The organism is Methylobacterium carpenticola (assembly GCF_042748905.1).
GTDB classification, from domain to species: Bacteria; Pseudomonadota; Alphaproteobacteria; order Rhizobiales; family Beijerinckiaceae; genus Methylobacterium; species Methylobacterium carpenticola.
Window position 1 is genome coordinate 285,657 of sequence record NZ_JBHZEO010000001.1, and the last position, 115,343, is coordinate 400,999.

General features: G+C 70.6%; 84 protein-coding genes, 1 tRNA gene and 4 pseudogenes (1 of these 89 only partly in view). 48 read left to right on the forward strand and 41 right to left on the reverse strand.

What is annotated here, in order from left to right:
- The 3 genes in view from ACE101_RS01525 to ACE101_RS01535 are tightly spaced (each overlapping or abutting the next) and all read right to left on the reverse strand, a layout consistent with a single transcriptional unit that may run on beyond the window.
- Positions 1-3,362 carry the 5' portion of a helicase-related protein gene (locus ACE101_RS01525; RefSeq protein ID WP_379125762.1) on the reverse strand. It extends 970 nt beyond the left edge of the window, so only the first 3,362 of its 4,332 coding nucleotides appear in the window; the start codon lies at positions 3,360-3,362; its stop codon lies beyond the left edge, outside the window.
- Positions 3,359-6,106 (reverse strand): hypothetical protein, encoded by a 2,748-nt coding sequence (locus ACE101_RS01530; RefSeq protein WP_379125763.1) that lies wholly within the window; start codon positions 6,104-6,106, stop codon positions 3,359-3,361. Before ACE101_RS01530 ends, ACE101_RS01525 begins: the two co-directional genes overlap by 4 nt.
- The gene (locus ACE101_RS01535; RefSeq protein WP_379125764.1) at positions 6,106-7,737 is read right to left on the reverse strand and encodes an N-6 DNA methylase; all 1,632 of its coding nucleotides are present in this window, start codon (positions 7,735-7,737) and stop codon (positions 6,106-6,108) included. Before ACE101_RS01535 ends, ACE101_RS01530 begins: the two co-directional genes overlap by 1 nt.
- A 1,467-nt stretch (positions 7,738-9,204) precedes the next feature.
- Here ACE101_RS01535 and ACE101_RS01540 point away from each other — a divergent pair.
- The 3 pseudogenes from ACE101_RS01540 to ACE101_RS01550 all read left to right on the forward strand — a co-directional run.
- Positions 9,205-9,781, forward strand: a pseudogene (locus ACE101_RS01540) (transposase); the annotation flags it as partial.
- 310 nt (positions 9,782-10,091) lie between these two features.
- Positions 10,092-11,240, forward strand: a pseudogene (locus ACE101_RS01545) (recombinase family protein); the annotation flags it as partial.
- A 508-nt stretch (positions 11,241-11,748) separates the two neighbouring features.
- Positions 11,749-11,882 (forward strand): annotated as a pseudogene (locus ACE101_RS01550) (IS5/IS1182 family transposase); the annotation flags it as partial.
- A 24-nt stretch (positions 11,883-11,906) separates the two neighbouring features.
- On the opposite strand, the gene ACE101_RS01555 reads toward ACE101_RS01550, so the two are convergent.
- Both ACE101_RS01555 and ACE101_RS01560 read right to left on the reverse strand, forming a co-directional pair.
- Positions 11,907-13,649, reverse strand: coding sequence for a hypothetical protein (locus tag ACE101_RS01555; RefSeq protein WP_379125765.1), 1,743 nt, complete (start codon positions 13,647-13,649; stop codon positions 11,907-11,909).
- Between the two features lie 88 nt (positions 13,650-13,737).
- Positions 13,738-13,829 (reverse strand) — tRNA-Ser (locus tag ACE101_RS01560).
- A 129-nt stretch (positions 13,830-13,958) separates the two neighbouring features.
- Between ACE101_RS01560 and ACE101_RS01565 the strand changes: the two genes are divergently transcribed.
- The 4 genes from ACE101_RS01565 to ACE101_RS01580 are packed head-to-tail and all read left to right on the forward strand — an operon-like array spanning position 13,959 to position 16,498.
- Positions 13,959-14,858: a polysaccharide deacetylase family protein gene (locus ACE101_RS01565; protein WP_379125766.1), complete on the forward strand. Its 900-nt coding sequence runs from the start codon at positions 13,959-13,961 to the stop codon at positions 14,856-14,858.
- A 55-nt stretch (positions 14,859-14,913) separates the two neighbouring features.
- The gene (locus ACE101_RS01570; protein ID WP_379125767.1) at positions 14,914-15,156 is read left to right on the forward strand and encodes a hypothetical protein; all 243 of its coding nucleotides are present in this window, start codon (positions 14,914-14,916) and stop codon (positions 15,154-15,156) included.
- Entirely contained in the window at positions 15,153-16,145 is a 993-nt protein-coding gene (locus ACE101_RS01575) for a CobW family GTP-binding protein (RefSeq protein WP_379125768.1), read from the forward strand. The genes ACE101_RS01570 and ACE101_RS01575 overlap by 4 nt, the downstream gene beginning before the upstream one ends.
- Before the next feature lie 44 nt (positions 16,146-16,189).
- Positions 16,190-16,498, forward strand: coding sequence for a hypothetical protein (locus ACE101_RS01580; protein WP_379125769.1), 309 nt, complete (start codon positions 16,190-16,192; stop codon positions 16,496-16,498).
- 74 nt (positions 16,499-16,572) lie between these two features.
- Here ACE101_RS01580 and secB read toward each other — a convergent pair whose 3' ends face one another.
- Positions 16,573-17,076 (reverse strand): protein-export chaperone SecB, encoded by a 504-nt coding sequence (gene secB / locus ACE101_RS01585; protein ID WP_379125770.1) that lies wholly within the window; start codon positions 17,074-17,076, stop codon positions 16,573-16,575.
- A 353-nt stretch (positions 17,077-17,429) separates the two neighbouring features.
- On the opposite strand from secB, the gene ACE101_RS01590 reads away from it, so the two are divergent.
- From ACE101_RS01590 to rho, 4 genes are all read left to right on the forward strand, one after another.
- Entirely contained in the window at positions 17,430-18,152 is a 723-nt protein-coding gene (locus tag ACE101_RS01590; protein WP_379125771.1) for a Tim44/TimA family putative adaptor protein, read from the forward strand.
- Between the two features lie 22 nt (positions 18,153-18,174).
- Entirely contained in the window at positions 18,175-19,377 is a 1,203-nt protein-coding gene (gene mltA / locus ACE101_RS01595; RefSeq protein WP_379125772.1) for a murein transglycosylase A, read from the forward strand.
- Positions 19,374-19,946 (forward strand): Smr/MutS family protein, encoded by a 573-nt coding sequence (locus ACE101_RS01600; RefSeq protein ID WP_379125773.1) that lies wholly within the window; start codon positions 19,374-19,376, stop codon positions 19,944-19,946. The genes mltA and ACE101_RS01600 overlap by 4 nt, the downstream gene beginning before the upstream one ends.
- 329 nt (positions 19,947-20,275) lie before the next feature.
- Entirely contained in the window at positions 20,276-21,586 is a 1,311-nt protein-coding gene (gene rho, locus ACE101_RS01605; RefSeq protein WP_379125774.1) for a transcription termination factor Rho, read from the forward strand.
- Positions 21,587-21,745: 159 nt separating this feature from the next.
- On the opposite strand, the gene ACE101_RS01610 is transcribed toward rho, so the two are convergent.
- Positions 21,746-23,206 carry a methyl-accepting chemotaxis protein gene (locus tag ACE101_RS01610; RefSeq protein WP_379125775.1) on the reverse strand — a complete coding sequence of 487 codons (1,461 nt, stop codon included), beginning with the start codon at positions 23,204-23,206 and terminating at the stop codon, positions 21,746-21,748.
- 571 nt (positions 23,207-23,777) lie between these two features.
- On the opposite strand from ACE101_RS01610, the gene ACE101_RS01615 reads away from it, so the two are divergent.
- The 11 genes from ACE101_RS01615 (at position 23,778) to panC (ending at position 33,529) form a co-directional block, all read left to right on the forward strand.
- Positions 23,778-24,785 carry an AAA family ATPase gene (locus ACE101_RS01615; RefSeq protein WP_379125776.1) on the forward strand — a complete coding sequence of 336 codons (1,008 nt, stop codon included), beginning with the start codon at positions 23,778-23,780 and terminating at the stop codon, positions 24,783-24,785.
- 280 nt (positions 24,786-25,065) lie between these two features.
- Entirely contained in the window at positions 25,066-25,917 is an 852-nt protein-coding gene (locus tag ACE101_RS01620) for a DUF58 domain-containing protein (RefSeq protein ID WP_379138423.1), read from the forward strand.
- Positions 25,904-26,365 carry a DUF4381 family protein gene (locus tag ACE101_RS01625; protein WP_379125778.1) on the forward strand — a complete coding sequence of 154 codons (462 nt, stop codon included), beginning with the start codon at positions 25,904-25,906 and terminating at the stop codon, positions 26,363-26,365. Before ACE101_RS01620 ends, ACE101_RS01625 begins: the two co-directional genes overlap by 14 nt.
- Positions 26,366-26,367: 2 nt before the next feature.
- Positions 26,368-27,345, forward strand: a complete 978-nt coding sequence (locus ACE101_RS01630; RefSeq protein ID WP_379125779.1) for a VWA domain-containing protein — start codon at positions 26,368-26,370, stop codon at positions 27,343-27,345.
- The gene (locus ACE101_RS01635) at positions 27,342-28,262 is read left to right on the forward strand and encodes a vWA domain-containing protein (RefSeq protein ID WP_379125780.1); all 921 of its coding nucleotides are present in this window, start codon (positions 27,342-27,344) and stop codon (positions 28,260-28,262) included. The genes ACE101_RS01630 and ACE101_RS01635 overlap by 4 nt, the downstream gene beginning before the upstream one ends.
- A complete protein-coding gene (locus ACE101_RS01640) occupies positions 28,262-29,164 on the forward strand; it encodes a tetratricopeptide repeat protein (RefSeq protein ID WP_379125781.1) in 903 nt (300 codons plus the stop codon). The genes ACE101_RS01635 and ACE101_RS01640 overlap by 1 nt, the downstream gene beginning before the upstream one ends.
- A 419-nt stretch (positions 29,165-29,583) precedes the next feature.
- Complete coding sequence (locus ACE101_RS01645) at positions 29,584-30,678, forward strand: hypothetical protein (RefSeq protein ID WP_379125782.1); 1,095 nt, start codon at positions 29,584-29,586, stop codon at positions 30,676-30,678.
- Between the two features lie 127 nt (positions 30,679-30,805).
- Positions 30,806-31,678 (forward strand): class A beta-lactamase, encoded by an 873-nt coding sequence (bla, locus tag ACE101_RS01650; protein ID WP_379125783.1) that lies wholly within the window; start codon positions 30,806-30,808, stop codon positions 31,676-31,678.
- A gap of 8 nt (positions 31,679-31,686) precedes the next feature.
- A complete protein-coding gene (gene ybaK, locus ACE101_RS01655; RefSeq protein ID WP_379125784.1) occupies positions 31,687-32,160 on the forward strand; it encodes a Cys-tRNA(Pro) deacylase in 474 nt (157 codons plus the stop codon).
- Positions 32,161-32,249: 89 nt separating this feature from the next.
- On the forward strand, positions 32,250-32,570 hold the full coding sequence (locus ACE101_RS01660; RefSeq protein WP_379125785.1) for a hypothetical protein: 321 nt from the start codon (positions 32,250-32,252) through the stop codon (positions 32,568-32,570).
- Between the two features lie 89 nt (positions 32,571-32,659).
- Positions 32,660-33,529, forward strand: coding sequence for a pantoate--beta-alanine ligase (panC, locus tag ACE101_RS01665; RefSeq protein WP_379125786.1), 870 nt, complete (start codon positions 32,660-32,662; stop codon positions 33,527-33,529).
- Positions 33,530-33,688: 159 nt separating this feature from the next.
- Here panC and dapD read toward each other — a convergent pair whose 3' ends face one another.
- The 4 genes from dapD to ACE101_RS01685 form a co-directional block, all read right to left on the reverse strand.
- Entirely contained in the window at positions 33,689-34,534 is an 846-nt protein-coding gene (dapD, locus tag ACE101_RS01670) for a 2,3,4,5-tetrahydropyridine-2,6-dicarboxylate N-succinyltransferase (RefSeq protein ID WP_379125787.1), read from the reverse strand.
- A gap of 124 nt (positions 34,535-34,658) precedes the next feature.
- On the reverse strand, positions 34,659-35,108 hold the full coding sequence (locus ACE101_RS01675; protein WP_379125788.1) for a cyclic nucleotide-binding domain-containing protein: 450 nt from the start codon (positions 35,106-35,108) through the stop codon (positions 34,659-34,661).
- Between the two features lie 126 nt (positions 35,109-35,234).
- Positions 35,235-35,921, reverse strand: a complete 687-nt coding sequence (locus ACE101_RS01680) for a response regulator transcription factor (protein WP_379125789.1) — start codon at positions 35,919-35,921, stop codon at positions 35,235-35,237.
- Positions 35,922-36,235: 314 nt separating this feature from the next.
- Positions 36,236-36,898, reverse strand: coding sequence for a 3'-5' exonuclease (locus ACE101_RS01685; protein ID WP_379125791.1), 663 nt, complete (start codon positions 36,896-36,898; stop codon positions 36,236-36,238).
- A 57-nt stretch (positions 36,899-36,955) separates the two neighbouring features.
- On the opposite strand from ACE101_RS01685, the gene ACE101_RS01690 reads away from it, so the two are divergent.
- Both ACE101_RS01690 and ACE101_RS01695 read left to right on the forward strand, forming a co-directional pair.
- Entirely contained in the window at positions 36,956-37,489 is a 534-nt protein-coding gene (locus tag ACE101_RS01690; RefSeq protein WP_379125792.1) for a L,D-transpeptidase family protein, read from the forward strand.
- A gap of 183 nt (positions 37,490-37,672) precedes the next feature.
- Positions 37,673-37,873, forward strand: coding sequence for a hypothetical protein (locus tag ACE101_RS01695; protein WP_379125793.1), 201 nt, complete (start codon positions 37,673-37,675; stop codon positions 37,871-37,873).
- A 281-nt stretch (positions 37,874-38,154) separates the two neighbouring features.
- Here ACE101_RS01695 and ACE101_RS01700 read toward each other — a convergent pair whose 3' ends face one another.
- Entirely contained in the window at positions 38,155-38,838 is a 684-nt protein-coding gene (locus tag ACE101_RS01700) for a YggS family pyridoxal phosphate-dependent enzyme (protein WP_379125794.1), read from the reverse strand.
- Positions 38,839-39,022: 184 nt separating this feature from the next.
- Here ACE101_RS01700 and leuS point away from each other — a divergent pair, with 184 nt between their 5' ends.
- The 3 genes from leuS (at position 39,023) to holA (ending at position 43,391) form a co-directional block, all read left to right on the forward strand.
- Positions 39,023-41,614, forward strand: coding sequence for a leucine--tRNA ligase (gene leuS, locus ACE101_RS01705; RefSeq protein WP_379125795.1), 2,592 nt, complete (start codon positions 39,023-39,025; stop codon positions 41,612-41,614).
- Positions 41,615-41,829: 215 nt separating this feature from the next.
- Positions 41,830-42,366 (forward strand): LPS assembly lipoprotein LptE, encoded by a 537-nt coding sequence (locus ACE101_RS01710; protein ID WP_379125796.1) that lies wholly within the window; start codon positions 41,830-41,832, stop codon positions 42,364-42,366.
- Positions 42,363-43,391 (forward strand): DNA polymerase III subunit delta, encoded by a 1,029-nt coding sequence (gene holA, locus ACE101_RS01715; RefSeq protein WP_379125797.1) that lies wholly within the window; start codon positions 42,363-42,365, stop codon positions 43,389-43,391. Before ACE101_RS01710 ends, holA begins: the two co-directional genes overlap by 4 nt.
- A gap of 152 nt (positions 43,392-43,543) precedes the next feature.
- Here the strand turns inward: holA and ACE101_RS01720 are convergent, their stop codons facing one another.
- The 5 genes from ACE101_RS01720 to mnmE all read right to left on the reverse strand — a co-directional run bounded on the left by ACE101_RS01720 (position 43,544) and on the right by mnmE (position 49,279).
- Positions 43,544-44,437, reverse strand: a complete 894-nt coding sequence (locus tag ACE101_RS01720; RefSeq protein WP_379125798.1) for a ParB/RepB/Spo0J family partition protein — start codon at positions 44,435-44,437, stop codon at positions 43,544-43,546.
- A gap of 32 nt (positions 44,438-44,469) precedes the next feature.
- Positions 44,470-45,318 (reverse strand): ParA family protein, encoded by an 849-nt coding sequence (locus tag ACE101_RS01725; protein WP_379125800.1) that lies wholly within the window; start codon positions 45,316-45,318, stop codon positions 44,470-44,472.
- Entirely contained in the window at positions 45,315-45,947 is a 633-nt protein-coding gene (gene rsmG, locus ACE101_RS01730) for a 16S rRNA (guanine(527)-N(7))-methyltransferase RsmG (RefSeq protein WP_379125802.1), read from the reverse strand. The genes ACE101_RS01725 and rsmG overlap by 4 nt, the downstream gene beginning before the upstream one ends.
- Before the next feature lie 5 nt (positions 45,948-45,952).
- Complete coding sequence (gene mnmG, locus ACE101_RS01735) at positions 45,953-47,836, reverse strand: tRNA uridine-5-carboxymethylaminomethyl(34) synthesis enzyme MnmG (RefSeq protein WP_379125803.1); 1,884 nt, start codon at positions 47,834-47,836, stop codon at positions 45,953-45,955.
- Positions 47,837-47,968: 132 nt separating this feature from the next.
- Entirely contained in the window at positions 47,969-49,279 is a 1,311-nt protein-coding gene (mnmE, locus tag ACE101_RS01740; RefSeq protein WP_379125804.1) for a tRNA uridine-5-carboxymethylaminomethyl(34) synthesis GTPase MnmE, read from the reverse strand.
- Between the two features lie 201 nt (positions 49,280-49,480).
- Here mnmE and mdoH point away from each other — a divergent pair, with 201 nt between their 5' ends.
- Positions 49,481-51,313 (forward strand): glucans biosynthesis glucosyltransferase MdoH, encoded by a 1,833-nt coding sequence (mdoH, locus tag ACE101_RS01745; protein ID WP_379125806.1) that lies wholly within the window; start codon positions 49,481-49,483, stop codon positions 51,311-51,313.
- A gap of 19 nt (positions 51,314-51,332) precedes the next feature.
- Here the strand turns inward: mdoH and ACE101_RS01750 are convergent, their stop codons facing one another.
- Both ACE101_RS01750 and ACE101_RS01755 read right to left on the reverse strand, forming a co-directional pair.
- Positions 51,333-51,803 (reverse strand): hypothetical protein, encoded by a 471-nt coding sequence (locus ACE101_RS01750; RefSeq protein WP_379125807.1) that lies wholly within the window; start codon positions 51,801-51,803, stop codon positions 51,333-51,335.
- A 137-nt stretch (positions 51,804-51,940) separates the two neighbouring features.
- A complete protein-coding gene (locus ACE101_RS01755) occupies positions 51,941-53,101 on the reverse strand; it encodes a trans-sulfuration enzyme family protein (RefSeq protein ID WP_379125809.1) in 1,161 nt (386 codons plus the stop codon).
- A gap of 83 nt (positions 53,102-53,184) precedes the next feature.
- On the opposite strand from ACE101_RS01755, the gene ACE101_RS01760 reads away from it, so the two are divergent.
- From ACE101_RS01760 to ACE101_RS01770, 3 genes are all read left to right on the forward strand, one after another.
- Complete coding sequence (locus tag ACE101_RS01760; protein ID WP_379125811.1) at positions 53,185-53,694, forward strand: TspO/MBR family protein; 510 nt, start codon at positions 53,185-53,187, stop codon at positions 53,692-53,694.
- A gap of 630 nt (positions 53,695-54,324) precedes the next feature.
- Complete coding sequence (locus ACE101_RS01765) at positions 54,325-61,065, forward strand: hypothetical protein (RefSeq protein WP_379125813.1); 6,741 nt, start codon at positions 54,325-54,327, stop codon at positions 61,063-61,065.
- Between the two features lie 249 nt (positions 61,066-61,314).
- Positions 61,315-63,348, forward strand: a complete 2,034-nt coding sequence (locus tag ACE101_RS01770) for an O-linked N-acetylglucosamine transferase, SPINDLY family protein (protein WP_379125814.1) — start codon at positions 61,315-61,317, stop codon at positions 63,346-63,348.
- A 111-nt stretch (positions 63,349-63,459) separates the two neighbouring features.
- Here the strand turns inward: ACE101_RS01770 and hutU are convergent, their stop codons facing one another.
- The 4 genes from hutU to hutI are packed head-to-tail and all read right to left on the reverse strand — an operon-like array spanning position 63,460 to position 68,810.
- A complete protein-coding gene (gene hutU / locus ACE101_RS01775; RefSeq protein WP_379125815.1) occupies positions 63,460-65,124 on the reverse strand; it encodes a urocanate hydratase in 1,665 nt (554 codons plus the stop codon).
- A complete protein-coding gene (hutG, locus tag ACE101_RS01780; RefSeq protein WP_379125817.1) occupies positions 65,121-65,936 on the reverse strand; it encodes an N-formylglutamate deformylase in 816 nt (271 codons plus the stop codon). The genes hutU and hutG overlap by 4 nt, the downstream gene beginning before the upstream one ends.
- A 37-nt stretch (positions 65,937-65,973) precedes the next feature.
- Positions 65,974-67,611 carry a histidine ammonia-lyase gene (hutH, locus tag ACE101_RS01785; protein WP_379125818.1) on the reverse strand — a complete coding sequence of 546 codons (1,638 nt, stop codon included), beginning with the start codon at positions 67,609-67,611 and terminating at the stop codon, positions 65,974-65,976.
- Positions 67,608-68,810, reverse strand: coding sequence for an imidazolonepropionase (hutI, locus tag ACE101_RS01790; protein ID WP_379125820.1), 1,203 nt, complete (start codon positions 68,808-68,810; stop codon positions 67,608-67,610). Before hutI ends, hutH begins: the two co-directional genes overlap by 4 nt.
- 132 nt (positions 68,811-68,942) lie before the next feature.
- Here hutI and ACE101_RS01795 point away from each other — a divergent pair, with 132 nt between their 5' ends.
- From ACE101_RS01795 to ACE101_RS01815, 5 genes are all read left to right on the forward strand, one after another.
- Positions 68,943-70,316 (forward strand): formimidoylglutamate deiminase, encoded by a 1,374-nt coding sequence (locus tag ACE101_RS01795; protein ID WP_379125822.1) that lies wholly within the window; start codon positions 68,943-68,945, stop codon positions 70,314-70,316.
- The gene (gene hutC / locus ACE101_RS01800) at positions 70,313-71,020 is read left to right on the forward strand and encodes a histidine utilization transcriptional repressor HutC (protein WP_379125823.1); all 708 of its coding nucleotides are present in this window, start codon (positions 70,313-70,315) and stop codon (positions 71,018-71,020) included. The genes ACE101_RS01795 and hutC overlap by 4 nt, the downstream gene beginning before the upstream one ends.
- 33 nt (positions 71,021-71,053) lie before the next feature.
- A complete protein-coding gene (locus tag ACE101_RS01805; RefSeq protein WP_379125824.1) occupies positions 71,054-71,716 on the forward strand; it encodes a uracil-DNA glycosylase in 663 nt (220 codons plus the stop codon).
- A 115-nt stretch (positions 71,717-71,831) separates the two neighbouring features.
- Positions 71,832-72,929 (forward strand): lysylphosphatidylglycerol synthase domain-containing protein, encoded by a 1,098-nt coding sequence (locus ACE101_RS01810; protein ID WP_379125825.1) that lies wholly within the window; start codon positions 71,832-71,834, stop codon positions 72,927-72,929.
- Positions 72,930-73,024: 95 nt separating this feature from the next.
- A complete protein-coding gene (locus ACE101_RS01815; RefSeq protein ID WP_379125826.1) occupies positions 73,025-74,344 on the forward strand; it encodes an ATP-binding protein in 1,320 nt (439 codons plus the stop codon).
- A gap of 165 nt (positions 74,345-74,509) precedes the next feature.
- On the opposite strand, the gene ACE101_RS01820 is transcribed toward ACE101_RS01815, so the two are convergent.
- On the reverse strand, positions 74,510-75,157 hold the full coding sequence (locus ACE101_RS01820; protein WP_379125827.1) for a DUF1007 family protein: 648 nt from the start codon (positions 75,155-75,157) through the stop codon (positions 74,510-74,512).
- A gap of 141 nt (positions 75,158-75,298) precedes the next feature.
- Here ACE101_RS01820 and ACE101_RS01825 point away from each other — a divergent pair, with 141 nt between their 5' ends.
- Positions 75,299-77,737: a heavy metal translocating P-type ATPase gene (locus ACE101_RS01825; RefSeq protein WP_379125828.1), complete on the forward strand. Its 2,439-nt coding sequence runs from the start codon at positions 75,299-75,301 to the stop codon at positions 77,735-77,737.
- Positions 77,738-77,741: 4 nt separating this feature from the next.
- Here ACE101_RS01825 and ACE101_RS01830 read toward each other — a convergent pair whose 3' ends face one another.
- From ACE101_RS01830 to ACE101_RS01860, 7 genes are all read right to left on the reverse strand, one after another.
- Entirely contained in the window at positions 77,742-78,545 is an 804-nt protein-coding gene (locus ACE101_RS01830) for an enoyl-CoA hydratase/isomerase family protein (RefSeq protein WP_379125829.1), read from the reverse strand.
- A 301-nt stretch (positions 78,546-78,846) separates the two neighbouring features.
- The gene (locus tag ACE101_RS01835; protein WP_379125830.1) at positions 78,847-81,003 is read right to left on the reverse strand and encodes a TonB-dependent receptor; all 2,157 of its coding nucleotides are present in this window, start codon (positions 81,001-81,003) and stop codon (positions 78,847-78,849) included.
- A gap of 314 nt (positions 81,004-81,317) precedes the next feature.
- The gene (locus ACE101_RS01840; RefSeq protein ID WP_379125831.1) at positions 81,318-82,538 is read right to left on the reverse strand and encodes a CaiB/BaiF CoA transferase family protein; all 1,221 of its coding nucleotides are present in this window, start codon (positions 82,536-82,538) and stop codon (positions 81,318-81,320) included.
- Between the two features lie 46 nt (positions 82,539-82,584).
- Entirely contained in the window at positions 82,585-83,307 is a 723-nt protein-coding gene (locus ACE101_RS01845) for an ABC transporter ATP-binding protein (RefSeq protein ID WP_379125832.1), read from the reverse strand.
- Between the two features lie 4 nt (positions 83,308-83,311).
- Positions 83,312-85,354 carry a branched-chain amino acid ABC transporter ATP-binding protein/permease gene (locus ACE101_RS01850; protein WP_379125833.1) on the reverse strand — a complete coding sequence of 681 codons (2,043 nt, stop codon included), beginning with the start codon at positions 85,352-85,354 and terminating at the stop codon, positions 83,312-83,314.
- A gap of 48 nt (positions 85,355-85,402) precedes the next feature.
- On the reverse strand, positions 85,403-86,275 hold the full coding sequence (locus ACE101_RS01855) for a branched-chain amino acid ABC transporter permease (protein ID WP_379125834.1): 873 nt from the start codon (positions 86,273-86,275) through the stop codon (positions 85,403-85,405).
- Between the two features lie 83 nt (positions 86,276-86,358).
- Positions 86,359-87,573: an ABC transporter substrate-binding protein gene (locus tag ACE101_RS01860; RefSeq protein WP_379125835.1), complete on the reverse strand. Its 1,215-nt coding sequence runs from the start codon at positions 87,571-87,573 to the stop codon at positions 86,359-86,361.
- Positions 87,574-88,075: 502 nt separating this feature from the next.
- Between ACE101_RS01860 and ACE101_RS01865 the strand changes: the two genes are divergently transcribed.
- Positions 88,076-88,528 (forward strand): OsmC family protein, encoded by a 453-nt coding sequence (locus ACE101_RS01865; RefSeq protein ID WP_379125836.1) that lies wholly within the window; start codon positions 88,076-88,078, stop codon positions 88,526-88,528.
- Positions 88,529-88,545: 17 nt separating this feature from the next.
- On the opposite strand, the gene ACE101_RS01870 is transcribed toward ACE101_RS01865, so the two are convergent.
- Together ACE101_RS01870 and ACE101_RS01875 are read right to left on the reverse strand one after the other, a co-directional pair.
- Complete coding sequence (locus ACE101_RS01870; RefSeq protein ID WP_379125837.1) at positions 88,546-89,796, reverse strand: NAD(P)/FAD-dependent oxidoreductase; 1,251 nt, start codon at positions 89,794-89,796, stop codon at positions 88,546-88,548.
- A gap of 105 nt (positions 89,797-89,901) precedes the next feature.
- A complete protein-coding gene (locus ACE101_RS01875; protein ID WP_379125839.1) occupies positions 89,902-90,843 on the reverse strand; it encodes a hypothetical protein in 942 nt (313 codons plus the stop codon).
- A gap of 186 nt (positions 90,844-91,029) precedes the next feature.
- Between ACE101_RS01875 and ACE101_RS01880 the strand changes: the two genes are divergently transcribed.
- The gene (locus tag ACE101_RS01880; protein WP_379125841.1) at positions 91,030-91,644 is read left to right on the forward strand and encodes a carboxymuconolactone decarboxylase family protein; all 615 of its coding nucleotides are present in this window, start codon (positions 91,030-91,032) and stop codon (positions 91,642-91,644) included.
- Between the two features lie 228 nt (positions 91,645-91,872).
- Here the strand turns inward: ACE101_RS01880 and ACE101_RS01885 are convergent, their stop codons facing one another.
- Positions 91,873-92,934: a threonine aldolase family protein gene (locus ACE101_RS01885; protein WP_379125842.1), complete on the reverse strand. Its 1,062-nt coding sequence runs from the start codon at positions 92,932-92,934 to the stop codon at positions 91,873-91,875.
- Between the two features lie 685 nt (positions 92,935-93,619).
- On the opposite strand from ACE101_RS01885, the gene gltB reads away from it, so the two are divergent.
- The 3 genes from gltB to ACE101_RS01900 all read left to right on the forward strand — a co-directional run bounded on the left by gltB (position 93,620) and on the right by ACE101_RS01900 (position 100,505).
- Complete coding sequence (gene gltB, locus ACE101_RS01890) at positions 93,620-98,311, forward strand: glutamate synthase large subunit (RefSeq protein WP_379125843.1); 4,692 nt, start codon at positions 93,620-93,622, stop codon at positions 98,309-98,311.
- 108 nt (positions 98,312-98,419) lie between these two features.
- Entirely contained in the window at positions 98,420-99,028 is a 609-nt protein-coding gene (locus ACE101_RS01895) for a glutathione S-transferase family protein (RefSeq protein ID WP_379125844.1), read from the forward strand.
- Between the two features lie 46 nt (positions 99,029-99,074).
- Positions 99,075-100,505: a glutamate synthase subunit beta gene (locus tag ACE101_RS01900; protein WP_379125845.1), complete on the forward strand. Its 1,431-nt coding sequence runs from the start codon at positions 99,075-99,077 to the stop codon at positions 100,503-100,505.
- Between the two features lie 157 nt (positions 100,506-100,662).
- On the opposite strand, the gene ACE101_RS01905 is transcribed toward ACE101_RS01900, so the two are convergent.
- From ACE101_RS01905 to galE, 3 genes are all read right to left on the reverse strand, one after another.
- Entirely contained in the window at positions 100,663-102,087 is a 1,425-nt protein-coding gene (locus ACE101_RS01905) for an SGNH/GDSL hydrolase family protein (protein WP_379125846.1), read from the reverse strand.
- A gap of 163 nt (positions 102,088-102,250) precedes the next feature.
- Positions 102,251-103,429 carry a lytic murein transglycosylase gene (locus ACE101_RS01910; RefSeq protein ID WP_379125847.1) on the reverse strand — a complete coding sequence of 393 codons (1,179 nt, stop codon included), beginning with the start codon at positions 103,427-103,429 and terminating at the stop codon, positions 102,251-102,253.
- Positions 103,430-103,433: 4 nt separating this feature from the next.
- Positions 103,434-104,426, reverse strand: coding sequence for a UDP-glucose 4-epimerase GalE (galE, locus tag ACE101_RS01915; RefSeq protein WP_379125848.1), 993 nt, complete (start codon positions 104,424-104,426; stop codon positions 103,434-103,436).
- Positions 104,427-104,568: 142 nt separating this feature from the next.
- Between galE and galU the strand changes: the two genes are divergently transcribed.
- The 4 genes and pseudogenes from galU (at position 104,569) to ACE101_RS01935 (ending at position 109,260) form a co-directional block, all read left to right on the forward strand.
- Entirely contained in the window at positions 104,569-105,435 is an 867-nt protein-coding gene (gene galU / locus ACE101_RS01920; RefSeq protein WP_379125849.1) for a UTP--glucose-1-phosphate uridylyltransferase GalU, read from the forward strand.
- A 318-nt stretch (positions 105,436-105,753) separates the two neighbouring features.
- A pseudogene (locus ACE101_RS01925) lies at positions 105,754-106,050 on the forward strand (cupin domain-containing protein); the annotation flags it as partial.
- Between the two features lie 163 nt (positions 106,051-106,213).
- Positions 106,214-106,993, forward strand: coding sequence for an SDR family NAD(P)-dependent oxidoreductase (locus tag ACE101_RS01930; RefSeq protein WP_379125850.1), 780 nt, complete (start codon positions 106,214-106,216; stop codon positions 106,991-106,993).
- A gap of 140 nt (positions 106,994-107,133) precedes the next feature.
- Positions 107,134-109,260 (forward strand): TonB-dependent receptor, encoded by a 2,127-nt coding sequence (locus tag ACE101_RS01935; RefSeq protein ID WP_379138426.1) that lies wholly within the window; start codon positions 107,134-107,136, stop codon positions 109,258-109,260.
- Between the two features lie 11 nt (positions 109,261-109,271).
- On the opposite strand, the gene ACE101_RS01940 is transcribed toward ACE101_RS01935, so the two are convergent.
- A complete protein-coding gene (locus ACE101_RS01940) occupies positions 109,272-109,886 on the reverse strand; it encodes a TetR family transcriptional regulator (RefSeq protein ID WP_379125851.1) in 615 nt (204 codons plus the stop codon).
- Here ACE101_RS01940 and ACE101_RS01945 point away from each other — a divergent pair.
- The gene (locus tag ACE101_RS01945) at positions 109,872-110,738 is read left to right on the forward strand and encodes a type II toxin-antitoxin system VapC family toxin (RefSeq protein WP_379125852.1); all 867 of its coding nucleotides are present in this window, start codon (positions 109,872-109,874) and stop codon (positions 110,736-110,738) included. The genes ACE101_RS01940 and ACE101_RS01945 overlap by 15 nt on opposite strands.
- A gap of 733 nt (positions 110,739-111,471) precedes the next feature.
- Positions 111,472-112,242, forward strand: coding sequence for a glucose 1-dehydrogenase (locus ACE101_RS01950; protein ID WP_379125853.1), 771 nt, complete (start codon positions 111,472-111,474; stop codon positions 112,240-112,242).
- Between the two features lie 641 nt (positions 112,243-112,883).
- Here the strand turns inward: ACE101_RS01950 and ACE101_RS01955 are convergent.
- The 3 genes from ACE101_RS01955 to acmB form a co-directional block, all read right to left on the reverse strand.
- Complete coding sequence (locus tag ACE101_RS01955) at positions 112,884-113,285, reverse strand: transporter (RefSeq protein WP_379125854.1); 402 nt, start codon at positions 113,283-113,285, stop codon at positions 112,884-112,886.
- 34 nt (positions 113,286-113,319) lie between these two features.
- On the reverse strand, positions 113,320-113,811 hold the full coding sequence (locus ACE101_RS01960; RefSeq protein ID WP_379125855.1) for a hypothetical protein: 492 nt from the start codon (positions 113,809-113,811) through the stop codon (positions 113,320-113,322).
- A 251-nt stretch (positions 113,812-114,062) separates the two neighbouring features.
- Positions 114,063-115,256: a methyl acetate hydrolase AcmB gene (gene acmB / locus ACE101_RS01965; RefSeq protein WP_379138429.1), complete on the reverse strand. Its 1,194-nt coding sequence runs from the start codon at positions 115,254-115,256 to the stop codon at positions 114,063-114,065.
- Positions 115,257-115,343 lie beyond the last annotated feature (87 nt).

A 115,343-nucleotide genomic window follows, 5' to 3' on the forward strand; every position in this document is an offset into this window, starting at 1 on the left:
CTGAGCGCGTCGATTATTTGGTCGCCGCCTTTCTTGTTGGTGACGTAGGCCAAGGCGATGCGGTGAAGGTCGATGAGCGCCATTATCTCGGTCTCGCGCCCACCCGCGACTACGCGGTCGATCGCCGCCCGCCGCCAGTCGCCCGCCCGGCCCTTCGAGACGGCGGCGCGAATCGTCGCGATGGCAGCGGCGCGTCGCGCGTCGTCGAGCATGCCGTCCCACAGCAAGGCGATGATCCCGTGGAAGGCGGCAAGGACACCGACAGTGGTGACTGTGTGGGTCGCGTCGTTAGTTATCAGCGACACGTAGAGGCGCATCCAGGGAGCGGTCAGCTCGGGCGCTCGGGAGGAGGGGAGCTCGGCCGCCAGCGCGTCGCGTGCAGGGTTGGTCACGGGCGGTGGCGCCGGCTCCGCGAAGAACGAGTGGTAGAGGTCCGGTCCGGGGTAAGGGAATCGCAGCGGCTTCCGCTGATAGAGCGTCTCGAGTTGCCGCTCAGGGGCCGAAATCGTCGCGGTCGCGGCGATTACCTTGGGCATGCGTGGTCCGCCCCAGCCGTCGCCGGTCCACCGGCGAGCGACCTGCAGGTCGTCACCGGCCATGTCGGCCACGTCCTCGAGCGCAGTGTCGAGAAGGGTGTCGAACAGCCCGCTGAACGTTCCGAGGCTCTCTTCGAGGAGATGTGCCTCGTCCTGGATGATCAGCGAAGGGAACGGATCGTGGAAGATCCGCCTGCCGTCGGAATATGCGGGGAACAGATTCTCGCAGCCGTCAGAGGCCGGGTCCCGGCGCAACTTCTCCTCGGTGCGAGGGGTGTCGAGGTTGCCGCGTCGGTCCATCCGCCGCGCGAGCCCGAACATGCCGAGCACCTTGCTGATCGTGCCGGTGTTCTGTCCGAGCATGGCGAGCTTGTCGACGGTCCCGAGCACGATCGTCGGCGCCCGCGCGTAGATCGCGTCGTCGGTGAGGAGGAAGGGCAGCGGGTGCCGGCCGCCGTGAGCGCGGTTCCAGTCGCACCGGTCGTCGAAGCAGACAATTGCTGCGCGGTGCCCGAGCGGCCCGTCGCCCTCGTCGCGCCTGAGACCGGTCGGTTTCCCGCAGACCGGGCAGTCCGGAATCTTATCGTACGCCTCGCGCGCCTCGGCATACCGGCGCCCACGGTCGCGCTGGTCGTCGTCGCCGGTCTCTCCGTCGAGCCCGCTGTCGTCCACGAAATCCGTGTCGCTGGAGAGCGGTATATCGGCGCGGAACTCGCGGTAGTGGTTCGGCGTGTTCTGGCTGCCGACCCAGAACCCCATCTCGAATGGCCATCGTCCCACGCCGCGGCTCTTGCGCACCATCTCGGCGCGGACGACGAGCTTGAGGAGGCGCTGTGCCTGCTGCAGCGTAAGGAGGCGCAGCGGGTAGCGAATCAGCGCGGTTATCCCGCGATCTTTGCCGCGCAGCCGGTCAAGGAACATCGCATAGAGAAGCGTGCCGTAGAACGCCTCGGATTTGCCGCCGCCTGTCGGGAAGTAGAGGAGGCTGACGCCTTCCTCGTCCAGCAGCGGGTCATGGCGGTCCCGCCATTCCGGCATCCGCGACGCGAAGACCGGCACGTGCGCGAGCACGAATGCCATCTGGAACAGGCGCCACCCGCGTCTTGGATCGTGCGCGTCGCGCAGCGCGAACGCTTCGTTGGCCATCGTCCACGCCCGCCAAGGCGCCGCTCGCCGCTCAAGGTCGCGATCCCCTCCTGTGCCGGCCAGCACGTCGTGCGCCTTCTTGGAATCGATGAGGAGTTGGACGCCGCGCTCGATATATCGCGCCTCAGCCCGCTGCGCGTCGATGTCTTGACGGAGGCGGGCCGTCTCGACGGCCGCGTCTGCCGGTTCGAGGCCCGCCGTGACCGCGTCCTTCAATCGGGCTTCCTGGCCGTTGATCCACTCGACATACGCGCGCGGCAGCGCGAGCAGCCGGCTGGCGTCGAAGTCGGGATCCTTGAGGATCGCAAACTGGAACGGGAGGTCGATTTTGCGGGCGACGATGCGCGGCTGCACAAACCGCGGCGCCACGGTCGTGGTGAGTGTGATATCGTTACCGGCCTCTTCGGCGGCTACGCCGCAGTTCAGGCCGATCGCCGGATAATCGAGGTGTTCCCGGAAGCGGTAGGAGGGTTCGACGCGGTCCAGCCTCAGCGGCCGATGCGCGAACTTCGGCAGCGTCAGCGAGAAGCCCGCACCGAACACCGTGTTGCACTTGCCCTTTGCCTCCTGCGGCGTCAGGTCCGCCGACTGGTTGTCGAGCATGACGCGCATGGACAGCCGCGAGGGGTCGAGAAAGTCGACCTGCCGCTCGACCTTTACGACGACTTGGGAGAGGTCGGGCAGGATCTGAGCGCGGTTGACGGGACGCACGGAGAGCGCGGCCATCGCCGCCGTCCAGCTCGCCTCGTTCAGCGTGTCGCCCGGCTGCACATTTGCGTCGCGCCAGGCTGCCCGGTCGCCATCACCCGTCACCCACGCCTCAAGCTGAGCGGCGGCCGCCGCTGCCAGGGCGGCGTTGTAGGTGTCGATGGCGGTGGACAGCGTCGCATCGTCCGCACCTGTGTCGAAGTCCAGCGTCGGCAGCTCGAGGTCCAGCCGCCGCCACTTCCCTGGCACTGGCGCGGGGTCGACGAGGTTGAGCGGAATCTCGCGGCCCTCGCGGATCAGGCGCGAGATGGGAAGCAGCGGCGGAGCGGTATCGTCGGCCGTGTTGGGATCGATCGGGACGCAGTCGTCCACCGTAGCGCTTGGGCGTGTCGCTGAGGGATCGTCCGTCAGCAGCCTGATACCGTGGGCGGCGTAAGCCTTCCGTCGCACTTCGCTAAGAATCTGCGCCCTTGCCGCCCGGACCTTGAAGCGCCGGGCTTCGTCCATTCCCTTCCAGTCCGGTCGTTCAACGCCGGCAGCCTTGAGCGCCGGCCCACGCTCGGTCCTTATGGCGTCGTCGATCTGCTGCTGGATGGCAGGACGCAGTCTAAAGTCGAACTCCAGCTCGCCGCCTCCGCTGACCAGCTCGCGCCACTCGGGAATGACGCGCACGTACACGGAGTAGCGCGGGGTAACGCGCAGCGTGGTGCTACCGGCAGCGCCCAGAACCACGTCCATACCGATCGCGGCTACTCTGATGTCGGTCGTCTCATCCGCCGTGCCGGTGCTGTCGAACCGCGGCAGCAGCTGTCCGGCGAAGATGCCGCGGCGCGGCGATCCCCCGAGCATCGTGCGTCCGCGGTCATCCCCGCCGCTCACCCTGTTCACGAGCGCGTTGACGAGCGCGTCGCATAGCGCCTCCTTAAGTTCGACGTCGATGGATCCGAGCTGGCCGTTCGAAAGACCTTTCATGACGCCTGTATGCTCCGCACCTCATCAACGACCGACACATGTTCCTCTGCCATGGCGCGAAGCGTCCTGATTTCTGCTCTGCGGTCCTGGCTGCTCGCCAGCGCCGCATGCGTGTCGGTGAGGATGCCGCGGAAGGCGTCATGGAATATGTTTCCGTAGCGCAGCCGGTGCGTGCGCTGCGCAACTACCGCCCATCGCCAGTAGGTTAGCGCCAGCCTCTCGCCGATTCCGAGCGCCCTGGTGAACCGCAGGAACGTCGCCTCATCCTGCGGCGCATGTGGCACGACATCGCATAGAGGCTTGTCCAGCTGGTCTCTCAGATCGATCCAGTAGTGCGCGGTCTCCGTCGAGACGTTAGGCTCACCCATCCGCGCGACGAGCGCGCGCAGTCTTGCCTGGACAGAGCTTCCGTCTATCTCGCCAAACCGCCGCGTCACTTGCTCGTGATAATTGCGAATCTCCTCCGCTGCCGTCGCGCGGATGTTGATGAGCGTCCGCGCCCGCTCGACGAAGCCCGGACCGATCACGCACACCTCGTCACCTGCGCGGATCTGGCACGCGGGCCGCTCGATGAAGGCGGTCGTCGCGGAGCCGTCATCGCGGAGCACGATTCCAGTGTTGCGGCGCGCGAGGATCCGCTGCCCGTTCTTCAGCACGATTTCCAGCAGGTTGCGTGCCCCGCGTACGCCGCCGGTCAAGTCGACGACTGCGCCGGTCGGGAACTCGACGTCGTCGGTCGGCATCTCGAACTGAATGGCATGTCGCCCGATCTCGGCGACACGGCCGGCGGCGCGCGTCGCGAATGCGCGGAGCCTGGCCGCGAGTGGCGCGATGTCAATCTCGTCGGCGAGCTGCTCGGCGTCGCGGGCGGCGTAGGCCAGCGTGTCGGCGTCTGCGAGGACTAAAACCTTATCCGGCAGCCATGGCTGCGCGAGTGTGGCCAGAATCGCCGATCGCGTGGGTGCGACGAGAATCGCGCGCTTGAACTGGTTGCGCGACGAGTTCGGCATCCCGGTGACCGTAGCAAGCACGCGTTCACCGCCGAACAGAATGACGTTGTCGTTGAGGCGCGCGCGCAGTTTCGGGTGGTCGTGCGAAAGGCGGTCGGCGGCGAACTCCGCAACCATGTCGGAGCGGAACACGAACACCGATCGCGAGCTGGACCGGAGGGCTGGTTGTATTGCTGCCTCGAGCAGGCTCGTCATCGGCGTCGCGAACTCGAGCTTCCGCATGAGTTCGCGTGCCCCAGTGACCGTGCCGTGCTCGGCGTCGGCCTGGCTCGCGAGGCTGCGGGGATCGGTCAGGGTGGCGACATCACTCGCGACGCGGTAGATCGCCAGCCGGTCGTCGGCGATAGCGGTCGAGGTCTCTCGCTCGAGGAATCGGCTGAGCTCGGCGAGCGATCCGGGCAGGCAGGCCGACCGCCGCACGGTCGCGATGAGGTTGCGCACCGTCGCAGCGCCCTCCTGGTCGCCCAGCGTTAAGAGCCGGTTCACCAGTGCCCGCAGTCGCTCGATGTTGCGGTCGACCTCGCCGAAGAACCCGTCGGCGTCAGGCTGTGCGCCGCCCTCGATAGCGATCGCCCTGGTGCCGATGTCGGTCACGATGCCGGACGTCGGGGAATAGACGATATGGCCCGTTGCCGGCATCATCTTTCCCTTCCGGCCCGGCAGTTTGACACCCAGCAGGTCGAAGCGCGCGGCGCGGTATGTCCACGGATCGTCCGCGACCACGAGGATGCCGGTGGTTGGGTGCACCGTGCGGATGCAGTTAACCATCTCCTTCGCCCGCTCCAGCCAGTCCCATCCGAGGCGGTCGCGCCCGTTCCGCGATAGGTCAAGGATGAGGAGGTCCGGCGACTTTGCGATCGCGCGCAGTTCCACGCCGATGCGATCACCAGCGCGAAGCGTGTAGAGGTAGAACGCTGCCTTGGCGGGGTCGTCGGCTTCGCCCGACCGCGATTGGCGCGTGATATCCGTCTTGTTGCGCGTCCGCCACAGCAGCGAGCTATTGGAGGGCCGGTCGCCCCTAGGGGGGCCGTGCGGCACGATCTCGTCGAGGATCGGGTGCTCGAACTCCGCGTAGCTCCGGCCGTCCGACGCGGTGCCGTTGAGCTGCCGGACCCGTGCGAGGACTTGGTGATAGTCTTTCGCGGCGCCGCCGCCGCCCGACATGTAGCGCTTGACGTGCTCGAAGTTGGTGGTGCCTAGCACGTGCCGGTCGAGCTGGACCTGCCGCGCCTGGGCATGGGTGCTACGCGCGTAGGGATAGACAATGGCGCGGACTTCGTCCGCTGGAGCTCGGCTCGTCTCCGTCGATCGCTGAACTGTTACTATTGTGCGCTCAGCACTGCCGACTGCTGCGACGGCGAGCAGCGACACGATTGCCGACGGCGACAGGCGGCCTGGCGGCCAGGGCATGACGACCTGCGCCGACCCATCGACCGCGACTTCGGCCGCCGACCGGACGATACGCACGTAGGCCGGCGTGAGCTGCACAACTTCAGACTCGCCGAGCCGGTGGAGAGGTTGCGCCGCGAGCGCCGCCATGTAGGCGTCGACGTTTCGATGTAGCCGTGCCGGTGCGGATGCCATTGCGGCCGGTGTGCTCGACCTTCGGTCCGCGGCGTTCTTCGCCAGCTTCGCCATTAACGCCTGACGCTTAGCGAGCTGCGCCTGACGCTGTTCGCTGCGGTCCCTGAGCGTCACGCCTGGTGGGCAATGGAAGGGTTGGCCGCGCGCCATCAGGCGTCGACCGATTCTGGCTGGACCCGGTATGCGGCGGTCGCAGCGGCCTCGGCATCGCCCCCGGCGACGGCGAGCTCGGCCGCGAAGGTGTCGGGCGCGGGAAGGTCGAGCTGTCGGAGCAACGTCACCGACACCGCGGCGGTGCCCGACACGCGACGATACCGCTGGTCCACCGCCGCCGTGTTGAGCAGCTTCACCGCGAGTTCGAGCCGGTCGGGATCCTCGGCGGTCAGCACTATGGTATGGTTCTCGCTGACGAAGCCGCCCCACCGATAGATTACTTCGGGATCTACAGCCGCGACCACCAAGCGGCGCGGCTGCTTATCGTTGGTCGTGCGCTGCATGACGGCCGCCGAGGCGGTCTTGATTACGGCGATGCTATCCTCGGCGAACGTCACGAAGTCGGTTTCGGCACTCCTCTTCCCAGCCGGCCTGCAGAGCTCGCCGGGCCGCACGTTCTTCGCCCAGATCAGCGGGTAACCCGGACGACTGCGCGTGAGCTTGGCCGCCATCCTGTCCTTCTCGCGATTCCAAACGAAATAGCCTGCACGCGCGGTCACGCCGTAATCGGAGAGCGTCGCTCCACCGACCTTGGCGGGATCAAGCGCGGGCAGCGGCCAGGCGTCACCGGCGGCGGCTGGAAGGGCTTGTTCGACCGGGGGGCCAGCCGTTGGCACCATCTCGATTATCGGAAACCGTACCCGCGAGGCTGGATCGTGCTTTTGTCCCTTCCGCGCGATCAGCACGCTGATGTCTTGCGCGACGTCGATGAATATGCCGTCTCGTCCGGCGATCGAACCCACCGAGAGCACTTCCGCCTGCGACCGGATGTAGGCGCGCATCTTGTCGTAGAGGGGTCCGGCCCGGAAGCTCGACGGGATCACGAGCGCGACGATGCCGCCGGGCTTCGCGTGGCGGAAGCACAGCTCCGCGAAGAGGGCATACTTGTTGATGTGGCCGCCGTGGGCGACTTTCTGCCATGCATTTCCGCACACTTCGTCGAGGCCGATACGTCCGTAGGGGGGATTGGCGATTACAAGTCCGTACGAGGCCGGGATCGCGACGCGCAGAGCGTCGCCGGTGTGGATGATCTCGCGGGATAGTGGCGCTCCCAGCCGTTCGGCGATCAGGCGGCTGGAGAGCGTGGCCAGCCCGGCGTCAATCTCGATTCCATTCAAGCGATAGGAGACCTCTTCCGCCTTCAGGCCGGCGGCCGCCATCCGGCCGGCCAGGGTCGACAGGAATGCCGCGCCGCCGGCAGCGGGATCGAGCACGTCGTCGGTTGCGAGATCGAAGCCTGCGTCGATCGCGAGGTCCACCACAGCGTCGGCGACCGCCGGCGGGGTGAAATACGTCGCCTGCGCCCGCCGTACCCTTGTCGGCAGCATGAGCGTGTAAAAGGTGCCGACCCAGTAGTGGCGCTCGTCAGTCGGCAGGGCGTGTAGCGCTCTGCGGAATTCGGCGAAACGGTCGTCTGGGCCTATGCCAGACAAGAGATCGAGGCATGCCTCGGCGCGGGCTTGCGACGTGGTCGCGCGGGCAGCCGCGATCTTCGCGGTCGTGCGGGCACGAGCCAGCAGCGTCGCCTTGCCTCCGCTTCGGTCCACTCGCAGCCCCTTGTGCGCCATCTGATCGTGGCGAGACTAAGCTAAAGAACTGGGGCTAGCAGCGTCCAATTGTCTTGTTTCCAGCCATTTCGAGCCATTTCAGGACGGCTGTGGCAGACGTGCACTGCCGTCGTCCAGTCAGCCGATCAGTCACGACTTCGCTCGATAGACGGCCTTCGGCGTGGCTCTGGTTTAATTGGCGGTATGTCGACGTAAGGGCACGCCTATCAACGAGGCATACACTGGGCGATATACGAGGTAATACCCCGGCGATAAATGAAATTGTGAGGCGAGTAGTGACATTTGCGCCACATATAGAGACGATTTACTTCGCAAATAGACTGGCCTGTGCCACGCTATATCTCGTTGACGGCGTTAGAGTGAAGGACAACGAACGACCGACACAGGCGCAGAACCTAAGATTTACTTCCAGCGACGAGCCAACGTCCACTCCCAGCGCTACTAATCCGCTCGAGGCGGTGACGGCAGGCCGCGGCGGCGGTCATCCCGACCGACTGCCTGCTCTCTCCATGAACCGACACAACCGCGTCGGTCGCAGCCTTTCACCTCCGGCAGTTTTCGTGTGACGAAACGTGGTGGTCCTGACACGCGGCCTATCAACAAGGCCGCCGCCGTGATGCGCTCATCGTCCGCTGAGCCTCAGCCCTATCCCGAACTGCCGACGCAGCAGCCTCATCGGCTTCTGCCTGGGTTTTTACTAGATCGGCCCGAAGCTGCTCGACTTCGAGATCTCCGCGCGCGTCACCATACATCAGCTGCATTAACTCGGGGCTTCTTTGCGGCCCCTGTCGTGCGATGGCATCCTCAAGCTCTCTGCGAAACTTCGGTGTCATCTTCTCAGGATCAATGTAGTCGTCGATTATTTCCTCTGCTCTCATTTTTACCCCGGGCCTCTCATCAGGCTCACATTCAATGTCTTCACAATAATCATGAAGCTATTTATCCCGCTGAGTTTCCCGCCGTTGCCTAAATAGAACCATGTATGGACATCAACTACTATCGACTTTCGAGCGAGTGCGCACTCTCGGCATCATCGATTCTCAAAAGGCGTTCTCCATTCGCTGGTGCGGAAAGAGCGGGGACCTACTTCGTGACTATGGCCGGCGGGGCGGGGCGACTGCCAGGGTCAACCCAAGCGTGGTCGTTAGAGTGCGTGAGCGTCTGGCGGAGGCTGCCAAACTACTTCCCGATGATCTTGCCGCTGAGGTCCGCGCGATTGACGCCGGAATTGAGCGAGACCTCCGGGTCGCCGATCTCCTGGGCCGGAGGGCAATCGGATGAGCTTCAGGGTCACGAAGCTCCTTTCGGGTGGTGATCTCGCGGCCTTTGTGGAGATGCTGCACGTCCAGACCAGCGACGGATTTGTAGAGCGCGAGATGTGTGCACGTGCGTCCGCGCGTGGTGCGGGACTGGGCGATGAAGCGCCGCCGCGAGGTCTCGGACGCGCTGGATGCTTTACCGGGCTCACCAAGCATGCCGCGATGGCGGCCTCCCTCGGCCGATCGGACGGCGCGGCTCCTCCACGCTGTTCTGCGCGGCGGCATCTCGTCGCGTCTGATTCCCAAGGACCTGCCGCCGCGCTCAACCACCTACGGCTACTTCAGCTGCTGGCGCGATCAGAGGCTGTTCGCCGGGATCAGCCATCATCTCGTGCTGTCTGATCGGGAGTGCATCGGGCGGGACGCCTCCCCGACAACCGCCGTGCTTGACAGGAAGACACATCAAGACGACCGAGAGCGGCAGCCCAAGCGGCTATGATGCAGGCAAGAAGGTGAAGTGCCGTAAGCGTCAGGCTCTGGTGGACACGGACGGACGCGCCCTCATCCTCGAACCGCAGCCCGCCGACGTGCAGGACCGGGACGGCGCCGTGCCGGTATTGCGCCTGTCGCGCCGGACCTTCCCGTTCATCGCCAAGGCATTCGCTGATGCGGGCTATGCCGGTGACAGGCCAGCGACAGCCACGATTATCGCCGTCGAGATCGTGCGCAAGCCGCCCGATCAGGTCGGCTTTGCCGTGCATCCACGCCGGTGGGTGGTGGTCCGCCGTACAATCTTGCCAATCCGAGTTTCGAGTGGTCGGCTCGCATTCCACGCGAGCGGCTGGTTGACGGTTCTCGAACCGATAGCGCCTCGGTTCGGCTGAAGCCTCCGTCCGGACGCGCCGCCCCCCGCACCGATGGAGGTGCACATGGGTCGATCGACGCCGCAGGCGGTCGTCGTGGCGCGTATCTCGTTCGAGCCCACCAGGCTCAGTCCGCAGTGCCTGGTCGAGGCCTACGCCCGCATCCTGCCGGTAACCCGCAAGCCCCTCGCGGCCGCAGGGCCCGTGCCGGCTCAAACGAGGAGGACTGAGCATGGCTGAGGGTGGGGTGGCCTTCTACGCGCGCGTCTCCAGCGAGGCCCAGGCGCGCGAGCATACGATCGACAGCCAAGTTGCCGCTCTGCGCGAGCGCATCGCCGCCGATGGAGGCAGGATCGCGCCCGGCAACGGCTTTGTGGACGAGGGACAGAGCGGCGCCTCGCTGGTGCGCCCCGCCTTGGAGCGCCTGCGCGACGCGGCGGCTGTCGGGGCGGTCGAACGCCTTTACGTGCTGGCTCCGGATCGTCTGGCCCGACGGCACGCGCATCAAGCCCTGCTCATGGAGGAGTTCCGACGCGCGGGCGTCTCCGTGATCTTCCTCAATCGTCCGATTGGAGCCAGCCCTGAGGACGATCTGCTGCCGCAGATCCAGGGCGTCATCGCCGAGTACGAGCGCGCCCAGATCCTGGAACGTGGGCGGCGGGGGCGGCGCCATGCGGCGCGGTCGGGCTCGGTCAGCGCGCTGGCTGGCGCGCCCTACGGCTACCGGTACGTCACCCGCGAGCGAGGCGGTGGGGTTGCCCGGTTCGAGGTCGTGCCCGAGGAGGCCCGCGTCGTGCGCCTGATCTTCGCCTGGATCGGGCTTGAGCGTCTGAGCCTGCGGGAGGTCTGCCGAAGACTGCAGGATGCAGGCCTGCGCGCCCGTTCAGGCCAACCCCGATGGTGGGCCTCGACCCTTCACGGCATGATCGAGAACCCGGCCTACACAGGAACGGCCATGTACGGCCGCTTCCACGCCATCGAGCCCCAGCCCCGCTTGCGCCCGATCCGCCATCATCCGCTTCGCTCCGCGCGTCCGACGACGCGCGTTCCCGTCTCCCGCTCGGAGTGGGTGCCCGTCGCCGTGCCGGCGCTGGTGGACCCGGCGGTGGCCGAGGCCGCACGGATGCAGTTGGAGGAGAACCGGCGCCGCAAGCGCGAGCAGTGCCGGGGACCAGGGTGGCTGCTCCAGGGCTTGGTCGTGTGTCGGCGTTGCGGCTACGCCTATTACGGCAAGTCTACGCCCGGCCTCGCCGAGCGCCATCGACCCAGCCCCTTCGGTTATGGTGCCTATCGCTGCATCGGCAGTGACGGCCATCGGTTCGATGGGAAGCCGGTCTGCACCAACCGGCCCGTACGCAGCGATCGCCTTGAGCGCGCTGTCTGGACCGAGGTCGAGGCCGTCTTGAACGATCCCGCGCGGGTGGCCCACGAGTACCAGCAACGCTTGACCGCGGTGAGCGCGAGGGTGGGCAGTGCCGCGGACTTGGGCGAGGCGGAGCGCCGTATCGCCACACTACGGCGTGGGATCGGCCGGCTCATCGACGGTTATGCTGAGGGCGTAATCGAACAGGGCGAGTTCGAGCCGCGCATCGCCGATCTGAGGAGCCGGGTGGCGCAATTGGAGGAGCAGCGCAGCGAGATGCGGGCTGCGAGCGAAGCAGAGCGCGAACTGACCTTAATTGTTGGCCAGTTGGAGCTCTTCTCCGCTCGTGTGCGCGAGAGCCTCAACGTCCTGGACTGGACGGCCAAGCGCGATGTCCTTCGTCTCATGGTTCGGCGCATCGAGATCGATGATGGACACATCGAAATCGTTTTCCGCGTCCCACCACCGCCCCCGAGCGGGCCGGATCAGGCTAAAGCTCGCAGAGGGCAACGTTGTACAGCGGACCGTGGAACGCTTCTTCGCCTGGATCGGCGGCAACCGCCGCCTCTGGAAGGATCCGGAGGCCAACCTCGCTTCAGCGCCGGCCTCCCTCACGCGGCAGCCGTTATGATCCTCGTCCGACGTCCCGCCCGCTCAGCCCAAGCTATCGGACGGACTCTCAGGCTATTCGACAAGCAGATCCAGTCGTTTCTGGTCGTTGAAGAATGTGATGCGAGCAACCGCGCCGGATAAGACGGCGAGAGGAATGCCGTTTCCGTATGATCTACCGACGCTGGCGCGGTAACGATGTCCTGTCAGAGCATCATGGGTCTCCTCGTCTAGCATCGCTCGTCGGCACGCATCCTTGAACGTGTGCCGGAACGAATGAAACACCTTGCCGCGTCCCTTCACGCCAATCTTCCCAAGGTAACGACCGAACCACTGCGAGAAGGCTTTTGTAGGCTCGTAACGCCCTGAGTGTGGCAATCGCGGGAACAGGTACGAAGAGGTCTTTGACTTTACGTAATCTTCAAAACCAAGCGATATTAGTATCGGGTGAATCGGTATTGTACGTCGTGACGAGAGGTTTTTCAGGCGCTTCGAGACGGCAGGGTCATCGGCTAAGTCGGTGATCATGAGCGCCGGCACTGGGCTGAAAACGACATCTTTGACGAGAAGCTGGCCAATTTCATTAAGTCTTGCGCCGGTAAACAATCCAAGTAGCGGTATCCAGAACCGCTCCTCTTCGTGACATTTCGGGTAGTAATCAGGACAGAATATTTTCTTTAAATCATCATCGCTGAATGGAGACCGTGGGGATATCTCCAGTGGGCGTACTTTCGGCTTGACGCCGGCAGTTGGATTTTGTTCAATCAAGTCACATGAGGCCGCCCATGCGAAGCAGGCACCAAGGAGGTTGAACCACGATCGCACGGCTTGCGGTGTGAGCGTTGGTCTACCCGCTGATTGATCCGCAGGTAGGCTGGCCAATTGAACAAATGTGAGCTTTCTCTCTGCCATCTTCAAACGCGCGGGCACTTTGTATGCTTCCACTTGCAAGCGTCTCAACAAGTCTTTTGTTACGTCCGCAGCAAGAACATCGCTCCCATTGAGATCATTTATGTAGCGAGCGACCATCCGCAACTTCGAAGAAGTCTTAATCGGCTTCCTTGTGGCGGCAACATATTCTTCAACCAGCTGGTGCAGTAGTATGGTGCTTGTTCGATTGACTTTGTTTGGATGCGAGCTCGCCGCCGCTGGACCCTGGCGCGGAAGATCGGTGAAGTCGAAGTTGCGCCACTTGGCCTCCGCTTCGAGGACCGCTCGAAGCTCGGCTTCGACCATCCGCTGTATGGTAAAGAGCGCGCTATGCATGGCCGGAACCCGGATGCCGTGCTCGTGCAGAATCGACTCAGTGAGCGCGAGCAGCGGTGGGCAGTGGAAGAGCCACGTGCGCGCATGACCGCAGGCGCCGACCAACTGACACTCTGCTACGAAATCGGTCTCGTCCCTGCTCCGCTCAGGCTCGTTGAGCAGCCGCTGCGCTCGCTGGTAGCGTTCTCTTTCACCCCAGAGCTTTACAGCCTCCGAGACCGATCCGAGGCCCAGCTCGAGCGGAGCCACAGTGGCAGCCACATTGCCACGCCATGGCTTTGAAGCGGGCTTGACCGTAAACCAGGGCTGCACCGCCCCGGGACTCGCAGGGCTGAGCGTTGCGCCATCGCAACACTCGGCGCGGGCCAGGAGTGATTCGAATTCGCTGTTCGCTTTCGCCCAAGCCGCGGGAATTTGCGCGCGATCGGCAGTTCCGAGCGACCGTTCAAAGAAGACCCGTCCGAGCTGAGGTTGCAGCGCCAGAGGGAAGCGCCTGAAGTACACCCAATTACCGGAGCGATGATTCCGCTTCAGGTGAGGGAACTGGCGCATCGATGTAGGGCTCGGTGTAGGGGATGGTGTGTCGCCTAAGCCCAACAAGCAGTAACGCTTTTCAGGTTGTCAACGCCTTAAGGCGGGGTGGCGGAGACGGAGGGATTCGAACCCTCGAAGCCCCTTTCAGGGCTTGCTCATTTAGCAAACGAGTGCCTTCAGCCGCTCGGCCACGTCTCCGGGTCCGCTCGCTCTAAGGGAAGTGCCGGGGTCCGGTCAACCCGGATTCTCACGCTTCGTGACCGCGCGGGCGGTTGACCGCGGGAGCGCGGCGCGCCCCAATGGCGGCCCCCCATCGGGAGGTGCCGCATGCCCAAGGAGATCTTCGTGTCCTACGGCGTCGACGTCGACGCGGTCGCAGGCTGGCTCGGCTCCTACGGGGGCGAGGACAGCCCCTGCGACATCTCCCGCGGCGTCTTCGCCGGCCGGGTCGGCAGTCGGCGCCTCCTGCGCCTGTTCGAGCGCTGGGGCATCGAGACCACGTGGTTCATCCCCGGTCACTCCATCGAGAGCTTTCCGGAGGAGATGAAGGCCGTGGCCGCGGCCGGCCACGAGATCGGCATGCACGGCTACAGCCACGAGAACCCGATCGCGATGACGCCCGAGCAGGAGGAGGCGATCTTCGACAAGTGCGTCGCGCTCATCGCCGACCTCGCCGGCAAGCCGCCCCGGGGCTACGTCGCGCCCTGGTGGGAGTTCGGGCCGAAGACCAACGCGCTGCTCCAGGCCAAGGGCATCCGCTACGACCATTCGTTGATGCACAACGATCACCAGCCCTACTACGTGCGCGTCGGCGAGGCCTGGACCAGGATCGATTACGGCCAGCACCCGTCCACCTGGATGAAGCCCTTCGAGCACGGCACCGAGACGCGCCTCATCGAGATCCCGGCCTCGTGGTATCTCGACGATCTGCCGCCGATGATGTTCATCAAGGCCGCCCCCAACAGCCACGGCTTCGTCAACCCGCGCGACATCGAGGAGATGTGGCGCGACCAGTTCGACTGGGTCTACGAGAACTACGATTACGCCGTGTTCCCGATCACCATCCATCCGGACGTCTCGGGCAAGCCGCACGTGCTGCAGATGCACGAGCGGCTGTTTCGCCATTTCCAGGCCCATGACGGGGTGACGTTCGTCACCATGGAGACGATCGCGGAGGATTTCGCCCGGCGCTTCCCGTTCGAGGGCACGGCGCGGCCGGTCTCCTGATCCGATGTGCGGCCTCTGCGGCGCGCTCGGCGCCGGGTCCCACTGGAGCCGCGGGATGGGGAGCCCGGGCGAGGCCGAGCGGCGGGCGCGGGCCGCCGCGGCCAACCGGGTGCTCGGGCTCTACGGCCTGCGCCTGACGGCCTGGGCCGATCGCTTCACCCTCGCGAGCCGCACCGGACGCACCGCGATGGTGGCGCATTTCGGCGACCTCTGGCCCGCGGCCGAGCGCCTCGCCGGGCGTCCCTGCGACCCCCTCGATCCGGCGGTGATCGCGAGGCTCGAAGGACCGGAGGGGTGAGCGGGCCTCTGCCGGTCACCCTGCTCACGGGCTTCCTCGGCGCCGGCAAGACGGCGCTCCTCGCGCGCCTCATCGCCCAGCCGGGCCTGCGCGACACCGCCGTCCTCGTCAACGAGTTCGGCGAGGTCGGGCTCGACCATCTCCTCGTCGCGCCGCTGGAGGGCGAGGTGGTGCTGATGCCGGGCGGTTGCGTCTGCTGCAGCATCCGGGACGATCTCAAGGCCGCGCTGACCGGCCTCATCGAGCGCCGCCGCCGCGGCCTCGTGCCGCCCTTCGGCCGGGTGGTGATCGAGACGACCGGGCTCGCCGATCCGGGCCCGGCGCTCGCGACGCTCCTGGCCGATCCGATGCTCCGCCACGCCGTGATCCCGGCCGGGACCGTCACGGTGGTCGACGCGGTGACGGGTGCTGCGACCCTCGCGCAGCACGAGGCCGCCCTGCGGCAGGTCACCGCGGCGGACCGGATCGTGCTCTCGAAGGTCGATCTCGTCCCGCCGGAGACGGTGGCGGCGATGACGGAGCTGCTGGCGCGCCTCAATCCCACGGCGCCCTGCCGGCCGCTCGGCCTCGATGCGGAGCCCGAAGCCGCCCTGATCCTCGACGCACCGGCGCAGAATCCGCCCCGCTTCCGGGCCGAGGCGGTCGCGGCCCCGCCGGACGGTCCGCATGCGGGCATCCGCTCCGTGCTGCTGGAGGCCGGCCCCCTCGACTGGATCCGCTTCGGGCTGTGGCTGTCGATGCTGCTCCACCGTCACGGGGAGCGGGTGCTCCGGCTGAAGGGGCTCGTCGCCGTGGCGGGCAGCCCGACCCCGGTGGTGATCCAGGGCGTGCAGCACCTGATCCACCCGCCGCTCCACCTGCCCGCATGGCCGGAGGCGCCGCGCACGCGCCTCGTCGCCATCGTCCGGGATCTCGATCCCGAGCGGCTGCGGCGCTCCTTCGCGGCCTTCACGCGCGCCGCCTTCACCGGGGCGTCAGGTGATCCTTAACGAAACCTGTCTAGAGCGGTGGGCGGCCGCAACGGGTCGGAGGGATGCCGGTGAACGCATGGGTGCCGAAGGAACTCGCCGCGAGACTGAGCGAATTGCCGCGCCGCCCCTGCCCGCTCAGCGAGGCCGGGCACGAGCCGCATCGGCCGGTCTTCGCCGAGATCCTCGATCGGACCGGGCACGGCACCGGGCACTTCGTGCGCCTGCCGCAGAGCATGGTCGAGATGATCACCCGCGAGGCCAAGGAGGCCAGATCGGCTGCGGATACCGCCGTGGAACCCGTGGCGGCGCCCCCGCCGGAGCCGGATGCGACGGTCAAGCCGAAGAGGCGCCGGCCCCGCAAGGCGGCATGACGGGCGCTGCCCCGGGTCGGCGGCCCCGCGCAGCAGGCGCGGGCCGCGCCTGCGCGTGGAGCCGGGATCCGGCCTCAGGCGTTCGGCTGGCCGCCCTGCATCTGCGCCTCGGCCGCCTTCTGGCGGTAGAGGCCCACGAAATCGATCGGGTCGATGTAGAGGGGCGGGAAGCCGCCGTTGCGCACCGCGTCCGCGACGATCTGCCGGGCGAAGGGGAACAGCAGGCGCGGGCACTCGATCATCACCGCCGGGTGGATCTGGTCCTGCGGGATGTTCTGCAGGCGGAAGATGCCCGAATAGGTGAGTTCGAAGGCGAACAGCACCTCGGCGCCGATCTTGGCATCGCCCTCGAGGCGCAGATCCACCTCGAAGTCCGAATCCGCCATCTGGCGGGCGTTGACGTTCACCTGGATGTTGATCTGCGGGCCCTGGCCCTGCTGGGGCTGCAGCGAGCGCGGCGCGTTCGGGTTCTCGAAGGAGAGATCCTTGGCGTATTGCGCCAGCGCGTTGAGGGTGGGGGTGAGATCGGGCTGCGCAGAGGCGCCACCGTTGCCGTTCGGGAACGGGGAATCGGCCATGGTGGGGGTTCCTTCGAGAGACGTTCGTCGACCGTGGTGCCACCGCGCCGGCGCAAAAAACGAGCGCGCGCGGCGGCCGCGAAGCCGCTATCATGCCGATCCTCCGCGAACAAGCTCGGGGCACGCCTCATCCTGCGGCCGGACTTTCCCCTGCGGCATCGGCCCGCCCGGCCCGCTTCCGGCGCCTGGAAGCGGCGGCCGGGCGCCCCCATATGGAAGCGGGTGCCGGGGCGGCTTGCTGCCGGGCCCGGCCCCGGCGCGCGGCTTGCCTTCCGCCGGGGCCGATGCCAAAGCCGCCCGGCAGGCGTTCAGGCCCGGGCGGAACGAGAGCGGCCGCCACGATCGGATCGGTGATGCAGGATTCCCTCGACCTAACGACCCTCATCTTTCTCGGGCTTGCGGTCTTCGTGATCTGGAAGCTGCGCTCTGTCCTCGGGCAGAAGACCGGCAACGAGCGCCCCCCCTTCAATCCCCTGGCCCGCCGCCGCGAGGAGCCGCCGGCCGCCCGCGACGACGGCGACAACGTGGTGCGGCTGCCGGGCGCCGGGGCGGATCGCGGCGCGGCGGCCCCCGTCGCCGCCACGGTGCCGCGCAACTGGAAGGGCGTGGTCGAGCCGAACTCGCCGGCGGCCCGCGGCCTCGACCTCCTGCTGCAGCAGGAGCCCGCCTTCGATCCCCGCGCCTTCACGGACGGCGCCAAGGTCGCCTATGAGACGATCGTGATGGCCTTCGCCAAGGGCGACCGCAAGACGCTGAAGAGCCTGCTCTCCCGCGAGGTCGCGGACGGGTTCGAGCGGGCGATCCAGGCCCGCGAGCGCGCCGGTCAGACGGTCGAGACCACCTTCGTGTCGATCGACCGGGCCGAGATCGTCGGCGTCGACGTGCGCAACCGCGTCGCGCAGATCACCGTGCGCTACCTCTCGAAACTCATTACCGCCACCCGCAACGCGCAGGGTGCGGTGGTGGACGGCAGCCCGGACACGGTCGTGGACGTGACCGACGTGTGGACCTTCGCCCGCACCCTCGGCAGCCGCGATCCCAACTGGCAGCTCGTCGCCACCGAAGCCGGGCAGTGAGCGCGGGCCGGGGCGGGCGGAGATGCCGCTGGGAGGTTTGATCCGCGCCGGGCTCGCCCTCGCGCTCGCGGCGGGCGGCGCCCGGGCGGAGCCGGCCGGGCCGCGGGTGGGCGAGGCGGTGCTGGAACCGGTGGCGCTGGCACAGCTGCCCGGCTTCGCGGCGGACGACCTCGGGGCGGCGCTCGCCGCCTTCCGGTTCGCCTGCGCGCAATCCCCCCGCCCGGTCCCGGCGGAGACGCCCCCCGGGAGCCCGAGCCAGGATCTCGGCCCCGCCTGCGCGGCGGCACCCGCCGATCCGGCCGGGGCGCGGGCCTTCTTCGCGGCGTGGTTCGATGCCTACCGGGTCACCCGACCGGGCCGGGAGGCGCCGGCCGAGCGGCGGGCGGGCTTCCTCACCGGCTATTTCGAGCCGGAGCTCGACGGCGCCCTCAAGCCTTCGGCGGCCTTCCCCGTGCCGGCCCTGGCGCGCCCCGACGATCTCGTCTCCTTCGAGCCGGGCGAGACCCGGCCCGGTCTCGACGCCGCCTTGAGGGCGGCGCAGCGCCTCGGCGACGGCTTCGCGCCCTATCCGGACCGGGCCGCGATCGAGGACGGGGCGCTGGGCGAGCGGGCGCGGCCGCTCCTCTACCTGCGCGACGCGGTCGATCTCCTGGTGCTCCAGGTCCAGGGCTCCGGGCGGGTGCGGCTCCCCGATGGGCGCGTGGTGCGGCTCGCCTATGACGGCCGCAACGGCCGCCCCTACACCTCGGTGGCGCGGCTCATCGTCAGCGAGGGCCACCTGCCCCTGGAGGGCCTGACGCTCGCCCGCTGGACCGGGTGGCTGCGCGCCCATCCGGAGACGGCGCAGCGCCTGATCCGCCGCAACGCCTCCTACATCTTCTTCCGCCTGGAGGAGCCGCCGCCGGAGGCGCCCGGTCCGCTGGGCGGCGGCGGTGCGCCGCTCACCCCCGGCCGCAGCCTCGCGGTGGACGCGACCCTCTGGCGCTACGGCCTGCCCTTCTGGCTGGAGGGCAGCCTGCCGACGCCGGAGGGCGGGAGCAGCCCCCTCGCCCGGCTGGTGATCGCGCAGGATACCGGCTCGGCGATCGTCGGCCCGGCCCGCGGCGACCTCTATCTCGGAACCGGGCCGGCGGCGGGCATCGTGGCGGGGCTGCTGCGCGACCCGGCCCGCTTCACGGTGCTGCTGCCCCGGGCCGAGGCCCGCATGCCGGAGGCCCGGCCGTGAGCGGCCCGCGCCGGCCGCGAGAGCGGCGCCTCACCCCCGACGAGCGCCGGCTCTGGGCGGAGATCGCCCGCTTCGTGACGCCGCTCCAGGGGCGCGGCCTGCCGTCCGAGCCGCCCCCCGCCCCGGAACCGGCCCCGGAGCCCTCCCCTCCCCCGGCGCGGCGGGGCCCGGCACCGCAGGCGCCGCTCGCGGCCGCGCGCCCGGTGCCGGTCCTGCCGCCCCTCGCGCCGATCGAGCGGCGGGTCCGCACCGCCCTGCGGCGGGGAGCGCGCTCGGTCGACGCCGTCATCGACCTGCACGGCCTGCGGCAGGCGGAGGCGCATGCCGCCCTGCACGCCTTCCTGTACCGGTCGCGGGGCGCCGGCCACGTCCTGGTGCTGGTCGTCACCGGCAAGGGCGGGCCCGGGGACGATCCCTATTCCGAGCGCGGGGTCCTGCGCCGCAGCGTGCCGCACTGGCTGCGCCTGCCGGATCTGCGTCCGCTGGTGCTCGGCTTCGAGGAGGCCGCGCTCCATCACGGCGGCAGCGGCGCGCTCTACGTGCGCCTGCGGCGGCGGGGGGCGCCGTGAGCCCCCGTCCTTGCGGAACCCACGGATGTTAATGCGCGAGCGCCCGAAACCGCGTGAAATGGCGATGCTCGCCTGTGGGAACGCCCCTTATCCGCGCATGGGGCCTTGAGTCCGCCGCCAGAAACCGCTACAGAACAGCATCCCTCCTAAAACTCAGGTCACGTCGCTCGCGAGCCAAAGGCTCAATCCTCGCGACCTTCCGGGACACCAGGCGACGATCCGCAACCGGTCCACCGGTTCACAGGCACCCGCCCCGCTTCGGCCGTCTCCGGCCGAGCCGATCCCGAGATGACGCTTCCCTGCTCCGCTCTCACAGCCCGAACGCCCCGATGATCGAAGACACCATCGCACCCGTCGAGACCTTCACGCCGCCGATGCGGGAGGTGAAGCTCCAGGACCTCAAGTCCAAGACGCCGACAGAACTCATCACCTTCGCCGAGGAGGTCGAGGTCGAGAACGCCTCGACCATGCGCAAGCAGGAGCTGATGTTCGCCATCCTGAAGCAGCTCGCTGCCAAGGACGTGGAGATCATCGGGGCCGGCACGGTGGAGGTGCTGCAGGACGGGTTCGGCTTCCTGCGCTCCTCCGATTCCAACTACCTGCCGGGGCCGGACGACATCTACGTGTCGCCGACGCAGATCCGCCGCTTCGGCCTGCGCACCGGCGACACCGTCGAAGGCCCGATCCGGGGGCCGAAGGACGGCGAGCGCTACTTCGCGCTGCTCAAGGTCAACACCATCAACTTCGAGAACCCGGACAAGATCAAGCACAAGGTCCATTTCGACAATCTGACGCCGCTGTTCCCGACGCAGCGCTTCAAGCTCGAACTCAGCGAGCCCACCCGCAAGGACTTCTCGCCCCGGATCATCGACATCGTCTCGCCGATCGGCAAGGGCCAGCGCGCCCTGATCGTGGCGCCGCCGCGCACCGGCAAGACGGTGCTGATGCAGAACATCGCCCAGTCGATCACCCTCAACCATCCGGAATGCTACCTCATCGTGCTGCTCATCGACGAGCGGCCGGAGGAGGTCACGGACATGCAGCGCTCGGTGAAGGGCGAGGTGATCGCCTCCACCTTCGACGAGCCGGCGACCCGCCACGTGCAGGTGGCCGAGATGGTGATCGAGAAGGCCAAGCGCCTCGTCGAGCACGGCCGCGACGTGGTGATCCTGCTCGATTCGATCACGCGCCTCGGCCGCGCCTACAACACGGTGGTTCCGTCCTCCGGCAAGGTGCTCACGGGCGGCGTCGACGCCAACGCCCTGCAGCGGCCCAAGCGCTTCTTCGGCGCGGCCCGCAACATCGAGGAGGGCGGCTCGCTCACCATCATCGCGACCGCGCTGATCGACACCGGCTCGCGCATGGACGAGGTGATCTTCGAGGAGTTCAAGGGCACCGGCAACTCCGAGATCATCCTGGACCGCAAGGTCGCCGACAAGCGCACCTTCCCGGCCATCGACATCACCCGCTCCGGCACCCGCAAGGAGGAGCTGCTGGTGCCGCCGGACACGCTCAAGAAGACCTACGTGCTGCGCCGCATCCTCAACCCGATGGGCGTCACCGACGCGATCGAGTTCCTCCTCGACAAGCTGCGGCAGACGAAGAGCAACCAGGACTTCTTCGACTCCATGAACACCTGATGCGAGAACGGCGCCCCACGGGGCGCCGTTTCGTTTCAGGCATCCATGAACACCGGACGAACGGCGGTCCGGCGCGAGCGTCTCGTCGGGGATCTTCCCCGCGCCGGGGAGAAGGCCCTCGCCCCGCCGGGGAGGGAGGGCCCCGTTCGGCGCTGCGGATCAGCCGGCCTTGAGGAACCGGTCGACGCTGCCGCCGAGATGGCTCGAATGCCCGGCGAGATCGAGGGCGATGGTCCGGACGCTCTCGGCCAGCTCCCCCGTCGAGGCCGCGGCCGTCGAGACGCCGCTGATGTTCCCCGACATCTCCTGCGTCGCGGCCGATTGCTCCTCCACGGCGCTCGCCATGGCCAGAGTCAGGTTGGACAGCTCGGCCACCGCCGAGGCGATGGTCTCGATCGCCTCCACCGCCTGCCCGGTGGAGGACTGGATGTCGGCGATCTGGCGGGTGATGTCGTCCGTCGCCCGCGCGGTCTGCCCGGCGAGTTCCTTCACCTCGCTCGCCACCACCGCGAAACCGCGGCCCGCCGCCCCGGCGCGGGCCGCCTCGATGGTGGCGTTGAGGGCCAGAAGGTTGGTCTGGCTGGCGATCGACTTGATCATGCCGACCACCGCGTCGACCTTGCCGGCATTCTCGGCGAGCTGGCGCACGGTGGCGTCGGTGGCCTCGGCCTGCACGGCGATCTGCCGGGCGCGCTCGGACACCCGGCCGACCTGCCCCGAGATCTCGCGGATCGAGTTGCTCATCTGCTCGGAATTGGCCGCCACGGAGGAGGCCCGGTGGCGCGCATCCCCCGCCGACCGGCTCAGGCCCTCGGCCGAGTGCTGCATCCGCTCGACCGCCCCGCCCAGCGCGCTCACCACCTGCGAGACGTCGTCCGCCATGCGGGACTGCGCGGTGACGATCGACCACGTCAGCATCGGGCCCACATAGGCGCCGTCCGGCCCGTGGATCGCCGAGACGCGCAGCTCCAGCACCTCCGGGCCCAGCCGGATCTTGGTCCGATGCGGCAGGTGGCGCGCATCCTTCAGCATCTCGCGCTGATGGCCGGGGTTCTTGTGGAAGACGTCGATCGAAGACCCGAGCAGGTCCTTCACCTTCACCGGCAGGTACTGCTCGATCGTCTCGAGCGTCCGGCGCGAGGTGTCGTTGAGATAGTTGATCTTGAAATCGTTCTGCGGATCAGCGGTCATGACGGCGACCGGCATGTCGTCGATCATGGTCATCAGGCGGCTGACCTCATTCCTCTTGGCGGTGATGTCGCTGCCGATCTTCATGACCCGCTCGATGCGGCCGTCCGGCCCCTTCACCGGGTTGTAGCTCGCTTCGAGCCAGACCCGATGACCGGTCTTGGTGAGGCGCAGGAACTCACCCGCGACGAACTCCCCGTTCCGCAGCTTCGTCCAGAACGCCGCGTAGTCGGCACCGGCCGCATAGGCCGGGTCGCAGAAGATCCGGTGATGCCGGCCGACGATCTCGTCCCGGGAATAGCCGACCACCGCCAGGAAGTTGCCGTTCGCGTGCAGGATGACGCCGTCCGGCGAGAACTCGATGATGGCCAGCGAGCGATCGAGGGCGTCGAGCCGGGCCTGAGCCGGGTTGTAGGACTTCTGGCGGAACATGCGGGCTCCTCGAAGGCGCCATCGGGGCTTCGAACGGGAAGGGCGGAAGGGAAACGAGCCGTGGCACGGGCGCGGATCGGGCTCTTTCGCGCGGACGCCTCGCCTGCGGCGCGCCGGTCCGGGTGATCGGGCCGGAGACGGCTCGCGTTGTTTCCGCGCTGCGCGAGAGGTCTCCCTGTCCTTGTTGCGTTCAGGAAACTTGAAAATCCTTAACGTTCTCTAAAATAGTGCGCCGGAGCCCTGTATCCTCAGATCTCACGGCATTGCGCTCTGCGGCATGGGTCGGCCGAGCTGATCGAGGCACCGGCCTGTTCTGGCACCGACTGAACAGCATGCCCCCGGAACGGGACGGCCATTTGGGTTAGGCCGATCGACGGAGAGGTGCCTTGCGTCCCGCATCCGGCCGTCTCGCGAACATGTGCGCTCTTGGACTGCGGTCGGGATTGACGCCCGCATCAACCTGCGCCCTCATCGCCCGACGAGCGGGCCCGGCGACAAGGGGCCCGCCGCGAGGAGACGGCCGGATGGCGGAGAGTGCGGTTTCGACTGCCGAGCGCAGGTGCGCCGAGCGATGAGGCATGCGGAACCCGGCGCCGCGGTGGCTGCGCCGCGCGACGCCGCGCAAGTGCTGCGCGAGCAGGTGCTCACCCTCCGGAGCGGTCTCGAAGCGGGGCTGATCGGGTGCGGCGGACTGGTCGAGCGGCTGCTGATCGGGCTGCTGACGGGGGGCCACCTGCTGATCGAGGGGGCCCCCGGCCTCGCCAAGACTCGCGCGGTCAAGCGCCTCGCGGAGGGGCTGCATACCGGCTTCGCGCGGGTGCAGTGCACCCCGGACCTGATGCCGGCGGACCTCACCGGCACCACGGTCTGGCGCCCGGACGGGGGACGCTTCGAGTTCCTGGCCGGTCCGCTGTTCCACTCCCTGGTGCTCGTCGACGAGATCAACCGGGCCCCGCCCAAGGTGCAGTCGGCCCTGCTCGAAGCCATGGCCGAGCATCAGGTGACGGTGGCGGGCACCACCCATCCGCTGCCCGATCCGTTCATGGTGGTAGCAACCCAGAACCCCATCGAGCATGCGGGCACCTACCCGCTGCCGGAGGCGCAGCTCGACCGCTTCCTGCTCCACGTGGTGGTGGAGATGCCGGACGCGGCCTCGGAGCGCCGCATCCTCGACCTCGTCGAGGGCGAGATGACCTCGCAGGCCGCGCCGATGCCGGTGCGCCTCACCGCGGAGGATCTGCGCGCCGCCCGGGCCGCCGCCCTGCGGACCTACGTCTCCCCGGCCCTGAAGGATTATCTCGTGCGCCTCGTCGCGGCCACGCGCAGCGACGCGGTGGCGCCCGACCTGCGCGCGGCGATCGAGCATCCGGTCTCGCCCCGCGGCACCCTCGCCCTGATGATCGCCGGCAAGGCCCGGGCCTACCTGCACGGGCGCGACCACGTGGTGCCGGAGGACGTGACGGCGCTCGCCGCCGACGCCCTCTCCCACCGCCTCGCCCTGACCTGGCGCGCCGCCGCCGAGGGGCAGACCGCCCGCGGCCTCGTCGCCGGCCTCCTCGAACGGGTGGCCCCTCTCTAGAGCATTTTCCGACGAAGTGGATCCCGGTTCGCCGCAGAAAATGCGGTAAAATCAAAGATCTAGAGCGGCGCCTGATTGCAACGTGATCGGGCGCCGCTCTAAGCAGACCTGCATAGAGCGATTCCGCTTATGTGTTTTCTCGCATCGTTTTCGCCGCCGAGCCGGTGACCATTTCGGCGAATGACGTCTAGGAGCCGCCGTGGCCCGCCCCACCCCGCTCGCATCCCCCGACGGCGATCCCCTCGCCGGCCCCGGCATCGCCCTCGACGCCGCCGCGCTGATGGGCCTGCGCCATCTCGCCCGGCGCGGGGCCGGCCTCGCCTCGCGCAGCCTCGTCGGGCTGCCGGGGGGCATCGTCACCCGGCGGCGCGGGCGCGGCTCCGAGCCCGACGACGTGCGCCCCTATGCGGAGGGCGACGACGTGCGCCACATCGACCGCAACGCCACCGCCCGCACCGGCACCCTGCACACCCGCACCCATCACGAGGAGCGCGACCGGGCCGTGGTGCTGCTCGCCGATTTCCGGCCCTCGATGCTCGTCGGCACCCGCCGGGTGCTGCGCTCGGTGGCGGCCGCGGAGGCGCTCGCGCTGCTGGGCTGGCGCATCGTCGGGGATGGCGGACGCATCGGCCTCACCGTCGCCTCGGCCGAGGCGGAGCCGGTCGGCCTGCGCCCCGTCGGCGGCACCCGCGGCATGGGGGCGCTCGCGGGCGCCCTCGCCCGCGCCCATGCCCTCGCGCTGGCCGCTCCGCTGCGGCCGGATCCGCCGCTGATCCCGGCACTGGCCCGCGCCCAGACGCTGCTGCCGGCCGGCGGCCACCTGGTGATCGCGAGCGCCCTCGACGCGCCCGGCCCCGGCTTCGAGGCGGCGCTCACCGCGCTCGCCGAGCGGGTCTCGCTCAGCCTGATCTTGGTCAGCGATTGCTTCGAGCGTGCGCCGCCTCCCGGCCGCTATCCCTTCGCGACGCCGGAGGGCCAGCGGGGCACGGCGCAGGCTGGGCGATGGCTGCCCCCCGAGGACGACCGCCTCGCCCGCTGGGCGCAGGTCGGGCTGGAGGGCGTGCGGCTCGACACCGAGAGCGGGCCGGAATCCTTCGCCCCCCTGATGGAGCGGCTCGATGCCGTGCTGTGAGGGCGCTCCCGATCCGGCCGTCCGGGCGGCGCTCGCGGATCTGCGCGGCCTGCATCCGCCGCCGGAGACCGGTGCCGTGCGGCTCGACGTGCTGGCGGCCATCGGCATCGGCCTCGTCCTCGCCGCCCTCGTGCTGCTGGCGCACGCGAAATGGCGCCGGCAGAAAATCTCCGTGCGGCGGGCGGCGCTCAACGAACTCGCCGCCGCGCGCGGTCTCGATCCGGCGGCGCGGCTCCTCGCGCAGGCGCGGCTCCTCGCCCGCCTCGCCCGCACGCTCGGAATCGAGGGGGAGGACCGGGCAGCCGCCCTCGATCGGCTCTTCGCCACCGACTTCTTCACGGCCGGGCCGGGCCGGGCGCTCACCCGCGATCTCTACGCCCCCGCCTCCCCCGATCCCGACGCGATCGATGCGGGCCTCGCCCGCTGCTTCGCGCGCATCCGGGCCTGACCATGGCGCTGCCGCTGCTCACCGCCTTCGATTTCGCGACGCCGCTGGCGCTGCTGCTGCTGCCTTTGCCACTCCTGGCCGCCCGCCTGCTGCCCCCGGAGCCGTCGGGCGGCGCGGGCGCCCTCGTGGTGCCGGCCTCCCTCGTCGCGCGCATCGGGCGCGGCGCGGATCTGCGCATCCGGGCGCGGCGGCGGGCGCTCCTCGCGTGGCTGCTCTGGACCGCCCTCGTGGTCGCGCTCGCTGGGCCCCGCCTCATCCTGCCCGCCGCCGCCCTGCCGGCCTCGGGCCGCGAGATCATGCTCGCCCTCGACCTGTCGGGCAGCATGGAGCGGGTGGATTTCGCCATCGACGGGCGCAACGTCTCGCGCCTCGCGGCGGTGAAGCGGGTCGGGACCGAGTTCATCCGCCGCCGCGCCGGCGACCGGATCGGCCTCGTGATCTTCGCCGATCAGGCGGATGTCGCCGCCGCCCTGTCCTTCGACACCGCCTCGGTGGCGCACGCCCTCGACGAGGCGCAGATCGGCCTCGTCGGGCGCTCCACCGGCATCGGCGACGGGCTCGGCCTCGCGCTCAAACGCCTCGACGCGACGCCCGCCCGCGAGAAGGTGGTGGTGCTGCTCTCGGACGGCGCCAACAATGCCGGGCAGACGACGCCGCACGACGTGGCGGGCCTCGCCCGCGACCTCGGCATCCGCGTCCATACCATCGCGCTCGGGCCGCGCGACCTCACCGATGCGGAGGGCGACCCGGACGTGGTCGACACGGAAGCCCTGCGCGACGTCTCGGCGACGAGCGGCGGGCGGTTCTTCCGGGTGCGCACCACCGACGATCTCGTGGCGGTCGCCGACTCCATCGACGCGATCGAGGGCAGCCCGGCCAAGGCCCCGCCGGTGCCCCTGCGCCGGGACCTCTGGCCCTGGCCGGGCGGGCTCGCCCTTCTCACGGCCCTCGGGCTGCTGGTCGCGAGGCGCAGCGCATGAGCGAGGCCTTCACCCTGCTGCGGCCCGCCTGGCTCCTCGCCCTGCCCGTGCTGGCGCTCCTCGCGTGGCGGGCGGCGCACCGGGCGGCCCCTCTCGGGGACTGGATGCGGGCCATCGAGCCGCATCTCTTCGCGAGCCTGCGGGCCCGCGGTGCCGTGCTGCCGGGACGGCGGCAGGCACAGGGCGCCCTCGTCGCCGCCGCCGCGATCCTGGCCCTGGCCCTCACGGGCCCGGCCCTCCAGCGCGGCGACGGGGCGGGCTTCCGCAACCTCGACGCCACGATCTTGGTGATGGACCTGTCGCGCTCCGTCGCCGAGGGCGGGCGCCTCGACGCGGCCCGGAGCCTCGCCCAGAGCGTGGCGGAGGCGGCGGGCACCCGGCAGGTGGCCCTCGTCGTCTATGCGGGCGACGCCTACGTGGCGGCGACGCCGACCACCGACCGCGACGCCCTCGGCACCGTCCTGTTCGCCCTCGACGCCGCCACGGTGCCCGACCGGGGCAGCCATCCGGCCCGCGGCCTCGCCCTGGCGCGCCGCACCCTCTCGGAGATGGGAGCCGTGGCGGCGGACGTGGTGCTCGTCTCGGACGGCGGCGGCATCGACGATCCGGCGCGCCGGGAGGCCACCGGCCTCGCGCGGGACGGCCACCGGCTGCACACCCTGTTCGTGCCGACCCCCGCGCTGCCGCCGGAGGCCCCGCGCGCCGACCGTGGCGCCCTCGACCGGCTCGCTGGGATCGGCGGTGGAGCGGCGGGGGAAACCGACGCTCCCGCCGCCGTGCTCGCCGCGGTGAGCGAGACCACGGCCGGCCACCTCGCCGCCGGCGGCTTCGCGGTGCTGGCATGGCAGGATCTCGGGCGCTGGCTGCTCCTCGGGGCCCTGGTGCCGGCCCTGCTCCTCTTCCGCCGGAGCGCCTGATGGCCCCTCCCCTCGCCGCCTCGCCCCCGCGCCCGGTCCCCGCCCGTCCCGGCCTCGCCGGAGCGGGCCTGCCGCTCGTCGCGGCGGCGGCCCTGGTCGGGCTCTGCGCCCTCGCCGTGCCGCGCGAGACGCTGGGCCGCGCCTTCCTCGCCGCGGGCCTGCCCGGCCTGGCGGCACGCGTCGCCGACGATCCGGGCTGGCGCGGCACCGCGCTCTACGCCGCCGGCCGCTACCGGGAGGCGGCGGTCGCCTTCTCGGAGGCCAAGGGCCGGGCGGCCGCCTACAACCGTGGCAACGCGCTCGCGATGATGGGCGATCTGCCCGGCGCCCTCCGGGCCTACGAGGATCTCCTCCTCCGCGATCCCGGCAACGACGATGCCCGGGCCAATCGCGACCTCGTCGCGCGCCTCCTCGACGAGCGCCTGACCCTCGGCAGCGCCGCCGGCGAGGCCAATGCCCGCGCCGACCAGACCACCCGCTACGACGCCAAGGCGACGAGCGATCCGGACGATCCCGGCAACGCCTCGTTCGGCGAGGGGCTGGCCGGCAACCGCGAGGCTTCGGCCTCCTCGAACGCGCCCGGCACCTCGAAGGCGTCGCGGATCGGCAAGGCGGAGCAGCGCTCGGTCGATCCCGGCCGCGGCCAGGCGCGCGGCTCGGCGAGCGACGCCGAGGGCGGCGGGCGCAGCGGCGGCGGCATCGCCAGCGTCTCGCAGATCGTCGAGCGCGAGGCGCGCCGCATCTCGAAGAGCTTCGAGGCCAAGGAGATCCGCGCCGATCGGCACTGGCTCGCCACGCTGACCGACGATCCGGGCCGCTTCCTCAAGCGCCGCCTGGAGGCCGAGCACCTGCGGCGCCAGGAGGCCGGAACCGCCGCGCAGCCCGGGAGCAATCCGTGGTGATGATGTTTTGCTGGCTATCCGAATTTATGGCGCCGGCTCACGACAGGTCCGCCCCGCCGGGCAGGGCGCGCTCCCTCCCCGGCCGTCCCCCCGCTGCCCGACCGAAAGGGTCTCTCACTCCGGGCCCTTGTTCACCGCGAGGGAACGGTGCCGCGTGGCGCATCCATCCGTCGCTCCGGCGCGGGATCCCCTCTCCCGGACCGGCGCCTGCGCGCCAGATCCATCGGAGCGGTCGGCACGGTGATCCAACCCGCCGGTTCCGGAACAGGGCCGACCGGCCCCCGGCCGGACGGCCGTTCCGGATCGCCGCCATCCTCCTGCTCCTGACCTCCCCGGCCCGCGCCCTCGATCCCGGCGACCTCACCCTCACGGTCACGCCGGAGGCCGGCGGCAATGCCGCGCCCTATCCGCGCGAGATGGTGCTGCTGCGCATCCGGGGCACCTATCGGGCGCAGATCACCCTGGAGGACCTGCGCCAGCCGCCCCTGCAGAATTTCAGCTGGACCCAGCTCGGCCGTGACCGCTGGTTCAAGACCAGCATCGACGGCCAGGAGGCGCGCGGCTTCGAGCGGGTGGTCGCGGTGTTTCCCCAGCATGCGGGACAGCTCACCATCGAGCCCTTCGTCCACCGGCTCACCATCGTGGATGGGGGCGGGCGCCGGTTGGTCGAGGTGCCCTCGGCCCCGGTGCCCCTCACCGTGAAGGCCTGGACCGGCGAGGGCGGCCCGGACGTCAAGGAGCCGTGGTGGCTGCCGGCCTCCGCCGTCACGGTGACGGATGTCTGGAACCCGGAGCCGGAGACCCTGAAGGTCGGGGAATCGGCGCGCCGCACCGTGATCATCGAGGCTAGGGGCATGACCGGGGACGGGCTGCCCCCGCGCCCGATCATGCGCACCCGCGGCGTTCTCACCTTCGCGGGGCCGACCGAGCGCCAGACCACGATCACGCCCACCGGCCCGGTGAGCCGCGCGACCTACCAGTGGGACGTGCGCCCGGGCGTGTCCGAGCCGGTGACCCTGAGCGAGATCCGGGTGCCGTGGTTCGACACCGTTTCGCGCACCCTGCGCGAGGCCGAGATCCCGGCCCGCATCGTCGGCAGCCGGGCCAAGGCCGAGCCCGACGAGGCGGACCGGCCCGCACCCCGCTCCCCCTGGCTCGCGGCCGTCGCCGGTCTCCTGGCCTTCGGGCTCGCCCTGATCTTATTTGCCGGCTTAAGACATGCGTCCGATCCCCGGAGAAACCTCCTGCGGGCGCTGCGGCGGGCGGCGCGGGGCGGCGACGCGCCCACCCTGCGGGTGCTCCTGGCCCGCGCCGATCCGGAACTGACGGATCATTGGCGGCGCGACCCGGCGGCGGCGGCCGCTCTCGCCACCCTCGACCGGGCGCTGTTCGGCCCGGCCGGAACACCGGCGCCGGACCTGCGGGCCCTGGTCCGGATCCTCGCGTCGAGCCTCCCGCCGGCCCCGCCTCGGCGAGCGGCCGACCCGCTCGCGGCCCTCGACGGACTCCGCTGAAACGCCGCCATTCGGCCACGCCGCCTGCCCGGAATGGTCAAGGTTCGGTGCGAGCACCCGGTCCGACAGACGACACCCGGCCGCTGTCGCGAGAGCGACCGAGCCTGCCGAGAACCGGAGCGCCGCCATGCCGACCTTCACCCGCCGCGCCGCCCTGATCGGCAGCCTCGTCCTCTCCTGTGCCGCCCGCGCGGCGGAAGGTCCCGAGGAGGCGGTGGCGCATCTCGCGGCCCTGGAGCGGCAGGATGGCGGGCGCCTCGGCGTCACCGTGCGCGACACGGGCAGCGGGCGCGTCCTCTCCTACCGGGCGGACGAGCGCTTCGCCCTGTGCAGCACGTTCAAGGCAGTGGCGGCCGCCGCCATCCTGGCCCGGGTCGATCGCGGCGAGGAGAGCCTCGAGCGCCGCATGACCTATGGCCGGGAGGATCTCGACACCTATTCGCCGGTCACCGGCCCCCGCGTGGCGGAGGGCGGCCTCAGCCTCGGCGAGGCCTGCGCGGCCGCGGTGGTGCTGAGCGACAACACCGCCGGCAACCTGATGCTGCGGGCGCTCGGCGGGCCGGAGGGCGTCACCGCCTTCGCCCGCGCCCAGGGCGATTCGGTCACCCGGCTCGACCGCACCGAGCCGACCCTCAATACCGCGATCCCCGGCGACCCGCGCGACACGACGAGCCCCGCCGCGATGACGGGCCTTCTGGAGCGCATCCTGCTCGGCCCGGCCCTCGGCGCCGACAGCCGCGCCCGCCTCCTCGGCTGGATGACCGAGAGCCCCACCGGCGCCAAGCGCCTGCGCGCCGGCCTGCCGGCCGGATGGAGCGTCGGCGACAAGACCGGCACCGGCGAGAACGGCACCGCCAACGTGATCGCCCTGGTGCGCCGCCCGGCCGGTGCGCCCCTCATCGCCAGCGTGTATCTCACGCAGTCGCCCGCCCCGCCGGAGGCCCGCAACGGCCTGCACGCGGAGGTCGGGCGGCTGATCGCCCGCACCTTCGTGGCCTGACCGTCCCGATGTCGAAGACCACCCGCGCCACCCTGGCGCTCAGCAAGGCGGGCGTGGCGCACAGCGTCCACGCCTACGATTACGATCCGGACGCGCCCCGCATCGGGCTCCAGGCGGCGGAGGCGCTCGGCCTCGCGCCGGAGCGCGTGCTGAAGACCCTGATGGCGCAGGTCGACGGCAAGCCGGTCTGCGCGCTGGTGCCCTCGGACCGCGAGGTCTCGCTGAAGCGGCTCGCCGCCGCCTTCGGCGGCAAGGCGGCGGCGATGCTGCGGCCGGCCGAGGCCGAGCGCCTGACCGGCTACCATGTCGGCGGCATCTCGCCCCTCGGCCAGAAGCGCCCGGTGCCGACCCTGGTGGAGGCGGCGGCCCTGCATCACGAGACCGTCTTCGTGAATGGCGGCCAGCGGGGTCTCCAGGTGCAGCTCGCGCCGGCGGATCTGGTGGCGGTTCTCGGCGCCCGCACCGCCGCGGTGGTGAGCTGAGGCCCGCGGTGACGGACCGTTAACCACGCGGCGGCACCGTGGCCCGGCGCGCCGCTGAGGGAACCACCGTGGGATCGATCGCCGGAGCCGTGCGGAGACGCCTTGGCATCACGCTCGCCTGTCTCGGCGGGATGGCCGCGGCCGCCCACGCGGCCGACCTTGATCAGCCGGCTTACTATCCGGCGTTGCGGTACTTTCCGCGCGGCGACGAGGAGGTGGTGCGGCGCGCGCCGGTGCCGGTTCCGGTCGCGGCCTGCCCGCCCGGCGCGGGCATCGTGCCGACCAACGGACCGGCCGATCCGAGCTATGTCGGCTCGTCCCTCGGGCTCGGCAAGCCGAGCTATTACGGCCTCACGCCACCGCCCGGGGTGGACGACCCGTACGGACGGCGCCTGCGCGTCTGCCCGTGAGGCACGTCTCGGCGCCCCGGCCGAGGGACGGGTTTCGCTCCCCGGCCGCATGCCCTAGGGTCCCGCCGTTCGAGCCCGGAGCCTGCGCGATGTCCGCCCTGTCCCCCTCCCCTGCCGCTTCGGTCGCGCGGCTCGGAGACGTTCCGTCCCTCCGCGCCCAGGTCCGCGCGTGGCGGACGGCGGGCGAGGATGTGGCGCTCGTTCCCACCATGGGGGCCCTGCACGAGGGCCATCTCACCCTGGTGCGGCAGGCCCGCGAGACCTGCCGGCGGGTGATCGTCAGCATCTTCGTGAATCCGACGCAGTTCGGCCCGAGCGAGGATTTCTCGCGCTATCCCCGCGATCCGGAGCGCGACGTCGCCCTTCTCGCCACGGCCGGGGCGGATGCGGCCTACCTGCCGGACGTGGCCACCATGTACCCGCCGGGTTTTTCCACGACGGTGAGCGTCGCGGGCCTCACGGAGCAGCTCTGCGGGCCCCTGCGGCCCGGCCATTTCGCCGGGGTCGCCACCGTGGTGACGAAGCTCCTGCTCCAGGCGCTGCCGGACCGGGCGCTGTTCGGCGAGAAGGATTACCAGCAGCTCCAGGTGATCCGCCGCTTCGTGCGCGACCTCGACATCCCGGTGACGATCGAGGGCGTGCCGACCGTGCGGGAGACGGACGGGCTCGCCCTCTCCTCGCGCAACCAGTACCTCTCGGCCGAGGAGCGCGCGGCGGCCCCGCACCTCGCCGCGGTGCTGCGCCGGGTGGCCGATGCGGTGCGGGCCGGTGCCGAGACGGCACCCGCGCTGGCGGAGGGGCGCGCCGCCCTGGAAGCGGCCGGGTTCGGGCCCGTGCAGTATCTCTCGGTCAACGACGCGGATTCGCTCGCCCCGCTCGACCGCGTGGCCGGGCCCGCCCGGGTGCTCGCGGCGGCCTATCTCGGCCGCACGCGCCTCATCGACAACGTCGCGGTCTGATCCCAACGGCCCAAGATGCTGCCGCGTCGGTCCGTTAGGACATCGCGGACTTTCGACACCAAGCCGGAGACTTGGTCAGAGAAGAGACTTGGCCAGAGACCTGGCGAAAATCCGAGAACGGAACCAGCGGTCATTGGCAATGACCGCTGGTACGATCGATCAGTCGCGCAGCAATTCGTTGATGCCGGTCTTCGCCCGCGTGCCAGCATCGACGCGCTTCACGATCACCGCGCAGTAGAGCGAGGGGCCGGGGGTGCCGTCCGGCAGCGCCTTGCCGGGCTGCGTGCCCGACACCACCACCGAGTAGGGCGGCACGCGGCCATAGCTCACCTCGCCGGTGGCGCGGTCGATGATCTTGGTCGAGGCGCCGATATAGACCCCCATCGACAGCACGCTGCCCTCGCCGATGATCACGCCCTCGGCCACCTCAGCGCGGGCGCCGATGAAGCAGTTGTCCTCGATGATGACCGGGTTCGCCTGGAGCGGCTCCAGCACGCCCGCGATGCCGGCACCGCCGGAGATGTGGCAGTTCTTGCCCACCTGCGCGCAGGAGCCGATGGTCGCCCAGGTGTCGACCATGGTGCCCTCGCCCACATAGGCGCCGAGATTCACGAAGGAGGGCATCAGCACCGCGCCCGGCGCGATGAAGGAGCCGCGGCGCACCACGGCGCCCGGCACCGCCCGGAAGCCCGCCGCGCGGAAGCGCTCGGCGTCCCAGCCCTCGAACTTCGAGGGCACCTTGTCCCACCACGCCGCGCCGCCGGGGCCGCCCGGGATCACCGACATGTCGTTGAGGCGGAAGGACAGCAGCACCGCCTTCTTGAGCCACTGGTTCACCTGCCAATCGGCGTTGCCGGACTTCTCGGCGACGCGCGCCGCGCCGGAATCGAGCAGGGCCAGCGCCGCCTCGACGGCCTCGCGCACCGCGCCCTGCGTGGCCGGGCCGACGCTCGCGCGGTCCTCCCAGGCGGCTTCGATGGTCCGGGCGAGATCGGCATGCGACATGACGGAATCCTGAAGTGCAATCGGGCGCCTGCTTACCAAAGCCCCGCCGCCGCTGTCATCCCGCCATGATGGCCGCCCGCGGGGGCGGCTCCCAGTCGACGAAGAGCCGTTCGCAAAGACCGCCCTAGCCGGGATCCGCCGCCCGCGAGCGGGACAATTCCCCGGCGAGCGCCGAGAGGTCGTCCGCGAGCGCGTCGTGGATCGCCGCGGCGGCGTCGGGAAACACCTCCAGCACCCGCCGCATCAGCGCCCGCGGGATCACCATGACCTCGGCGCTTCCCGCGGCGCGGGCCGTGGTCGGCCGCTCCTGGGGCAGGAACAGGGCGATCTGGCCGATGAGGGTCGCGGGACCGGCCTCGATGGGCGGCGCTCCCGCCGCTCGGGGATCGAGACGGATCGTGCCGCGCAGCACCACGTAGCCCCCGTCCGCCGCGTCGCCGCGCGCGAACAGCGCGGCGTCGGGCGCGAGGGAGCGGCGCTCGGCCGCGAAGGAGATCAGCCGCAGCGCATCCCGGTTCATCAGGCCGAAGAGCGGACTCGAAGCCAGGATCGCGATGTCGTCGTCGAGCGCCAACGGCTCCGGCCTCCCCCACCGCCCGGGGGCGGTCGCCCGAACTGCTTAGCCGATCCGGCTTGGCCGCACTACCGGGCGAGGTGCCCGCGTGACGCGGGGCCCCGCGCTTCCGGGGCCGCGGCGGGATCAGGGCAGCAGCTTGTAGCCGCCGCCCTCCGTCACGAGGATCGAGGCGGCGGCCGGGTTGGGCTCGATCTTCTGGCGCAGCCGGTAGATGTGCGTTTCCAGGGTGTGCGTCGTCACCTGGGCGTTGTAGCCCCAGACCTCGGCCAGCAGCGTGTCGCGCCCGACCACCTGCCGCCCCGCCCGGTAGAGGAAGCGCAGGATCGCGGTCTCCTTCTCGGTGAGCTTCAGCTTCGAGCCGCGCTCGCCCACGAGCAGCTTGGCGCCGGGCCGGAAGGTGTAGGGGCCGATCTGGAAGATCGCGTCCTCGCTCGCCTCATACTGGCGCAGCTGGGCACGGATGCGCGCGAGCAGCACCGCGAACTTGAACGGCTTCGTCACGTAGTCGTTGGCGCCCGCGTCGAGCCCCATCACGGTGTCGACCTCCGAGGTCTGCGCGGTCAGCATGATGATGGGGCTGCGGAAGCCGTTCTGGCGCATCTGCTTGACGGCGTCGCGCCCGTCCATGTCGGGCAGCCCGACATCCATCACGACGAGGTCGACCCGCTCCGCCGCGACGCGCGCGACGGCGCCCTGCGCGGTCTCCTCGGTCTCCACCTCGAACTCGGCATCGAGTTCGAGCTGCTCGGTGAGGGTCTCGCGAAGCGAGGGGTCGTCGTCGACGACGAGCAGACGATGGGCGTTCGACATCGGAACGGCACTCTCGAGAACGCGATCCGGCACCAGGCGCCGGCTCTGCGGAAGTCCATCTCCGGCCGAGCGACAGACCCGGCCGGCCTGGGCGTGCGGCGCGGGACCGCTGCTTAACAGCATGCGGGCGCGAGAGTAGCGGAGCGCGATGTCGCGGCAAGGGCTGCCGCGGTCATGTCCACGGCCGGTGCGGCCCGCGACCGGCGCCGTGTCCCACCGTCGTGGCGGCCCGCCGGCCCGTCGCAGATTTCGGATCCCATCCCACGCGGCCGGCCCTCGGGCCGGGACCCGTGCGGCACCGGCCCGGACCCTGCTCAGCCGGACGGGCGCGGAGGCAGCTTTCCGTCGGGACGGGGCGGCGGCGGGCGCAGGTTCGTCGGCGGGCCGAGATCCGGCCGCGCGACCCTCACCGGGCAGCCTTGCAGCCAGAGATAGACCCGCAGGGCGAGCCAGGCATCCTCCAGCGCACCGTGGTGCTCGCCTTCCCGCCGCAGGCGGACGCGGCGGCAGACCGCATCGAGGGAGGCCGAGCCCGTCTCGCCCCGGCGCCGGTAGGCCTCCATGGTGCAGTAGCTGCGCATCGCGACGGCCGGCCGGCCCGCGGCGGCGAATTCGCGCCGGAGGAAGCCGAGGTCGAAATCGGCGTTGTGCGCCACGACGAGATCGGCCGCGCCGATGAGGGACGCGAGTGCGTCGAGGTGGCGGGCGGCGGGCTCCTGATGACGCAGGAGCCAGTCGTCGAAGCCATGGACCGCCTCGGCCCTGGGATGGCTCGCCCGCTGCGGATCGAAGATGAGGTGGTGGCAGGTCAGCAGCGGCCGGGAGTCCAGCAACGAGGCGGTGTCGAGGAGGACGGCGCCGAAGCTGACGATCCGGTCACCGGCATCGAGCCCCGTGGTCTCGACGTCGAGGGCGAGGAGCCGCCGCGGCAGCCAGCCGAGCCAGTCCGGCGCCGTGTCACTGCCCTGTCCCGTCATCCGGCCCTCCCGCTGCGCCTGGAAACGCGCCCGCACCCGTCCTAAACCTCGGCCGTCATGAAGCGTACCACTCTCCCGCTCCTGCGCGTCCGCGCGACCGTGCTCGATCCGTCCCGCGGCACCCTGATCGCCGGCCCGGTGCAGGTCCCCTGCGCCCTCGGCAAGACCGGGCGCACCTGGGTCAAGCGCGAGGGCGACGGCGCCTCGCCGCGGGGCCGGTTCCGCCTGCGCGCCGGCTTCTACCGGCCCGATCACCTCGGCGCCCGGCCCCGCACCGGCCTCGCGCTCCGCCCGATCCGCCCGCGGGACGGCTGGTGCGACGACCCGCGCGACCGCCGCTACAACCGGCCGATCCCCCTCCCCGCCCCCGGCGTGAGCGCCGAGCGGATGTGGCGCGAGGACGCCGTCTACGACCTCGTGATCGACCTCGACTACAACCGCGGCCCGATCCGGCGCGGGCGCGGCAGCGCCATCTTCCTGCACGTCGCCCGGCCGGGCTTCGCGCCCACCGAGGGCTGCGTCGCCCTGCGTCGGCCGGATCTGCGCCGTCTCCTGATCCGGCTCGGACCGAAGACGCGCTTGTTGATCTGATATTTCTTTTCGCATCCGCACAATGGATGCCGGTCCGGGCGTCGTATCCGCGCCCCTTGTTGCGGCGCAGCAAGAACATCAACCGTCGTTCGGAAATATTGGTAACGCTGCCACGCTCGCCATATTCGTAAACGTCCTGTAGGGTGCCGCCGATCTCACAACCATCGAGACAGGGAGACGCGCATGCTGCTCGACGCCTATACTGCGACCGAAATCGTGCGCGCGCGGCAGATCCATGCCGCGGAAGGCCCGAAGGGGACCCTCTGGGACCGGGGGGTGCGGTATCGCGGGGATGTCGACGCGATCGTGCCGTTGTCGGACGATGATCGCCTGCGCTTCCTGGAGCAGGCCCGCGAGGAGATCCGGCTCCTGCACACGAACTGAGCGGCGGTCGTCCGGAGCCAGACCCGGATTCGGGCGAGCGGTCCTGCGCCCCGCGAGGCGCTGATCACGCGGCATCGGACGGGATTCGGAAACCACACCCGTCCTCATGCCGAGGTGGCGCCTGGCGCCCTCCGGCGGGCGGAGCCGGTAAGCACCCCGGACCAGCGCTCCACTGTGCCCGGACGGGGCGGTCACGGATGTGCTTCGAGGGCCGGCCGGCCACCTCAGCATGAGGGCCGCTGTCGCCGCCGAAACCGGCAATGGACGGCACCGCGTGCCCCTCACCCCTTGGCCGCCCGCGCCCCGAAGATCGCCGTGCCGACGCGGACATGGGTCGCGCCCATCTGGATCGCCGCCGGGTAATCCGCACTCATTCCCATCGAGAGCAGGCCGAGGCCGTGACGGGCCGCGATGCGGGCCAGCAGCGCGAAATGCGCCGAAGGCGGGTCCTCCGCCGGCGGAATGCACATCAGGCCCGCGATGGCGAGGCCGTGCGCGTCCCGGCAGGCCGTCAGGAAGGCATCGATCTCGCCCGGCGACACGCCGCCCTTCTGCGGCTCGTCACCGGTATTGACCTGCACGAGCAGGCGCGGCTGCCGGCCCGTGCGCTGCATCTCCTTGGCCAGGGCCGCCGCCAGGGAGGGCCGGTCGAGGGAGTGGATCACGTCGAACAGCTCCACCGCTTCCCGCGCCTTGTTCGATTGCAGCGGGCCGATCATGTGAAGCTCGACATCGGGGAAGCGCTCGCGCAGGGCGGGCCACTTGCCCTTGGCCTCCTGAACGTAGTTCTCGCCGAAGAGCCGCTGGCCAGCCTCCAGGGCGGGCAGGATGCCCTCGGCGGGCACCGTCTTCGAGACCGCGATCAGGGCGACGGAGGCCGGATCGCGCTCGTGGTCGAGGGCCGCGCGGGCGATCTCGGCCCGCACCGCCGCCAGATTCGCCGCGACCGTCGCGGGCTCGATCATTCCGGCTCTCCCTGGTGCCGCCCCGGCCGGCTCAACCGTTGACCCCGGGGACCAAACCGTGTCCTAGTCCGGCGGCGCCGGGCCGGGCAAGCTCAACCGTTTGCCGCCGCGGCGCTTTCCCGTTTCGCTTTTCCGGTGCCGGCTCCCGCAGCCGGCGCCCGCCGGTTCGATGAAGACGCTCCCCATGGCCGAACGTTACAACGCGAAGGAATCCGAGCCGCACTGGCAGGCGGTCTGGGCCGAGCGCGACCTCTTCCGCACCCGCAACGACGACCCGCGGCCGACCTACTACGTGCTGGAGATGTTCCCCTACCCGTCGGGACGCATCCACATGGGCCACGTGCGCAACTACGCCATGGGCGACGTGGTGGCGCGCTACAAGCGGGCCAAGGGCTTCAACGTGCTGCATCCGATGGGCTGGGACGCCTTCGGCCTGCCGGCCGAGAACGCCGCCATGGAGCGCAAGATCAACCCGCGCGAATGGACCTACGCCAACATTGCGACGATGCGGGCGCAGCTCCAGGCGATGGGCCTGTCGCTGGACTGGAGCCGCGAGGTCGCGACCTGCGATCCGACCTACTACAAGCACCAGCAGCGGATGTTCCTGGACTTCCTGAAGGCCGGGCTGGTGACGCGGCGCACCGCCAAGGTGAACTGGGACCCGGTGGACCACACCGTGCTCGCCAACGAGCAGGTGATCGACGGGCGCGGCTGGCGCTCGGGCGCGCTGGTGGAGCAGCGCGAGCTGACCCAGTGGTTCTTCCGGATCACCGATTACGCCCAGGACCTGAGTGACCGGCTCGACACCCTGGAGCGCTGGCCGGAGAAGGTCCGGCTGATGCAGAAGAACTGGATCGGCCGCTCCGAGGGGCTGGAGGTCCGCTTCGCCCTCGACACCCCGCCCGCCGGCGCGGCCCCCGACGTGAAGGTCTACACCACGCGGCCCGACACCCTGTTCGGCGCCAAGTTCCTGGCCATCGCCGCCGACCATCCGCTCGCGGGCGCGCTCGCGGCGCAATCCCCGGCCCTGCAGGACTTCATCGCCGAGTGCCACCGCATGGGCACGGCCCAGGAGGCGATCGACACCGCGGAGAAGCTCGGCTTCGACACCGGCCTGCGGGTGCGTCACCCGCTCGATCCGTCCTGGCTGCTGCCGGTCTACGTGGCCAATTTCGTGCTGATGGACTACGGCACCGGCGCCGTGTTCGGCTGTCCGGCCCATGACCAGCGCGACCTCGACTTCGCCAACAAGTACGGCCTCGGCAACACCCCGGTGGTCTGCCCGCCGGACGTCGACCCGGCGAGCTTCGTGATCACCGACACCGCCTATGACGGCGACGGCCGGATGATCAACTCGCGCTTCCTCGACGGGATGACGGCGGGCGAGGCCTTCGCGGCGGTGGCCGAGCGACTCGAAGCCGAGCGGCTCGGCGACGCGCCGGTGGCGCAGCGCCGGGTGCAGTTCCGCCTGCGCGACTGGGGCATCTCGCGCCAGCGCTACTGGGGCTGCCCGATTCCGGTGATCCATTGCGAATCCTGCGGCGTGGTGCCGGTGCCGGTGGCGGACCTGCCGGTGAAGCTGCCGGAGGAGGTCTCCTTCGACCAGCCGGGCAACCCGCTGGAGCGGGACGCCGCGTGGCGCAACGTCCCCTGCCCCACCTGCGGCAAGCCGGCGAAGCGCGAGACGGACACGATGGACACCTTCGTGGATTCCTCGTGGTACTTCGCCCGCTTCACCGCTCCCTGGCTGGAGGACGCGCCGACCGACCCGGCGGCGGCCGACCGCTGGCTGCCCGTCGACCAGTATATCGGCGGCATCGAGCACGCGATCCTGCACCTGCTCTACTCACGCTTCTTCGCGCGGGCGATGCGCAAGGTCGGCTGGGGCGGCGCCGACGAGCCCTTCGCGGGCCTGTTCACCCAGGGCATGGTGGTCCACGAGACCTACAAGGACGCGGCCGGCGGCTGGGTGCAGCCCTCCGAGGTGCGCATCAGCGTCGAGGATGGTGAGCGGCGCGGTTTTCACGTGAAAACCGGCGATCCGGTCAGCATCGGCTCGATCGAGAAGATGTCGAAGTCGAAGCGCAACGTGGTCGACCCCGACGACATCATCGCCTCCTACGGCGCCGACACCGCCCGCTGGTTCATGCTCTCCGACTCGCCGCCGGAGCGCGACGTGATCTGGACCGAGGACGGGGTGCAGGGCGCCTCCCGCTTCGTCCAGCGCGTCTGGCGCCTCGTCAACGAGATCGCCGAGCGGCCGGAGACCCCGGGCGATGCCGCCGCGGATCTCGCCCTGCGCAAGGCCGCCCACAAGGCGCTGGCGGCAGTGGGCGAGGATATCGAGCGCCTGCGCTTCAACCGCTGCGTGGCGCATATCTACGAGCTCGCCAACACCCTCCAGGACGCGCTGACGGGCAAGGCGGCGCTCGGCCGCCCCGCCCTCCTGGAAGCCGGCACGATCCTCGTGCAGCTCCTCGCCCCGATGATGCCGCATCTCGCCGAGGCGGCCTGGGCCGTGCTCGGGCGGACGGGCCTCGTCGCCGAGGCGGCTTGGCCCGAGGTCGAGCGCGACCTCCTCGTCGAGGACAGCGTGACCCTGCCGGTACAGGTGAACGGCAGGAAGCGCGCCGACGTCACCGTGCCCCGGGAGGCGGATGCCGCCTTCGTCGAGACCGCCGTGCTCGCCCTCGAAGCGGTGCAGCGGGCCCTCGAGGGCAAGGCGCCCCGCAAGGTGATCGTGGTGCCCAAGCGCATCGTCAACGTGGTCGCATAGAGGGGAAAGCGGGGACATCGCGCCCCGCGATCACGCTCCTGCCGCAGAGCTTCTTTAAGCATCCATGCTTATGGCCTGCTGGCGCAGGCCTGTGGCTTCGTGAGGCCTGCTGGCGCAGGCTTGGCTTTGGTGAGGCCTGCTGGCGCAGGCTTGGCTTCGTGCGGGCCGCCGTCCACCCGGGCGGCGACCCGCGCCACGCGTAGGACGGGACCGGGATGGCACGCAGCAGGGTCGGGACGGTGAAACGGCTGGCGCTCGCGGCAGGCTTGATGCTGGGCCTCTCGGCCTGCTTCCGGCCGCTCTACGGGCCGACCCCGTCGGGCGCGCCCCTGAGTGCGGTTCTGGCCTCGATTCAGGTCGATCAGGCCACCACGCCTCAGGGGCAGGAGCGGCTCGGCCACTACCTGCGCAGCGAGCTGGTCTTCGATCTCGACGGCTCCGGCCAGCCTTCCGAGAAGCGTTACCGGCTCGAACTCGCCGTGAGCGAGACGGTGCAGACGCCGATCGTCAGCTCGGTCACCGCCCGGGCCGAATCCGCCACGCTCTACGGCACCGCCACCTACAAGGTCGTGCCCCTCGACGGCAGCCGCTCGGTCACCGATGGCACGGCCACCGGGCTCGTGACCTACGACCGTTCGGTCCAGCGCTTCGCCAGTCTGCGGGCTGCCCGCGAAGCGGAGATCCGCCTCGCCAAGCTCCTCGCCGACCAGATCAAGGCGCGGGTGGCGGCGATGCTCGCCACCCAGCCGTGACGGCGGTCCGCCCCGGCGACATCGAGGGGCTGCTGCGGCGCGGCCCCGATCCGCGCATCGCGGTGATCCTGGTCTACGGTCCCGATACGGGCCTCGTCGCGGAGCGCGCCCGCCGGCTCGCCGAGAGCGCCGTGCCGGACCCGTCCGACCCGTTCGCCCTGGTGAAGCTCGACGGGGACACGCTCGCGGGCGATCCGGGCCGTCTCGTGGACGAGGCCGGCACGGTGGGCCTGTTCGGCGGCCAGCGCGCGATCTGGGTACGGCCCGGAAGCCGCAATTACGCCCCGGCGGTGGATGCCGTGCTCAAGGCGGATGTCGCCGCGACCCGCATCGTGGTCGAGGCCGGCGACCTCGCGAAGTCCTCCCCTCTGCGATCGCTTTGCGAGCGCTCGCAGCGGGCACTCGCCCTCCCCTGCTATCCGGACGACGCCCGAGCCCTCGCCGAGCTGATCGATAGCCGGCTTCAGGCCGAGGGATTGCGGATCGCCCGGGACGCCCGCGAGATCTTCGCGGCGAGCCTTGGCGGCGACCGCCGGGCAAGTCTCGGCGAGATCGAGAAGCTCGCCCTCTACGCGCGTGGCCGCGGCGAGATCACCCTGGAGGATGTCGAGGCGATCGCGAGCGACGTTTCGGGCTCGGTGCTCAACGCCCTGATCGACGCGGCCTTCGCCGGGCAGCCCGCAGACACGGAGCGGACCTACCGCCGCTTCCAGGTCGAGGGCATGGATGCCTCGGTGATGCTCGGGGCCGCCCTGCGCCACGCCTTGACCCTGCTGACCGTCCGGCTCGATGGCGCCGGCCAGAGCCCGGGCCAGATGGTGGCGAACTGGCGCGGCCTGCATTTTCGCCGGCAAAGAATCGTCGAGACCCAGCTCGCGCGCTGGTCGCCGGACGGCCTGCGCCGGGCGGTGACCCGGCTTCAGGAGGCGGTGCTGGCCTGCCGCCGGGCGGACGGCGATTTCGCGCACGCGGTCGCGGGCGATGTCTTCCTGCGTCTCGCTCTGGAGGCCGGGCGCCGGGGCTGAGCAGCCCGAGCGCCCTCCCCTCTCAAGCGCCCTGCTGGTCCGCGCGACGCGCCCCGATCTCGGTAAGCCGCCATGTCCTCATCCGGAGGTGGCCGGCGAAGCCGGCCCTCGGAGCGCCCTGAACGCCGATCCCGCGGCGAATGCGGCTTGCCTCACCCCTGCATCTCCAGCCGGCGGCAGAGGCCGTCGAGCTGATCCAGGGTGCCGTAACGCAGGCGCACCTCGCCGCCATTGCCGCGATGCTCGATCGACACCGTGACGCCGAGGATGTCCTCCAGGCGCCGCTCCAGCGCCCGCGTATCGGCATCCTTCTCCGGCACGGCCTTGCGCGGGCGACCCGGCCGCGGCCCGGCCTCCGCCGGCTGCTCGGCCGCCGCCAGGGCCTCGACCTCGCGGACGGTGAGCCCTTCGGCCATCACGCGGCGCGCCACCGCCTCCGGATCCTTCACCGAGAGCAGCGCGCGGGCGTGGCCGGCGGTGAGCGTGCCGGCGATGACCTGCTCCTGCACGACGGGCGGCAGGTTGAGCAGGCGGAGCGTGTTGGCGAGATGGCTGCGGCTCTTGCCGATGATCTCCGCGAGCTCGGTCTGGCTGTAGCGGAACTCGCTCATCAGCCGCTCGTAGCCGGCCGCCTCCTCGATCGGGTTGAGGTCGGCGCGCTGGACGTTCTCCAGGATCGCGTATTCGAGCGAGGTGCGGTCGTCGATCTCGACCACCACCACCGGCACCTCGTGCAGGCCGGCCCGCTGCGCGGCGCGCCAGCGCCGCTCGCCGGCCACGATCTCGAAGGTGTCCGGCACCTGGGCGACCGCGCGCACGACGATGGGCTGGATCACCCCGCGGGTGCGAATCGAGGCCGCCAGTTCCTCCAGCTCCGCCTCGGCGAAGTGACGGCGCGGGTTGCGCGGGTTCGGCCGCAGGAACTCGATCGGTGCCTTGCGCTGGCCCCGGCGATCCGGCGCCGGCGGCGGCGCATCGTCACCAACGTCGCCGATCAATGCCGCGAGCCCACGCCCGAGCCGCGGCCGGACTACCTCGTCCGCCATCTGGAATTATCCTCGTCTGTGCCCCGGGCCGGTCAGGCGGCGGCGGGGAGGCGCCCTTCGCGCTGGATGATCTCGGAGGCGAGCCGCAGATAGGCCTGCGACCCGGCGCATTTCAGGTCGTAGAGCAGCACCGGCTTGCCGTGGGACGGCGCCTCGGACACGCGCACATTGCGCGGGATCATCGTCTCGTAGACCTTGTCGCCCATGAACTCGCGCACATCGGCGACCACCTGCGATGACAGGTTGTTGCGCGGGTCGAACATGGTGAGAACGATGCCCTGGATGGCGAGGCGCGGGTTGAGCGCCCCCTTCACCTGCTCGACGGTGCGCAGGAGCTGGCTCAAGCCCTCCAGGGCGAAGAATTCGCATTGCAGGGGCACCAGCACCGCGTCGGCCGCGGTGAGCGCGTTGATGGTGAGCAGGTTGAGCGAGGGCGGGCAATCGATCAGCACGTAGGTGAAGCGCTCATCCTCCGGTAGGTCGCTGTTCGTCACCGGTTCGAGCACGCGCCGCAGCCGCTGGGCACGGTCGGCGGCGGTCGCCATCTCCATCTCCAGGCCGAGCAGGTCCATGGTCGAGGGGGCGATGGCGAGACGCGGGACCGCCGTCACCTGGATGGCCTCCCGCAAGGGTGCGTCGCCCGCGAGCACGTCGTAGGTGGAGAGGCGGCGCTGCCGCCGGTCGATGCCGAGCCCCGTCGAGGCGTTGCCCTGGGGATCGAGATCGATGATCAGCACCTGCTCACCGATGGCGGCGAGCGCGGTTCCCAGGTTGATGGCGGTCGTGGTCTTGCCGACGCCGCCCTTCTGATTGGCGAGCGCGATGATGCGGAGGGGGCGCGAAACGCCACTCGCCGGTGCCTCGGGAGAGTCCACGATCATGGAAGCTGGTCGCTCAAGCTGGAAATGCGGATGATTCCCGCCGAGGAATCGGTCCGACTCGGGATCACGTCCGCCTCGAATGTCCATGTTTCGCGAGCGGCGGTCAATTCGGATTGGGCCTCGCGGCCCTTCGGAAACAGCCCGATGGTGCCGTTTTTCAACAGCGGCGCCGTCCAGGCGATGAGCTGCGTGAGCGGGGCGAGAGCCCGGGCGCAGACGATCTCCGTAGCGGCGAAGCGGCCGACCACGCTCTCGATCCGCGCCACGTGAATGCGGGCCGGAGCTCCGGTCAGCCGTGCGGTCTCCTGCAGGAAGGCGCCCTTGCGGCTGTTGCTCTCGACGAGATCGACGCGCAGGCCAGGCCGCGACTCGCGTCCGGCGATGGCGAGGATCAGGCCGGGAATTCCGGCGCCGCTACCGAGATCGAGCCAGCGCGTCGCGCCCGGAGCCGCGTCGAGGAGTTGCAGGGAATCCGCCACGTGCCGTGTCCACACCTCCGGGAGGGTGGATGGTCCGACGAGGTTCTTGATCGTCTGCCAGCGGGCGAGCTGGGCGACGTAGAGGTCGAGGGCGGCGGCTGTTTCACGTGAAACACCCGCCGCGGCGAGGACCCGGTCGCGATCGGACATGGCCCTCATGCCTCGATCACGGGGGATGCGGGCAGGCGGCGCGCATGGGCCGCGAGCAGCGTGAGCGCCGCGGGCGTCACGCCTTCGATGCGCGCGGCTTGGCCGAGCGTGAGCGGACGGACGCCTTCCAGCTTCACCCGAAGCTCGTTCGACAGCCCGGCGATGCGGCCGTAATCGAGGGAGGCGGGCAGGCGAACGGCCTCGTCCCGCCGGAAGGCGGTGATGTCCGCCTGCTGCCGGTCGAGATAGACGGCATAGGTCGCATCCGTGCGCAGCCGGTCGGCGAGGGGAGCGGGCACCGCGCCGAGTTCCGGCCAGATCGCCGCGAGACGCTCCCAGGCGATCTCCGGGTAGGACAGGAGCTGGTAAGCCGAGCGGCGGATACCATCCCGATTGAGGCTGAGGCCGTACTGTGCCGCCTCGGTGGGCGTGAGGCTGAGTGCATCGAGACGCGCCCGGACCGATCCCAGGGCGGCGCGGCTCTCGGCGAAGTGGCGCGCCCGCTCGGCCGAGATGCAGCCGAGGGCGAGGCCGCGCGGGGTCAGCCGCTCATCGGCATTGTCGACCCGCAGGCTCAGACGATATTCGGAGCGCGAGGTGAACATGCGATAGGGCTCGCTCACCCCGTGGGTGACGAGATCGTCGATCATCACGCCAATGTAGGATTCGGCCCGGTCGAACACGGCGAGATCGGCCGCGCCTGCGAGACGGGCCGCATTCACCCCCGCGACGATGCCTTGACCCGCAGCCTCCTCGTAGCCGGTCGTCCCGTTGATCTGCCCGGCCAGGAACAGGCCGGCGAGGCGGCGGCTCTGAAGAGTGGGATCGAGTTCGCGCGGGTCGACGTAGTCGTACTCGATCGCGTAGCCCGACCGCAGCATCGTGGCGCGCTCGCAGCCCGGGATCGCAGCCAGGATCGCGCGCTGCACGTCCTCGGGGAGGGCGGTGGAGATGCCGTTCGGATAGATGGTCGGATCGTCGAGCCCCTCCGGCTCCAGGAAGATCTGGTGACCGTCCCGGTCGCCGAAGCGCACCACCTTGTCCTCGATCGAGGGGCAGTAGCGCGGCCCGCGGCTGGTGATCCCGCCCGAATACATCGGCGAGCGGTGCAGGTTCGCCCGGATGATGTCGTGCACGGCCCGGGTGGTGCGCGTCACACCGCATTCGATCTGCGGCGTGGTGATCCGGGTGGTCAGGGTCGAGAACGGCACCGGATCGTCATCCGCTGCCTGCTTCTCGACCCCGGCCCAATCGATCGTGCGGCCGTCGAGCCGCGGCGGCGTGCCGGTCTTGAGGCGACCGAGACCGAAGCCGTAGCGCTCCAGGGTTGCGGCAAGACCGAGGGCAGGGGCCTCGCCAACCCGCCCGGCCGGCATGGTCCGCTCGCCGATATGGATCAATCCGCGCAGGAACGTCCCCGTGGTGAGGACGATTGCGGCACAGGGGAAGGTGCGTCCATCCGCCAGAACGACCCCCGCCACTCGGTCATCGGTGACGGAGAGGTCGTGCGCCTCGCCCTCGATGATCGCGAGACCGGGTGTTGCGGCAAGGGCGGCCTGCATGGCGCGCGCGTAGAGCTTCCGATCGGCCTGACTGCGCGGACCGCGCACCGCCGGCCCCTTGCGGCGGTTGAGCAGGCGGAACTGGATGCCGGCGCGATCGGCCACCCGGCCCATCAGGCCGTCGAGGGCGTCCACCTCGCGCACGAGGTGGCCCTTGCCGAGGCCGCCGATGGCCGGGTTGCAGGACATGGCGCCGAGCGTGTCCCGGCGATGGGTGACGAGGGCGGTGCGGGCACCGGTGCGCGCGGCTGCCGCCGCCGCCTCCGCGCCGGCATGGCCGCCGCCCACGACGATGACGTCGAAACGGGTGCGGTCGAGATCGTGCATGGGTCTGATGTGAGCCGAGCCGGCCCGGGCGTCAACGCGGAATCCCGCCCCCGACGCAGCTGTTTCACGTGAAACAGGCGGCGCTCACTGGCGGACGCATTCGCGTGCCGAGGCATTCACTTGCGGACGCGTTCACTTGCCGATGCAGAAGCTCGCGAACAGACGATCCAGAACCTCCTCGACACCGACCCGTCCGGCCACCACCCCGAGCGCCCGCACGGCGAGGCGCAGATCCTCGGCCACCAGCTCAGCGGGCAGAGCGCCAGCCCCACCGATGGCGCGGTCGAGATGATCCGCGCACGCCTCCAAAGCCCGGCGCTGCCGCTCGCGCGTGACCACCGCGTCGCCCGCCCCGAGCGCCGCCTGGGCCGCTGCCTCGATCGCGTCGAGCAATGCGCCGAGGCCCTGGCCGGTGACGGCGGAGATCGACAGGCCGCCTCCCGGGCCGGAAGGCGCGAGATCCGCCTTGGTCCGAACCACCACCGCGCCGGCCGGTGCGGGTTCGTCGCTCCCCTCGGGCGGCACGAGCCAGAGCACCAGATCCGCCTGCGCGATCCGCCTGCGGCTGCGGGCGATGCCCTCCACCTCGATGCTGTCCGCGCTCTCGCGCAGGCCCGCCGTGTCCACCAGCACCACCGGCAACCCGCCGAGGTCGCAGCGCACCTCGATCGCGTCGCGGGTGGTCCCCGGAACGGAGGAGACGATGGCAGCGTCGCGCTTCGCCAGGGCGTTGAGCAGGGTCGACTTCCCGGCATTCGGCGCGCCGGCCAGCACCACGGTCAAGCCATCCCGCAGCCGCTCGCCCCGGCGGCCATCGGCGAGGGCGGCGCGGATCGCGCGACCGACGTCCCGGGCAGCAGCCAGACCCGCCTGCGAGAGCGCGGCGTCGTCCACATCTCCCTCATCGGAGAAGTCGAGGGCCGCCTCGGTCATCGCCAGCACGTCGAGGAGCGCTTTGCGCCAGCCCTCCACCAGCCGGCCGAGCCCCCCGTCGAGCTGACGCATGGCTTGGCGCCGCTGCGCCTCTGTCTCGGCATCGATCAGGTCGGCGAGGCCCTCGACCTCCGTGAGATCCATGCGGCCGTTGAGGAAGGCCCGCCGCGTGAAGGCACCGGGCTCGGCGGGGGCGAGGCCGGGGATGCTCCCGAGAGTGCGCAGCACCGCCATCCGCACGGCCGGGCCGCCATGGAGCTGGAGTTCGACGCTGTCCTCGCCCGTGAAGGTTCCCGGTCCCGGCATCCAGGCGACGAGGGCCTGATCCAGCACCTCGCCGCTCCCCGGGTCGCGCAGGATGCGCAGGGACAGGCGCCGCGGCGGGGGAGGGGGCCGCCGGGTCAGGACTTCGAGAACTGCAACGGCCCGCGGCCCGCTGATCCGCACCACCGCCACCGCCGCACGGCCGAAGCCCGAGGCCGGCGCAAAGATCGTGTCCACGTCACCCATCTCCTTCGGGTCTCCGCCCGATCCCCGGCAGGCCCGTGCCCGCGCATGATCGCCGCATCCGCAGGGCCGCCGCGGCGTCATCGTTCTGGCGTCATTCAGCGCCAACCGCATTACCTGCCGATGCCCCTTCGACGGAAGCCCGTCCGGCCCCGGCCCTCCGGCGCGCCGCGATCCGCCGCACATCCTCCGAGCCTCGCCCCCATGCTCCCTGCCTCACCGTCCCCTCGGATGCTCCTCCGGCGCCGCCTCGCCCTGGCGCTCCCGACCCTCGCCACCGCCGCCGCGACCGCATGGCTCGCGGCGTTGACGATCGGCCGGCCGGACGGCGTGCTGGAGGGGCTGGTGCTCGGCCTGTTCTGCCTCGTGATGACGTGGCAGGCCTACATCGCGTGGCAATACATCTACGGGGCCGTGGCCGCGGGGCTCGGGCGGCGCGTGATGTCCACCGTCGAGCGGGAGGCCGGCCGCGTTCCCGCGACCGCGTCCGGGCGCAGCCGGACGGCTCTGCTGGTGGCGATCCATGCCGAGGACCCGGTCGCCGTCTTCGCGGCGATCCGCGTGATGGCTCGCTCCCTGGCGCGGACCGGTGACAGCCGCGACATCGACATCGTCGTCCTCAGCGACACGCGCGATCCCGCCATCGCGGCGACGGAGGAGCGGGAACTCGCCCGCGCCCTCGCGTGGCGGGAGCAGGCCGGCCCCGGGCGACCGGGCCTGCGCTATCGCCGCCGGCCGGACAATGCCGGCCGCAAGGCCGGCAATATCGGGGAGTTCTGCCGGGGCTGGGGCGTCGCCTACGACTTCATGATCGTGCTCGACGCCGACAGCCTGATGAGCGGCGCCACCATGCGCCGGATGATCCGGCTGATGGAGGACAACCCGCGGGTCGGCCTGATCCAGACCGTGAGCTACGCCGCCGGGCGCGACACGCTGTTCGCCCGCATCCAGCAATTCGCCGTGCGCCTCTACGCACCCCTCTCCATCCGCGCCCTGGACACGTGGCAGGGGCCGGATGGCAGCTACTGGGGCCACAACGCCATCCTGCGCGTGCGGGCCTTCGCCGAGAACGCGGAGCTGCCGGTGCTGCCGGGGCGCCCGCCGATGGGCGGCGAGATCCTCTGCCACGACACGGTCGAGGGCGCGCTCTTCCGCCGGGCCGGGTGGGAACTGCACCTGCTGCCGGAGGAGGGCGGCACCTGGGAGGAGATGCCCACGAACCTCGTCGATCTCCTCGGCCGCGAGCGGCGCTGGTGCCAGGGCAACCTGCAACATCTCGGCGTGATCGGCCTGCCCGGCCTCACCGCCGGCAGCCGCTGGCACCTCGCCGCCGGGATCCTGTCCTACCTCGTCTCGCCGCTCTGGGTCGCCTTCCTGGGCTTCGGAACCGCGCAGGCGATCGCGAGCGGCGATCTCGGCCTGCTCGGCTACGGGCTCACCGGCACCGGACCGGCGGCGCACGCGCTGGCGGCGCTCACCCTGACGATTCTCGCCGCGCCGAAGCTGCTCAGCCTCGGGCATGTGCTGGCCCGCCGCGAGCGTCGTCGGGCCTTCGGCGGCACGCGAAACCTGCTCGCCAGCGCGGCGCTCGAGCAACTCCTCTGGGTTCTGCTCTGGCCGGTTCTCACGCTCTTCAATGCGGGAGCGGTGGCGGCGACCTTTGCCGGCCGCGTGGTGCGCTGGGACACGCAGGTCCGCGACGACCGGCAGGTGCCGTGGTCGGAGGCGGTCCGCCTTCAGGCCGACGCGCTCCTCGCGGGCACGCTCCTCACGGTGGCCCTCGCTCTTGCGGGCGACATCCTGCTCGCGCTGTGGATGGCGCCGGTCGCCCTCGGGCTGCTGACCAGCCCTGTGATGAGCGTCCTCACCAGCCGTGCGGATCTCGGTGCCCGGGCGCGCCGCCGCAAGCTGTTCCTGACGATCGACGACACCGCGCCGGCGCCCGAGCTGCGCGACCTCGCGGCCGCCCGGGCCGGGATCGAGGCCGCCCCGTCGCCGCATCCGGAGACGCTCGCGGCCGCCTCGTTCCCACGGTGAGCGGGCGCCGGCTCCACTCTCAGCGCGCGGGCTTGCCGAGCACCTTGAGCGGGTCCGTGCGCTGGCTGGGCGAGGGCTCGTCCGTGAGGGCGCTCCCCTCCGGCCCGCTCTGGGTGCTGCCCGTCGTCGTCGGGCCGGCGCTGCCCTGGCCCGTGGTGGCGCGGTTGTTGGGGCCGCGCACCGGTACGTTGCCGCTCGCCAGTTCCAGGCAGGTCAGCATCTCGACGTAGCTCGGGAAACCGCCGGCCCGCGATTGCTGCGAGCATTGCCGCTTGGCCGCGGCGGAGAAGTCATCCCACCGCTTGCGCAGGTCGTCACCGGCGGCGCGCTCCGAGCGCATGCACCCGTCCGAGCCCGACTCGGTCGAGACCGAGGCGCGGCCGGGCGAGTTGCAGGTCGCACTGACGTCGAGGCGGGGCGGGCCGTCGGCCGCAGCTGCGACGAGAAGAAGATGCGCACCGAGAAGCGCGGCGGGCAGGGCGGCGGGCATGGCAGATCCCCGGTAGACAGGAGCTTTGCAGGGGGAACGCGCCGGAACGGTTTCGGTTCGACCGGCCGCGGGAGCCCGGTTCGGGACGGGTTCCCGCAGCGGCTGTTGACAGATGGTTCACCATGCGGAGGAGCGGTTCAGGCCGCCCCGCGCAGGGCCGCGTCGAGATCGGCGAACAGGTCCTCCGGATCCTCGATCCCGGTCGACAGGCGCAGGAGGTCGGTGGGGCAGGGGGTTCCCGGCCCCTCGACCGAGGCCCGGTGCTCGATCAGGCTCTCGACGCCGCCGAGCGAGGTGGCGCGCTTCCACAGGCCGACCCGGGCCGCAGTGCCGATCGCCGCCGCCTCGCCGCCCTTCACGCGGATCGACAGCATCGTGCCGAAGCCACCCTCCATCTGGCGGGCCGCGACGGCGTGCCCCGGATGATCGGGCAAGCCCGGATAGAGCACGGCGTGGACGAGGGGATGCGCCGCGAAACGCTCCGCGAGCGCGGCGGCCCCCGCCATCTGGGCGGCGATGCGCAGGTGCAGGGTCCGCAGGCCGCGCAGCAGCAGGTAGGCCTCGAAGGGGCCGAGGATCGCGCCCTGGCTGGAGCGCACGGACTGGATCCGGGCCCAGAACGCGTCCGCCCGCGCCCCCGCGAGCACGCCCGCGATGACATCGGAATGCCCGTTCAGCACCTTGGTGGCCGAGTGCATCACCACGTCGGCCCCGAGGGCCAGCGGACGGGTGACAACCGGCGAGGCGGCGGTGGAATCGACCGCGAGCCGCGCGCCGGCCGCATGCGCAATCTCGGCCGCCGCCGCGATGTCGGTGATCGTCCAGAGCGGGTTCGAGGGCGTCTCCAGCCAGACGAGCTTGGTCTTGCCCGGGATCACGGCCGCCCGCAGGGCGTCGCGGTCGTCGGTGGCCACGAAATCGACCGCGATCCCCCAGCGGGTCGCTTCCTGGGAGAGCCAGCGGCGCAGGGCCCAGTACATCACGGTCGGCGCCACCACGTGGTCGCCCGGATCGAGCGCCCCGAACACCGCGGTGGCCGCCGCCATGCCCGAGCCGAACAGCAGCGCACCGGCCGGCGCCTCCTCCAGCATCGCCAGCACCGCCTCGGCCTCACGCACCGTGGCGTTGTCCGGCCGCCCGTAGCAATAGCCCGAGCTGTACTGGTTATCCGGGTCCCGGATGTAGGTCGAGGCGAGGTGGATCGGCGGCACGACCGCCTTCGTCAGCGGATCGATATGTCCCATCGCCTGCGCGGCGAGGCTGCGCTTCGACCAGGCGGGCGGGGTCTCTCGGGTCATGGCTGTCTCCTGCGGCACCGCTCCGCCCTTGCAGAACGGGTGCCGGAGCGCAAGTCAGAGCGGGCCTTCCGCAGGATGACCCGATGACGACCGCCACACCCGCCCCGGCCGCTGCCCGCGCCGCCCGTCTCGCGACCGCGATCCTCCCGGTGCTCGCGGCCTCGGTCACCGGCCCGCTCTTCACCCGGCCGAACATCCCGACCTGGTATGCCGGCCTCGCCAAGCCGGATTTCACGCCGCCGAACTGGCTCTTCCCCGTCGCGTGGTCGATCCTCTACGCGATGATGGCCCTCGCCTGCTGGCGCATCCTCGGCACCGCTCCGGCCACCGGAGCGCTGCGGCGCACCCGGACGATCGCGCTCATCACCTTCTTCGCGCAGCTCGCCCTCAACGCCGCCTGGACGCCGGTCTTCTTCGCGGCCCACGATCTCTTCGGCGGACTCGTGGTGATCGTGGCGCTGCTCGCCCTGATTCTCTGGACGATCCGGCTGTTCTGGCCGCTCGATCGCGTGGCGGCGCTGCTGATGGTCCCCTATGCGGGCTGGGTCGGCTACGCGACGCTGCTCAATGCCACGATCTGGCGGATGAACTGAGCCGCGCGTCGACGGCACAACCCCGCGGCGGCGCTCTGGACCTCGCGGCGAGAGGGGAGAGGGCCTGCTCCCTCGCCGCGGGCGGAGCCCAGTCCGGCCGCCCCGGATCCGGCATGCCGATCCATCATCCCGTTTCCCGAAACGGGATGGACTTGTGTCATTTGTTGCATGCCGCTGTTCGGACCTGAGTAACGCTCTTCCACATCACGGAGCGCAGGCACTATGACAATAATGTCTTGCCTGGCCCATCGCCTTACGCTGCGAATCAGGCAGTCAAACTGACCGCGCTTTCGAGTTCTCCGCAGTCAATCGGGTCGTCGCAGCTGTGCGCTTATTGGTTCTCAAAGGCGCGCTTTTCTCCCCGCTTAAACCTTAATTAAGGCGGCGCCGTTCAGAGTGCCGGTGAGCCAGGTCGGCTCAGAGGGAGCCCAGATCGCGGTCAGGCTCAGGCATCCGGGGCACCACGTCAGCCGTCGCGACGACCCCGGACCGCCTGTCCGACAGCCTTCGATAGCCACCGTCTGACGTCGAGCAGCACGCTTCACGCCACCGGGCCATTGGGCCGCGGGGCGTGAGGCTGTGAACCGCAACTGATTTCGTGATCGACCGCCTTCCGCGCTGGAGCCAGCCGTGCCTGTCAACATCAATGCCCTGACCACGACGCAGATTGCTGGGCTCTCGACGACGACGATCCAGAGTCTGACCACCACGGATATTTCCGCCCTGGCGGCGACGCGGATTGCGGCTCTCACCTCGACCCAGATCGGGGTCCTGTCCACGACGAACCTGACCACGCTGACGACCACGCAGGTCGCCGCCATCAGCGTGAGCGCGATCGCCGGCCTGACCACCACCGAGGTCGCCGCCTTCGCTACGACGCAGATCGGCGCGCTGACGAACACGCAGATCGGAGTGCTCAACGCAGCGCAGCTCGGGGCGCTCTCCACGACCGAGGTCGGCGCGCTCAGCACCACCCAGATCGGCGGCTTCACGAGCACGCAGGTCGGGCAGTTCAGCACCACCCAGCTCGGCGCCATCACCACCACCCAGGTCGGCGGTTTGAAGACCAGCCAGATCGGGGCGCTCAGCACCACGCAGATCGGCGGCCTCACCTCCACGCAGCTCGGGGTCCTGAACTCGACCCAGCTCACCGCCCTGAAGAGCGCCCAGCTCGGCGCCCTCTCGACCACGCAGCTCGGCGGCCTGACGGAGACGCAGATCGGCGGTCTCGCGACGACGCAGCTCGCGGGCCTGAACACGACGGGCGTTGCCGGACTAACCACCACCCAGATCGGCGGCCTCAAGACCAGCCAGCTCAGCGCGCTCACCACCACGCAGATCAAGGCGATCGAGACCACCGATCTGGCGGTGCTCACCACCACCCAGTTCGGCGGCCTCACCTCCTCGCAGCTGGGCGCGTTGACCACCACGCAGGTGCAGGCGATCGCCAGCACCCAGCTCGCCGCTCTCACCACTGCGCAGCTCGCCGGCCTCACCTCGACGGAGCTGGGCGTTCTGTCCACGACCCAGATCGGCGGGCTGAGCACCACCCAGATCGGCGCGCTCACCAACACCCAGATCGGTGGCCTGAGCACGACCAGCATCGCGGGCCTGTCGACCACCCAGGCCGGCAGCCTCAAGACCAGCCAGATCGCCGCCCTCTCCACCACCCAACTCGGCGCGCTCACCACCACGCAGCTCGGTGCTCTCACCACCACTCAGGTCACCGGTCTCACCAAGACCGTGATCGGAGCGCTCAGCACCACGCAGATCGGCGGGTTCTCCTCGACGCAGGTCGGCCTGCTGGCCAGCACGCAGCTGGCTGGTCTGACCACCAGCGACGTGGTGGCGCTCTCCACCACCCAGTTCGGCGGCCTCAAGACCAGCCAGCTCGGGGCGCTGACCACCACGCAGGTGCAGGCGATCGAGACCACCGACCTGGCGGTGCTCTCCACCACCCAGTTCGGCGGGCTGACCTCCTCCCAGCTCGGTGCTCTCACCACCACGCAAGTGCAGGCGATCGCCAGCACCCAGCTCGCCGCTCTCACCACCGCGCAGCTCGCTGGCCTGACCTCGACGGAACTGGGTGCCCTCTCGACCACGCAGATCGGCGGCCTGAGCACCACCCAGATCGGCGCGCTCACCAACACCCAGATCGGTGGCCTGAGCACGACCAGCATCGCGGGTCTGTCGACCACCCAGGCCGGCAGCCTCAAGACCAGCCAGATCGCCGCCCTCTCCACCACGCAGCTCGGCGCGCTCACCACCACGCAGCTCGGCGCACTGACCACCACCCAGGTCACCGGTCTCACCAAGACCGTGATCGGAGCCCTGTCCACGACCCAGATCGGCGGGTTCTCCTCGACGCAGGTCGGTCTGCTGGCCAGCACCCAGCTGGCTGGCCTGACCACCAGCGACGTGGTGGCGCTCTCCACCACTCAGTTCGGCGGCCTCAAGACCAGCCAGCTCGGGGCGCTCACCACCACGCAGGTGCAGGCGATCGAGACCACCGACCTGGCGGTGCTCTCCACCACCCAGTTCGGCGGGCTGACCTCCTCGCAGCTGGGCGCTCTGACCACCACGCAGGTGCAGGCCATCGCCAGCACTCAGCTTGGTGCACTCACCACCGCGCAGCTCGCTGGCCTGACCTCGACGGAGCTGGGTGCCCTCTCGACCACGCAGATCGGCGGGCTGAGCACCACCCAGATCGGTGCGCTCACCAACACCCAGATCGGTGGCCTGAGCACGACCAGCATCGCGGGTCTGTCGACCACCCAGGCCGGCAGCCTCAAGACCAGCCAGATCGCCGCCCTCTCCACCACCCAGCTCGGCGCTCTCACCACCACGCAGCTCGGCGCACTGACCACCACCCAGGTCACCGGTCTCACCAAGACCGTGATCGGGGCCCTGTCCACGACCCAGATCGGCGGGTTCTCCTCGACGCAGGTCGGTCTGCTGGCCAGCACCCAGCTGGCTGGCCTGACCACCAGCGACGTGGTGGCGCTCTCCACCACCCAGTTCGGCGGCCTCAAGACCAGCCAGCTCGCCTCACTGACCACCACCCAGGTGCAGGCGATCGAGACCACGGACCTGGCGGTGCTCTCCACCACCCAGTTCGGCGGGCTGACCTCCTCGCAGCTGGGCGCTCTGACCACCACGCAGGTGCAGGCCATCGCCAGCACCCAGCTCGCCGCTCTCACCACCGCGCAGCTCGCTGGCCTGACCTCGACGGAGCTGGGTGCCCTCTCGACCACGCAGATCGGCGGGCTGAGCACCACCCAGATCGGCGCGCTCACCAACACCCAGATCGGTGGCCTGAGCACGACCAGCATCGCGGGTCTGTCGACCACCCAGGCCGGCAGCCTCAAGACCAGCCAGATCGCCGCCCTCTCCACCACGCAGCTCGGCGCGCTCACCACCACGCAGCTCGGCGCGCTGACCACCACCCAGGTCACGGGTCTGACCAAGACCGTGATCGGAGCGCTCAGCACCACGCAGATCGGCGGGTTCTCCTCGACGCAGGTCGGTCTGCTGGCCAGCACCCAGCTGGCTGGTCTGACCACCAGCGACGTGGTGGCGCTCTCCACCACCCAGTTCGGTGGCCTCAAGACCAGCCAGCTCGGGGCGCTGACCACCACGCAGGTGCAGGCGATCGAGACCACCGACCTGGCGGTGCTCTCCACCACCCAGTTCGGCGGGCTGACCTCCTCGCAGCTGGGCGCTCTGACCACCACGCAGGTGCAGGCCATCGCCAGCACCCAGCTCGCCGCTCTCACCACCGCGCAGCTCGCTGGCCTGACCTCGACGGAGCTGGGTGCCCTCTCGACCACGCAGATCGGCGGGCTGAGCACCACCCAGATCGGCGCGCTCACCAACACCCAGATCGGTGGCCTGAGCACGACCAGCATCGCGGGTCTGTCGACCACCCAGGCCGGCAGCCTCAAGACCAGCCAGATCGCCGCCCTCTCCACCACGCAGCTCGGCGCGCTCACCACCACGCAGCTCGGCGCGCTGACCACCACCCAGGTCACGGGTCTGACCAAGACCGTGATCGGAGCGCTCAGCACCACGCAGATCGGCGGGTTCTCCTCGACGCAGGTCGGTCTGCTGGCCAGCACCCAGCTGGCTGGTCTGACCACCAGCGACGTGGTGGCGCTCTCCACCACCCAGTTCGGTGGCCTCAAGACCAGCCAGCTCGGGGCGCTGACCACCACGCAGGTGCAGGCGATCGAGACCACCGACCTGGCGGTGCTCTCCACCACCCAGTTCGGCGGGCTGACCTCCTCGCAGCTGGGCGCTCTGACCACCACGCAGGTGCAGGCCATCGCCAGCACCCAGCTCGCCGCTCTCACCACCGCGCAGCTCGCTGGCCTGACCTCGACGGAGCTGGGTGCCCTCTCGACCACGCAGATCGGCGGGCTGAGCACCACCCAGATCGGCGCGCTCACCAACACCCAGATCGGTGGCCTGAGCACGACCAGCATCGCGGGTCTGTCGACCACCCAGGCCGGCAGCCTCAAGACCAGCCAGATCGCCGCCCTCTCCACCACGCAGCTCGGCGCGCTCACCACCACGCAGCTCGGCGCACTGACCACCACCCAGGTCACCGGTCTCACCAAGACCGTGATCGGAGCCCTGTCCACGACCCAGATCGGCGGGTTCTCCTCGACGCAGGTCGGTCTGCTGGCCAGCACCCAGTTGGCTGGCCTGACCACCAGCGATGTGGTGGCGCTCTCCACCACCCAGTTCGGCGGCCTCAAGACCAGCCAGCTCGCCTCACTGACCACCACGCAGGTGCAGGCGATCGAGACCACCGACCTGGCGGTGCTCTCCACCACCCAGTTCGGTGGCCTGACCTCCTCCCAGCTCGGGGCTCTCACCACCACGCAAGTGCAGGCGATCGCCAGCACCCAGCTCGCCGCTCTCACCACCGCGCAGCTCGCCGGGCTCACCTCGACGGAGCTGGGCGCTCTGTCCACGACCCAGATCGGCGGCCTGAGCACCACCCAGATCGGCGCGCTCACCAACACCCAGATCGGTGGCCTGAGCACGACCAGCATCGCGGGTCTGTCGACCACCCAGGCCGGCAGCCTCAAGACCAGCCAGATCGCCGCCCTCTCCACCACCCAGCTCGGCGCGCTCACCACCACACAGCTCGGCGCGCTGACCACCACTCAGGTCACCGGTCTCACCAAGACCGTGATCGGAGCGCTGTCCACGACCCAGATCGGCGGGTTCTCCTCGACGCAGGTCGGTCTGCTGGCCAGCACCCAGCTGGCTGGCCTGACCACCAGCGACGTGGTGGCGCTCTCCACCACTCAGTTCGGCGGCCTCAAGACCAGCCAGCTCGGGGCGCTCACCACCACGCAGGTGCAGGCGATCGAGACCACCGACCTGGCGGTGCTCTCCACCACCCAGTTCGGCGGGCTGACCTCCTCGCAGCTGGGCGCGCTGACCACCACGCAGGTGCAGGCCATCGCCAGCACTCAGCTCGCCGCTCTCACCACCGCGCAGCTCGCTGGCCTGACCTCGACGGAGCTGGGTGCTCTGTCCACGACCCAGATCGGCGGCCTGAGCACCACCCAGATCGGCGCGCTCACCAACACCCAGATCGGTGGCCTGAGCACGACCAGCATCGCGGGCCTGTCGACCACCCAGGCCGGCAGCCTCAAGACCAGCCAGATCGCCGCCCTCTCCACCACGCAGCTCGGCGCGCTCACCACCACGCAGCTCGGCGCACTGACCACCACCCAGGTCACCGGTCTCACCAAGACCGTGATCGGGGCCCTGTCCACGACCCAGATCGGCGGGTTCTCCTCGACGCAGGTCGGCCTGCTGGCCAGCACCCAGCTGGCTGGCCTGACCACCAGCGATGTGGTGGCGCTCTCCACCACCCAGTTCGGCGGCCTCAAGACCAGCCAGCTCGGGGCGCTCACCACCACGCAGGTGCAGGCGATCGAGACCACGGACCTGGCGGTGCTCTCCACCACCCAGTTCGGTGGCCTGACCTCCTCGCAGCTGGGCGCGCTGACCACCACGCAGGTGCAGGCCATCGCCAGCACTCAGCTCGGTGCACTCACCACCGCGCAGCTCGCCGGCCTGACCTCGACGGAACTGGGCGCTCTGTCCACGACCCAGATCGGTGGGCTGAGCACCACCCAGATCGGCGCGCTCACCAACACCCAGATCGGTGGCCTGAGCACGACCAGCATCGCGGGTCTGTCGACCACCCAGGCCGGCAGCCTCAAGACCAGCCAGATCGCCGCCCTCTCCACCACGCAGCTCGGCGCGCTCACCACCACACAGCTCGGTGCGCTGACCACCACTCAGGTCACCGGTCTCACCAAGACCGTGATCGGAGCCCTGTCCACGACCCAGATCGGCGGGTTCTCCTCGACGCAGGTCGGCCTGCTGGCCAGCACCCAGCTGGCTGGCCTGACCACCAGCGACGTGGTGGCGCTCTCCACCACCCAGTTCGGCGGCCTCAAGACCAGCCAGCTCGCCTCACTGACCACCACCCAGGTGCAGGCGATCGAGACCACGGACCTGGCGGTGCTCACCACCACCCAGTTCGGTGGCCTCACCTCCTCGCAGCTCGGCGCGCTGACCACCACGCAGGTGCAGGCCATCGCCAGCACCCAGCTTGGTGCACTCACCACCGCGCAGCTCGCCGGGCTCACCTCGACGGAACTGGGTGCCCTCTCGACCACGCAGATCGGCGGGCTGAGCACCACCCAGATCGGCGCGCTCACCAACACCCAGATCGGCGGTCTCTCCACCACGGGAATCGCCGGGCTGTCGACGACGCAGGTGCTCGGGCTGAAGACCTCGCAGCTCGCCGCCCTCACCACCACGCAGTTCGGGGCACTGACCTCGACCGAAATCGGAGTGTTGACCACCACCCAGATCGGCGGCCTGACCAAGACCGAGATCGCGGCGCTGACCACCACGCAGATCGGCGGCATGACCCCGGCGCAGCTCGATGCGCTGACGGCCACGCAGCTCGGTGCCCTGACCACGACGGACATCGCGGTTCTCACCACCACGCAGATCGGTGGCCTGAGCGCGACGGACTTCGCGGCCCTGACCACCACGCAGATCGGCGGCCTGTCCACGACCCAGATCGGCTCGCTGGCGGCCACCCAGATCGTCGGCCTGACCTCGACGGAGATCGCAGCCCTCACCACGACGCAGGTCACCGGCCTGTCGACGACGGCGATCGCGGCGCTCACCACGGTCCAGCTGACCGGCCTGTCCTCGACGGACATCCGGGCCCTGACCACGACGCAGGCCAACGCCTTCACGACGGTTCAGCTCCAGGGCCTGTCCGTCCCGCAGGTGGACGCCCTGTTCGCGGTGATCAACGCCTGAGGCCGGGCGCTTCCTCACCGGGAACCCGGGGACTGATCCAATCGGACCAGTCCCCGGACAACAATCGAGAGTACGGCGCCGCGCGCGCCATCGGGATCCGGCTTCTTCCTGAAGGGAAGGGCGAGATTCCGGTGGCGCGCGTTGGCGCGCGCATTCCTGCGCTCCACCATCGGCAATGCTTTGTTAACCATCACATGCAGTAGTGGATGAAGCTCGATTGCAGATTCTTGCACGTGACGGATTCAGGCGATGCTCACTGGACAGGTTGATACCGGAACCGTGGAGGCCCTGTTCACCGACGGCCTGGAGCGCGCGCGGACGCAGAAGCTCGATCTGGCGCAGCTCATCGGCCTGGGCGATGCGCTGAAGGCGCAGGGCGCCACCGCGAAGGCGGCCGACCTCTACAAGCTCTGGATCGCCTGCAACGCCGGCCATCCGCTCCTCTACGCGGTCTACTTCAATTACGGCACCATGCTGGGCGAGCTGTCGGACCAGGCCGGGGCGGCCAATGCCCTGCGCGAGGCGACCCGGCTGAAGCCGGACTTCATGCCGGCCGCGATCAATCTCGGCAACGCGCTCGAGCGCCTCGGCCAGACCGGCGCGGCGGTGCTCGCCTGGACCGAGATGACGAATCAGCTCGCCGCCGTCACCGGCGAGGCGGTCGGCTTCAAGCTGACCGGTCTGAAGCAGATCGGCCGCGTCCTCGAAGCCGCGCAGAACGACACGCTCGCCGAGGATCACCTCTGGCACGTGCTCGACCTCGATCCGCGCCAGAGCGATGCGATCCAGCACTGGATCGCGCTGCGGCTGCGGCAATGCAAGTGGCCGATCCTGGCGGAATCCGGCCAGGTGACCCGCCGCCACCTCCTGTCCGAGATGTCGTCGCTCTCCGCGGCCTGCTTCACCGACGACCCGATCTACCAGCTCGCCCTCGCCCACCATTACTGCAAGACCACGACCGGGCTGTGGCCGAAGCCCGAGGAGGCGCTGCCGCCGCTCGACCTGCGCAACCGGCGCCCGGGACCGCTGCGGATCGGCTACGTGTCCTCGGATCTGCGCGAGCACGCGGTCGGCTTCGGCATGGCCGAGGTTCTGGAGCTGCACGACCGCTCGCGCTGCGAGGTCTTCATCTATTACTGCGGGATCGCCACCACCGACGCCACCCACCGGCGCGCGCAGGCCGCCGCGGATCATTGGCGCGACCTCACGGGCGTCGGCGACGCCGCCGCCGCCCGGCTGATCCGGGCCGACGCCATCGACATCCTGGTCGATCTCAACGGCTACACCAAGGATGCCCGCGCCCGCGTCTTCGCGATGCGGCCAGCCCCGGTCAACGTCAACTGGTTCGGCTTCCCGGGCAGCATGGGCACGCCCTACCACCACTACATCATCGCGGACGACACCATCCTGCCGCGGGACTACGAGGGCATCGTTTCGGAGGCGGTCCTGCGCCTGCCGTGCTACCAGCCGAACGACCGCAGGCGTCCGGTGGCGGAGCACCGACCGACCCGCCGCGAGGTCGGCCTGCCGGAGCAGGGCTTCGTCTTCGGCTCCCTCAACGGCGTGCAGAAGATCACGCCGCGGGTGTTCTCGCAGTGGATGACGATCCTGGCGAACGTGCCCGGCAGCGTCCTGTGGCTGCTGACCGGCGCCGCCGAGGCCAACGAGCGCCTGCGGCAGGAAGCGGCCGCGCAGGGCATCGCCCCCGAGCGGCTGGTCTTCGCCGCCAAGGAGCCCAATCCGCGCCACCTCGCCCGCTCGGCCCTGCCCGACCTGTTCCTCGACAGCTTCCCCTACGGCGCCCATACCTCGGCCGCGGACGCGCTCTGGATGGGGGTTCCGGTGCTGACGCGGCCGGGGCGCAGCTTCGCCGCGCGGGTCTGCTCCAGCCTCGTGCGGGCGGCGGGGATCCCGGAGATGATCTGCACCTCCGCGGAGGATTACGTGCAGCGGGCCATCGCGTACGGGCGCAATCCCGAGACCCTCGCCCCGATCAAGCAGCGGCTGACCGCGAACCGCAGCACCTGCGAACTCTTCGATACGCCGCTCCTCGTGCGCCGGCTCGAAGGGCTCTACCAGCAGATGGCCGAGGCCGCCGCCAGCGACGCGCTGCCGGTGCCGAACCTGCGGGCCCTCGACTATTGCCACGAGATCGCGACGAGCCTCGACCTCGAGACGGTCGACACGCTGAGCGACGAGGAATACCGGGCGCTCTACCGGGAGCGCCTCGCGGCCTATGCGGAGGTCTATGGCCGCGAGGCGGCCATGCGGGAGTTCCTTTGAGCGATAGGGGAGGGCGGCGCCGTCACGTCACCGCGAGGCTGCTTCGGTCCGTGACGTGCCGCAGGCTTTTTGTCGCAAACCGGCGGCCACTTTCGCGAAACCGGCCGAGCCTCAGCCGAGGCTCGGCAGGGTGAGCCCCTGCTCCCGGGCGCAGGCGACCGCCTCCGGGTAGCCGGCATCGGCGTGGCGCATCACGCCGGTGGCGGGATCGTTCCACAGCACCCGCTCCAGGCGCCGGTCCGCCTCCTCGCTGCCGTCGCAGACGATCACCATGCCGGCATGCTGCGAGAAGCCCATGCCGACCCCGCCGCCATGGTGGAGCGACACCCAGGTCGCCCCCGAGGCGGTGTTGAGGAGGGCGTTGAGGAGCGGCCAGTCGGAGACCGCGTCCGAGCCGTCGCGCATCGCCTCCGTCTCGCGGTTCGGCGAGGCGACGGAGCCGGAATCGAGGTGGTCGCGCCCGATCACGATCGGCGCCTTCAGCTCGCCCGAGCGCACCATGGCGTTGAAGGCGAGGCCGAGCCGGTGGCGGTCGCCGAGGCCCACCCAGCAGATCCGCGCCGGCAATCCCTGGAAGCGGATCTTCTCCCGCGCCATGTCGAGCCAGCGGTGGAGATGGGCGTTGTCGGGCAGCAGTTCCTTCACCTTGGCGTCGGTGCGGTAGATGTCCTCCGGGTCTCCCGAGAGGGCGCACCAGCGGAACGGGCCGATGCCGCGGCAGAAGAGCGGGCGGATATAGGCCGGCACGAAGCCCGGGAAGGCGAAGGCGTCGGCGACGCCCTCCTCCAGGGCCATCTGCCGGATGTTGTTGCCGTAATCGACCGTCGGCACGCCGTCCCGGTGGAAATCCAGCATCACCCTGACCTGCTCGGCCATGGAGCGCTTGGCCGCCGCGGCGACGCCGTCGGGATCGCTCTCGCGCTTCGCCTCCCACTCGGCGACGCTCCAGCCCCGGGGCAGGTAGCCGTTGACGGGATCGTGGGCCGAGGTCTGGTCGGTGACGCAGTCCGGCCGCACGCCGCGCCGCCGGATCTCGGCGAAGACGTCGGCGGCGTTGCCGAGCAAAGCCACGGAGCGGGGCGTGCGGGCGCGGCAGGATTCCGCGACCAGGCTCAGCGCCTCGTCGAGGTCGCGGGCCTGAACGTCCACGTAGCCGGTGCGCAGCCGGAACTCGATGCGGGAGGCGCGGGCCTCGACGGCGAGGCAGGAGGCCCCCGCCATGGTGGCGGCGAGCGGCTGGGCGCCGCCCATGCCGCCCAAGCCCGCGGTGAGGATCCAGCGGCCCGCGAGGTCGCCGCCGTAATGCTGGCGGCCCATCTCCACGAAGGTCTCGTAGGTGCCCTGCACGATGCCCTGGCTGCCGATGTAGATCCAAGAGCCGGCCGTCATCTGGCCGTACATCATCAGGCCCTTGCGATCGAGCTCGTGGAAATGCGCCCAGGTCGCCCAGTGCGGCACGAGGTTCGAGTTGGCGATCAGCACCCGCGGCGCGTCCCGGTGGGTGCGGAAAACCCCGACCGGCTTGCCCGACTGCACCAGCAGGGTCTGGTCCTCGTCGAGATCCGTGAGGGCGGCGACGATGCGGTCGAAGCTCGCCCAGTCCCGGGCCGCCCGGCCGATGCCGCCATAGACCACGAGTTCGCCAGGCTGCTCGGCCACCTCCGGATCGAGGTTGTTCATCAGCATCCGCAGGGGCGCCTCGGTGAGCCAGCTCCTGGCGGTCAGCGCTGGGCCGCGGGGAGCGCGGATGGTGCGGGTGTTGTCGAGGCGGGTCATGTCGGATCGGCTCCGAAGGCGAGGCACGCGGCGAGGATCTGTTCGAGGGCGGCGCGGACCGGCGCCGCGACGGCGGGATCGTAGGGCACGGGCCAGGTCTCGGGCCCGACCGGCCCGACCGGCTCGGCGAGGTAGGCCCGGCAGGCCAGTTCCATCTGCACCGCGTGGACGCCGTCGGCCGGGCGGCCGTAGGCGCGGGTGATGTAGCCGCCGCGGAAGCGCCCGTTGCTGATGGTGGTGAGGCCGGTCGCCGCGCAGATCGCCTCGATCGTGGCCTGAAGGGCGGGATCGCAGCTCTGGCCGCCATTCGTGCCGATGTTGAAATGCGGCAGCAGCCCGGGGAAGAGGCGGGGAATCTCCGAGCGGATCGCGTGGCCGTCGTAGAGCACGATCCGCGGATGCAGCCGCCGCAGCCGGGCGATCTCGTCCTGCAAAGCCGCATGGTAGGGGTCGAACCAGCGGGCGCGCCGGTCGGCGACGTCCGGCGCGTGGCCCGGGCGGTAGAGCGGCTCGCCGTCGAAGGTGGTGGTCGGGCACAGTTCGGTCGTCGCCTGCCCGGGATAGAGCGAGATGCCGGTCGGGTCCCGGTTCACGTCGACGACCGTGCGCGAGAGGGTCGTGCGGATGAGGGTGGCGTCGAGCCCGGCGGCGAAGTCGTAGAGCCGCTCGATGAACCAGTCCGTGTCCTTGCGGGCGAGCCAGGGCGAGACGAGGGTGTCCTCGATCTCCGCCGGGATGTCGGTGCCGGTATGCGGCAGGCTGAGGAGCAGCGGGGCCGTGCCCTGCCGGATCGTGAGCCAGGATGGAGTCATGATGGGTGATCCTGTCTGATGCCGGGGCGATGCGGCGTCATACTTCTCCGTCTGAGCCAACGTTCCGAAGCGGAGCGCGATTCCCCTCTCCCGTTTGGGAGCGGGGATCCCGCGCCTCGTCCGCGTCCACTCCCGGCAGCTCGGCCGCGGCCGCCCGCACCACCGCGCCGTCGCGCACCAGGGCGGCGGCGGCCGTGAGGTCCGGGTGGATGTAGCGGTCCTCGTCGAGGCGCGGCACGGCGGCGCGCAGGGTCGCGCGCACCCGCTCCAGGGCCTCGCTCGACCGCAGCGGGGCCAGGAAGTCGCAGCCCTGCGCGGCGGCCAGCAGCTCGATGCCGATCACCGCGGTCGCGTTCTCGGTCATCGGCAGCAGGCGCCGGGCCCCGTGGGCGGCCATCGAGACGTGGTCCTCCTGGTTCGCCGAGGTCGGAATCGAATCGACGCTCGCCGGATGCGCCCGCTGCTTGTTCTCGGAGACGAGGGCCGCCGCCGTCACCTGCGGGATCATGAAGCCCGAGTTCAGCCCCGGCTTCGGGGTCAGGAAGGCCGGCAGGCCCGAGGACAGGGCCGGATCGACCAGCAGCGAGATTCGCCGCTCGGACAGGGAGCCGATCTCGCAGACCGCGAGCGCGATCATGTCGGCGGCGAAGGCCACCGGCTCGGCGTGGAAGTTGCCGCCCGAGAGGGCCTCCCCGGTCTCGGGGAAGATCAGAGGATTGTCGGAGACGCCGTTCGCCTCCGTCTCCAGCGTGGCGCCGGCCTGCCGCAGGAGGTCGAGGGCCGCGCCCATCACCTGCGGCTGGCAGCGCAGGCAGTAGGGGTCCTGCACCCGCTCGTCGCCCACGAGATGCGAGGCCCGGATCGCCGAGCCGGCGAGCAGGGCGCGCAGGGCGCGCGCGGTCTCGATCTGACCGCGGTGGCGGCGCAGGGCGTGGATGCGCGGATCGAAGGGCGTGTCCGAGCCGCGCGCCGCATCCACCGACAGCGCCCCCGCGACGAGGGCGGCCCGGAGCAGGTCCTCGGCCCCGAACAGGCCGGCGAGCGCGTAGGCAGTCGAGAACTGCGTGCCGTTGAGGAGGGCGAGCCCCTCCTTCGGGCCGAGCACCAGGGGCGCGAGCCCCGCGCGGGCGAGGGCGGCGGCGGCCGGGATCCGGGCGCCCCCGGCCTCCAGGCATTCCCCGACCCCGATCATCGCGGCGGTCATGTGGGCGAGCGGCGCGAGATCCCCCGAGGCGCCGACCGAGCCCTGGGCGGGCACGAGGGGCGTCACGCCCCGCTCCAGCATCGCTTCGAGGAGGGCGATCGTGGCCGCGCCGACGCCCGAGGCGCCCTGGGCGAGGCTCGCGAGCTTGAGCGCCATCATCAGCCGGGCGACCGGCACCGGCATCGGCTCGCCCACCCCGGCGGCGTGCGAGAGCACGATGTTGCGCTGGAGCGCGGCGAGGTCGCCCTCCGCGATCCGCACCGTCGCCAGCTTCCCGAAGCCGGTATTGATCCCGTAGACGGGCTCGCCCCGGGCGACGATCGCCGCCACCGCCGCGGCGGCGGCCGCGATGGCGGGCCGGCAGGCCGGATCGAGCCGGAGCGCACCGCCGCCCAGGATGGCGCGCCAGTGCCGCAGCGGCACGGCGCCGGGCGACAGCACGGCGCCGGGCGACAGGTCGACGGTGCTCATCGGCCCCTCCGGATGCGGGCATGGAGCGGGTTGAAGCCCATGCGGTAGACGAGTTCGGCCGGGCGCTCGATGTCCCAGATCGCGAGGTCGCACCATTTTCCCGGCTCCAGCGTGCCGCATTCGGGCAGGCGGCCCAGCGCCCGCGCCGCCTCGCGCGTCACCCCCGCGAGACATTCCTCGACGGTGAGCCGGAACAACGTCGCGCCCATGTTGAGGCAGAGCAGCAGGGAGGTGAGCGGCGAGGTGCCGGGATTGCAGTCGGTGGCAAGCGCGATCCGGGTGCCGTGGCGCCGGAACAGGTCGACCGGCGGCAGCTTGGTCTCGCGGATGAAGTAGAAGGCGCCCGGCAGCAGCACCGCCACGGTGCCGGCCCGCGCCATCGCGGCGGCCCCGGCCTCGTCCGTGTATTCCAGGTGGTCGGCCGAGAGGGCACCGAAGCGGGCCGCGAGCGCCGCGCCGCCGAGATTGGAGAGCTGATCGGCGTGGAGCTTCACCGGGAGCCCGAGGGCCCGCGCGGCCTCGAACACCCGGGCGGTCTGGGCGGGCGAGAAGGCGATGCCCTCGCAGAAGGCGTCGACCGCGTCGGCGAGGCCCTCCCGGGCGATCGCCGGCAGCATCTCGGCGCAGAGCTGCGCGATGAAGCGGTCCTTGTCGGTCTCCTCCGGGGGCATCGCGTGGGCGCCCAGGAAGGTCGTGGCGACGGTGACGTCGCGCGCCTCGCCGAGCCGCCTTGCGGCCCGGAGGCTCGCCCGCTCCGCGGCCAGCGACAGGCCGTAGCCGGACTTCACCTCGATCGTGGTCACGCCCTCGGCGAGGAGGGCGTCGAGGCGCCGCAGCGCGCTGTCCACCAGCGCATCCTCCGAGGCCGCCCGCGTCGCCCGCACCGTCGAGACGATGCCGCCGCCCGCCCGCGCGATCGCCTCGTAGCTCGCCCCGGCGAGGCGGGCCTCGAACTCCCCGGCCCGGTCGCCCCCGTGGACGAGGTGGGTGTGGCAATCGATCAGGCCGGGCGTGATCCAGCGGCCCTCGCAATCGATCACCGCGCGCGCCGCGAAGGCGGGCGCCTCCGCGGCCGGCCCGGCATGAAGGATGCGTCCGTCGCGGGCGGCCACCACCCCGTCCTCCACCAGGCCGAGGCCGGGCCGGTTCTCCGCCAGGGTGACGAGCCGGGCGTTGCGCCACAGACGATCGCACTGCATGGGACGATTCCTGGGCCGGGATGGCGGGCGGGGCTGAGTATGTATAGACATAATCAGCCGCGCGGAGCCTTGTCCACCCGGTCCGCGCAAGACTCCGCGCAAGCAAGACTCCGCGCAAGAGAGAGGCCCCCGATGGCACGACTCTGGTTCCGCTCGGCCCTCCTGCCCGACGGCTGGGCCGAGGGCGTCGCCCTGGAGATCCGGGACGGGCGGATCGCCACCGTCACCCGGGCCGTGCCCGCGGCGGCAGGGGACGAGACCGGGGGCATCGCGATCCCGGGCCTGCCGAACCTGCACAGCCACGCCTTTCAGCGCGGCATGGCGGGCCTCGCCGAGAGGCGGGGCACCAGCCGCGACTCGTTCTGGACCTGGCGCGAGGTGATGTACCGCTTCGTGGACCGGATGGATCCGGACGATGCCGAGGCGGTGGCGGCGCAGGCCTATGTCGAGATGCTGGAGGCGGGCTTCACCCGGGTCGGCGAGTTCCACTACCTGCACCACGACCCGGCCGGCACGCCCTACGCGGATCCGGCCGAGATGGCCGCGCGCCTCGCCGCGGCGGCGGGCGAGACCGGCATCGGCCTCACCCTGCTGCCGGTCTTCTACGCGCATGGAGGGTTCGGACCGATCCGGGGCGCCGGTCCCCAGCCGCCGAGCCCCGGCCAGCGCCGCTTCGTGAGCGACCGCGACGGCTTCGCGGCGCTGATGGCGGGGAGCCGCCGGGCGGTGGCGGGCCTGCCCGACGCCGTGATCGGGATCGCCCCCCACAGCCTGCGCGCCGCGACCCCGGCGGAGATCGCCGCGCTGCTGCCGCTGGCCGAGGGCGGGCCGGTCCACATCCACGTGGCCGAGCAGGTGCGGGAGGTGGAGGAATGCCGCGCGGCCACGGGCGCGCGGCCGGTCGAGCACCTCCTCGACCACGCCCCCGTCGACGCCCGCTGGTGCCTCATCCACGCCACCCACATCAGCGAGACCGAGACGCGCCGGCTCGCGCGGAGCGGCGCCGTGGCGGGGCTCTGTCCGATCACCGAGGCCAATCTCGGCGACGGCCTCTTCCCGCTTCCCGCCTTCGCCCGCGAGGGCGGCCGGTTCGGCATCGGCAGCGACTCGAACGTGCTGGTCTCGGCGGCGGAGGAATTGCGGCTCCTCGAATACGGCCAGCGCCTCGCCGCCCGCCTGCGCAACGTCGTCACTTCGCCGCACTCCCTCTCCACCGGGCGGGCGCTGGTCGAGGGGTGCCTCGCCGGGGGCAGCCAGGCATTGGGAATGGCGGGCGGATTGGCCCCGGGCGCGCCCGCCGACATCATCACCCTCGATCCCGATCATCCGGCCCTGGCGGCGCGCTCCGGCGATGCGTGGCTCGACGGCTGGATCTTCGCCGCCCGCGAGACCGCGGTGGAGAGCGTGTGGCGGGCGGGGCGCCGCGTGGTGGCGCAGGGCCGGCACCTCCGGCGCGACGCCGTGGCGGCGCGCTTCCGCGCCACCCTGGCGAGGCTCGCCGCGTGACCCGGACCGAGACGCTCAACGCCCGCATCCGCAGCGATCTCGAAGGGCGCATCCTGTCCGGCGACTGGCCGCCGGGCCACCGCATCCCCTTCGAGTCGGAGCTGTCGGCGCTCTACGGCTGCTCGCGCATGACCGTGAACAAGGTCTTGGCCGGCCTCGCCGAGGCGGGGCTGATCGAGCGCCGCCGCCGGGCCGGCTCCTTCGTGGCCCAGCCCGCCCGCCAGTCGGCGGTGCTGCAGATCCCCGACATCCCGAGCGAGATCGAATCCCGCGGCGCGCGCTACACCCTCGAACTCGTCGCCCGCCGGGAGCGGCCGGCGGGAGCGACCGAGCCGGCGGGGGCGGGCTTCACGCCGGGCCAGCCGCTCCTCGACCTCGCCTGCCGCCACCTCGCGGACGGGGAGCCCTTCGCCTGGGAGGAGCGCCTGATCAGCCTCGCGGCGGTGCCGGCGGCGGCCTCGGTCGATTTCGCCGTGGTGCCGCCGGGCACGTGGCTCCTGCGGCACGTGCCCTGGACCGAGGCCTCGCACCGCATCACGGCGATCAACGCCGCCCCCCGCCTCGCCCGCGCCCTCGACCTCGCCCCGGGGGGCGCCTGCCTCGCGGTGGAGCGCCGCACGTGGCGCGGCCGCGAGACCGTGACCTATGTCCGGCAGATCTTCCGGGGGGACACCTACAGCCTGGGGGCCCGGTTCTCGCCGTGAGATCCGCCTGCCGGCAGCCCCGAAGGATCCCGCATGACCGCTCCCCTGCGCCCGAAATCCCTCGCCGATCCGGCCGCCCTCGACGCCCGCCGCGCCCTCCTCGGCGCGCCCCATCTGGCGCCCCTGCGGGCCCTTGCCGCCCGCATCGGCGCCGAGCAGGGGGCGGCGGTGCCGGAGCCGGATCCCCTCGACGGCGGGATCGGGGCCCGCCTGCTCCTGCTCCTCGAAACGCCGGGCCCCGCCACCGGCCGCACCGCCTTCGTCTCGCGCGACAACCCCACCGGCACCGCCGCCAACCTGTTCCGCTTCCTCGCCGAGGCCGGCATCGGGCGCGCCGACACCCTGATCTGGAACGCGGTGCCCTGGGTCATCCACGCCCCGGGCGCCCGCAACCGGGCGCCGCGCGCGGCCGAGATCCGGGCCGCCGCGCCCTACCTGCCCGCGCTCCTCGACCTGATGCCGCACCTCGCGGTGGCCGTCCTGTCGGGCCGGGTGGCGCAGGCCGCCGCCCCCGCGCTCGCGGTCCTGCGCCCGGACCTGCCGGTGATCGGCGTGCCGCATCCGAGCCCCACCTACGTCTGCACCAGCCCGAGCGTGGCCGCGCGCATCGCCGCCGGTTTCGCCGAGGCCGCGCGGCGGCTGGACGGGGCGGCCGGAAACCTCGGCCAACCGGTCGGCTGGCCTTCCCGCGCCTGAACGCCTAAATGGCGGGCTCAAGCGGGGCTCGGTCGGAGTGCCGCCGAAGGGGCCGACCGGGTGCCTCCCGAGACGGGCAGGTCTCGCCGGCGGCCAGGAGTCGGACGCCGACGAGATGAATTTCGCCAGACAGGACAAGCAACTCGCGCGGGCTGCGCCGACCGCGCCGCCCCCCGGCGATCCGGCCGGGCCGGATCCGAACCCCGGGACGGCCGCGGCCGACGCCAAGCCGGACCGCGGGCATCGCCGGCGGCGCTATGCCTGGATCGGCACCGTCGCGAGCGCGATCCTGTTCCTGATCTCGCTCGGGGTGCTCTACGAACTCGTCTCCACGGTGACCTGGGCGGAGCTGCGCGCCGCCTTCACGGCGGCCACCGCCGAGCAGATCAGCATCGCCGTGATGCTGGTGGCGCTGAGCTACCTGTTCCTCACCTGCTACGACGCCCTGGCCTTGCGCCAGCTCCGGATCAAGGTGCCCTACCGGACGACGGCGCTCGCCTCGTTCACCAGCTACGCGGTGAGCTTCAACCTCGGCTTCCCGCTCCTGACGGCGGGCACCATCCGGTACTGGATCTACTCGGGCAAGGGCCTGAGCCCGGGGCGCATCGCGGCCCTCACCATCGTGGCGGGCTTCACCTTCTGGCTCGGCATGGGGGCGGTGCTCGGCTTCAGCCTGGTGCGCGAGGCCGAGCCCCTGTCGCGGCTCACCTCGGTGAGCAGCCACCTCAACCAGGGCCTCGGCATCGCCGCCCTCGGGGCGGTGCTCGGCTACCTCGCCTGGGTCACGCAGAAGCGGCGCAGCGTGCGGGTGAAGGGCTGGCGGCTCGAACTGCCCGGCCTCGGCCTGTCCCTGAGCCAGATGCTGGTCGGCGCGGGCGACGTCTGCGCGGCGGCCGGCGTGCTCTACGTGCTGCTGCCGGCGGGCCACGGGGTCAGCTTCGAGGCCTTCGTGGCGATCTACGTGCTCGCCGCGATGCTCGGCATCGCGAGCCACGCCCCGGGCGGGCTCGGGGTGTTCGAGGCCACCGTGCTCCTCGCCCTCTCGGGGCTGCCGCGGGAATCCGTCCTCGGCGCGCTCCTGCTGTTCCGCGTCTGCTACTATCTGGTGCCCTTCGTCATCGCGCTCGCGGCGCTCGGCGCCTACGAGATCGCCAAGCGCGTGCGCCTGACGCCCCGCGAGGCCTCGGAGGACGAGGAGGAGGCGGCGGGCTGACACCCGTGGCGGGCTGACGCCCGCCGCGGAGGGGCCGGGTGTTTGCCGGCTCCCTCCATCGCGAACCCGTCACGCGGCCCGCATAGAGTGGCCCCATGTCGTCTCTCCCCTTCGATCCGCGCCGCAGCGCGCCGGCCCGCCGGGCGGCGTGGCGGGGCTCCCTGATCTCGGGCCTCCTCGTCATCGCCATCGTCGCCTGGGACCGGGTCGCCGAGCCGTGGTTCTGGGCCGCCGCCCTCATCGCCATCGTGGCGGGGGGCTGGCTCGCCTCGCCCCGCGCGGAGAGCGTCCTGCCGCACCGGGACAGCGGCAAGGACGCCCGCCACAGCCTCGCCGAGGCCCTCCTCGCCAACATCCCCGACCCGGTGATCCTGATCGACCGGCGCGCCCTCGTCATCGAGGCGAACGCGGCCGCCCGGGCCCTGCTGCCCGCCCTGCGCCCGCGCTACCCGCTCTCCTTCGCCCTGCGCGATCCGGCGGTGCTCGACGGCATCGAGACCGTGCTCCATTCGGGCGAGCCGCTGAAGACCCTCTACGCGCTCCGGGTGCCGACCGAGCGCACCTTCGAGGTGCAGATCGGCACCATGCAGGGGGCGCCGGCCACGGGGGGCCAGCCGAACCTCGTCCTGTTCCTGCGCGACCTCACCTCGGCCAAGCGGCTCGAGACCATGCGGGTCGATTTCGTGGCCAATGCCAGCCACGAGCTGCGCACGCCGCTCGCCTCGCTGCTCGGCTTCATCGAGACCCTGCAGGGTCCGGCGCGCGGCGACCCGGTGGCGCGGGACCGCTTCCTCGCGATCATGCGCGAGCAGGCCCTGCGCATGACGCGGCTGATCGACGACCTCCTGTCGCTCTCGCGCATCGAGCTGCACGCGCACGTGCCGCCCACCACCGTGATCGATGTGGGGCCGCTCGCCCGCCAGATCGTGGATTCGCTCACCCCCCTCGCCGGGGAACGCGGGGTGACGGTGACCCTGGAGACCGAGCCGCCGCCGCTCGCCGTTCGGGGCGACCGCGACGAGATCCTGCGCCTGATCGAGAAGCTGGTGGAGAACGCCGTGAAGTACGGCGGCGAGGGGGCGACGGTGGCCGTGCGGGTCGCCCGCGCGGCGCCCGAGGGAGTGCGCGCGCCCCAGATCGTGATCGCGGTGGCGGATGACGGTCCGGGGATCGCCCCCGAGCACCTGCCGCGCCTGACCGAGCGCTTCTACCGGGTCGATCCCGCGTCGAGCCGCCAGCAGGGCGGCACGGGGCTCGGCCTCGCCATCGTCAAGCACATCCTCAACCGGCACCGCGGCCGGCTCAGCATCGAGAGCGAGCCCGGCCAGGGCTCGACCTTCCGGGCCGAGCTTCCGGCGGTGGTTGGAGAATCGCTGCCCGTGCGGGCGCTGCCCCCAGCCACGCAATCGGCGTGACGCCGCTCCGGAGCAGGCGGGGAACGGCTGGCGCCGCTCTCGGGGACAAGCAGGAGCGGCTGACGCCGCTCTCGGGGACAAGCGGGACCGGCTGACACCGCTCTCGGGGACAAGCGGGACCGGCTGACGCCGCTCTCGGGGACAAGCGGGAGCGGCTGGCGCCGCTCAGGGACAGGCAACCAGCGCGCGGCCGATATAGTCGGCTCCCGTCGCCGCCGCGGCGGCGGGGCGGGCGGTGGCTTCCGCGTCCGGGATGAGCTGCTCGCCCACCTGCGCCTCCTTGGCGGGGCGCGTGACCTTGAGCAGGCAGGAGGAGGCGCCGACGAGCCGCACCGGCTCCGGGCCGGGCGCGAGCCCGAAGGCCACGTAGAAATCCGGATCGGCGGTGGTGACGACGAGGGTGCGCACCGCCCCCAGCGGCGCGCTCGGCGCGAGCGTGAAGGACAGCGTGAGCCGCCCGTCCCGGTATTCGGCCCGGGCATCGCCCGGCGGCGCGAAGGCGAGGGGCCGCCCGTTGAGCTTCGCCTGCACGAAGTAGCCGGTCTCGGCGAGGGCCGCGACGCGCTCGCGGGCGATGGCGGCGAGCTTGTCGGGATCCGGCACCCCGTCGCGCTTCGAATCGAGGTTCAGCACCGCGAAGGCCGAGTAGTCGGGATCGAAGGTCCACGAGACCCGCATCCCCACGAGGCCGCGGCCCTCGTCCAGCACCACCTCGCTGCGGGCCTCGACCCAGACATGCGGATGGGCCCCGGCAGGCGCGCAGGCGAGACAGCCGAGGAGCAGCAAACCCGTGCGGGCGGAGATCCGGTGCATGGCCCCGCTCTGGCGGGCAACAGCGGCGAATCCATGATGCGGCGAAACCATGCCACGGGCGCAAGGGTGCCGCGAAGCGCAGCGGTATCCCGGCCGCGGCGCCGGGCTCCCATATGGGAGGGCGAGCCTCAGGAGCCGGCCATGACCGCCACCGCCCGCCGCCTCACCCTCCCCGTGGAGGGCATGACCTGCGCGTCCTGCACGGGGCGCGTCGAGCGGGTGCTGAAGGCGGTGCCCGGCGTGTCGGGCGTCGCCGTGAACCTCGCCACCGGGCGGGCCACCGTCGACCTCAACCCCGACAACAACCCCGCTTCCCTCGCCGAGGCCGTGGCGGATGCGGGCTACGCCATCCCGGAGCGGACGAGCACCTTCGCCGTCGAGGGCATGACCTGCGCGTCCTGCGTCGCCCGCGTCGAGCGGGTGTTGCGGGCGGTGCCCGGCGTGACGGAGGCCAGCGCCAACCTCGCCACCAACCGCGTCACGGTCCGCCATCCGGAGGGCCTCGTGGAGCCGGCGGCTCTCGAGGCCGCGGTGGCGGATGCGGGCTACGCCCTGAGGCCCCTCCCGGCCGCCCCCCTTGAGCCCACCGGGCTCCCCGCCGAGGCGGCGGCCCTGCGGCGCGACCTCGTCGTCGCGGCCGGGCTGGCGCTGCCGGTCGTCGTCCTCGACATGGGCGGCCACCTGATCGGGGCACATGCCATGCACGCCCTCGTGCCGGCCGGCTGGAGCGCGGGCATCCAGGCCGTCCTCGCCACCCTGGTCCTCGCCGGGCCGGGCCGGCGCTTCTTCGCCCGCGGGGTGCCCGGCCTGCTGCGCGGCCACCCGGACATGAACGCCCTCGTGGCGCTGGGGACGGGAGCGGCCTACGGCTATTCCCTCGTCGCCACCCTGGCGCCCGGCCTGCTGCCGGAGGGCACCGCGCATGTCTATTTCGAGGCCTCGGTCCTCATCGTCGCCCTGATCCTGCTCGGGCGCTTCCTGGAGGCGCGGGCGAAGGGGCGCACGGGGGCGGCGATCGCCCGCCTCGTCGGCCTCGCCCCCAGGACCGCCCGGCGGATCCGCGGCACGGCGGAGGAGGAGGTGCCGGTGGCGGACCTGCGCCCCGGCGACCGGGTGCGCGTGCGCCCCGGCGAGCGCCTGCCCGCGGATGGGTGCGTGGTGTCGGGCACCTCCGCGGTGGACGAGAGCATGATCACCGGCGAGCCCGTGCCGGTGCGCAAGGAAGCAGGGGCGCCCGTCACCGGCGGCACGGTCAACGGCACCGGCAGCCTGGAGGTGGCGATCGAGCGGGTCGGGGCCGATACGGTCCTGGCCCAGATCGTCCGCATGGTCGAGGCGGCGCAGGGAGCCAAGCTCCCGATCCAGGCCCTGGTCGACCGGGTCACCGGCTGGTTCGTCCCCGCCGTGATGGCGCTCTCGGGCCTCACCTTCCTGGCTTGGCTCCTCCTCGCGCCGGGCCCCTCCCTCGGGATCGCCCTCGTCAACGCCATCGCGGTGCTGATCATCGCCTGCCCCTGCGCGATGGGGCTCGCAACCCCGACCTCGATCATGGTCGGGACCGGCCGCGCGGCGGAGCGCGGCGTGCTGTTCCGCAACGGCAGCGCCCTCCAGGCCCTGGAGGGCATCCGCGCGGTCGGCTTCGACAAGACCGGCACGCTCACCGAGGGCCGGCCGACCCTCGCCGACTGGATCCCGGCCCCCGGCCGCGCGGCGGAGCGCGAGGCCGCGCTCGCCCATGCGGCCGCCCTGGAGACCCGGTCCGAACATCCCCTCGGCCGGGCGATCGTCGCGGGGGCCGAGGCGCGGGGCTTGGCCCTGCCCCCGGTGGAAGCGTTCGAGGCGGTGCCGGGCTTCGGGCTCACCGGCCGGGCGGGCGGGCGGGCCGTCGCGGTGGGGGCGGCCCGCCACATGGCCCGCCTCGGGATCGCGGTCGCGCCCCTCGCCGAAGAGGCCGCGCGGCTCGCGGAGGCGGGCCGCTCGCCGCTCTACGTCGCCCTGGACGGCCGGCTCGCGGCCCTGCTCACGGTGGCCGATCCGCTGAAGCCGACCGCCGCCGCCGCGGTGCGGGCGCTCCAGCGTCAGGGCGTGGCGGTGGCGCTCGTGACCGGCGACGACCGGCACACCACGCAGGGCATCGCCCGGGACCTCGGCATCGCCACGGTGCTGGCGGAGGTGCTGCCGGCCGACAAGCTCGCGGCGGTGCGGGAGATGCGCGCCGCCCACGGCCGGGTCGCCTTCGTGGGCGACGGCATCAACGACGCCCCCGCCCTGGCGGAGGCGGATGTCGGGATCGCCCTCGGCACCGGCACCGACGTGGCGGTGGAGAGCGCCGACGTGGTGCTGATGGCGGGCGACCCCGCCGGGGTGGTGGAGGCCACGCGCCTGTCGCGGGCGGTGATGCGCAACATCCGCCAGAACCTGTTCTGGGCCTTCGCCTACAACGCGGCCCTGATCCCGGTGGCGGCGGGCCTGCTGCGGGCCTTCGGCGGCCCGCTGCTCTCGCCGGTGCTGGCCGCCGGGGCGATGGCCCTGTCGAGCGTCTTCGTGGTCGGCAACGCCCTGCGGCTGCGGCGGGCCTGACGGATCAGGTCCCGGTCCAGTTCGGCGGGCGCTTGGCCAGGAAGGCCTCCATGCCCTCCCGGAAGTCGTTGCTGGTGTAGCACATCAGGATCAGGTCATCGCCCGCATGGCCGCCCGTGCCGTCCGGCTCGGGCTCGCCGTTGAGCCGGCGCAGGCCCTCCTTGGTGGCCGCGAGCGTGAGGGGCGCGTGGCCCGCGAGCAGCCGCGCCAGCTCGGTCGCCCGCGCCTGGAGGGCGTCGGCATCCTCCACCACCTCGCCGACGAGGCCGATGGCCTGCGCCTCCTCGGCCGGGACCAGCCGGGCCGTGAACAGCATCTCCTTGACGCGCCCCGACCCGATCAGGCCCGAGAGCCGCCGCAGGTTGCCGAGCGAGAGGCAATTGCCGAGGGTGCGGGCGATCGGGAAGCCGAAGCGCGCGTCGCGCGTGGCGAGGCGCAGGTCGCAGGCCGCCGCGATCGCCGCCCCGCCCCCCGTGCAGGCGCCCGCGATCGCCGCGATGGTGGGCTTGCGGCACCGCTCCAGGCTGCCGAGCACCCGGTCCATGAAGCGCTCGTAGCCGAGGGCGTCCTCCGCCGTGCGGAAGGCGCGGAACTGCGCGATATCGGTGCCCGCCGCGAAGGCCTTGCTCCCTGCGCCCGAGAGGATCACCGCCTTGACCGCGCGGTCCTCGTCGAGGGTGCGGCTGAGGTCGTAGAGGCGCTCGTACATGGCGAAGGTGAGCGCGTTGCGCGCCTGCGGCCGGTTGAGGGTGATGCGGGCGATGCCCTCGTCATCGACCGCGTAGAGCAGTTCGTCCGTCTCGGTCATGGCGCGCTCCCGGGGCGATCAGATGGGGCGGCATTAGGCGGAGTGGCGCCAGGCTTGGCAAGCGGATGGGTGCGGGCGTCTCCTCGGTGATCGGGGGCGTCAGTGTCGGAATCCGTCTCGATCCAGCGGCCGTTGCGCTTCCGGTCGATGATGGCCTGACGCCGCCGTCTCGCATGCGCCGTCGCGCATCCTGGCCCTCGATCTTGCGGGCGACGGAATCCGTCGGATCCCGATGCCGCCGATCCCCCACGTCTTTCGCTGGGCGGCCGCCCAGGATCCGCCGGGCAGCCGCCCGCCCGGCTCAGAACCGGGCCACCACCTGCACCCGGATCGCCCGCGGCGAGCCCGGCGTGATGTTGAAGTTGCTGTTGGCGGTGGCGACGTAGTGCCGGTCGAACAGGTTCTCGATGTTCACCTGTGCCTGCACCGACTCGTTCACGCGATAGAACAGGCCGAGATCGAACCGCGAGAAGCCCGGCAGCCGGACGGCATTGTCCGAGGCGGCGAAGGTGTGGCTCTGGTGGATGTAGCCGAGACCGAGGCCGAATTCCTTGGTGATGTCGAACCGGTTCCAGAGCGTGACGGTGTTGAAGGGCACGAGCCCGACCTTGTTGCCGGCCACCACGGTGGCCGAGGTGGCGCTCCCGATGCGCGCATCCGTGAGGGCGTAGCCGCCCGCCACCTGCCACCAATCGGTCAGGTAGCCGTTGGCGCCGATCTCCACCCCCTTGGCGTTGGTCTTCCCCGAGAGGAGGAAGAAGCCGGAATTGACGGGATCGGGCAGCCGCTGGTTGGTGCGGTCGAGATCGTAGAGGGCCGCGGTGAGCTGGAGGGCCGGGGTCACGTCGTATTTGACGCCGACTTCGCGGTTCTCGAACTTCTCCGGCTCGGCGATGGCGAGACCGGGGCTGAAGATGCCGATCTGGTCGCCCGTGCTCGGCAGGTAGGACACGCTGTAGCTGCCGTAGAAGGCGAGGTTCGCCAGCGGCTTCACCACGATGCCGGCCCGCGGCGAGAGCAGGTTGTCGACCCGGTCGTTCGAGCCGTTCGGGCGGTTGTCGCGGGCGCGGGACGAGAAGTCGAAACGGTCGTAGCGCAGGCCGGCGATGAGCTGGAGATGCTCGTTCACCTCGACCTGATCCTGCGCGTAGGCGGCGGCGAGGCCGAGACTGTAGCGGTAATTGGCGTCGGTGGTGCCGTTGTTGAGGAAGATCACCGGGATGCGGGTGACCGGCGCGAGCGGGTTGACCACGACGTTGCGCACGCCCACCGCGCCGAAATTGCCGGTCTCGCGGAAGGCGAGACCCTCCTGGCGGCCGAGCTCGAACCCGGCGAGCAGGGTGTGCTTGAGCGGCCCGGTCACGAACTCGTAGGTGAAGTCGTTCTGGCTGAACAGGTTGGTCCGGTCGGTCTCGTTCCGGTAGGCCGAGAGGCTGACGGCGGTGCCGGCGGCGTTCACGGCGCCCGCCGGCAGGGTGTTGCGGTAGAAGCGGTCGTAATCGGCGAAGCGCAGCTGGCTGTGCATCTGCACGCCGCCGTCGAACCGGTGGTCGAGAGTCGCGGTCGCGATGTGGGCGTCGACCTTGGTGAAGTTCACGTCCGGGTTGCCGAAGAAGGTCCGCAGGTTGCGCCGGTAATCGTAGGCGCGGGCGCCCTGCGAGGTGATGCCGCGGTCGACGAAGCGGTCGTCGTGGAAGTACTCGTAGGAGAGCTTCAGCGTGGTGGCCGGATCGATCAGGAAGGTCGCGGTCGGGTTGACGCCGTAGCGGCGCAGGTCCCCGTACTGGCGATAGGTCCCGCTATCCTCCACAACGCCGTTGAGGCGGAAGAACAGGGTGTCGCTGAAGCGGTCGCCGATATCGACGGCGAGCCGCTTGTCGTCGAACTGGCCGCCGCCCGCGGTGATCTCGCGCAGGCGCAGGCCGTCCGCCTCCTTGAGCACGCGGTTGACCACGCCGCCGCCGCCGCCGCGGCCGAAGATCATCGCGTTCGGTCCCTTCAGCACCTCGATCCGCTCGACGTTGTAGGTGTCGCGGTAGTATTGCACGTCGTCGCGCATGCCGTTGACGTAGAAATCCGCGCTCGAGCGCTGGCCGCGGATGACCACGTCGTCGCGGTTGCCCTCGCCCTGAGCGGGGACCACGCCCGGCACGTAGCGGAGCTGCTCGGTCAGGTTCTGGTAGTTCTGGTCGCGGATCTGCTGGCGCGTGACGACCGTCACCGATTGCGGGGTGTCGATGAGCGGGGTGTCCGTCCGCGTCGCCGAGGTCGTGCGCGTGGCGAGGTAGCCGACCGTCCCGACCCGGTCGCCCACCACGTCGATCCGCTCGAGCGTCAGCGTGCCGTCCGGGGCCGTCGGCGGGCTTGCCGGCGCCTGCGCGTGGACGCCCGTCGCGAGCATGACCGAGAGGGAGCCGAGCAGAGCCGTCGAGCCCCGCACCTTACGAAGAGAGTTCATTGCAGTGATGTCGCCCACGGGCCGCAGGGTTAGCGGCGCGTGGGCGCTTTCCAAGAACCTCTTCCGAGCTGCAAGCCTCTCCCCGTCAAGGATTCACCGCGCCATATTTGAATTCCTACAATGATAATTCGCAAATCATGTCCATGTTTCGGAAATTCTTGGTCTCCTAACCGCAAGTTGCGCCCCGCAGGAGGCGCCACCATCGCATCTTTCGTTGCGTCAGTTGCAGGTCGGATACACTCCGCCACGCCTCCGACATGATCGCCCGCTGGCGTGGATGATCGCGGGCGCCGGAACGCGAGGCGAGGGACGGCTCAGGATCCGCCTTCCCGCACCACGCCGCGGGCGATCAGATCGTCGATCGCCGCCGCGTCGTAGCCGTGCTGGCCGAGGATCGCGCGGCTGTGCTCGCCGAGCAGCGGGGCCGGGCCGTGGACGCGCCCGGGCGTGCCCGAGAACTTCACCGGCAGGCCGAGCGTGCGCATCGGCCCGGCCCGGGGATGGTCGACCTCGACCACCATCTCCCGCGCCAGGGTCTGCGGGTCGCGGTGCATGGCCGCGACGTCGAGGACGGGCCCGGCCGGCACGCCGCCCGCCTCCAGCCGCGCGAGCCACTCGGCCGAGGTCGCCTCCCGGAAATGCGCCGCGAGCACGGCGGCGAGATCCTGGCGGTGCGCCATGCGTCCGCGGTTGTCGGCGAAGCGCGGATCCTCCGCCAGCGCCTCCGCGCCGAGCACCGCGAGCAGGCGCAGCCAGTTGGTCTGGTTGGCGGCCCCCACGGTGATCCAGCCATCGGCGGTGGGGAAGGCCTCGTAGGGGGCGTTGAGGGGATGGGCCGAGCCCATCGGGCCGGGCGCCACCCCGGTCGCGAGCGCGATGGCCGATTGCCAATAGGTCTGGACGATGCCGGCCTCGAACAGCGAGGTGTCGACCTGCTGGCCCTCGCCGGTCTTCAGGCGGTGGCTATAGGCGGCGAGCACGCCCATCGCCGCGAGGATCCCGGCGGTGATGTCGGTGACGGGCGCGCCGCTCTTCACCGGCGGGCGGCCCGGCCCCTCGCCGGTGATGCTCATGAGCCCGCTCATGCCCTGGGCCACGAGGTCGAAGCCCGCCCGGTCGGCGTAGGGGCCGGTGCGCCCGAACCCCGAGAGCGAGCAGTAGATCAGGCCCGGATTCCCGGCGCGCAGGCTCTCGTAGCCGAGGCCGAGCCGCTCCATCGTCCCGGCCCGGTAGTTCTCGATCAGGATGTCGGCGTCCCGCGCCAGCCGGCGCAGCACCGCCTTGCCGTCCGGATGCTTGAGGTCGAGGGCGATGCCGCGCTTGCCGCGGTTCATCATCAGGTAGGCGGCGCTCTCCCCGGCGAGGCTCGGCGGCACCATCCGGCGGGTGTCGTCCCCGCCCTCGCTCTTCTCGACCTTGATCACCGTGGCGCCCATGTCGGCGAGCATCAGCCCGCAGACCGGACCCGCCATGATGTGGGCGAGTTCGATCACCGTCACGCCCGCGAGCGGGCCCTGCCGTTTCGGCTCCTGCATGATGGCTCTCCTCCCGGCCCCGATCTTGGGCCGGGCGGCGCGCCGATCAATGGCCTCCGCCGAGATAGGCCGCGCGCACGGCCGGATCCGAGCGCAGCTGCTCGGCCGGGCCCTGGAAGCGGATGCGGCCGTTCTCCAGCACATAGGCGTGGTCGGCGACCCCGAGGGCCGCCATGGCGAACTGCTCCACGAGGAGCATGGTCACCTGCTCCTCCTTCAGGCGGCGGATGGTCCGGAAGACCTCCTCTACCAGCTTGGGGGCGAGCCCCATGGAGGGCTCGTCGAGGAGCAGGATGTCGGGGCGCAGCATCAGCGCCCGGCCCATGGCGAGCATCTGCTGCTCGCCCCCCGAGAGGGTGCCGGCGAGCTGGGAGCGCCGCTCCTTGAGGCGGGGGAACAGGGCGTAGATGCGGTCGCGGTCGGCGGCGACGTCGCCCTTCGGCCGCGAGCCGGTGAGGCGCGGGAAGGCGCCCAGCGTCAGGTTGTCCTCCACCGTGAGGGTGGGGAAGACCCGGCGCCCCTCGGGGGAATGGGCGAGGCCGGCGCGGGCGACCTCGTGGCTGTCGAGCCCGCCGATCTCCCGCCCGTTGAGGCGGATCGAGCCGGCCCGCGGCCGGATCATGCCGGAGAGCGCCCGCATGGTGGTGGTCTTGCCGGCCCCGTTCGAGCCGATCAGGGTGACGACCTGCCCCTTCGGCACCGTGAAGGTGAGGCCGTGCAGCACCTCGACCTGCCCGTAGCCGGCGGCGAGTTCCGTGACGTCGAGCATCGGTCTACTCCGCGGCGTCGGCAACCGGGCTGCCGAGATAGGCTTCGATGACCTTCGGGTCGGCCTGGATCTCGCGGGCACCGCCCTCGGCGATCTTGTGGCCGAAATCGAGCACGCTGACCCGGTCGCAGAGCCCCATCACCACGTCCATGTGGTGCTCGATCAGGATCACGGTGATGCCCGCGTCCCGGATCTTGCGGATGATGGCGGTGAGTTCCGCGATGTCGGGGGCGGTGAGGCCGGCCGCCGGCTCGTCGAGGAGGAGGAGCACCGGATCGAGCGCCAGCGCCCGGCCGATCTCGAGGAGGCGCTGCTTGCCGTAAGGGAGGTTGCGCGCCTCGACCTGCGCGAGGCTGCCCAGGCCCACGAAGTCGAGGATCGCCATGGCGCGCTCGCGCGCCGTCCGCTCCTCGCGCCGCCGCCGGGGCGTACCGAGGATCGCGTCGAACAGCGTGCCCTGGAAGCTGTGGTGGAGCCCGACCAGCACGTTCTCCAGCGCGGTCATCTCCCGGAACAGCTGCACGTTCTGGAAGGTGCGCGCCACGCCCGAGAGGGCGATCTCGGACGGCGTGCGCCCATCGAGGCGGCTCTCCCCGGCCAGCACCACCGCGCCCTCGGTCGGCCGGTAGATGCCGGTGAGCACGTTCATCATCGTGCTCTTGCCCGAGCCGTTCGGGCCGATGAGGCCGTGGATCGTGCCGGGCCGGATGCCGAGATCGACGCCGGCGAGCGCCTTGAGGCCGCCGAACTGCATCACCACGCCCTCGACCTTGAGGAGCGGGTCGGCGCCGCCGCGCCCGTCCTGCCGGATCAGCGCCTCGCCGGAGGCGGCGAGGTCCCGGCCCGCGCCCGTATGGGACGGGCGCAGGACGGGCAGCTTCTCGCGCAGGTAGCCGACGATCCCCTCCGGCAGGTAGTAGACCACGAACAGGATCATCAGCCCGAACACGGTGAGCCGGTAATCGGTCACCGATTGCAGGGCGAGGGTCGCCGGGAAGAAGGCGATGCAGAGGAGCGCCGGCAGCAGGATCGCGAAGCGGTTCTCCCGGGCGCGCAGGAAGGCGACGGCGAGGATGACCACGGCCAGCGCCGCGATGCCGCCCGCCATGATCCGCACGAGCTCGATGTCGGCGAGGATGTTGGGCATCATCACGATGATGGCCGCGCCGATCAGCGGGCCGGAGCGCGACTTGCGCCCGCCCATGGTGACCGCGAGCAGGAACAGCACGGTCAGCTCGAACCCGTAGGAGTTCGGGGCGACGTAGCGCTCCGACCACGCGAAGAGCGCGCCCGCGAGCCCGGCGAGTGCTGCCGAGATCACGAAGGCGTAGACCTTGTAGCGGTAGACGCTGACGCCCATGCAGTCGCAGGCGATGGGCGAATCGCGCAGGGCCTCGAAGGCGCGGCCGAAGGGCGAGCGCACCACCCGGTTCACCACCACGATGGTGGCGATGAGGCTCAGGCAGACGAGATAGTAGAATTCGAGCTTGCGCCCGGCCGCGCCCCAGGGGGCCTGCATGCCGACGAGGGAGAAGTCGAGGACGCGGGCCGGCGGCAGGGTGATGCCGAGCGGCCCGTTCGTCAGCTCGGTCATCTCGTTGATGAAGATCTGCACGATGGTGCCGAAGGCGAGCGTCACCATGGCGAGGTAGGGGCCGCTCACCCGCAGAGCCGGGATGGCGAGCAGGAGCCCGAACGCCGCCGTCACGCCGATGCCGGCGAGCAGCCCGGCCCAGATGCCGAGCTTGAACTTGAGGAACAGCACCGCGGCCGAATAGGCGCCGACGCCGAACAGGCCGGCATGGCCGAGCGAGACCTGGCCCGTGTAGCCGACCACGATGTCGAGGCCGAGGATCAGGATCGCGTAGATCGCGATCACGGTGAGCAGGTGGATGTAGTACTGGCTCGTGACGACGTGGGGGAAGGCCGCCAGGAACAGGACGAGGAGGGCGGCGCCGATCAGGCCCGTGATGCGGCCGAGGCCCGCCCCGTTGGCGGGCGGGGCGGTCTCGCGGGCGAGGACGGGCGCGGATGCGGACTGCGCCATGATGCTTGAGCTTCCGGAAGCGGGGGAGGGGACGGCGCGCGGGCGCCGTCAGACCTTCTTGATCACGGCCTTGCCGAACAGGCCCACCGGCCTGACCGCGAGGACGAGGAGGAGCAGGATCAGGCCGGGCACGTCCTTGTAGCCCGTCGAGATGTAGAAGCCGGTCAGCGTCTCGGCGATGCCGAGGATCAGCCCGCCGACGATGACGCCGAGGCCGGATTCGAGGCCGCCGATGATCGCCACCGCGAAGGCCTTCAGCGCCAGCACCGAGCCCATCGTGGCGCCCGTGAGGGTCACCGGGGCGACGAGCACGCCCGCGAAGGCCGCCGTCATCGCGCTGATCGAGTAGGACAGGGTGATCACCTTGCGGGTGTTGATGCCCATCAGGCCGGCGGCGTCGATGTCGTTCGAGGTCGCCACCACCGCCTTGCCCCAGATCGAGCGGCGGTTGAACAGCTCGACCGCGAGCATCATCAGCAGCGCGCCGGCGACGATCAGCAGTTCCATCGGCAGCACGCGCACGCCCCCGAAGGTCAGGGCGGCCTCGGGCAGCGGCGAGGGGAACTTGAGGTCGTCGCGGCCCCAGATGTTCTCGGCCACGTTCTTGAAGATGATGCCGAGCGCGATGGTGGCCATGATCCACCCGTACTCGGACTTGATCTTCACGGCCGGGCGCACGCCGAGCCGCTCGACGACGGCGCCGAGCGCGAAGCCGAAGACGAGGACGAGGGGCAGCATCAGCCAGTAGCCCGTGAAGGGCGTGAGCGTGAGGCCGAACAGGGCGCCGAGCATCAGCGCCTCGCCCTGGCCGAAGTTGAGGGTCTTCGAGGTGGCGAAGGTGAGCTGATAGCCGAAGGCGATGGCGGCATAGATCATGCCGACCGCCACGCCGCTCGCCACGAGCTGCAGGAAGATGGTCATGGGAGGACCCGGGGGAGGCCGTGGGGATCAGGCCCGCGCGGGGTTCCGCGCGGGCCGCTCGCGGGACCGAACCGATCGTCCGATCAGTTCGACGCCTTCTCCTTCAGACGGACGACGCCCGCGTTCTTGGCGTCCTCCTCCTTGGCGTAGACGATCCGTCCGTCCTGCACCTTGCCGAACACCACCATGTTGCGGGTGATGGCGTTGTGGTCGGTCTTGGTGAAGGGCTTGTCGTAGGTCGTCACCACGCCCTCGACCTTCTCCTTCAGGTCCTCCAGGGCCGCACGGATCTTCGCCCCGTCGGTGCTGCCGGCCTGCTTGATCGCGGCGGCGAGCAGGAAGACCGAATCGTAGCCCTGCGCGCCCGCCACCGGGGTCGGGATCTTCGAGACCTTGAAGGTGGCGTAGTAGTTCTCGAGGAAGGCCTTGCGCCGCGGCAGGGTCTTATCCTCGATGAAGGTCTGGGGCATGGTCACGCCGTTGCCGTTCTGGCCGGCGATGTCGATGAAGCTCTGCATCGAGGCCGGCCACGAGGTGATCATCGGCACCTTCCAGCCGAGCTTGGCCATGCCGTTGGCGATCTGGCCCAGTTCCGGCCCGATCCCGTAGGCCAGGATCACGTCCGCGCCCGCCGCCTGCGACTTCAGCAGCTGGGGCGTCATGTCGACGTCCTTGATGTTGAACTTCTCCACCGCGACCGGGGTGACGCCCTTGGCCTTGAGGTACTTCTCCAGATCCTCGCGCCCGAGCTGGCCGTAATTGGTGGAATCGGCCAGGATCGCGATCTTCTTGAAGCCGCGGGCGATGGCCTCGTCGGCCATCATGCCGGCCTGCAGCACGTCGTAGGCCGAGGTGCGGAAGACGTAGTTGGCGTCGTAGTCCGGCGGGTTGAACTGGTTGGTGATGACGGTGCCGGTGGCGACGTTGTTGATCACCGGGATCTCGGCTTCCTGGTAGAAGCGCTGGGCGGCGAGCGCCACGCCGGTGTTGATGAAGCCGAGCGTCGCGACGACCTTCTCCTTGTTGATCAGCTCCTGCGCGACCTGGGCGCCGACCTCGTTCTTGGCCTCGTCGTCGCGTTCGACGATCTGGAGCTGGCGCCCGAGCACGCCGCCCTTCTGGTTGATCTCCTGCACCGCGAGGCGCACGCCGTCGCGCATCGACACGCCCATGGACGAGGAGCCGCCCGTATAGGGTCCGGACACGCCGATCTTGATCGGGTCCGCGGCCCGGGCGGGGCCGGCCAGAATTGTCGCGCAGACGAGCGCCGCCGCGAGGGCGGTGAGGGGCAGTCGCATCGGGGTCTCCTCCGAGAACGTTTCTTGGACATGCCGGCCCGTGTCAGCCGGACCTTGAGGCGGCGGATGGAAGCGAAAATGGCAGCGCTTGTCGAGCGCGCCTTTAGATGTAGACGGGGGTGCGCCGGCGGGCTTTTCGTCTTGCTTCGGCCGCCGCCGAAACAACGGCGAGACCGCGCGGACATCATCGGGACGCTCGACCGAGGAGCGTGCGGCCGATGATCACCTGCTTCATCCGTGACGAGATCGAGACCTTTCGCGTCGCGAAGGCCGAGGGCTTCATCCGCCGGGAGGACCGGATCTTCCTGCGCCGCGTCGAGGGGGAGCCCGCGTGACCGCGACGGTGCGCCATGGCGCGCCTCGCCGCGAGCGGCTACGCAGGTTTCGCGGAAGTGGTCACCGGTTTTGCGGCGAAAACCTGCGGCACAGCAGAACCGAAGCGGACGAAGCGTTGGCAGGCCAACGCAAGTCCGCCGAGGCAGTCTTCACAAGGAGGAGCAGCATGGCGACCTTTACCGCCGCGGTGACCTGGGCCCTCCGGGAGGGCGACGACTTCGCCAGCGGCCGCTACAGCCGCGGCCACGACCTGCGCTTCGACGGCGGCGTCACCGTGCCGGGCTCGGCCTCGCCGCACGTCGTCGGCGCCTGGGCGGTGCAGGAGGCGGTCGATCCGGAGGAGATGCTGGTCGCCGCCCTCTCCAGCTGCCACATGCTGGTCTTCCTGCATCTCGCGCGGCTCGCGGGCTTCCGGGCCGCGGCCTACCGCGACGAGGCGGAGGGCGTGATGGAGACGATCGCCCCGGGCCGGCAGGCGGTGACGCGGGTGACCTTGCGCCCGCGGATCGACTGGACCGGACCGGCCCCGGATGCCGAGCGCCTCGCGCAGCTCCACCACGAGGCGCACGAGGGCTGCTTCATCGCCAACTCGGTGAGGACGGAGGTGGTGGTGGCCTGAGCCCCCGCGGGCTGCCGTCAGCCGCCGCCCGGCCGGGCCTGGATCACCGGGGCCGCCGCCGCCAGGATCGCCGCCCGGTCGCGGGTGAGGGGCGGGTAGATGCGCGCGCCGTTGATGGTGCGCTTGGTGGCCTTGGCCTCGGCCCCCGCGGCGACGAGGCGCCCGCGGTCCCAGCCCGCCGTGTAGACCGCCCCCCACGCCCCCAGATCCAGCACCGTCACGTAGTCGGGCACCGAGAAATCGAGGAGCCGGTCGGGCCGGCCGGCGAGATCGCAGACGGCGTTGTGGCCGGCGAACCGCCCCATCGGGCGGGCGTGCTGGCAGGACATCACGGTGCGGTGGCCCGCTGCGTCAGCCGTCGCCGCCGCGACGTCGCCGGCCGCGAACACCTCCGCCCGGCCCACCACGCGCAGGTGCGCATCCACGAGCACCCGGCCGAGGGCGTCGCAGGGCACGCCGAGCTGCCCGGCGAGCGGGCTCGCCCGCATGCCCGTGGCGCAGACCACGGTGAGCGCCGGGATCCGGGTGCCGTCCTCGAGGGTCACGCCCGCCGAATCGATCAGGTTCACGCCGGCGCCCGCGATGCCGACGACCCCGGCCGCGGCGAGCGCCTCCCGCACCGCCGGCATCGCCGCGCCGCCCATGGTCGCGCCGACCTCCGGGCCGCGGTCGATCAGGATCGTCTCCACCGGCCCGGCATCGCCCGCGCGGTCGCGGGCGGCGGCGAGGCGGACGGGCAATTCGCAGGCGAGCTCGATCCCGACGAGCCCGGCCCCGACCACCACGGCGGTCCAGCGCCCGGCCTGCCCGCGGCCGATCGCGCCCGCGGCGAGGGCATCGAGATGCTGGGCGAGGCCCTGGGCGCCCTCGATCGTGTCGACGTCGAAGGCCGCATCCGCACCCGGCACCTCCGGCCGCCGCAGGGCGCTGCCGGCGGCCAGGATCAGGCGGTCGTAGGGCAGGGTGACGGGCGGGTCGGACCGCTGCGCCGGCTGCACCGCGAGACGGCGCTCCGCGGCATCGATCGCCTCGACCCATCCGTCGACGCGACGCACGCCGATCGGGGCGAGCACATCGTCGAGGGGGACGCGCAGCGGCGCGAGATCCGCCTCGTAGCAGCGCACCCGCACCACGTGGAAGGGACCCGGCGCCACCAGCGTGATCGCGATCGCGTCGGCGAGGCCGAGTTCGTCGCGGGCCCGGGCCGCGGCGGCGGCGCCCCACAGGCCGGCGAAGCCGCCCCCCACCACAACGATGCCCTGTGTCATCGCGGACCTCCACGCCTCGGAGCCGGCCGCCCACAGGAGCACGGAAACCCGCCCCGGGCGAGCCCCGGACCGCTCCGGCGGGCCGCCGCGGCCGGGCGCCGCCCGCTACTCCTTCGCGGTCCCCGGCTCGTCCTTGCCCGGGACCGGGGTGATGCCGCCGATCACGCGCACCGGGCGGTTGCCGGCCTCCGGCGGGGTCTTCCACCCGGCATCGGCCGCCTTCGTCGGCGCCGGGGCCGGGCTCGCCGCCGCCACCGGCTTCGACTCGGCGGCCGGCTGCGGCGCGGCGGGTTTCGGCTTCGGCTCGATCAGGGCGGCCGGGCTCTCGATGGGCTTCGGCGGCGTCTTGACGGTCTTGCGGCTCTCGGAGCGGCGAACCGCCTGGTTGTCGGGATTGAGGCCGAGGGGGTTGCCATCCGGCGCCGCGCGGGGCGCCACGGCGGCCGGCGCGGACCGCTCGGGCTGGGGCAGGGGACGCGCCGCGACGCGCTGTTCCTCGGGCAGGGGCGCGGTGGCCAGGGGCGCGGGGCGCCCATAACCCGGTTCGACGCGGCCGTAACCCGGTGTGCGGCCATAGGCCGGTACGCCGGCGGAGGGCATGCCCGCCGCCGGGTCGCGCGGCAGGGGCGGGCGGCCGATCTCGCCGGGCGGCAGGGCGCGCGCATCGGCCTCGGTCCAGCCGTAGCCGGGGCGGCGCCCGCCCGGGATCGAGCCCGGCGGGTAGAGCGGCGCCTCGATCCGGTCGCGGTCGATCACGCGGCCCGTCCGGGCGTCCACGATGAGCCGCACCCGGTTGCCCCAGGGCGAATCGGCTTCGAGCACGTAGGTGTCGCCGTCGAAGCGCGGATGCGTGAAGGCCCGGTAGCCCTCGCGGCCGAGCCGCACCAGCACGGCGCGGGGCGCGAGCACCGCGTCGACCTCCTCGGTCTCGTAATAGACCTGAGCAGAGGCCGGCCTCGGCGCGACGAGGCCGAGCGCCGTCAGCAATCCAGCGACAGTGAGCGCGGCCGCGGGGGCCGCGCTCCGAGTCGATCGCCGAGCGATCATGTCCCGCATTCCCTTGGTTTCGGGTGAGCCGGGTTTATCCCCGCAATCCCCTCGTGCTTGGACGCACCGGTTAGAACTGCCGATTGGGGCGGGATTGCGGGGAGAATGCGGTGCGCCTGCACGGACCGGCCTCGCCATTCGGGGCCGGAGGCACGAGGATCCGCCCCCGCCCCGGGGATTTTCGTGATGCCGCGCCTCCTCCCGATCCTTGCCCTCTGCCTGATGCCGACGATGACGCTCGCGCAAGACCGTCTGCCCACCATCCCGCCCGACCAGTACACGGCCGAGCAGAAGAGCGCCGCCGAGGCGTTCGAGGCCGCCCGCAAGGTCAAGGTCTTCGGCCCCTTCGAGCCGCTGATGCACTCGCCGGAGGTGATGACGCTGGCGCGCTCGATGGGCGATTACCTGCGCTACAAGCCGAAGATCGGCACCCGCCTGTCCGAACTCGTCATCCTGATCAACGCGCGGCTGTGGACGCAGGATTACGAGTGGTACGTCCACGCGCCGATCGCTGCCAAGGTCGGCATCGCGCCGGAGGTGATCGCGGCGATCCGCGACGGGCGCCGGCCCACCGGCCTCAGCGAGGAGGAGGAGATCGCCTACGACTTCACCACCGAGCTGCAGCAGACCAAGCGGGTCTCGGACACCACCTTCGCCCGGGCCGAGCAGCGTTTCGGCAAGCAGGGCGTCGTCGATCTCACGGCGATCAGCGGCTACTACACCTTCCTGGCGATGCAGCTGAACGTGGCGCGCTACGCCCTGCCGAAGGACGGGACGCCGCTGCCGCGCCTGCCGGAGTGATACGGTTTCCGGAAGATCACTTTCGGAAACCGTATCACGAGCCCGCGCGGCGCCTGAGCGAGGCCGGTTTCCGCATCGCGAAGCGATCATCCGGAAACCGTATGAGGACCCGCTTCCCCGGCCCCTGGTCGGGACCGGCGGCCGGGCACCTGAGCGCGGCCTGCCCACTCTCCCTTTCCGGTCCCGCTCGGGCCGGTCAGGGCCCGCACGACCGATGGCGAGCCCCCCTCACGCACAGCGCCGGGCGAGGTCGAGGAAGGCGTCAACCTCCGCCTCGGTGGTCGAGAAGGCGGTGATCAGGCGCGCGAAGGATTCCTCCGCCCCCACCGCCTCGCCGGGGGGCAGGCTCGACGAATCCCAGTGGTGGAAGGCGGCGCCCCCCGCCCGCAGCCCGCGCTCCAGGCGCGCGGGCAGGATCGGGAACACCTCGTTCGCCTCGACGCTCCAGGCGAGGCGAACGCCCGGGATCTCGGCGAGGCCGCGGGCGAGGCGGGCCGCCATGCGGTTGGCGTGGGCCGCGTTGGCGAGCCAGTGGTCCTCGTCCAGGTAGGCGTGGAGCTGCGCGGCGAGGAGCCGGCTCTTCGAGAGCAGGTGTCCCGCCCGCTTGCGGCGGTACTCGATGGTCTCGGCGAGGTCCGGGCGGAAGACCACGATCGCCTCGGCGGCGAGCGCCCCGTTCTTGCTCGCCCCGAAGGACAGGATGTCGACGCCCGCCCGCCACGTCACCTCGGCAGGCGTGCAGCCGAGGGCCGCCACCGCGTTGGCGAAGCGCGCGCCGTCCATGTGCACGGACAAGCCGTGGCGATGGGCGGATTCCGCAAGGCGCGCCACCTCGTCCGGGCGGTAGACGAGGCCGCCCTCGGTCGCCTGCGACAGGGTGAGGGCGCGGGCCGGCATCTGCTTCACGTGGCGGGGCATCGCGGCGAGCCGGGCGTCGAGGGCGTCCGGATCGATCTTGCCGCCGGTGCCGGGCAGCCCCGAGAGCTTGGCGCCGTGGGTGTAGAATTCCGGCGCGCCGCACTCGTCGTCCATCACGTGCGCCTCCTGGTGGCAGAGGCAGAGGCCGAAGGGCGGCACCATCGCGGCGAGCGCGATGGCGTTCGTCGCCGTGCCGGTCACCATCGGGAACACGGCGAGGTCGGGGTGCTCGAACACCGCGCGGAAGCGGGCCTGGAGCGTGGCGCTGAGCGGGTCCGCCCCGTAGGCGGGCATCGCCCCGCCATTCGCGCGCACGACCGCGTCGAGGATCCGGGGGCTCGCCCCCGTCACGTTGTCGCTCGCGAAGTTCATCAGGTCCGCTCCCACCGCGTCGCATGGCGCCGGATCGCGCCGAGTCATGAATCGCGCCGAATCGAGTCATGAATCGCACCGAATCACTTGGGGCCATCTTGCGGTCAAGGCCCCGCCGCCGCGACCGCGGCGGCATCATGGCGGGCATGCGCGCCCCTCGCGAAAACGCGGCCGCGGCGAAAAAACTGCGCCGCGCCGCCGCGTTTTGAACGTTCGTTGCGGCGCGGCGCCGCAGAACGCAAGAAACGACGCAAGGGCATGGCAGCGCCTCTTGCTGGACTGCTTAAAATCTGGCAACGTCCTGAAAATAGGACAGCAGGACTGTCCCATTTCGCCTGGGCCGCGCGGTCCGGGTTCCGAAGGGCGCTGGCTTGGGCTCGCTGGTCTATGGCTTGCACGGTGGCCAAACGAGATAGCAAAACCACCGCCCCGCGGGCGGTGTGGACGCGCGCCGGCTGACCGAGCCGCCGAGCGTCCGCGAGGTGCGGGCGCTCCCTGACGCGAGACGCGACCGAACCTCCAAGAGAACGATGCGGTGGCCCATGCTAGGTCCCGCCGAGCGCTGCCCGCCTGCCGGTCCTGCGCCGGCGGACCGGGCCTCCGGACGACAATGCGCCGGTTCACCGCCGGCCGCGTGGCAGATCAGGCGCGCCCCCGAGGGCGGGCGCCGACGGGAGACGAGACGATGAGCGGCCTGGACCCCTCCCTGCACCCCACCCGCGGGCCGGCGGCACCGGCTCTCGTCGTGCGCGATCCCGCCTTGCCGGCGGAGCAGGGGCTCTACGATCCCAAGCGCGAGAAGGACGCCTGCGGCGTCGGCTTCGTCGCCGACATGCACAACCGGCGCAGCCACGCCATCGTGCAGCAGGGCCTGCAGATCCTGGAGAACCTCGACCACCGGGGCGCGGTCGGTGCCGACCCGAAGATGGGCGACGGCTGCGGCATCCTGGTGCAGATCCCGCACGCGTTCTTCGCGGCGGAGGCCGAGCGGCTCGGGATCGCCCTGCCGGAGGCCGGCCATTACGGCGTCGGCCAGCTCTACATGCCCCGCGACGAGGAGGGCTTCCAGACCGTCATCGGCATCGTCGAGAAGGCGGTGGCGGACGAGGGCCTGACGCTGCTCGGCTGGCGCGACGTGCCGGTCGACGGCAGCGATCTCGGCGAGAGCGTGAAGGCGAGCGAGCCGCGCCACCGGCAGATCTTCATCGGCCGGCCGGCCTCCAGCCCCGACCAGGACACCTTCGAGCGGCGGCTCTATCTCTGCCGCAAGGTCATCTCGAACTCGGTCTACAACCTGAAGGACGAGAAGCTCAAGGAGTTCTACCCGGTCTCCCTGTCCTCGCGCACCATCGTCTACAAGGGCATGGTGCTGGTGCACCAGCTCGGGCAGTACTACCTCGACCTCAAGGACGAGCGCTTCACCTCGGCCCTGGCCCTGGTCCACCAGCGCTTCGCCACCAACACCTTCCCGACCTGGCGCCTGTCCCACCCCTACCGGATGGTGGCCCATAACGGCGAGATCAACACGCTGCGCGGCAACGTCAACTGGATGGCGGCGCGCCAGGCGAGCGTGGATTCGGAGCTGTTCGGGAACGACATCTCGAAGCTCTGGCCGATCTCCTACGAGGGCCAGTCCGACACCGCCTGCTTCGACAACGCGCTCGAATTCCTCGTGCAGGGCGGCTACCCGCTCGCCCACGCGATGATGATGCTCATCCCCGAGGCCTGGGCCGGCAACCCGCTGATGAGCGAGGAGCGGCGCACCTTCTACGAGTACCACGCCGCCCTCATGGAGCCGTGGGACGGGCCGGCCGCGGTCGCCTTCACGGATGGCCGCCAGATCGGCGCCACCCTCGACCGCAACGGCCTGCGCCCCGCGCGCTACGTCGTCACCACGGACGGCCTCGTCGTGCTCGCCTCCGAGATGGGCGTGCTGCCGATCCCGGACGAGAGCATCGTCGAGTCCTGGCGCCTGCAGCCGGGCCGGATGCTGCTCATCGACCTGGAGAAGGGCTGCATCGTCTCCGACGAGGAGATCAAGAGCGAGCTCGCCGCCGCCAATCCCTACAAGGACTGGCTGAAGCGCACCCAGATCGTGCTGGAGGACCTGCGCCCGGTGCAGCCGCGCGAGTCGCGCACCGACGTCTCGCTCCTCGATCGCCAGCAGGCCTTCGGCTACACGCAGGAGGACCTGAAGCTGCTCATGCAGCCCATGGCCGTGACCGGCCAGGAGGCGGTGGGCTCCATGGGCACGGACACGCCGCTCTCGGCGCTCTCCGACAAGCCCAAGCTCCTCTACACCTACTTCAAGCAGAACTTCGCGCAGGTGACGAACCCGCCGATCGACCCGATCCGCGAGGAGGCCGTGATGAGCCTCGTCTCGTTCATCGGGCCGCGGCCGAACATCCTCGATCTGGAGGGCACCTCGCGCAAGAAGCGGCTGGAGGTGCGCCAGCCGATCCTGACCAACGCGGATCTGGAGAAGATCCGCTGCATCGGTCACTTCGAGGACCGCTTCGACACCAAGACCCTCGACATCACCTACCCGGCCGAGGTCGGCGCGCAGGGGATGGACGGGGCCGTGGACCGGCTCTGCGACCGCGCCGAGGCGGCGGTGCGCGGCGGCTACAACATCATCGTGCTCTCCGACCGCGCGGTCGGGCCGGACCGGATCCCGATCCCCGCGCTGCTGGCCACCGCGGCGGTGCACAACTACCTGATCCGCAAGGGGCTCCGCACCTCGGTCGGCCTCGTGGTCGAGTCGGGCGAGCCGCGCGAGGTGCACCATTTCGCGTGTCTCGCCGGCTACGGCGCGGAGGCGATCAACCCCTATCTCGCCTTCGAGACCCTGCTCGCCATGAAGGACGAGCTGCCGCCGGAACTCTCCGACGACGAGATCGTCTACCGCTACATCAAGTCGATCGATAAGGGGCTGCTCAAGGTGATGTCCAAGATGGGCATCTCCACCTACCAGTCCTATTGCGGCGCGCAGATCTTCGACGCGGTCGGCCTGAACTCCTCCTTCGTGGAGCGGGACTTCTTCGGCACGGCGACGACGATCGAGGGCATCGGCATGGCCGAGGTGGCCGAGGAGACGGTGCGCCGTCACCAGGACGCCTTCGGGGACGCGCCGGTCTACCGCAACGCCCTCGATGTCGGCGGCGAATACGCCTACCGCCTGCGCGGGGAGGCCCATACCTGGACGCCCGACACGGTGGCGACGCTCCAGCACGCCGTGCGCCTGCGGCTGCCCGAGCGCTACCGGGAATTCGCCCGGCTGGTGAACGAGCAGGAGAACCACCTCAAGACCATCCGCGGCCTGTTCCGCATCCGCAGCGCGGAGGAGATCGGCCGCACGCCGGTGGACATCGAATCCGTCGAGCCCGCCGCCGAGATCGTGAAGCGCTTCGCCACCGGCGCCATGTCGTACGGCTCCATCTCCAAGGAGGCGCACGAGACCCTGGCGATCGCGCTCAACTCCTTCGGCGGGCGCTCGAACTCGGGCGAGGGCGGCGAGGAGCGCGAGCGCTACCGGCCGCTGCCGGACGGCCGCTCGCGCCGCTCGGCGATCAAGCAGGTGGCCTCGGGCCGCTTCGGGGTGACGACCGAGTACCTCGTCAACTCCGACATGATGCAGATCAAGGTCGCGCAGGGTGCCAAGCCCGGCGAGGGCGGCCAGCTGCCCGGCCACAAGGTCGACGCCAAGATCGCCAAGGTCCGCCACTCGACCCCGGGCGTGGGCCTGATCTCGCCGCCGCCGCACCACGACATCTACTCGATCGAGGATCTGGCCCAGCTGATCTTCGACCTGAAGAACGTGAACCCGGCGGCCGATGTCTCGGTGAAGCTCGTCTCCGAGGTCGGGGTCGGCACGGTGGCGGCCGGCGTCGCCAAGGCGCGCGCCGACCACATCACCATCTCGGGCTTCGACGGCGGCACGGGCGCGGCCCCGCTCACCTCGATCAAGCATGCGGGCGGGCCCTGGGAGATCGGGCTCGCCGAGACCCAGCAGACGCTCGTCCTCAACCATCTGCGCGGCCGCGTGGCCCTGCAGGCGGATGGCGGCATCCGCACCGGCCGGGACGTGCTGATCGCGGCTCTGCTCGGGGCCGACCAGTTCGGCTTCTCGACCGCGCCGCTCATCGCGGCCGGCTGCATCATGATGCGCAAGTGCCACCTCAACACCTGCCCGGTCGGCGTCGCGACCCAGGACCCGGTGCTGCGCAAGCGCTTCAAGGGCACCCCTGAGCACGTCATCAACTACTTCTTCTTCGTGGCGGAAGAGGTGCGCGAGCTGATGGCGTCGCTCGGCGTCACCACGCTCGACGACTTGATCGGGCGCTCGGACTACCTCGACAAGGTCGCGGCCATCTCGCACTGGAAGGCGAAGGGCCTCGACTTCACCCGGCTGTTCCACAAGCCGGAGGTGCCGGCGACGGTCGCCATCCGCCACGTCGAGGCGCAGCGGCACCCGATCGACCACGTGCTCGACCGCCGCCTGATCGCGGCGCTCGGCTCCGCCATCGAATCGGGCGAGCCGGCCAGCGTCGAGGACGTGATCCGCAACTCGGACCGCGCGGCGGGCGCGATGCTCTCAGGCGCGGTCGCCAAGGCGCATGGTCACGAGGGCCTGCCCGACGACACCCTGACGGTGAAGCTCACCGGCACCGCCGGCCAGAGCTTCGGCGCGTGGCTGGCGGCAGGGGTGACGCTGATCCTCACCGGCCACGGCAACGACTACGTCGGCAAGGGCCTGTCGGGCGGCAAGTTGATCCTGCGCCCCTCCGACGCGCTCAAGGCGCCGGCCGAGCGCACCATCATGGTGGGCAACACCGTGCTGTACGGGGCGATCTCGGGCGAGGCCTATATCCGCGGCGCGGCCGGGGAGCGCTTCGCGGTGCGCAACTCGGGCGCCATCGCGGTGGTCGAGGGCATGGGCGACCACGGCTGCGAGTACATGACCGGCGGCGTCGTGGTGTCGATCGGCGAGACCGGGCGCAACTTCGCGGCCGGCATGTCGGGCGGCATCGCCTACGTGCTCGACGAGGACGGCACGTTCGCCAAGCGCTGCAACCTCTCCATGGTCGATCTGGAGCCGGTCGAGGAGGAGGACGAGTTCATGCGCCGCTTCCACCAGGACGGCGACCTGGAAACCAAGGGGCGCATCGACATCCTGGCCAACATGTCGGGCCACGACGAGGAGCGCCTCGTCGGGCTGATCAACAACCACCTCAAGTATACGGGCTCGGTGCGCGCCAAGGCGATCATCGACAACTGGGAGACCTACCGCACCAAGTTCGTGAAGGTGATGCCGGTCGAGTACCGGCGGGCGCTTCGCGAGATGGAGCGGGCCCGGATGCCGGTGGCGGCGGAGTAATCCGTCCCGGGCCATCTGGTGAGACGCGGCGGAGCCCCGCTCCCGTTCGGGACAGGGGCTCGCGCCCGCGACGCGCGATCGGCAGCAACACCTGCGAGGGAGACCGCGGTGCAGATCTACGGCGACCTGATGTCGGGCAACTGCCTCAAGGTGCGGTACGTCGCCGATCGCCTCGGCCTGCCCTATACCTGGGTGCCCGTCGACATCCTGCGGGGCGAGACCCGCACGCCCGAGTACCTCGCCCGCTTCCCCATGGGGCAGGTGCCCGGCGTCGCCTTCCCGGACGGGCGCTGTCTCGCGCAGTCGAACGCCATCATCCGCTCCCTCGCCCGCGGCAGCGCGCTGCTGCCGGAGGATCCCTGGGTGCAGGCCGAGATCGACCAGTGGCTGTTCTGGGAGCAGTACAGCCACGAGCCGACGATCGCCGTCTGCCGCTTCCACATGCGCTACAAGGGCGAGCCGGCCGAGACCCGCGACCCGAAGAAGGTCGCGGGCGGCGAGGCCGCGCTCGACCTGATGGAGCGACGCTTGGTCGCCGCGGATTGGTTCGCGGGCCAGACCTTCACCATCGCGGATATCGCCCTGTTCGCCTATACGCAATTCGCCGACGAGGGCGGATTCAGCCTTGCCGCACGGCCCGCCGTGCGCAGCTGGCTCGGGCGTTGCATCCAGGCCCTCGGCCTGCCGCGTGAACCGTCACCGGCCGCTCTCGCCTGAGAGGCGCGGCCCGATCCGTTCCCCGTTTCATTATCGAGTTCTACCGATGGGCAAGGTCACAGGCTTCCTCGAATACGACCGCCAGGAGCAGAAGTACCAGCTCGCCGGCGACCGCGTGCGGCACTTCCTCGAATTCACCCTGCCGCTCGACGAGCATGACCTGAAGAAGCAGGCGGCCCGCTGCATGGATTGCGGCATCCCGTTCTGCCACGGCCCGACCGGCTGCCCGGTCCACAACCAGATCCCGGACTGGAACGACCTCGTCTACAGCGCGGATTGGCAGGAGGCGGCGCGCAACCTCCACTCCACGAACAACTTCCCGGAATTTACCGGCCGCATCTGCCCGGCGCCGTGCGAGGAAGCCTGCACGCTCAACCTCGAGAACCAGCCGGTCACGATCAAGACCATCGAGCAGGCCATCGCCGACAAGGCCTGGAGCATGGGCTGGATCGTGCCCGAGCCGCCGAAGGAGAAGACCGGCAAGCGGGTGGCGATCATCGGCTCGGGGCCGGCCGGCCTCGCGGCGGCCCAGCAGCTCGCGCGCGTCGGCCACGACGTGCACGTCTTCGAGCGCGAGCCGAAGGCCGGCGGCCTGCTGCGCTACGGCATTCCCGACTTCAAGATGGAGAAGCGCCACATCGACCGCCGCGTGCGGCAGATGGAGGCCGAGGGCGTGCAGTTCCACTACGGCGTGAACGTGGGCGTCACCCGCTCCTTCGCCAGCCTGCACAACGAGTTCGACGCCGTGCTGTTCGCCGGCGGCGCCGAGGAGCCGCGCAACCCGCAGCTCCCGGGCCAGGACCTCGACGGCGTGCACTACGCCATGCCCTACCTCGTGCAGTCGAACCGCCGGGTCGGATCGGAGGACGACCTGCTCGCCGCCGAGACGCCGATCCTGGCCGCGGGCAAGAACGTGGTGGTGATCGGCGGCGGCGACACCGCCTCGGACTGCGTCGGCACCGCCTTCCGCCAGGGCGCCCTCTCGGTGACCCAGCTCGACATCCGCCCGCGCCCGCCGGAGCGCGAGGACAAGCTCGCCGTGTGGCCCTACTGGGCGACCAAGATGCGCGTCTCGTCGAGCCAGGCGGAGGGCGCCGAGCGCGAGTTCCAGGCCGCGACCCTGCGCATCGAGGGCAAGAAGGGCAAGGTGAAGGGCGTCGTCTGCGCCCGCGTCGACGAGAAGCGCCAGCCGCTGCCGGGCACGGAGTTCCTGCTGCCGGCCGACCTCGTCTTCATGGCGATCGGCTTCTCGGGTCCGGTGGCGAAGGGCCTGCTGGAGGAATCCGGCGTGGAGCGCGACCGCCGCGGCAACGTGAAGGCCGACGAGACCAGCTACCGCACCTCGAACGAGAAGGTTTGGGCGGCGGGCGACATGCGGCGCGGCCAGTCCCTGGTGGTGTGGGCGATCCGCGAGGGCCGTCAGGCGGCCCGGGCGATCGACGAGGCCCTGATGGGCTCGACCACGCTGCCGGTGTAGCGCGGCTTCACGGTCCGAGGGCGCGGGTTCGCCTCTCCCCGCAAGCGGGGGAGGCGAGTCTCACGACCCGAAGCGGATCCACGATCCCGCGCCATCATCCGTCCCGGTCGCATCGGGGGGAGGCGCCGCTCGCCCCGCCCATCCGAAACCGGCGCCCTCAGCTCCGCGGCCAGCGGAAATCGTCGGCCCGGCCGGGCTGAGGGTTCGGCGGAGCGCCGCGGTTCAGCATGCGCTCCACGGTGTAGCCGGCATCGCCGTCGATCCGCGGGCGGCCGTTGATCAGCTGGCCGCCGGGCGAGACCTCGTTGCGGGTCAGCGGCACCACCGGCCCGGCGGTCGGCTTCACCGGCAGGGCCGGGATGCCGGGGGGCTCGGGCAGGCTCGGCAGCATCGCGGTGATGAGCCGGTCGATGGCCGCGTCGTCGTCGAGCCGCGGCGCCTGTCCCGGCTCCGCGGAGGAGGGCGCTGTCGCCACCGCGTCGGGCAGGCTCGGCGCGCCGCCGCGGCTCTCCATCAGGCGCTTGATCTCGACATCCGCGAAATGCGCCGCCTTGCGGGCGCCGGCCTGGGTGAAATGCACGCCGTCCGCGGTGCGCAGCCGCGCCGATTGCCCCTCCACGTCGGGGCCGGTGGCCGCGTAGCGGTTCTGCTCGTCCACGAAGGCGGGCCAGATGTCGACGTAGACGCCGCCCATCCGCTGGACGCGGTCGCGGTCGATCTCGTTGATGGAGATCAGGTCCGCCGAGAGGCCTTCGTTCTTCATCGGCGGTTCGCCGACCCAGATCACCGGCACCTTGGCGTCCGCGAAGACCTTCAGGAAGGCATCGACCCGGTCGCGGTAGATCGCCCGCCAGCGGTCGCTGAGCGGCTCGAGGCTCTGGTCGCCGTCGCGCAGGGTCTGGCGGTCGTTGGCGCCCACCATCACCACCGCGTAGGTCACCTTCGGGTTGGACTTCAGGTACTCCTCGGCGGCCTTGGGCCAGTCCACCACGTCCTTGCGCACGAGGCCGCTGTCGCCGCGGGCGCGGCGGATCACCAGCACGTCGGGATTGGCTTCGTAGGCGGCCTCCAGCCCCTTGCCGAGGAGATCGGCGAGGGAATCGCCGAACACCGCGATCTGGGTCGCCGGGTTGGTCTTCGGCTTGGCGGCCGGCGCGGCGGCCACGGCGGGAGCAGGGCGGGGCTTCGGCCGCTGGACCGAGCGCCCCTCGCGGCTGCGATGCGCCTCCCGCGGGACCTCGCGCGGCGTCTCGCGCAGCCGCGGCCGGGGGGTGCGATAGCCGCCATACGGGCTCGGCTGCGGCGCGGGGGCGGCCTGCTGGGGCGCCGGGTCGTCCTCCCAGGGCCAGCGATAGCCGCGCTGGGGCTGCGGCTGCGGCGGGGGAGCGGGCGCCCGGCGGTAGGAGCGGCCGCCATAGCCGTCGTCGTAGCCGCGCGGCCGGTAGCCGTAGGGATCCTGCCGCGGCGCCCGGTACTCCTCGCCGCCGCCCCACCACTGGGCCTGCGCCGGCAGGGCGGTCGCGATGAGCCCGCCGCAGACGAGGCTGCTGAACCCGAGTCCCGCGATCCTCCACCCCCTCATGCGCCGCCCGTCTCCCGCATCGGCCCGGATGCCGTGAAAACCCGATGATAACGCGCGAGCGCCGGGATCGCACCCACCCCACGGCGAAGCCCGCCCAGCCCGCAGCCCCGCGTCAGGGCGCAGCCCACCGGGGCGAGGCCCCGCATCAGGGCGAAGCCCTGCGTCAGGGCGAAGCCCTGCGCAGATGCGCCAGCAGGGTCGGGCTGGCATAGCCGTCGGCCGGGAGGCCGGCGGCGATCTGGTAGCGGCGCACCGCCTCGCGCAGCTTCGGCCCGGCCCGGCCGTCGAGGGGGCCGGCATAGAGGTTGCGCGCGGCCAGCCCCTGCTGGAGGGCCTTGAGGCCGGCGGCATCGAGGCGCGGCGCCCCGGTCGGCCAGGGGGCGGCGAAGGGTGCGCCGCCTGCGATCCGGTCGGCGAGGTGGCCCACGGCGAGCGCGTAGGCATCCGAGGTGTTGTAGGCGCGGAAGGCCTCGAAATTGGCGGTGATCAGCACGGCCGGGCCGCCGTGCCCGCCCGGCAGGAACAGGCTCGCCTCGCCGGTCGCGGGCAGGGCGCTCCCGTCCTCCCGCCGCACGCCGCGGGCGGCGAAATCCGCGAAGGATCCCTGATAGCGTGCGAGATCGAACCCGTCCGGCAGCCGCACCGCGACACCCCAGGGCAGGCCCGGCTGCCAGCCCGCCTGTGCCAGGAAGCTCGCGATCGAGGCGAGCGCGTCGGGCGCCGAGGCCCAGATGTCGCGCCGGCCGTCACCGTCGAAATCGACCGCCGCGCGCAGGTAGACCGAGGGCAGGAACTGCGTCTGCCCCATGGCGCCGGCCCAGGAGCCCCTGAGCCCCTCGGGTCCGACGTCGTGATGCTCCAGGATCTCCAGGGCGGCGACGAGTTCGTCGCGGAACAGCGTGCCGCGATGCCCGGCCTCGGCCAGGGTCGCGAGGGCCCGCACGGTCGAGACCGTGCCGGTGGCGGCGCCGAAATCGGATTCCATGCCCCAGACCGCGAGAAGCACCGGGGCGGGCACGCCGAAGCGTGCCTCGATCGCCGCCAGGGTGGAGGCCCTGCGGGAGGCTTCGAGCCGCCCCCGCGCGACGCGGCCCGCCGAGACCGCGCCCGACAGGTACTCCCAGACCGGGCGGCCGAACTCACCCTGGCGGCCGAGGCGCGCCAGGACCGCCGGATCGGGAGCGGTCACGTCCCGGAAGGCCGCCTCGAAGGTCGCGCGGGAGACGCCGCGCGCCTGCGCCGCCGGCCACACGCCCTCGATCCAGTCCCGGAACCCGCCCTGCGCGGCGGCGGGCGCCGTCAGCGCCAGTGCCAGCGCGGCCGCCGCGAGGAGACGCCGCATCGCCTCAGCGCTGGTTGCGCCGGGCGAGGGCATCTTCCCAGGCCAGGGCCTGCGAGACGATCCCGCGCAGGTCGTCGTGCCGGGGCTGCCAGCCGAGGCGCTCCCGGATGCGGTCGGCCCCGGCGATGATCTGGGACGGGTCGCCCGGCCGCCGCGGCGACAGGCGCACCTCGAAATCGCGCCCCGAGACCTCCTTCACCACCTGGATCACCTCCAGCACCGAGTAGCCGCGCCCGTAGCCGCAATTCAGCGTCAGGCTCTCGCCGCCGCCCCGCAGGTGGTTCAGCGCCACGAGATGCGCGTCGGCGAGGTCCGAGACCTGGATGTAGTCGCGCAGGCAGGAGCCGTCCGGGGTCGGGTAGTCGGTGCCGAACACCTCCAGGTGGCTGCGCGTGCCGAGCGCGGCCTGCGTCGCGACCTTGATCAGGTGGGTGGCGTTCGGGGTCGACTGGCCCGAGCGCCCGCGCGGATCGGCCCCCGCCACGTTGAAGTAGCGCAGGGCCACGTAGGTGAGGCCGTGGGCCTTGGCCGCGTCGGCCAGCATCCACTCGGTCATCAGCTTCGAGCGGCCGTAGGGGTTGATCGGGTTCGTCGGCAGGTCCTCCGGCACCGGCACGACCGCCGGCTCGCCGTAGACCGCGGCGGTGGAGGAGAAGATCACGTGGCGCACGCCCGCGCGCACCGCCGTCTCGATCAGCGCCCGCGACTTCACCGTGTTGTTGAGATAGTAGCCGAGGGGGTCGCTGACGGAATCCGGCACCACGATCTTGGCCGCGAAATGCGCGATCGCATCGATCCCGTGGCGGCGGATGGTCTCGGCGACGAGGGCTTGGTCGCCCATGTCGCCCCGCACCAGGGTGACCTCCGGCGGCAGGGCCCAGGCGAAGCCCGTCGAGAGATCGTCGATCACCACGACCTCGTCGTGCCCGGCATCGAGCAGGGCCAGCACCATGTGGCTGCCGATGTATCCCGCCCCGCCCGTCACAAGTACCGCCATGAGTCCCTCCGCACGGATCGCGGGTTGATCACTACCCTGCAATGCTTCAGCGTCAATGCGCTGTGCGGCACGCGCCCCGTGCGGTAAGCGTCACCGGCTCCGGCCGCGCCGGGGCTCCTCTCGTTTCACCGGATCACGAACGATGAAGCCCATTCGCAAAGCCGTCCTGCCCGTCGCGGGCCTGGGCACCCGCTTCCTGCCCGCGACCAAGGCGGTGCCGAAGGAGATGCTGACGGTCGTGGACCGGCCCGTGGTCCAGCACGTGGTCGACGAGGCCAAGGAAGCCGGGATCGAGCACTTCATCTTCGTCACGGGACGGGGCAAGGCCGTGATCGAGGATCACTTCGACATCGCCTTCGAGCTCGATCGCACCCTGCAGGAGCGCGGCAAGCAGGCGGCCTACGAGGAGCTCAAGCGCGACCTGCCGGCCGCCGGCCAGACCAGCTTCACCCGCCAGCAGGCGCCGCTCGGCCTCGGCCACGCGGTCTGGTGCGCCCGCGAGATCGTCGGCGACGAGCCCTTCGCGGTGATCCTGCCCGACATGCTGAGCCGCGGCGGCATGAAGCAGATGCTCTCCGCCTACGAGCGCCACGGCGGCAACGTGATCGCCGTCGAGGAGGTCGCCCCCGACCAGACCCATCAGTACGGCATCGTCAGCGTCGGCCAGGATTTCGGCGACACCTTCGAGATCACCGGCATGGTCGAGAAGCCGCCGAAGGGCACGGCGCCCTCGAACTTCATCATCTCGGGCCGCTACATCCTGCAGCCGGAGATCTTCGCGATCCTGGAGAAGGGCGAGAAGGGCGCGGGCGGCGAGATCCAGCTCACCGACGCCATGAAGCGGCTGGCCGAGACGCAGGCCTTCTACGGGATGCGCTACCGGGGCAAGACCTACGACACCGGCTCCAAGCTCGGCTTCCTCGTCGCCAACCTCGCCTACGCGCTGGAGCGGGACGACCTGCGCGACGACCTGAAGCGCGAAATCGCCGAGCTGCTGCGCGGGGCGTGACGCCGCCATGCGCTGGCGGCGGGGCCGCGCTTTAAATTTCACTTGCGACTTTTGCGTCGCCCCTTAAATATTGCATTGCGAAAGCGCGATGGCGTCGCGCTTTGGCTGCCCTCTATGGGCGTTTCCTCCCTAGACTTCGGGCCGCTCCGCGAGGACGGCCTTTTTTTCTGGCCGGAGCCCGGTGGTCCCGCGGGCGGAGCCGATGGTCGGGTTGTCCCGGCCCAGCTCCATGTCCATTGTGGCCGCCGGCCCAGCAGCGTCCTTCCCGGTATCGGAATCTCTCCCCACCCGGACGGCGCGGCAGGCGGGGAGGAGACGATGGCCGACACCGATGGGGCGCCCGCGCGCGCCGCGGACCGGAGCGACAAGGACCGGTTCGACATCATCGTGGAAGCGCTCGGGCTGCCGGCGGCCGGGATCCTGCCGGCCGAGATCGGCCTGATCGATCGGGAGGCGGCGAGCGTGCGCGTGCTCCGCCTCGACCAGCCGGTCGAGGCCCATCTCCATCGCGGCTGCGACGAATACCTCTACGTGGTGTCGGGCCGCGGCACGGCTTGGGCCGGAGACCCCGCGCGCGAGGCCGAGTTCGGCCCCGGCCAGCTGCTCGTCTTCGCGCGCGGCACGGCGCACGCGCTGCCGGCCATCCTCGCCGGACCCCTGATCCTCCTCTCCATCGACACCCCGCGCCGCGCGCCGACGGACATCGTCCCCGTCGATCCGGCGACGGGCCAGCCTCGCCCCCCCTGGCGCGACCCGCGCCGCCCCTCGGAGACACCGCATGACCGACGCCCCCCGCACCGCCCTCGTCACCGGCGCCGCCCGGGGTATCGGGCTTGCCACCGCCCGCCTGTTCCTGCGGGAGGGCTGGCGCGTCGCCCTGCTCGACATCGACCGGGACGGCCTCGCGGGCGCCGTATCGGCCCTCGACCAGCCGGAGCGCACCCTGGCGCTGCCCTGCGACGTCTCGGACGAGGCCGGCGTGGCGGAGGCCGTGGCGGCGACGGCGGAGCGCTTCGGGCGCCTCGACGCCCTCGTGAACAATGCCGGCATCGCGGTGTTCAAGCCGCTCCTCGACACCAGCCCGGCCGAGTGGGCGCGGGTGCTCGCGGTGAACCTGACCGGCCCGTTCCTGACCACGCGCGCCGCCGCCCCGGTCATGGCCCGGACGGGCGGCGGGGCGATCGTCAACATCACCTCGATCTCGGGGCTGCGCGCCTCGACGCTGCGCGTCGCCTACGGGACCAGCAAGGCGGGCCTCGCCCATCTCACCAAGCAGCAGGCGGTGGAACTCGCCGGGCTCGGCATCCGGGTCAACGCGGTCGCCCCCGGCCCGGTGGACACCGCCATGGCCAAGGCCGTGCACAGCCCGGCCATCCGGGCCGACTACCACGACGCGGTGCCGCTCAACCGCTACGGCCTGGAGGAGGAGATCGCCGAAGCCATCGTCTTCCTGTCCGGCCCGCGCTCGGCCTACGTCACCGGGCAGGTGCTCGCGGTCGATGGCGGCTTCGATGCGGCCGGGATCGGCCTGCCGACCCTGCGGCGGACCGCCGGCTGAAGACGGCCCGCACAGCGTGTTGTAATAACGTGACGCCGCCCGGCGATCGGGATCGCCGGGCGGATCGGGTCTTGCGTCATCCCGTCATCCCGCTCCAATGAAATACTATAACGTTTCATGTGGAGCAGGACGTGACGAGGATGGCGGGGCGGGCGCGGCTGATGGCGCTCGGAATGATCGCGGCGGCACCCGCGGCGAGGACCGCGCAGGCGGAGGAGATCCGGCTCGACGAGATCACCGTCACCTCGCCGAGCCCGATCGTCGGCCGCCCCGGGGCGCCCGCGGGCGGCACCGGACTCGCGCCGGGCGTGCTGCCCGTCCTCACCGACACCTTCTCCCCCGTCACGGTGGTGACCCGCAGCGACATCGCGCGCGAGCAGCCGCGCACGCTGGGCGATGCCCTGTTCGACCGCCCGGGCCTGTCGGCCACCACCTACGCGCCGGGCGCGGCGAGCCGGCCGATCATCCGCGGCCTCGACACCTCGCGGGTGCGCATCCAGGAGAACGGCGTCGGCGTGCAGGACGTGTCGGACCTCGGCGAGGACCACGCCGTGCCGATCAACCCGCTCGTCAACGACCGCATCGAGGTGATCCGCGGTCCGGCGACCCTGCGCTACGGCAGCCAGGCAATCGGCGGCGTGGTCAGCGCCGAGAACAGCCGCATCCCCCGCTTCGTGCCGGCGAACGGCCTCAGCGGCCAGGTGCTCGGCGGCTCTTCCTCCGCCGAGAACGGCCGCAACGGCGCGGCGAGCGTGGAGGCGGGCGGCGAGAACGTGGTGTTCCACGCCGACGGCTTCCGCACCGCGCAGGACAGCTACCGCACCCCGCTCGGGATCCAGCGCAATTCCGCCGCCGAATCGCAGGGCGGCGCGGTGGGGATGTCCTACGTCTTCGACCGCGGCTTCGTCGGCATGGCCTTCAGCCATTACGACGCGCTCTACCAGATCCCCGGCGGCGAGGCCGCCGAGAGCCGCACACGCCTCGACCCCACCCAGGACAAGCTCCAGGCGCAGGGCGAGTACCGGCCCCTCGACGGACCGCTCGCGGCGATCCGCTTCTGGCTCGGCGGCTCGGTCTACAAGCACAACGAGATCGGGATCGGCGAGGACGGCCGGGACGGCATCCAGTCGACCTTCAAGAACCGCGAGGCGGAGGGGCGTCTCGAACTCCAGCACGTCCCGGTGGTCCTGCCCTTCGGCACCCTCACGGGCGCCCTCGGCCTCCAGGCCGACCGGCGCACGCTGGGCACGCAGGGCGAGGCCAGCACGCTCCTGGCGCCGACCGATTCGCGCAACACCGCCCTCTACCTGTTCGAGGAGCTGGCGGTCGGCCACGGCCTGCGCTTCCAGGCGGCCGGGCGCATGGAGGGCGCGCGCTCGACCGGCACCGCGACCCTCTTCCCCGGCGACTACCTGCCGGTCGAGGGCGAGGATCCGCTCTCCTTCGGCCGCCGCCGCCGCTTCGCGCCCAAGAGCGCGAGCTTCGGCCTCCTGCAGGACCTGCCCTACGATCTCGTGGCGAGCGTGACCGGCTCCTACGTGGAGCGGGCGCCCTCGGCCTTCGAGCTCTATTCCCGCGGCCCGCACGACGCCACCGAGACCTTCGAGATCGGCGACCCGAACCTGAAGGAGGAGCGCGCGCGCAGCATCGAGGTGAGCCTGCGGCGGGGCGTCGGCCCCTTCCGCTTCGAGGCCACCGGCTACCACACCCGCTACACCGGCTTCATCTACAAGCGTCTCACCGGCGCGCGCTGCGACGACGATTTCGCGAGCTGCGGCAGCGGGGACGAGCTCGCTCAGGTCGTCTACACGCAGCAGAACGCCGCCTTCCACGGGGCCGAGATCGCCGCCCAGCTCGACCTGATCCCGGTGGGCGACGGCTTCTTCGGCATCGACGCGCAGTACGACTACGTGCGGGCGACCTTCGACGACGGCACCTTCGTGCCCCGGATCCCGCCCCACCGGGTCGGCGGCGGCGTCTTCCTGCGGGCGGAGGGCTGGTTCGCCCGGGTCAATCTCCTGCACGCCTTCGCCCATACGGAGACGGCGCCGTTCGAGACCCTCACCCCCGGCTACGACAACCTGCGGGCGGAGGTGAGCTACACCAAGCCCCTCGATCCGGCGGTCTACGGGGCGAGCGAGGTGACCTTCGGCGTGAGCGGCAGCAACCTGCTCGACGCGGTGATCCGCAACTCGGCCTCGTTCAAGAAGGACGAGGTGGCCCTGCCGGGCCGCAGCGTGCGGCTGTTCCTGAGCGCGCGGTTCTGAATTCCTCCGGCTCAGGTCGCCCGCATGGATTGCATCTGGGTCACGAAGAGCTGCGCCACCGCCGCGTCGGTGAGGCCGGTGGCCCGGACCATGTCGGGCCCGAGCAGGGTCGCCCCGAGGGCGCCCGCGAGCAGCATGAAGGTGATCGGCCCGGTGCCCCGCACGTGGGAATCGGTCTCCGGGGGCTCCACCCCCCGCAGCAGGGTCACCTCGCGCTCCACGGCGGCGAAGAACGGTTCCAGGGTCGCGATGTCGCCGGAGGCGGCGAGCCACGCCACCAGCCGCCCGTAGCCGCCGCGGTTCAGGGCCTCGAAGATCCGCGCCACCACCGTCTCGGGGCCGATATGGCCGGCGCGCATCTGCTGCACGCTCAGCTCCGCCTCGCGGGCCATGGCCTCGGCCATGTCGGCGACGAGGGCGGCGTGGAGGGCGGCGCTGGTGCCGAAATGGTGGGTGACGTTGCCGTGGGTCATGCCCACCGCGGCTGCGACGCCCTGCAGGGTGAGGGCCTGCGGGCCCTTCTCCACGAGGAGCGTGCGCGCGGCTTCGAGGACGATGCGGCGCGCCTCCTCGGGAGGCCGGCGGCGGCGCTTCGGACGGGTCTCGGCGGTGTGGGTGATGGCCATGCCTGTCCGGGATACGCGGGAAGACGAGGAACGTTGCTCTTCAACAAGGCACAGGCCGGACGCCGAGACAATCGGCACGACCGTGCAATCACCCGGAATGATTGTTTTCATCCCGACTGCTCGCCTCTTTCGCGAGGCGGGGCGGACCGGCTTCTCCCCCGCCCGGGGGATGCCGGCTCCCGGACCCAGGACAGCCGCGGAGGGACCGCACCCTTCCGGGCTAGGGAATGTTGGGTCCCGGCATGTGGTGGTACGACTGCTGCCATAGGGAGGGACCGAACAGACCGTGTCCGTGCCGTGCTCGCCGAAGCGGTCGTTTCCGCGGTCAACGACTCGGAGGTCATTGCCAAGCTCGTAGAGCGCGGAGGTTCTCCTACGGCGATCAGCCGGGCGCTGGACCATCTGCATCTGACGGTGATCGAGTTCGACCGTGCGCAGGCCGTCGAGACCGGTGCGCTGCGGCAGTCTACACGCCAGGCCGGTCTCTCCTTCGGCGGCCGCTCATGCCTGGCGCTGGCGAAGTCGCGCGGCCTCACTGCCCTGACGGCGGATCGGGCCTGGGCGCATCTGGACGATGCCGTCGGCATCACGCAGGCGCCAGATCACGGCCGACGCGGCGCTCGGCGCTCGGCGCTGCCGTCGAAAGTCAGGGGTGCCTCGCTGATCCGCACCGTCTGTCCGACGCGCACTGCGAGCACAATGATTAACACATCAAGATCGACAATCCGGACAATAGCGATGTCTGCCTCGACGATATGGAGGTCTATGCTCCGCGTTTACGCGTCTGACCAATGGCTCCACCAATTTAGCCTTGGACGGAGCGATGAAGATTGGCGGGCATTGCAGGGTTGAGCAGACTGGTGGGCAGCAGAGGGCAGCGCACCCTGGTGTGAGGGGGGAACGCCGCACCGACAAGATCTGAACCACTTTCCGTTGTCACGACGGAAGATGCAACGCAGGATCGCTCAAGATGAAGCAAAGACGTCCCATGTGAAACGGCTTGCCACATTCTTGCGACAGGGTATTGTAAGGACTGCCCTCCATGGGCTTTCCTCCCAAGACACCCCCTGCCGCTCGCAAGAGCGGCTTTTTTAATCCATACACTTAGTAGATTCTGATATTTCATAATCGATTCATGTTGGATATCATGTAGATCGCCCCCGGCATTCGGTACGCGGTCACAAGGCAGCTGCTGTTCAAGGTTAGTTCCGGACGGACAAGAGACCGTCAGCTTGCGTAGCGAAGCAAGGCCGCATCGGCGACCCAGTGAGCAGTCTGTGTGAACTCGGCTCCGTCAAGAAACCACTCGGTTCGCAAGTGTCGAAGACCTTGCCCGCGCCACGCGCACCCACGAGTTCAGCGGCATCAGGCTAATCCTACCCAGCGACCGCTGTTGAACGCCTCTCAACCACACCGCGAGATTGAACGCCTAGCAAGTCCGTTATGCGAACAATGCGGCTGCGTTCAATACAATGGCGGCGCGCCGAACTTAGTATCGGCTCTCAGTCCCCAAGGCGCGGATCACAGCCTCCAGCCTACGCTGCGCGGCTGGGCACGACGGCTACAAGGGGGTGAGGAGGATGCCATGGATCGGGTCAAAGACAAGGTCGCTATTGTGACAGGGGCGGCGAAGGGGATCGGGGAGGCCACCGCACGACTGCTCGCCGGGGAAGGTGCGAGCGTGGTTATCACAGATCTCGATGTGTCTGGCGGCGAGAGAATCGTCCAGGAGATCGGCGCACACGGCGGCCGGGCTCTCTTCCTTTGTCAGGACGTGACCGACGAAGACGGTTGGGTCGAGACCATTGCAGCAACCGTAAAGGCATTCGGTAAATTATCGATCCTCGTCAACAATGCCGGCGTCGCGCTTTCCGGGTCGGTCGAGGATACTACGATTGAGGATTGGCGTAAGCTGATGGCAGTTAACCTCGATGCAGTCTTCCTGGGCACCAAGCATGCCATCGGCGCCATGAGGACTTTTGGCGGCGGGTCCATTATCAATTTGTCCTCTATCGAAGGAATTGTCGGCGATCCCAATCTTGCGGCCTACAATGCCAGCAAAGGTGGTGTGCGCTTGCTAACAAAATCGGCTGCATTGCATTGCGCAAAGACAGGGTCAAATATACGAGTGAATTCTGTTCACCCGGGATTTATCTGGACACCGATGGTGGAAAATTATCTCAGCACACTGGGCGATTTGGAAGAGGGTCGCGAAGCGACCGGAAGGCTTCATCCGGTAGGCCATCTGGGCGAGCCCATCGACATTGCGGCCGGTATTCTCTACCTTGCCAGCGATGAGTCTAAATTCATGACGGGCGCGGAACTGGTGATCGATGGCGGATTTACTGCGCAGTGATCCCACAAATCGGATCAGGTCCGGCGGATGAAGGATCTTCAGACCGAGAACCAGCGGCTGAGGAAAGCGATTGCGGATCTCACGCTCGGCAAGCTGATCCTGTAGGAGAGCGCTCGGGGAGATGACGTCCCCCCATCGCTTTGGTCCGGCGTGAGTGCGAGTTTTCCGGTTTTGTGAGCCCCTGACGGGAGGAGCGGAGCCGTGAAGACCGGTTCTGTCGACGCGCTTCGAGAGCCTCCTGGCCCTGCGCTCTTCGACCACGAGGGCTTGGCGCAGGGCCGCCACTCGCCTCGCCGCAGCCAGTCCTTCACGGTCGTCTTCAAGCAGCCAAGCTCCGCCGCGATCCGCTTGGCGCCCCAGCCAAGAGCCTTGAGCCGCCGCATCGCCGTCACGTCATCCGGCGTCGTCGTCTCGGCCCTCCGCGGATGATCCGTCCGCAGCCGAGCCTGAGCTTCGCTCCTCGTCATCGCGACCTCCTCGCTCATCAAGGGGCTAGATCCTCATGATGGCAGGGGGTCAGTGTGTCGTGACGCCTGACAGCAGTTTGGCTGTGCCGAGGCGAATGCGCCGCGAATATCAAAGTGGGCAATAACCTCAATCCGGGGCAATCCTCACTGGGCCACCCCGGTGCAACTCAAAAATCAGAATGCCTTCAGTATACGAAAGATTGCTCCGAAGTCCTGTTTGAAACCGCCGATGGCGCGCAAATCGTGATTGAGTTCCAGTCCGATCTGAAGCGTTGGATCGATGAAGTAGCCTGTGTGGAAGCGGATGCGTTGGATCTCGGTGCGGGTCCCGTTGAGAAGGCCGTCAAGCCTCTGTTCGCCGCCCCAGATGCCCGTGTAGCCGATCGAGGTGCTGAAGGACGGGTTCCAGCGCCAGTTCATCCATGCCTGAAGGCGATGCGTCGTTCCCTGGCTGAGCAGACCGGCACCAGGATAGGCCCGGTCGTTATCGCCGTAGAATTGAGCGTCGTAGGCAAGGTCGAGACCGAGATGATCGCCGAAACCCTGCTGCAGACCGACCTGGATGGTACCCCGCATCCTATTGTCACCGAGGTTGAGCGGAGCGAAGCGATCATAAGTACCGGTCGGGGGGGTTGAGAAAACCGACGACGATGACAGCCGTTTTCGTATCTTCATTGATGTAGGGCCAGAAGAACGCTGAAAGCGTTATGTTTTGAGCACCAAAGGCATTTGGAAGAGTCTGCCCCCCGATTTTGGCATCCTGCAACCCGCCGAAAACCTGGAAAACCTGCACGCCGGCACGAATGCCGGCGATCTCATCGTAATGCACGAAGCGGGCGATGCCGACATGCGTCTCCAGCCCCGAGTTGCGAAAGGTCGGACCTCGCGCAATGCTGTAGTCGGTGTTGTGACCATAGGCGTAGTAACCCAACGCGAGGTTGGTCCCGACCGGCAGCACCGTGAACTCGTACGGCATGATCTCCTGCGCCTCAGCCATATCGGCTCGGAAACAGACGCCCATGGCAAGGATCGTCAGGCACAGCCCAAACAAAAAGCGAGCCGGCATCCTCGGGCCGGCAAGTCGGCACGACAGGTTCTTCATTTTACGTCCCCCCTCAGCATAATTTATGCGGAAGATCAAATCGACGAGCCATTCTCCTACATCGAAGATTGGCGCATCGTGATTGATCGATTTTTTTGCTAAATATTAGCTTGCATCTGCATCGAGCCATGCGTCAGATTGATTTGCCAATTATTGTTGATCTGGCGCCAATCAATCTACGAAGATCCGATCAACGAACGAGCGGACGATCAGAATTGACGAACGTCACGCCTGAAATCGATCTGAACCGATCATGCCGATTGGCGAAGGCTGTCATAAAGGGCCGTCTCGAAGGCGAGATAGCCACCGAAGGAGGCCGGATCCCCGAAGGGCAGGATCTGGGTGGCCCAGAAGCCGCCGACGCCGTTGCGGCGGTCGATCCAGTAGAAGAGGTTCGCAAGGCCGGCCCAACCGAGCGATCCGGCTGGCCGACCGGTCGGCGCTTCCTCGTCGTTGATCATGAAGGTCAGGCCCCAGGACTTCTGCAGGCCCGGAAAGAACTCCGCATCGTTGGACAGGGCCGGGATCACACCCGGCAGCATCGTCACGCTCTGCCCATGGAGATGATTCTGCTCGGCCATGCGAATGGTGTCGGCCTGCAGGACCTGACCCTTCTCGCCCTGGCCGTCGTTCAGCCACATCCGGATGAAGCGCATGTAGTCGCCGACGGTGCTGTAGAGCCCATGGCCGCCCATGTGGATCTCGGGCTCCGGCGGAAGCTCGAACGGCATCGCCGACAAAGTGCCGTCGGCGTGGCGCGCATGCATGCCGGCCACCCTCTCGCGCATCGTCTCGCTCAGGCTGAAGGCTGTCTCCTGCATCCCGAGCGGCTCGAAGATCCGAGCCTGGAAGACATCGCCGAGACGCTCGCCGACGATCGCCTCGATGACTTGGCCACACCAATCGAGGTTGCTGCCATACTCCCAGCGGTCGCCGGGATCAAAGAGGAGCGGCGTCGTCAACGCCGCCCTGGAGGCCGTGATGATGCTGGGTTGCCCCTTCTCCTGGGCCAGCCTGGCATAGGTCGAATTGAAGAAGTCGTAGCCAAGGCCGGCGGTGTGGGTCAGCAGCATCCGGGTGGTGATGTCGCGTTTCGGTGCCCGCAGTTGCGGTTCGCCGCTCTCGTCGAACCCCTCGATGACTTGCAGCCGACCAATCTCTGGCAGGTATTTCTTGGCTGGCGCGTCAAGATCAAGATGACCGTCCTCGACAAGTTGCAGTGCGGCTGTTCCCGTAATGGCTTTGGTCGTCGAGAAGATCGCGAAGACGGTATCCGTCGTCATCTCGGCGTCGTGCCCGAGCTGGCGCTTTCCGACTGCACCCTCGTAGAAGGTCTGAGTGCGGTCCGTTGCCATGGCGACGACACCGGACACTCCCGAATTTGAAACGACTGCGTCCCGGAGGATGTTATCGACTGCCGCCTTGAATGCAGCGGCCGACTTCATTGAGGTCGTCATGGGATATCTCTCGATATTATTCAGATGAAGGCCGATCTGCAGAAGCAGAGCACTCAGCATCTTCGATGATCGGAA

Coding starts and splice junctions, on each gene's coding strand:
- ACE101_RS01930 (WP_379125850.1), top strand. CDS start 106,214: ATGACCGACGCCCCCCGCACCGCCCTCGTCACCGGCGCCGCCCGGGGT.
- hutI (WP_379125820.1), bottom strand. CDS start 68,810: ATGCAGTGCGATCGTCTGTGGCGCAACGCCCGGCTCGTCACCCTGGCG.
- ACE101_RS01865 (WP_379125836.1), top strand. CDS start 88,076: ATGGCGACCTTTACCGCCGCGGTGACCTGGGCCCTCCGGGAGGGCGAC.
- ACE101_RS01685 (WP_379125791.1), bottom strand. CDS start 36,898: ATGACGGGACAGGGCAGTGACACGGCGCCGGACTGGCTCGGCTGGCTG.
- ACE101_RS01690 (WP_379125792.1), top strand. CDS start 36,956: ATGAAGCGTACCACTCTCCCGCTCCTGCGCGTCCGCGCGACCGTGCTC.
- acmB (WP_379138429.1), bottom strand. CDS start 115,256: ATGAAGTCGGCCGCTGCATTCAAGGCGGCAGTCGATAACATCCTCCGG.
- ACE101_RS01755 (WP_379125809.1), bottom strand. CDS start 53,101: ATGACCCGAGAGACCCCGCCCGCCTGGTCGAAGCGCAGCCTCGCCGCG.
- gltB (WP_379125843.1), top strand. CDS start 93,620: ATGAGCGGCCTGGACCCCTCCCTGCACCCCACCCGCGGGCCGGCGGCA.
- leuS (WP_379125795.1), top strand. CDS start 39,023: ATGGCCGAACGTTACAACGCGAAGGAATCCGAGCCGCACTGGCAGGCG.
- ACE101_RS01760 (WP_379125811.1), top strand. CDS start 53,185: ATGACGACCGCCACACCCGCCCCGGCCGCTGCCCGCGCCGCCCGTCTC.
- ACE101_RS01565 (WP_379125766.1), top strand. CDS start 13,959: ATGCCCAAGGAGATCTTCGTGTCCTACGGCGTCGACGTCGACGCGGTC.
- ACE101_RS01720 (WP_379125798.1), bottom strand. CDS start 44,437: ATGGCGGACGAGGTAGTCCGGCCGCGGCTCGGGCGTGGGCTCGCGGCA.
- ACE101_RS01900 (WP_379125845.1), top strand. CDS start 99,075: ATGGGCAAGGTCACAGGCTTCCTCGAATACGACCGCCAGGAGCAGAAG.
- panC (WP_379125786.1), top strand. CDS start 32,660: ATGTCCGCCCTGTCCCCCTCCCCTGCCGCTTCGGTCGCGCGGCTCGGA.
- ACE101_RS01810 (WP_379125825.1), top strand. CDS start 71,832: ATGAATTTCGCCAGACAGGACAAGCAACTCGCGCGGGCTGCGCCGACC.
- ACE101_RS01635 (WP_379125780.1), top strand. CDS start 27,342: ATGAGCGAGGCCTTCACCCTGCTGCGGCCCGCCTGGCTCCTCGCCCTG.
- ACE101_RS01960 (WP_379125855.1), bottom strand. CDS start 113,811: ATGAAGAACCTGTCGTGCCGACTTGCCGGCCCGAGGATGCCGGCTCGC.
- ACE101_RS01905 (WP_379125846.1), bottom strand. CDS start 102,087: ATGAGGGGGTGGAGGATCGCGGGACTCGGGTTCAGCAGCCTCGTCTGC.
- rho (WP_379125774.1), top strand. CDS start 20,276: ATGATCGAAGACACCATCGCACCCGTCGAGACCTTCACGCCGCCGATG.
- ACE101_RS01950 (WP_379125853.1), top strand. CDS start 111,472: ATGGATCGGGTCAAAGACAAGGTCGCTATTGTGACAGGGGCGGCGAAG.
- galE (WP_379125848.1), bottom strand. CDS start 104,426: ATGGCGGTACTTGTGACGGGCGGGGCGGGATACATCGGCAGCCACATG.
- ACE101_RS01835 (WP_379125830.1), bottom strand. CDS start 81,003: ATGAACTCTCTTCGTAAGGTGCGGGGCTCGACGGCTCTGCTCGGCTCC.
- bla (WP_379125783.1), top strand. CDS start 30,806: ATGCCGACCTTCACCCGCCGCGCCGCCCTGATCGGCAGCCTCGTCCTC.
- ybaK (WP_379125784.1), top strand. CDS start 31,687: ATGTCGAAGACCACCCGCGCCACCCTGGCGCTCAGCAAGGCGGGCGTG.
- ACE101_RS01795 (WP_379125822.1), top strand. CDS start 68,943: ATGGCACGACTCTGGTTCCGCTCGGCCCTCCTGCCCGACGGCTGGGCC.
- ACE101_RS01880 (WP_379125841.1), top strand. CDS start 91,030: ATGCCGCGCCTCCTCCCGATCCTTGCCCTCTGCCTGATGCCGACGATG.
- ACE101_RS01750 (WP_379125807.1), bottom strand. CDS start 51,803: ATGCCCGCCGCCCTGCCCGCCGCGCTTCTCGGTGCGCATCTTCTTCTC.
- ACE101_RS01615 (WP_379125776.1), top strand. CDS start 23,778: ATGAGGCATGCGGAACCCGGCGCCGCGGTGGCTGCGCCGCGCGACGCC.
- ACE101_RS01680 (WP_379125789.1), bottom strand. CDS start 35,921: ATGTCGAACGCCCATCGTCTGCTCGTCGTCGACGACGACCCCTCGCTT.
- hutU (WP_379125815.1), bottom strand. CDS start 65,124: ATGACCCGCCTCGACAACACCCGCACCATCCGCGCTCCCCGCGGCCCA.
- ACE101_RS01805 (WP_379125824.1), top strand. CDS start 71,054: ATGACCGCTCCCCTGCGCCCGAAATCCCTCGCCGATCCGGCCGCCCTC.
- ACE101_RS01940 (WP_379125851.1), bottom strand. CDS start 109,886: ATGGCCATCACCCACACCGCCGAGACCCGTCCGAAGCGCCGCCGCCGG.
- hutG (WP_379125817.1), bottom strand. CDS start 65,936: ATGACTCCATCCTGGCTCACGATCCGGCAGGGCACGGCCCCGCTGCTC.
- ACE101_RS01910 (WP_379125847.1), bottom strand. CDS start 103,429: ATGCGGCGTCTCCTCGCGGCGGCCGCGCTGGCACTGGCGCTGACGGCG.
- ACE101_RS01630 (WP_379125779.1), top strand. CDS start 26,368: ATGGCGCTGCCGCTGCTCACCGCCTTCGATTTCGCGACGCCGCTGGCG.
- ACE101_RS01530 (WP_379125763.1), bottom strand. CDS start 6,106: ATGGCGCGCGGCCAACCCTTCCATTGCCCACCAGGCGTGACGCTCAGG.
- ACE101_RS01820 (WP_379125827.1), bottom strand. CDS start 75,157: ATGCACCGGATCTCCGCCCGCACGGGTTTGCTGCTCCTCGGCTGTCTC.
- mnmG (WP_379125803.1), bottom strand. CDS start 47,836: ATGCACGATCTCGACCGCACCCGTTTCGACGTCATCGTCGTGGGCGGC.
- ACE101_RS01570 (WP_379125767.1), top strand. CDS start 14,914: ATGGGGAGCCCGGGCGAGGCCGAGCGGCGGGCGCGGGCCGCCGCGGCC.
- ACE101_RS01590 (WP_379125771.1), top strand. CDS start 17,430: ATGCAGGATTCCCTCGACCTAACGACCCTCATCTTTCTCGGGCTTGCG.
- mltA (WP_379125772.1), top strand. CDS start 18,175: ATGCCGCTGGGAGGTTTGATCCGCGCCGGGCTCGCCCTCGCGCTCGCG.
- dapD (WP_379125787.1), bottom strand. CDS start 34,534: ATGTCGCATGCCGATCTCGCCCGGACCATCGAAGCCGCCTGGGAGGAC.
- ACE101_RS01770 (WP_379125814.1), top strand. CDS start 61,315: ATGCTCACTGGACAGGTTGATACCGGAACCGTGGAGGCCCTGTTCACC.
- mnmE (WP_379125804.1), bottom strand. CDS start 49,279: ATGGGTGACGTGGACACGATCTTTGCGCCGGCCTCGGGCTTCGGCCGT.
- ACE101_RS01840 (WP_379125831.1), bottom strand. CDS start 82,538: ATGCAGGAGCCGAAACGGCAGGGCCCGCTCGCGGGCGTGACGGTGATC.
- ACE101_RS01870 (WP_379125837.1), bottom strand. CDS start 89,796: ATGACACAGGGCATCGTTGTGGTGGGGGGCGGCTTCGCCGGCCTGTGG.
- ACE101_RS01625 (WP_379125778.1), top strand. CDS start 25,904: ATGCCGTGCTGTGAGGGCGCTCCCGATCCGGCCGTCCGGGCGGCGCTC.
- ACE101_RS01935 (WP_379138426.1), top strand. CDS start 107,134: ATGGCGGGGCGGGCGCGGCTGATGGCGCTCGGAATGATCGCGGCGGCA.
- rsmG (WP_379125802.1), bottom strand. CDS start 45,947: ATGTCCGATCGCGACCGGGTCCTCGCCGCGGCGGGTGTTTCACGTGAA.
- galU (WP_379125849.1), top strand. CDS start 104,569: ATGAAGCCCATTCGCAAAGCCGTCCTGCCCGTCGCGGGCCTGGGCACC.
- ACE101_RS01955 (WP_379125854.1), bottom strand. CDS start 113,285: ATGCGGGGTACCATCCAGGTCGGTCTGCAGCAGGGTTTCGGCGATCAT.
- ACE101_RS01725 (WP_379125800.1), bottom strand. CDS start 45,318: ATGATCGTGGACTCTCCCGAGGCACCGGCGAGTGGCGTTTCGCGCCCC.
- ACE101_RS01875 (WP_379125839.1), bottom strand. CDS start 90,843: ATGATCGCTCGGCGATCGACTCGGAGCGCGGCCCCCGCGGCCGCGCTC.
- ACE101_RS01695 (WP_379125793.1), top strand. CDS start 37,673: ATGCTGCTCGACGCCTATACTGCGACCGAAATCGTGCGCGCGCGGCAG.
- hutH (WP_379125818.1), bottom strand. CDS start 67,611: ATGAGCACCGTCGACCTGTCGCCCGGCGCCGTGCTGTCGCCCGGCGCC.
- ACE101_RS01640 (WP_379125781.1), top strand. CDS start 28,262: ATGGCCCCTCCCCTCGCCGCCTCGCCCCCGCGCCCGGTCCCCGCCCGT.
- secB (WP_379125770.1), bottom strand. CDS start 17,076: ATGGCCGATTCCCCGTTCCCGAACGGCAACGGTGGCGCCTCTGCGCAG.
- ACE101_RS01700 (WP_379125794.1), bottom strand. CDS start 38,838: ATGATCGAGCCCGCGACGGTCGCGGCGAATCTGGCGGCGGTGCGGGCC.
- ACE101_RS01885 (WP_379125842.1), bottom strand. CDS start 92,934: ATGAACTTCGCGAGCGACAACGTGACGGGGGCGAGCCCCCGGATCCTC.
- ACE101_RS01535 (WP_379125764.1), bottom strand. CDS start 7,737: ATGGCGCACAAGGGGCTGCGAGTGGACCGAAGCGGAGGCAAGGCGACG.
- ACE101_RS01845 (WP_379125832.1), bottom strand. CDS start 83,307: ATGCTCGACGTCACGGAACTCGCCGCCGGCTACGGGCAGGTCGAGGTG.
- ACE101_RS01610 (WP_379125775.1), bottom strand. CDS start 23,206: ATGTTCCGCCAGAAGTCCTACAACCCGGCTCAGGCCCGGCTCGACGCC.
- ACE101_RS01555 (WP_379125765.1), bottom strand. CDS start 13,649: ATGCGCCAGTTCCCTCACCTGAAGCGGAATCATCGCTCCGGTAATTGG.
- ACE101_RS01825 (WP_379125828.1), top strand. CDS start 75,299: ATGACCGCCACCGCCCGCCGCCTCACCCTCCCCGTGGAGGGCATGACC.
- ACE101_RS01860 (WP_379125835.1), bottom strand. CDS start 87,573: ATGCGACTGCCCCTCACCGCCCTCGCGGCGGCGCTCGTCTGCGCGACA.
- ACE101_RS01620 (WP_379138423.1), top strand. CDS start 25,066: ATGGGCCTGCGCCATCTCGCCCGGCGCGGGGCCGGCCTCGCCTCGCGC.
- ACE101_RS01580 (WP_379125769.1), top strand. CDS start 16,190: ATGCCGGTGAACGCATGGGTGCCGAAGGAACTCGCCGCGAGACTGAGC.
- ACE101_RS01710 (WP_379125796.1), top strand. CDS start 41,830: ATGGCACGCAGCAGGGTCGGGACGGTGAAACGGCTGGCGCTCGCGGCA.
- ACE101_RS01850 (WP_379125833.1), bottom strand. CDS start 85,354: ATGGCGCAGTCCGCATCCGCGCCCGTCCTCGCCCGCGAGACCGCCCCG.
- ACE101_RS01855 (WP_379125834.1), bottom strand. CDS start 86,275: ATGACCATCTTCCTGCAGCTCGTGGCGAGCGGCGTGGCGGTCGGCATG.
- ACE101_RS01815 (WP_379125826.1), top strand. CDS start 73,025: ATGTCGTCTCTCCCCTTCGATCCGCGCCGCAGCGCGCCGGCCCGCCGG.
- mdoH (WP_379125806.1), top strand. CDS start 49,481: ATGCTCCCTGCCTCACCGTCCCCTCGGATGCTCCTCCGGCGCCGCCTC.
- ACE101_RS01830 (WP_379125829.1), bottom strand. CDS start 78,545: ATGACCGAGACGGACGAACTGCTCTACGCGGTCGATGACGAGGGCATC.